Below are 113,476 nucleotides of genomic sequence, written 5' to 3' on the forward strand. Positions count from 1 at the left end.
CCGCCGCTGCAGCCCCTGCAGCCCCTGCACCCGCGGCGCCGGCCCCTGTCGCGGCTGCTCCTGCGCCAGCCGCACCGGCTGCCGGCGGTGGTCTGGTCGAAGTGACGGTGCCGGATATTGGCGACTTTGCCGATGTGCCGGTGATCGAAGTGGCGGTGAAGGTGGGCGACACGGTCGCCGCCGACGCACCGGTGGTCACGCTCGAATCCGACAAGGCAACGATGGATGTACCGACGCCGGTGGCTGGCGTCGTCAAGGATGTGAAGGTCAAGGTCGGTGATCGCGTGTCGCAAGGCGCGCTGATCCTGGTGATCGAGGCTGCGGGCGGCGCTGCCGTGCCGGCCGCTGCAGTGGCGCCGGCTCCGGCGCCTGCTGCGGCCCCCACACCGGTGGCTGCTGCACCCGCTGCCGCGCCCGCCGTGGCTGCTCCGGTTGCCGCTGCGCCGGCGATCACCGCGCCGGCCGGCAAGGCTCACGCCAGCCCGTCGGTGCGCCGTTTCGCGCGCGACCTGGGCGTCGACATCGCCAAGGTGCCGGGCACCGGGCCCAAGGGCCGCGTGCTGCACGAAGACGTGCAGAACTTCATCAAGGGCGTGTTCAGCCAGATCTCGACCGGCGCGCTGGTGCCGGCCGGATCGGCGGGCGCGGCAGGTGGCGGCGTCACCGGTGGTGGCGAGCTCAACCTGCTGCCGTGGCCGAAGGTCGACTTCAGCAAGTTCGGCCCGGTCGACGCCAAGCCGCTGTCGCGCATCAAGAAGATCTCTGGCGCCAACCTGCACCGCAACTGGGTCCAGATCCCGCACGTCACCAACCATGACGACGCGGACATCACCGATCTGGAAGCCTTCCGCGTGCAGATGAACAAGGAACTCGAGAAGAGTGGCGTCAAGCTGACCATGCTCGCGTTCATGATCAAGGCGGCGGTTGCGGCGCTGAAGAAGTTCCCGACCTTCAACGCCTCGCTCGACGGCGACAACCTGGTGCTCAAGCAGTACTACCACATCGGTTTCGCTGCCGACACGCCGAACGGCCTGGTTGTGCCGGTGATCCGCGATGCGGACAAGAAGGGCGTCTCCGCGATCGCACAGGAAATGGGCGAACTGGCGAAGCTCGCACGCGACGGCAAGCTCAAGCCCGACCAGATGCAGGGCGGCTGCTTCACGATCAGCTCGCTGGGCGGTATCGGTGGCGTGTACTTCACGCCGATCATCAACGCGCCAGAAGTCGCCATCATGGGTGTCTGCAAGTCGCAGATCCGCCCGGTGTGGGACGGCTCGGCCTTTGTACCGCGCCTGATGCTGCCGCTGTCGCTGTCGTGGGATCACCGCGTCATCGACGGTGCCGAGGCTGCCCGTTTCAATGCTTACTTCGCCGGCGTGCTGCAGGACTTCCGCCGCGTGCTGCTCTGAGCCGGAGACCTCAAGGATGAGCCAGATTATCGAAGTGAAGGTGCCGGACATCGGCGACTTCAAGGATGTGCCGATCATCGAGATCGCGGTCAAGCCGGGTGACACCGTCAAGGCCGAAGACGCGCTGCTGACGCTCGAATCCGACAAGGCGACGATGGATGTGCCGAGCCCGGCTGCCGGCGTCGTCAAGGAGCTCAAGGTCAAGGTGGGCGACCGCGTAGGCGAAGGTGCCGTGGTGCTGACGCTGGAAGCGGCTGCTGCTGCCGCAGTTTCCCAAGCTGCCGCCGAAGCGCCGAAGCCCGCAGCGCCCGCTGCTGCTCCGGCTCCTGCGGCAGCCCCGGCGGCCCCGCTGCCTGCCGGCAGCTACAGCGGCGCAGTCGATATCGAGTGCGAAATGCTGGTGCTGGGCGCTGGCCCCGGCGGCTACTCCGCCGCCTTCCGCTCGGCCGACCTCGGCATGAAGACCGTGATGGTTGAACGCTACCCGACGCTGGGCGGCGTGTGCCTGAACGTCGGCTGTATCCCGTCCAAGGCGTTGCTGCACGTGGCGAACGTGATCGAGGAGGCCTCGCACTTTGCCGACGTGGGCGTCGCCTTCGACAAGCCCACGGTGGATCTGAACCGCCTGCGTGCGCACAAGGAAAAGGTCATCGGCAAGCTGACCGGTGGCCTCGCCGGCATGGCCAAGGCGCGCAAGGTCGATATCGTTCGCGGCTACGGTCAGTTCCTCGACGCCTACCACCTCGAAGTGGCGCTGACCAGCGGTTCGGGCTCCGAGCTGAGCGGCGAGAAGAAGGTCATCCGCTTCCAGAAGGCCATCATCGCGGCTGGTTCGCAGGCGGTGAAGCTGCCCTTCCTGCCGGACGATCCGCGTATTGTCGATTCCACCGGCGCGCTGGAACTGCGCCAGGTTCCGAAGCGCATGCTGGTGATCGGCGGCGGCATCATCGGCCTGGAAATGGCGACGGTGTATTCGGCGCTGGGCGCGCGCATCGACGTGGTCGAAGCGCTGGAAGGCCTGATGACCGGTGCCGACCGTGATGCGGTCAAGGTCTGGGAAAAGCAGAACCTGCACCGCTTCGACAAGGTCATGCTGAAGACCCGCACGGTGGGTGTGACCTGCCGGCCGGACGGCATCCTGGTGAAGTTCGAAGGCGAGAATGCTCCGGCCGACGAGCAGAAGTACGACCTGATCCTCTCCGCTGTGGGCCGCAGCCCCAACGGCAAGAAGATCGGTGCCGAGAAGGCCGGTGTGCATGTCACCGACCGCGGCTTCATCCCGGTCGACAAGCAGCAGCGCACCAATGTGCCGCATATCTTCGGTATTGGCGACATCGTCGGCCAGCCGATGCTGGCGCACAAGGGCGTGCATGAAGCACACGTCGCCGCGGAAGTGGCAGCCGGCCAGAAGTCCTTCTTCGACGCGACGATCATTCCGTCGGTGGCCTACACCGAGCCGGAAGTCGCCTGGGTTGGCGTGACCGAGATCGATGCCAAGGCGAGTGGCCGCAAGATCAACGTGGCGAAGTTCCCGTGGGCCGCTTCGGGTCGAGCCATCGCGAACGGCTGCGATTACGGCTTCACCAAGCTGATCTTCGACGAAGAGACGCATCGCGTGGTCGGCGGCAGCATCGTCGGCCCGAACGCGGGCGACATGATCGGCGAGATCGCCCTGGCGATCGAGATGGGTTGTGACGCGGTGGATATCGGCAAGACGATCCACCCGCACCCGACGCTGGGTGAGTCGATCGGCATGACGGCAGAGGTCTTCGAAGGCACCTGTACCGATCTGCCGCCGATGAAGAAGAAGTAAGAACGTCTCGGGGGAGACTGACTGCGCTTCCGACCCGGGCCCCCCTGGGGGGAGGCCCGATGCCAGGCCGCTTGGCTGACGCATCGGGAGCGCAGGGAGCTCCCGCCTGATTGGGCGGTGAGTTCAATTGGAATGCGGCGGCTCTACGGAGCCGCCGCTTTTCCATTCAAGGGCTTGCGGCGCTTGGTGCCGGCGATGCCATAAAAATATTGAATGGCGATTTCCTTGCTTTGGTGCGGAAGGTGGATTAGGGTTAACCCTGACGGACGCCCGGAGACGCACAGAGCTTCCCGGTGAAATCCCTCCCTCCCCGCATCGGGACGCGCATGGCTCCTCCCCCTTGTCATGACGCCAGCCGTGCGCACCGGGCTGTTCCTGTCACCCAATGGCGAGCGAGAATAACCGCCGCTTCAAACAACGGACTGCGCGTACAGACACCCACCGCTTCGGCGCAAGGGTGAATAACAAAAGCTCGGCGACCTCAGGTCGCCATTTTTTTGTCCACGCTTCCCGTGTCAGGCTCGCCGGCGCCGTGGCGTGTTCGCCAGGCGCAAAGCCAACTGCAGGAATTCGTTCCAGAGCTCACCATCGCCGACACCCTTGATGATGCGGTCGACGCGGGCGGCATGCATCAGCGCCGCGCGCAGTGTGCCGAGCGGCAGACGTGGCAGGGCGCGCTGAATCAGAGCCTGTTTCTCGCGGTCGAACACCCGCTCGCGCTTGAACAGCGCCGCGAGCGGTTGACCGCTGTCTTGCCCTGCGCGCAGCAGCGCCAGCGTGCGGATCTCGGTCGCCATCGCCCACAGCACCAGCGGTGGCGCCGCGCCTTCGCCTTGCAAACCTTCGATCAGACGGGTCAGGCGGGCGGGGTCGCCTTCGAGCAGGGCGAGGCGCAGCTTTTCCGTGTCGTAACGCGCGACGTTCAGCACCGAGTCCTGCACCTGCTCAAGCGTCAGCTCGCCTGGTTCGAACAGCAGGCCGAGCTTCTGCAACTCCTGATGTGCGGCGAGCAGGTTGCCTTCGACGTGCTGGGCAATGAATTCCAGCGCATCGCGCGGTGCGCGCTGCTTCTGGCGTGCCAGCCGCCCGGCCAGCCAGTCCGGCAACTGGGGCAGGGCCGGCGCATTGCATTCGACTTCGACGCCGGCTTCGAGCAGCGCGACGAACCATGCGGCCTTGCGGGCAGCCCAGTCGAGTTGCGGCAGCGTGATCAGCGTGATGACGCCTTGCGGGTCGAGGTGTTTGACGTAGCGCTGCAGCGCCTCGCCGCCTTCGCGGCCCGGTTTTCCGGTCGGGATACGCAGGTCGATCAGCTTGCTGGAGCCGAACAGGGACAAGTTGCCCGCGGCCATCTCCAGGGTGTTCCACTTGAAGCCCTGGGTGACGACCAGCACTTCGCGTTCGTCGATGCCACGGGTGCGTGCTGCAGCGCGGATCGCGTCGCCGGCTTCGAGCACCAGCAGTGGTTCGTCGCCATGCACGATGTAGAGCGGCGCGAGGCCGCGTTCAAGCTGGCTGGCGAGCTGTTCCGGCCGAACCGCCATCTGCTTAGCGCGTCGGCGCCGATTGGGTGGCCGGCAACTCCGGCAGCGGCCACGGTGCGGCAGCCATGCGGCGCAGCACGCGTTGGATCAGGTCGTTTTCCATCTCGCGGTAGTACTGCGCTTCTTCCTGTTCCTTCGCCAGCACCAGTGCGTCGTTGAAGGTCATCTCGCGCTTCGTGGCGACTTCGGTGGCCGGGATCACTTCGCGCCCGCCGCGATCGACCACCTTGAACACGATGCGGTCGCGCAGCTCGTATTCACGCACACGGCCGTCGGTGTTCAGGCTCAGGATGATCTTCTCCTTCACATCCTGAAGGATCACCAGGCTGACTTCGGCTTCGGCCGGGCTGTCCACGATCTTGGTGCCGCCGTTGGCTGCGATCTGCCGGCGCAGGTTGGCGCCTGATTCGCTGTAGGCCGACACGCCCAGGTGGATCGACTTGAACGGCAGCGGCTGCGGGCCGCGCAGGTGGAAGCCGCAGGCGCCGAGCAGGGTCAGCCCGGCAAGCAGAAGGGCGGATCGGATTCGAGTCACGGTTGAATCTCCGGCCGCAGGCGCGGCGGCTTGGGGTGAAGGCGCGCCATCACGAGGGTGTCCACATAGTCGCCGTTGCGCAGCCCATGGCTTTTCAGTACCGCTTCCTGCACGAAGCCGCAGGACTCGTACAGCTTTATCGCGCGCGCGTTATCGGCGAACACCTGCAGTTCGATCCGCAACAGGCCGAACCAGTTGTCGGCCGTGTCGAGCAGGGCCGTCATCAGTGCGCGGCCGATGCCCTGGCCCTGCCAAGCCAGATCGACGGTGATGCCGAGCTGGGCTGCATGGGCGCGCCGCACTTCGATCTCGCGATGAAGGCCGGCGCAGCCGACGATTTGTCCGTCGACTTCCGCCACCAGCGGCGACTCGTTCGGCTTGTTGTTCTTGAGCCGTTCCACCCATAGTTCGATACCGGGGTAGGGCAGCTGCAGCGTGTTGGCAAATACTTCGGGCGGCGCCATCAGCCGGGCAAGCGCTGCTGCGTCGCCCGGCTCTGCACGTCGGATCTTGGGCTCGGCGGCCACGTCAGCAGACGATGTTCACCAGGCGGCCCGGCACGACGATGACCTTCTTCGCCGGCTTGCCTTCCATGAACTTCTGCGCGACTTCGGACGCCACTGCGGCGGCCTCGATCGCTGCCTTGTCGGCCGAAGCGGGGACCTTGATGCTGCCGCGGGTCTTGCCCAGCACCTGCAGCACCAGCTCCACCTCATCCTGAATCAGCGCATCTTCCTGCGGTTCTGGCCAGGCGGCGTGGAGGATGTCGTCGCCGTAGCCCAGCTCGCGCCACAGCGCGTGTGCGATATGCGGCGTGATCGGCGAGAGCACGCGCAACAGGATGCCGAAACACTCCTCGATCACTTCGGCGGCCAGCGCGGTGTCGCGTGGGGCCTTCTCGATCGCATTGAGCATCTTCATCGTGGCCGAGGCGACAGTGTTGAACTGCTGTTTGCCGAGATCGTAGTTGGCCTGCTTCAGCAGCAGGTGGATTTCGCGCCGGAAGGCGGCAAGCTCAGATGGGAGCTTGCTCGCGCCTAGGCTGCGCTCGGCCGGCAGTTTGCCCTTCAGCTCGGTCGCGAACACGTGGCCGAAGGCCCAAACGCGCCGCAGGAAGCGATACGAGCCTTCGAACCCGGCATCAGACCATTCCAGCGTTTGCTCCGGCGGGGCGGCAAACATGACGAAGAAGCGCGCAGTATCGGCACCGTACTGCTCGATCATCGCTTGCGGATCGACACCGTTGTTCTTCGACTTCGACATGGTGGTCATTTCGAAGTCCAGCGGCGTGCCGTCCTTCTTGAGCTTGGCACCAAGGATCTGGCCTTGCGGGCCGCGCTCGATCTCGACCTCGTCTTCCCAGTAGTAATTCTTGCCGCCGCCCTCTGGCTTGTGCGAGAACGCGGTCTTCAGCACCATGCCCTGCGTGAGCAGGTGCGAGAACGGTTCGCGGTAAGTCACCAGGCCGAGGTCACGCATCACCTTGGTCCAGAAGCGCGAGTAGAGCAGGTGCAGGATCGCGTGTTCGATGCCGCCGATGTACTGGTCAACAGTCATCCAGTAGTTGGTCTCGGCATCGACCATCGCCTTGTCCGAGAAGGTGCTGGCGTAGCGCGCGTAGTACCAGGACGAATCGACGAAGGTGTCCATCGTGTCCGTCTCGCGGCGCGCCGGCTTGCCGCACTTAGGGCAGTTGCAGGCGAGGAAGCTTTCGAGCTTGTTGAGCGGATTGCCTGAGCCATCCGGCACGCAGTCTTCCGGCAGCACGACCGGCAGCTGATCATCCGGCACCGGCACCGAGCCGCAGTCATCGCAGTGGATGATCGGGATCGGGCAGCCCCAGTAGCGCTGGCGCGAGATGCCCCAGTCGCGCAGGCGCCACTGCACCTTCTTCTCGCCGATGCCCTTGGCGGCCAGCAACTCGGCGACCTTGTTCACCGCGGCTTCGTAGGCAAGCCCGTCCAGCACGCCGGAGTTGACGCAAACGCCGCGCTCCTTGTCGCCATACCAGGGCCTCCAGGCGTCCAGCGAGAAGCTTTCGCCTTCGACCTGCACCACTTGCTCGATCGCGATGCCGTATTTCTTCGCGAAGGCGAAATCACGCTCGTCGTGCGAGGGCACACCCATCACGGCGCCGTCGCCGTAGCTCATCAGCACATAGTTGCCGACCCAGACTTCGACTTGCTTGCCGGTCAGCGGATGGGTGACGAAGAGGCCGGTCGGCAGGCCTTCCTTCTCCATCGTCGCCATGTCGGCTTCCATCACCGAGCCGTGCTTGCACTTGTCGATGAAGGCGGCGAGCTCGGGGTTGTTCTTCGCCGCGTGGGTCGCGAGCGGGTGCTCGGCGGCGACCGCGCAGAAGGTCACGCCCATGATCGTGTCGGCGCGGGTGGTGAAGACCCACAGCTTGCCGTCGCCGATCAGGCCGGACTCGTCCGAAATCTCGTGCGGGAATGCAAAACGCACGCCGATGCTCTTGCCGATCCAGTTGGCCTGCATCAGCTTCACGCGTTCCGGCCAGCCGGTCAGCTCATCCAGGTCACCCAACAGTTCTTCGGCGTACTGGGTGATACCAAGGTAGTAACCGGGGATCTCGCGCTTCTCGACCACCGCGCCGGTACGCCAGCCGCGGCCGTCGATCACCTGCTCGTTGGCGAGCACGGTCTGGTCGACCGGGTCCCAGTTCACGACCTGCGTCTTCTTGTAGGCGATGCCCTTTTCGAGCATGCGCAGGAACAGCCACTGGTTCCACTTGTAGTAGCTGGCGTCGCAGGTGGCGAGCTCACGGCTCCAGTCGATCGCGAAACCGAGCGACTTGAGCTGCTTCTTCATGTAGGCGATGTTCTCGCGGGTCCACTTGGCCGGCGGCACGCCGTTCTTGATCGCCGCGTTCTCGGCCGGCAGGCCGAAGGCATCCCAGCCCATCGGCTGCAGCACGTTGTAGCCGCGCATCTTGTGCGAGCGGGACAGCACATCGCCGATCGTGTAGTTGCGCACGTGCCCCATGTGCAGCTTGCCCGAGGGGTACGGGAACATCGACAGGCAGTAGTACTTCGGGAGCGAATCGTCCCGGGAGACTTCAAAGGCCTGGGTGGAATCCCAGTGTTGTTGGGCCGCGGACTCGATCTCGGCCGGCGTGTATTTGTCCTGCATGGGCGCGTGCTCGCTGCAAAAAGGCGAAAACGCGCATTCTACCGCCCGCACGCTGCAGCGCGGTATCCATATGCCGGGCTACGCTTGCGGCGCCCGGCATCGGGGCGTGAGATCAGGCTGCGCGGCGGACGCTGGCGCGCAGCGCGCCGAGCATGTCTTCCATGGCCTGCAGTGGCAACTGCGCGAGGTGATTCTGCGTGCGCACCATGCGGACCAGACGCGGCGCGAGGCGACGCTGGCGCTCTGCATCGGTCAGTTCGAGCAGGCGATCATGCGCTACAGCCCAGTATTCAGGCCCGCCGACCCAACCGGTGGTGTCGGTCGCATGGCGCAGCGCGTCGTGCCAGAGTTCCAGCGCCTGTTCGTCGCTGATGCCAGCCTTGCGGGCCAGCCAGGGGAGGTACATCGGGGCGTTCATGGGGGCTTTCTCGCGGCACACCCCCTGGGGGAGGGGCGGGATGGTGCGCTGCAAAAAATAAGGGTAAACCGCGAGCAAAATTATAAGATCGACGAGCGATCAATGTTAGGTGCGCGAGTCAGTTTCTTGCGCTGTAACAAGCCCTTGCGTGCAGCCGGTGGTTTGGCGCCGAGCGTTCGCTCCGGCGTTCGGGTGGTGCGGCGCGGCGGGCGCGCCCATACTGCCGGCGCTGCCACGGATTCCAGGAGTCTTCAGATGAGTTCAACAGTGCGAGTCGGCGTCGTCGGCTTCGGTTTTGCGACCGCCACCTTCCATGCGCCCCTGATCGCCTCGGTGCCGGGTTTGGAGCTGATTGCCATGTCCAGCAGCGACCCGGCCAAGGTGCACGCTGCTTGGCCGCAGGTCGAGGTGTGTGAGTCACCGGATGCGTTGTTCGCGCGGCCGGATATCGACCTCGTCGTGATCCCGACGCCCAACGAGACCCACTACCCGCTCGCGGTAAAGGCGTTGGCCGCCGGCAAGCATGTTGTGGTCGACAAACCCTTCACGCTGGATGCGGGCGAGGCGCGAGACCTGATCGCCCGCGCCGAATCCGCGGGCCGTGTGTTGTCGGTGTTCCACAACCGCCGGTGGGATGCCGATTTCCTCACCGTGCAGAAGGTGCTGGCTTCAGGCGAGCTGGGGCGCGTGGCGCACTTCGAATCGCATTTCGATCGCTACCGGCCGCAGGTGCGTCAGCGCTGGCGCGAATCCGGCGCGCCGGGCAGCGGACTCTGGTACGACCTCGGCTCCCATCTGCTGGATCAAACCCTGCAGCTGTTCGGTACGCCGCAGACGATTTCGCTCGACCTGGCAAAGCAACGCGATGGCGCTGCTGCGGACGACTGGTTCCATGCCGTCCTGCGTTACGACACGCTCCGCGTGATCCTGCATGGCAGTGCGCTGGTGCCGGAGCTCGGGCCGCGCTACGTGCTGCACGGAACGCTCGGCAGCTTTACGAAGTATGGGCTTGATCCGCAGGAAGACGCGCTGAAGCTGGGCGGCCGGCCAGGTGGCGCCGATTGGGGCATCGATCCGCGGCCGGGTGTCCTCACGATCTGTTCGGGCGACACCCTGATCCCGCACCAGCACGCCGGCGAGCGGGGTGACTACAGTCGCTACTACGCCGCGGTGCGCGACGCGATCCTGCAGGGCGCGCCGAACCCGGTGCCAGCGAGCGATGCGCTGAAAGTGATGCAGTTGATCGAGCTTGGGCTGGTGGCCTTCCGCGACGGGCGCGTCGCCCGCGTCGGCGAACTCGGTTGAGGCGTGCGATGGACTTCGAACACGAACTGGAAAAACTCGCGCGGCAGGAAGAGGCCCTCATCTTCCCGGCCTTCGACGAGGACATTGCATGGCGCCTGGGAGAGGCGCTGCGGGCGCGTGCGAAGGCCGCTGGCCAGGCGGTGACGATCGTCATCCGCCGTGGCGAGGACATCGTGTTCCTGCACGCCATGCCGGGCACCTCGCCGGCCAATGCGGACTGGGCGCGCCGCAAGCACAACGTGGTCACGCTGATGCAGCGCAGCTCCTACGCGGTATCGCTGGAGTGCCGCCGCGACGGCAAGGGGCTGGACGAAAAGATGGGCCTGCCACTGCGCGACTACGCCTGGCACGGCGGCTGTTTCCCGATCCGCGTTGCCGCCGCTGGGATGATTGGCACCGTCACGGTGTCGGGCCTGCCGCAGCGCGCGGATCACGAACTGGTCGTGGCGGGGCTGGCGCAGTTACTCGGTCACGACGAGGCGACGCTCGCGCTGGATTGATCCGCTCGGGTGGCCATGCCTCAATGGCCCTAGAATCACGGCTTTTTTGCGGAGCTGCCACGCATGAAGCCTTTCCCCCTGCTGGCGTCGCTCGCCGTGCTGGTTGCCGTGCCTGCGCACGCGGCCGACCTGCCCAAGTGGGAGCTCGGTCTGGGCGTGGGCGCCATGACCTTGCCGGACTACCGTGGGTCCGACGAGCAGCACGCCTATCTGCTGCCGGTGCCGTTCGTGGTTTACCGTGGAGATCGCCTGCGCGCCGATCGCGACGGTCTGCGCGGCAAGTTGTTCGACTCGGACCGGTTGGAACTGGACATCAGCCTCTCCGCCGGTGTGCCGGTGCGCAGCAACAGCAACGAAGCACGGGCTGGCATGCCGGACCTGAAGCCGACGATCGAGATCGGCCCGCAGCTTGTCTGGCGGATTGCGGGTAGCTGGGAAGACGGCTATCGCCTGATGGCGCGGCTGCCAATCCGCAAGGTGATCGCGATCGGAACCTCGCAGGACGCCGGTTGGGCAAGCACGCCAACGCTCTCTTTCGACATCTTCGATCAGCCGGTGCCTGGCTGGCGTTTCGCGGTGTCAGGCGGGCCTTACTTTGGTGACCGTGCAAGCCATGCCTATGTGTACGACGTTGCGCCGGAATACGCTCGCGTTGATCGCCCCGCCTATGCGGCGAAGTCGGGCTACGGCGGCGCACAGCTCACGCTGACCTTGTCGCGCCGCATGGGGCGGGCGTGGTTCGGCAGTTTCGTGCGCGGCAGCACCGTTTCCGGCGCCGCCTTCGAAGACAGCCCGCTGGTACGGCAAAGCAACAACATCACGGCCGGCATTTCGGTGGCGTGGTCGTTGTGGGAATCGGGCGAGCGGGTCGACCGGCCGATCGACGAATAAGGCGTTCCACCACAACGCAAGCGCTGTGCGCTTGTTGGCACGTGCGAACGCGCTGTGCACCTATCCTCGCTGCGGGCTTGATCTGCTGCAGGGCGTAGTGCCGTGAATCGCCAGAGGATCCTGCCTTTCCCCTCATTCTTGAAAACAGGATCCCATGGACTTTTTTGAACTGCTGGCCGGACATGCCACCGGTCTGTTCGTCTTGATCGGCCTGATCGTCGTCGCGATCGGCTACAAGTGGGTGCTGTGGTTGTTCGGCGTGATCATCGTGCCGGACGACAGCCTTGGCGTGGTGACGAAGAAGTTCGTACTGTTCGGCGCCAACCGCAACCTGCCGGACGGCCGCATCATCGCGCTCAACGGTGAGGCCGGTTACCAGGCCGATACGCTCGCCCCTGGCCTGCATGTGGCGCTGTGGCCGTGGCAATACACGGTGGAATTGGTCAAGTTCTTCACCGTGCCGCAGGGTGAGGTCGGCGTGGTCGAGGCCTGCGACGGCAATCCGCTGCCAAGCGGCCGCATCATCGCCAAGCAGGTCGAGTGCGACACTTACCAGGATGCACGCGCGTTCCTGCAAAACAGCGGCGAGCGCGGCCCGCAGATGGCGCTGATTCCGCCCGGCACCTACCGGATCAACACGCTGTTGTTCAAGGTCGATCTCAAGCCGGCGGTGAGCATTCCGCAAGGCAAGCTTGGCGTGGTGGAAGCGCTGGATGGCGCACCGCTGCCCAGCGGCCGAGTGATCGCGCGGCAGGTGGCTTGCGACTCGTTTCAGGATGGCCATGCCTTCCTCTCCGGCGGCGGTGAGCGCGGGCCGCAGATGTCGGTCATCACGCCTGGGACGTATCGCATCAACCCGGCGCTGTTCGAAGTGCATCTCGCAGACGCGGTGGATATCCCCGAGAACAAGGTCGGCATCATCACGACCAAGGAAGGCAAGCCGCTGGTGACCGGCGAGATCGCTGGCCCCGAGATCGCCGGCCACAACATGTTCCAGAACCCGCAGGCCTTCGTCGACAACGGCGGCAGCAAGGGTTTGCAGGAGCAGGTGCTGCTGGCTGGCCGCTACTTCATCAACCCGCGTTTCGCGACGGTCGAGATCGTCGATATGGTCGAGGTGCCGATCGCCAACGTGGGCGTGGTGATTGCCTACGTCGGCCGCGAGGGCCACGACGTGACCGGCGAATCATTCCGCCACGGCAACCTCGTGAGTCGCGGCGAGAAGGGCGTGTGGGTCGACCCGCTGGACCCCGGCAAGTACCCGATCAACCCCTATACCCACAAGGTCAGCAATGTGCCGACCGCGAACGTGGTGCTCAACTGGGCGACGGGCAAGACCGAAGCGCACAAGCTCGACGCCAACCTCTCGACGATCACCGTGCGCTCGGCCGACGGCTTCAAGTTCAACCTCGACGTCTCGCAGATCATTCACATCCCCCGCAACGACGCGCCCAAGGTCATCGCGCGCTTTGGCGGCATGGCGGCGCTGGTGACCCAGGTGCTGGAACCGACCATCGGCAACTACTTCCGTAACGCCGCGCAGGGCTCGGACATCATCGACTTCCTGAAGAACCGCTCGAAGCGGCAGGACGAAGCACGTCAGGCAATCGCGGCCGCGCTGAAGGAATACAACGTCGGCGCGGTCGATACGCTGATTGGCGACATCGTGCCGCCCGAAGAACTGATGAAGACCCTTACCGACCGCAAGATCGCGGAGCAGGAGCGCGTCACCTACGACACCCAGCGTCAGGCGCAGGTGGTGAAGCAAGAGCTTGAGCAGGCCACCGCACTCGCCGCCACCCAGGCCCGCGTGGTGGACGCCGAGCGGCAGGTCACGATCGCCGACTTCAACGCCAAGGCCACCGTTAAGGCAGCCGAAGGCCAGGCGCAGTCGAAGAAGATCAACGCCGAAGCCGACGCCACCGTGCTGCGCACCGTGGGCGAGGCCGAAGCCGCGAAGACCCAGGCCGTGGGTGGCGCCGAAGCCGAAGTCATCAAGCTCAAGATCGCCTCGATGGAATCCGGCAACTACGCGATGGTGCAGGTCGCCGAAGCGCTCGCGAAAGCCGGCGTGAAGCTGGTGCCCGATATCGTTGCAAGCGGTGGCAGCGGGCAGGGCGGCACGTTGGTCGATGTGTTGCTGGGTAATCTGATTCGGGATGGGATGAACAAGCCGAAGGCGGAGGGCACATCGGCCTGAGATCTGGCAAGCCGGCGGGGCGCCGTGGCGCTCTGCCGGGAGTCGGCGGTTGAGGGCTACAGCGCGTTCAGCCCAACTCACGCGGCTATTGAGTCCTCGAAAGCTTTGTCTGCAGATGTTGCCGGTCCTGCGTCGGACTGAACTGCTGATGATCGGCTAACCATTTCTGGTGTGCAGAGGCAGTTGCAGGCGTTGTTTGACGCTTCTAAAGGAGATGACAGGATGTGGTTTGTTGATCCCATCGCCATCCAAAACCACGTCATGGTTTATGCCATGGTCGCCGACAGTCAGTCGATTGAACAGGCTGCGCGATATAGGTTGGGCGTGTGCAAAGTAGTCTCGGGCGATTATGGAAATATTTCGCCGTTGCGAGACGCCCAGTCCTACGTTAGCAACTACTTGAGCGGCTCTAGCGGGTTTTATGCTGACTCGGCGCCGATGGCGGATGTGGCTGTTCGCATTCTTCGAACGCCGGCGCATGGTCGTTTGGAGCAATCTGACCCAGGTTCCAGCGGCTCGATGAAGTATAGGTATACGTATTTTGTGAGTGCCGTAGAAGGCAACTCCGGGGGCGCTGGATATAGCGGAGTTGACTCGTTCGTTGTAGAGGTGGGCATCGGCCGCCTGGCTGTTGAGATTCAATATACGGTCGATGTGCTTGGGGAGGGTCAGCCTGACACGTATATTGACGAGAGCGGAACGCGTCGGTCTCATTCGGGCATTTGCGGGGAAAGACCTGAATGGAAGACTTCTCAGGGGGGCGGCCCTGCACTGGTGATCAGTTTTCTGGCTTTGCACGATGCAACCCTGGCCATGTAGGGCGGGCTTGATTCCATGAAAAGCGGCTTACGCCTGTGGCTAACCCGCCCTACCTCTACGAGGTCGCGATGTCCGGGCCCGATGACCGAGGAGGTTGGACTTCATTGCATTCAGCCCAACCTACGGGACTCATAAAATGGAATGGAGATGGGGCTGTGAACGGGGTCTATGGTTCGGTTCTTGCCTTGATTGGAAGCGCGACTATTGGTTGGGGTTCTATTTCCGAAGCGGCGCCAAGTGAGGGTTTTGATTTTTCCTTAAGTGGTTATTGCAGAGTTGTTGGTTCGCGAGACAACCTTCCGGATAATCAGATCGGTGGCGTTCGGCAACCGAACTATATTTCTCCGCTTGATGCCGTTGAGGCTTATTCGATAGAACATGGGGCCCATCTCCATGGCGTGGCTGCTCAGTCAATCGAGATTGTTGAGCCGCCTAAGCATGGAAAGTTGGTTCGCGTGCCGGACGGAGTTAGAGACGGAACAGTATTCAGGTGGGAATGGGAGTACTCGCCACAAGATGGTTATCGTGGCCTGGATGGATTTGTCGCTGTGGCCCAGGTGGGGGGTAAGAAGATCAAGGTGGCTGTGCAATTGGTGACCGTTGGCATAGTTGCCGACGCACCCTACAGAGAAACAGCCGCCCATCCTGAATATAGGCTAGCTAACAATTGCGAATTGAGAAGTAAGGTCAGGGCCGTAGGTTGGGCTGAGCTTCTCGAAGCCCAACGAATTGCCAAAGCCACATCGTGTGGTTCTGGGAGCCGTGCGTTGGCCGCGGTCCCGCCCTCGGCGGGCATCTTGCTTTCTGGCTACAGCACCAGAAAGTAAGCAAAGAGTGCCGCCCTGCGTTCGCGGTCAGGTGCGGAGCACCTGACTACCCTCGCGTGCTCGCGACGTCGGGCGGCTGCGGAACTCGGCCCTTCGGGCCTCAGACAGTCCTCGCCGTCGGCGCTACGCGCCGATCCCCCGACCCCGCTGCGCCACTCGGCGCTCTCGACGTGACCCAAAGTCAAAAGCGTCAGTTGAGCAACGCCTGTGTGCTCTACCTAGTCTGCGATGAACCACAGCGGAATCTGGGCTCATCGCCTGACTTTAAGCCGTTCTCCGGAACCCCGCCTTTTGCCTGCATGCGGTGCGTGGGCTCACCGCTCCGGCATCCGTGACCAATCAAATGTCCTGAAGGCTGAGTACGGAGAGGCCCCGTATCTTGGGCGGTCGAGCTGCAGGTTCTTCGAATGGCCGTCCATGCAGATCGGTCGCAATAGACCTAACGTGTGGCCCCACTGTGCGCTGCCGGTTGCGCCGTGCTGGTGCAGTTCAGCGGGGCCCGCGTGCTGCGGGCCCCGTGCTTATCTGACCGGTGGGTAGCCGGCCTCAGCCAACGCGTCGGCCAGGGTCTGACGGTCTTCGGTGCTGCGTACGCCGACTTTTTGCGCTTTCAGGTCGATGCTCACCTCGCAGTCGGGGTCGGTCAGCTTCAGGGCCTTGGTGACCATGCTGGCGCAGTGGCTGCAGGTCATGTCAGGTAGTTGGAACTCGTTCATGGTCGCTCCTATCAAGAGGCAGTTAAGGGAAGCGAAGCCTCCAGCTTGCCCCTGCCGGAAGGTCAAGCGCTCAAAGCGAATAAAACCTTCGTCAGGGTGCTTGACCTTCCCATGGGGGCAAGCCCGAGAGTGGCTTTCGGGCGTGGTGAGCACGCCTTCCAACTCAGGAGTCCGTCATGAAGTTCATCGCGCTGCGCGTGAGGCCGTCGCTGGTGGCGCACGGCTACACACCGGACAACACAGAAATCGTCGAGCACATGGATGAGGCGCCCTTTGCAGACAAGCTCGTCGCCATCGAGCGCATCCAGTCGATCAGCGATCGCTACCTCTTGGTGACCGGTTCGCATGGCCGGGTGATGTATTGGGAATACGAAGGTGGCTTCGATGAGGTCCTTAGGCGCTTGGAACAGGCGGGTTTGTTGATCGCGTAGGCGTTGGGGTGTTTTGTTCTTCGGGGCGACGTGACTGCCCGATTGGCGCACCGCGTTGGCACTGGTGGCTGCCAGAGCGGAGGACGAGCCCTGAGGCACAGGTTTCCAATTGAGAGAATGAAGGAGCACAACATGGAGCATGGTTCGACGCGTCATGCGGCGATGGCATTAAGCAGTTTGGCAGCGGCCCTGCTGGCCGCTTGCGGCGGTGGTGGCGATGGTGGCGGGGCAATCGAGCCGCCGGTCAGCAGCCCCGTCGGCTGTGTGGCCTTGCGCGAGGAAATCTCGTGGTATCGCGACACGCTTTCGAGCGAGTGGAACGATGTCGTGATTGATGAGCAGCAGCACATCTGGCTCGCGGGCTGGAGCAATGGCGTGGTTGGCCAGACGAATATCGAACCTGCCGGGAACAGCCGGGCCGTTGTGCGTCGGCTTGATGCCGACGGCACCCTGCTCTGGGATGCCGGCGCACGTTTCGATACGCCGGGCGCGGACGCGGCCGAAGCGCTGGCGATTGGCCGCGATGGCACGGTCTTCGTGGTCGGTCGGACCACTGGCAACCTGGACGGTGCAGACAACGCAGGCCAGTTCGACACCTTTGTCGCCTGGGCCGAGCGCCCCGGGTTGGCCACGCCGTGGCGGACTTTTCAGATCGGTACCGATCGACCCCAGCATCCACGCCGCGCCGCTGTGGATGCGCGTGGCAACCTGCTGATCGCCGGACACGACGATGAGTACGTGCCGACCAACTACATCGAGGCGTGGAGCGATGCGTTCGCAATGCGGCTCGACCGTCAGGGCGCGGGCACTGCCGACGACCGCCTGACCGCGACGTGGACCCATCGATCGAACAGCGCCGAACCCGACATCGGCGGCGGGGTGGCGAGCCTCGAGACGGCCGATGGCGCTGCCACCTTTGTCAGCGGTGCGGTGCAGAGCGGCACCCAGCGCGGCATGTACCTGCGCAGGCTGGATGGCTTAGGGCAGACAACGTGGACCACCCGCTACAGCGCGGTGCCACTCGACCATGTTGCCGTGATCCGGCCGTTGGCGGGCGGCGATCTGCTGATCGGCGGCTCGGTCTACGGCAGCTTTCCAGGTGCGGTCGGGCTGGGCCAGCAGGATGTCTTCGTCGCTCGCGTCAGTGCGGCCGACGGGCGAGTGCTGCGCAGTTGGCAGCTCGGGTCATCCGGCGCTGAATGGCTGGCCGATTTGCAGATTGACCGTGAGGGCAACATCGTCCTGTTTGGCGAGACAACCGGCAGCGTGGTCGCGGGGCAACCCAACGCGGGCGGCAATGATCTCTTCATGATGAAGATCGCGGGTAACGACGGCCGCGTGCTCGCCACCCGTCAGTGGGGTACTGCAGACGACGAACGCGCCGGGCGCGTGGCTCTGGATCAATGCGGGCGCGCCGTGGCGGTCGGCAGTTCGGGCGACCGCTACCGCCGCGATGCAATTGCCTGGTACTGGCGCCCGTCTTGACCTGCTGTCGCATCGCGACGAGTGCGCGGGCTGAGCTGCCGGGCGGCAACGGGCCGCAGGGGATATCTAGGGTGCGAAGTGCGTCAAGATACCCGTGGCCTCCGTGCCGATCGGACATTGTTTCATGTTGCCGCACAGGTCGAGGGAGCGTTTGATGCCTGATCCGAGAACACGAAACAAGGTTTCAGCGTGGGGTAACGACGAAAGTTTGTGGACCATCGTATTCAGGCGTCACTTCGGTTGCGAACGTTCAGCATGGCGCGCTGTGGTCTAGTTCGGCCACGTCACCGGACTCTGTTGTTTGATTGCTTTTACGACTGGAACCCCGGCCCGGTTGCGTTTGCGCAGCAACGCTGTCGGAACCGCGCACGTTATGCGGGCGACTTGTCCAAGCCGAGTGGGGTGGGTTGGTTTCATCAACTCGCGCGGACCACAGTCGGCGCCGTTTGCGCCGTGCGCGCTGCGCCTAACCCGCCCCACTTTTTTGCGCCCGCCGAGACCGATTTGGTGGCGGACGGCTCTCGGCGAGCAACGCCGTGATCGTCGTGGTCACGGCATCGGTTCCCAGCCCCCGCCCAGCGCCGCGAACAGGTTCACCGTGTAGGCGAGCTGCTGGTTTTGCAGCGTGACGACGTCGAGCTCGGCCTGCAGCTGGTTGCGTTCGGCGTCGAGCACGTCCATGAAACTGGTGAGGCCTTCCTGGTAGCGCAGGAAGGCGATGTGCTGCGCTTCGCCGAGTGCGGTGGCGCGCTGGCGTTTGCTGTCGGCCTGCTCGCGGGTCTTGCGCAGGTTGACGAGGCCGTCTTCGGTTTCGCGGAAGGCGGTCTGCACGGTCTTCTTGTAGGTGGCGACCATCTCGCGCTCGCTGGCTTCGGCTTGCCGCAACTGGTTTTTAAGCTGGCCGCCCATGAAGATCGGTTGCGTGAGGCCGGCGGCGAGGCTCCACAGCGCGCTGCCGGGGTCGCCGAGCGTGTGCAGCTCGCTGCTCTCGTAGCCGGTGGCGCCGGTGAGCGAGATCTTCGGGAAGAAGGCGGCGCGGGCGGCGCCGATATTCGCGTTGGCGGCGCGCAGTTGCGCTTCGGCGGCGAGGATGTCGGGCCGGCGTTCGAGCAGTTGCGAGGGCAGGCCGGGCGGGATGTCGAGATCGGCGGTCAGCGTGTCGATGTTGCGGCCGCGCGGCACCGGCCCCGGGTTGCGGCCGAGCAAGGTGCTCAGTGCGTTCTCCTGCAGCGTGATCTGGCGTTCCAGGTCGGGGATGCTGCTGCGGGTCTGTTGGGTTTGCGCGCGCGCCTGGGCGTAGTCGTAGCCCGAGGCCACGCCGCCTTCGAAGCGGCGCTGCGTCATGTGCAGCGTTTCTTCCTGCGTGGCGAGGTTGCGGCGCGCGATCTCAAGCTGGCGATCGAGCGCAAGCAGCTTGAAGTAGGCGGTGGCGACCTGCGATTCGAGCGAGATGCGCAGCGCCTGCTGGTTGTACTCGCTGGACAGCAGCTTCTCGCGTGCGGCATCGCTGGCGTTGCGCAGACGGCCCCACAGGTCCAGCTCGTAGGACACACCGATGGTCGCCTTGATGTCTTCGCCGTGCCGGTCGCCCGGCAACCGCGGCGCGGCTTCGGCGCTGCGCATCGTGTGCTGGTCGCTGAGGCCGCCGGTGACCTGCGGGTAGCGCTGCGCATCGGTGATGCCCAGTTGCGCGCGGGCCTGCTCGATGCGGGCGTAGGCGACCTTCATGTCCTTGTTCTCGGCGAGCGCGGTGTCGATCAGCTGGTTCAGCGCGTCGTCGCCGAGGAGCTTCCACCATTCGCTGGGCACAGCGGCCCCGCTGCGGGCGCCGGTGTGCTCGGCCTGGCCCCATTGCGGGGGCGCTTCCACATCGGGGCGCAGATACACCGGAGCCATGTTGCAGGCGGTGAGGCTCAGCAGCAGCGGCAGGATCGCAAAGCTTGTCTTACGCATGGTCATGCTCCTTCGTCGCAGCGGCGGGCTGCTTGGCCGCGCCCTTGCCGGACACCAGGGAAAAGAACATCGGAACGAACAGCACGGCGAGGAAGGTGGCGGCGAGCATGCCGCCGATGACGCCGGTGCCGATAGAGTGCTGGCTGTTGGCGCCGGCGCCGAAGCTGATCGCCAGCGGCACCACGCCGAGGATGAAGGCCATCGAGGTCATCACGATCGGGCGGAAGCGCAGGCGCGCGGCCAGCAGCGCGGCGTCGCGGGCACTGTGGCCCTGCTGGTGGAGCTGGTGCGCGAACTCGACGATCAGGATCGCGTTCTTCGCGGCCAGCCCGATCAGCGTAATCAGGCCGATCTGGAAGTAGATGTCGCAGTTGAGCCCGCGCAGCCACACCGCGGCGAAGGCGCCGAAGATCGCGAAGGGCACGGCGGTCACCACCACCAGCGGCAGCTTCCAGCTTTCGTACTGCGCGGCGAGGATCAGGAACACCACCACCAGGCCGAACGCGAAGGCGAGCGTGGCGGCGCTGCCGGCGCGTTTTTCCTGGAAGGCGGTGCCGGTCCAGGCCAGCGCGTAGCCTTCGGGCAGCACTTCCTTGGCGACGCGCGCGATGGCGGCAATCGCTTCGCCCGAGCTGTGCCCCGTCGCCGGGTTGGCCATGAGCTTCGCGCCCATGAAGCCGTTGAAGCGGTTGATGATCTCCGGCCCGCTGATCTGCCGCACTTCGGCGACCGCGCCGAGCGGAATCATCTGGCCCCCACTCGAACGCACATGCACCTTGCTCACGTCTTCCGGCCGCATGCGGGCATCCGCTTCGGACTGCAGCAGCACCCGGTAGGTCTGGCCGAACTTGTTGAAGTCGTTCACATAGAGGCTGCCGAAGGTGGCCTGCAGCGCATCGAAGATGCTGTTGATCGGCACGCCCAGCGCCTTGGCGCGGTCGCGATTCACGTCGACGTAGATCTGCGGCACGTTGGCGCGCATCAGCGTGGTGACGCCGGTGAGTTCCGGCTGCTGGCCGGCCTTGGTGATGAAGTCCTGAGTGACCTTGGCGAGCTGCTGGATGTCGCCTTCGCCGCGGTTCTGGATGTAGAACTCGGCGCCGCCGGTGGTGCCCAGGCCCGGAATCGGCGGCGGGTTGAAGCCGAGGATCATGGCTTCGCGGTTGCCCTGCGTGCCATGCATGAAATCGTAGATCGCGTTGCGGATGTTGAGCGCGACGCCGCGTTCCTCCCACGGCTTCATCACCGAGAACACCGTCGCGGCGGAAGTCTTCAGGTTGCCGGTGAGGATGTCGTAGCCGGAGAGCACCACCACATCCGCATTGCCTTCGAAGCCCTTGGCGGCGTCGCCCGCCTGTGCGGCGACCTGCTTCGTGCGCGCGAGCGAGGCGGCGTCCGGCAGCTGCACGGTGGCGAGGTAGTAGCCCTGGTCTTCCGGCGGAATCAGCGCGGTCGGCACCGTCTTCACCAGGCCGCCGAGCATCAGCAGCACACCACCGGCACAGAGCAGTGCCAGCACCCAGCGGCGGATGATCGCGGCGACCGCGGCGCCGAAGCGGTCGGTGGCCTTGTCGAACAGGCGGTTGAACCAGCGGAAGAAGGCGGCCGGCTCGGTGTGGCCGGGCTTGAGCAGCAGCGCGCACAGCGCCGGGGTGAGCGTCAGCGCGACGAAGCCGGAGATGGTGACCGACACCGCGATGGTGATCGCGAACTGCTTGTAGAGCTGACCGGTGAGACCGCCGAGGAAGCCGACCGGCACGAACACCGCGCACAGCACCAGCACGATCGCGACGACCGGGCCGGTGACTTCCTGCATCGCGCGCAGTGTGGCTTCGCGCGGCGGCAGATGTTCGTCGCGCATGATCCGCTCGACGTTTTCCAGCACCACGATCGCGTCGTCGACGACGATGCCGATCGCCAGCACCAGGCCGAACAGCGTCAGCGTGTTGATCGAGAAGCCGAGCAGGTACATGCCGGCGAAGGTGCCGACCAGCGACACCGGCACCGCGATGCAGGGGATCAGCGTGGCGCGGAAGTTCTGCAGGAACAGGAACACCACGAGGAAGACCAGCACGATCGCTTCGAGCAGGGTCTTCACCACTTCGTGAATCGAGGCCTTCACGAAGGGCGTGGTGTCGTAGGGCACGCTGTAGCTCACGCCTTCGGGGAAGCTGGTCGCCAGCTGCGCCATCGTGGCCTTCACCGAGTTGGCCACGTCCAGCGCATTGGCGCCGGGCTGCAGGTAGGTTGCGACCATCACACCCGGCTTGCCGTTGAGCGTGCCCGACATCGAATAGTCGCGCGCCCCGAGTTCGACGCGGGCGACGTCGCGGATGCGCACGGTCGAGCCATCCGGATTGGCGCGCAGGATGATGTTCTCGAAGGCCTCCGGGTCGGTCATGCGGCCCTGGGCGCTCATCGTGTAGGTGAATTGCGGGCTGCCGTCGTTGGGCGTGTCGCCGATCTTGCCGACCGCGAACTGCGCGTTCTGCTCCTTGATCGCCTGCACCACATCGGCGGTGGTCATCTTCAGTTCGGCGAGGCGGTCGGGTTTGAGCCACACGCGCATCGCGTAGTCCTGCGCGCCGAGAATGGTGGCGTCACCCACGCCGGGCAGGCGCTTGAGCGCGTTGACCACGTTCAGGTAGGCGTAGTTGGAGAGGAACACCGTGTCGTACTTCCCCTCGGGCGACGACAGGGTGACGATCTGCAGCATGTTCGTGGACTTCTTCTGCACGATCACGCCGTTCTGCTTCACGCTGTCCGGCAGCACCGGCAGGGCGGTCTGCACCCGGTTGTTGACGTTGGTCGCGGCCTGGTCCGGGTCGGTGCCGATGTCGAAGTAGACGTTCAGTGTCATGGTGCCGTTGGCGGCACTGGTGGATTCCATGTAGATCATGTTCTCCACGCCGTTGACCTTGTCCTCGATCGGCGCGGCGACGGTCTTCTGCAAGGTGTCGGCGTTGGCGCCGCTGTATTGCGCGGTGACCGAGACGACCGGCGGCGTGATGTCGGGGAACTGCGCGACCGGCAGTTTGAAGATCGCGGCCGCGCCGGCCAGCATGATCAGGATGGACAGCACCGATGCGAGGATCGGGCGGTCGATGAAGGTTCTGGAAATCATCGTCGTTCCTCAGCGTGCAACCGTGGTGGGCTTGGCGGGCTGCTCGGCCGCGACCAGCTTCACCGGTTTGTCTGCACGCACCTTGGCGAGCCCTTCGACGACGACCTGGTCGCCGGCCTCCAGGCCCTTGCTGATGAAGAAGCGGTCGCCCTGCGTACCGGCGGTCTCGACCGGGCGGCTGCGCGCCACACCGTCCTTGCCGACGACGTAGACGAACTGCCCTTGCGCGGAGGTGCCGACAGCCTTCTGCGGGATGACGATCGCGTCCTTCGCCTCGATGCCCTTGAGCGTGACCTTCACGAACTGCCCCGGCATCAGCTGCGCCTTCGCGTTGGGCAGTTCGGCGCGCAGTTGCAGCGTGCCGGTGGAGGTGGAGATCAGCGTGTCGGAGAAGTTCAGGCGCCCGCTCACCGGGTACACCGTGCCGTCGGCCAGCGTCAGCTGCACCTCGAGCGGTGCCTTGTGCGGCAGGTCGAGCATGCCGGCGGCGCGCTTGCGTTCGAAGTACAGCTTCTCGCGCTCGGGCAGGCTGAACATCACGTACATCGGGTCGATCTGCACGACCTTGGTCAGCAGCGAGCTGGGGCCATTCACCAGCGAACCTTCGGACATCAGCGACAGGCTCGCGATGCCGGACACCGGCGAGGTGACGCGGGTGTAGTCCAGATTCAGGCGCGCCTTGGTGACGTTGGCCTGCGCGGTGAGGAGCGCGGCCTGCGCCTGCTCCATCGCCGAGCGCGCATCATCGACATCCTTCTGCGCAACGGCCCTTTCCTTCAGCAGCGGTTCGACGCGGGCCAGATCGCGGCGGGCCTTGTCGAGCACCGCCTTCTGTTGCGCGTACTGCGACTCCGCCTGGTCCAGCGCGGTCCTGAATTCGGCCGGGTCGATCTGGTAGAGCGGCTGGCCTTCGGTGACCGGGTGGCCTTCCTGGTAGCTGCGCTTGAGCAGGATGCCGGTCAGGCGCGGGCGTACTTCCACTTCGCGCGAGCCCATGGTCTGGGCCGGGTAGGTGGCTTCGATGGCGATATTGCGTCGGACGACGGTCTCGACGACGACTTCGGGTGTGCCGGCTTGGGGCGCTTCCGGCGACTTGCAGCCAGCAAGACCAGCAGCGATGAGCGGGCCGGCAAGCAACGCCGACAGGAATGCAGATTGGGCTTTCATGGGGGCCTTGATGGGGCGGGTTGGGGCAGTGTTCGCTGTGACGGAAAGGGGCGGCGTATCAGCCGGCTGCGACCGGCTGCAGCGTGAGTCGGCAGGTGCTTGAACCGGCGCAGGGGTCTTCACCCTTACGCACTTTGCTGAGCGCCGTGGCGAAGGCCTCGGCACTGCGTTCGATGGCCGCCTTCATCGCAGCGTCCTGGCTGATCACCGCATTGAGGTTCATCGGGTCGGGGCTGGTTTCCGCGCGGAAGGAGGCGACGAGGGTGCCGCTACGGGCGTCACGCAGTTCGCCTGCGATGGTGACCGAGCCCATCGTTCGCGAGGCGCCGGCACCCGATACGCTCTTGCCGACGTTTGCGACCAAACCGATTGGCAACACATGGTTGATCACCGATCGAGTGGTGTTGGCGGGCTTCATGTCCTCCAACGTCAGGCTCAGGCGCAGCGTTTCGCCTTCGGTCGCGGTGATTTGTGCGCCCGCACCTGCCGCGGCACGGGCAAAGCTCTCGCGTGCCAGCGCCAGCGCTTGTTGCCGTTGCGTGTCAGTGACGCCGTCCCATCGACCGTTTCCGGCCACGGTGATGTCGACCGTGTCGAGCTGCACCTGGCTGTAGTGGCTGAGGCGTTGCGCCGGGGCCGCGGTGCTGGCGATCGCCATGCATTCATGGGCCATGACGGCCATGCAGACTACGGACAGAATTGCTTTGAGGGTTTGCCGTTTCATGATGATTTCCTTTCTGGAATTCAGGGGCCTTGTGGGTCTGCCGCGACGCCTGCCGCGGTGGACTTGATGGATTGCATTCTGCGAAGGCCCTTGACGACGCGGCAGTGATTTACGGTAAGCGCCAGCGTTACGCGTGGCTGGCGAGCGCCGTGCTGACGCTCAGCGGCACGTCGTCGCCAGCGTGGAAGGTCGGCACATAGGGCAGGGTTTCGGTCATCGTGCGACCGCGCCAGGTGTAGGTGACGATCGCGCCGCTTTGGCGCTCGACCCAGCTATCGACGTAGTAGCACTGCGTCACCATCGTCGGTGCCTGCGCTTGCGCTTGCGCTTGGGCGGCCGCTGCTTGCTTCTGCATGTGCTCGCCAACCATCGCGCCGATCACTGCACCGCCAGCGGTGGCCGCGTCCTTGCCCGATCCGTCACCGGCTGTATGGCCGATCAGGCCACCGGCGACGCCGCCGATCACCGCACCGCCATACGGGTGCTTGGGCTGTGCCTTGGCCTGTGCGGGCGCGCCCGGTACCTGGTTGCAGATCTGCTGTGGTTGATTGACGCGCTGGGTCAGGATGCGGATCTCGGTAATGTGGGCGGTGTCGCGATAGGTGCTGCCTTTTGCGGGTTGCTGGGTCTGGGGGTTGGCCGCCTGCGCGTTGGCAGTGGTCGAGATCAGAGCCAGGGTGATGACAGCTAGTTTGGTTTTGGTGTGCATGACGGGGTCCTTCCTTATCGAGGGGGTGGGGTGTCGTTCATCGGTTGACGTTGGCGCGCTCAAGATCGGCCAGCAGCGCGGGAAGCGGGGTGTGCGCCAGGGCTTCGGATTCGAGGCCGTTGGTTTCGCGGGGAAGCAGGTCGAGCAATCGGTACCACTGCGCCCAATTCGGGCGGCGCTCGTTATTGCTGTGAGCAACCTGGTAGGCGCAGCGCCACAGCAGGCGCTCGCGACCTTTCACCAGACGCGGGCTGCTGTGGCCTTTGACGTAGGCGCGGCCAAGGCCTGCGAGTCGTTGAAGCTCCGGCGGCCGGTGTTCGGGGCACATGAAACGGCCGACGAAGGCGAGCAGATGCCGTGTCGGCACCACATCGAGCCCGCTGGCGAGATCGCTCAGACGCTTGCAGAGATACTCTGCGCTGGTGAGCAGGAACTTGATGACCCTGTCGTTGGGACTGCGCTCAAGCCACGCAATCTCGACCAGTGGCAACAGCGGCGCAAAATAGACGGAGGGCCCCTTTAGCCCGTGCTCGTCGCGAAGCGTCTGGAGGATCTCTGCGGGTGTGTCCTCGGCTTGCGTCGAGTGACCCTCGCGTGTGATGTCCCAGGCATGACGCAGGTAGGCGCGGATCTCCGATTCCAGTTCGCCGAGCGTTTGCAGGTACTCGAAGCGCCGCAATTCGGCCTTGGCGCTGTTGTCACTGATCCAGTATTTGAGGCCCAGTTGGGCCAGCACGTAGTCGTCCCATAGCGTGCGAAAGGCGGGCCTCTCCTGGTACAGCCGGGAAAGCAGATCGGTACTGACGCCAAGGCGTTGCGGCGTGCCGGCGAACACAAGCAGTTGGGTGGGGCGGGGAAGGGCGGGTTGCATCGCGTGTCTTTCAGTCGGTGACATGCGGCGCATTCTGGTCAGCGCGATGCAGCGGCCAGAGTGATTTACGGTAAACCGCTGCTGCGATGTGTTGATGCAGCCGGAGGGGTTCGCTGCAGGCTTGAGGCATCATTCGCAGCGGAAAATCGCCCGATCCAACTAGGGGGCCGCATGCCGTTCACGCCTGAGCAGATTCGTCAGCAGGTCGCAGCCATTACCGCCAGCGAGGGCTTCGTGGCCTCGCAGCGCAGTCGCCGCCTGCTTGAGTTCCTCACGAACGAGACGCTCGCGGGGCGCGGCGACCGGTTGAAGGGTTTCTATATCGCGTGCGAGTTTCTCGGCCGCGGTGTGGACTTCGATCCGCTGGTCGACCCGATCGTGCGCATCGAAATGGGCAAGCTGCGGCGCGCGCTGGAGCACTACTACCTCACCGCCGGCCGCAAGGATTCGCTGCGGGTGGAACTGGCCAAGGGCAACTACCAGCCGCAGTTCTGCGGCGCACTCGAAACGCCAGTCAGCGAAGACACTGCGCCCGCGCAAGATGGTCAGCCCCTGCTTGGGCGCGCGTCGGTGGTGATCCGCTGCGCGGGGCCTCAGGCGGCTGGCGTGGCGGACGACTTCGCGGGTGGCCTGGCGCATCAGCTGGCAGCACTGCTGAACCGCCTTGACGACGTGTACGTGCTCTCGCCCGACCTCGAAGATGCGGCCAGCGCCCGTTTCTTGCTCACGGCGAGCGTACGCGGTGACAGCCAGCGACTCCGCGTGGCCGTGCAGCTTGAAGATCGCCTTCGGGGGCTGCAGGTGTGGGCCGACACCTATACCGAGGCGGCCAATGATCTGTTCGCGCTGGAGGACGAACTGGCCCGGCGCATCGTCAACCGCATCGCCGATCCGAACGCTGGCGAAATGTTCCGTGCGCTCGGCGGGTCGGCGGAGGGCGCACAAGCGCCATCGCCCGAAGCAATCGTCGCGCGTTTCAACACCGAGCACATGCGGCGTCTGAACGACTCTGCATGGCAACGCGAAGCACGGGAATCACTTGAGGCGCTGGTCGCCGCGCAGCCGGCTTTTGCGGCGGCGCGGGCGGCGCTGTCCAAAGCGCTGCACGACGCCTTCCTGCTTGGCGAGGCGGACCACGATGCAATGCAACGGGCCTTGGATCACGCCACCGAGGCCGTACGGCTCGAACCCGAAAGCCAGCACGCGCTGGCTGCACTGACCAATGCCTGCATTGCGCTCGGGCAGAACGACCGCGCGTTGCAGGCGATCGAGCGCAGCGTGCGTTTGAACCAGACCGGGCACTCGGCGCGGGCGATCGCTGCGGTCAAGCTGATCATGCTCGGCGAGGCCGAACGCGCCGAGGCCTTGCTGGCCGAATGTGCCAAATCACCCGGCGATGCGTCGCCGGTGATCGGTGTCGGCCTCGCCTTGCTCGCCTGGTTTCGCGGTGACTACGCCGGGGCTTTGGCGGCGGTGTCGCGTGACCTGCTGGCGAGCAACTTCTGGGGCGGCCTGGTGCTAACCGTCAGCCTTGCCGAGTGTGGCGAGCTTGCCGCGGCGCGCCGGAGTTTGAGCAGCACGCTGGCGATCAACCCGGCCTTCGCCCGTGCGCCAGCACGCTACCTTGCCGTGAGCCTTTATCGCCGCGACTGGCAGGCGCGGCTGCTGGTAGCGCTTGAAAAGGCGGGGCTGCCGCGCGAGCCTGCGGGTTAACCTGGCCGCCAGGCCATCTCACGCTGTGCGTTGGCGATAGCAAGCCCCGCTGCACAAAGCGCTTCCGCCAGCGTGCCCTCCGGCTCGTTCACCAGGCGCACCTGCCGCCCGTCCGCCGCGCCGGCGAGTGCGGCCAGCAAGGCGTCCGTGGCATCCGGGCTGCTGGCGATGTCGATGACGCGCAGCCAATCGCCGTCGATGCGAATCAGTGCAGCGCCAGTGATGGCGTTGGCAGAGCCGACGCACACGGGCTGCAGATCGGCTTGTGCGCGCAGCGCAGCGATGTCGCGCTGCCAGCAGGCTGGCGCGCGCGGCAGGGTGGCAAGCGCCGTCAACGCGGTGTCGGGAGACGCATTTTGGCCGGGCCGCGTGGCGCAGTTCAAGCGGCCTTCCAGCACCAGCAGGCGCCGCGTGTAAGCGAACCCGGCCTGCTCGTAGGTGCGCAACGCCCAGTTCTGTTCGAGGGCTTCGAGCGCGATCTCGCGCGCGCCGGCGGCGACTTGCACCTGCATGAAATCCCGCACCAGCGGCAGTGAATGCCGTTTGCCGCGCCAGTCCGGCGCGATGCCCCAGCCGCCGAGCCAGGCGCGTTCGCCTCGCACGCCGGCCAGCGCCACCGCCATCGGCGTGCTGCCGTCGAACCAGACGCAGGATCGGTCGAGGTCGATACTGCCCAGCAACATGTGACGCTGCAGCATCGCCGCATCGAACTGGAATGGGACGAAGTAGCCGCGGTAGGCCTCGTTCCAGACCGCGAGCAGGGCCTCGGCGCCGAGCGTGCTGGCGGCGGCCCGCGTGAAGGGGTGGTCGGTGGTGTTCATGGCGCGCAAGGGTAGCGCCGTCGGCCCGCCTTGTCCCGCAACAGTGGGGCTGTGGCGGGCCGGTACAATGTCGGCTTTCCTGCCCGGCCGTGCCTCATGACTTCGCTTCTCGACAACCTCAACCCCGAACAGCTCGCCGCCGTGACGCTGCCACCGCAGCCGGCGCTGATTCTTGCCGGGGCCGGCTCGGGCAAGACGCGGGTGCTGACCACACGCATCGCGTGGTTGATCTCCACCGGTCAGACCACGCCGCACGGCCTCCTGGCGGTGACCTTCACCAACAAGGCCGCGAAGGAGATGCTCGCGCGCCTCTCGGCAATGTTGCCGATCAATACCCGCGGCATGTGGATCGGCACCTTCCACGGCCTGTGCAACCGGCTGTTGCGCGCGCACTACCGCGACGCCGGCCTGCCGGAGACCTTCCAGATCCTCGATTCGGCGGACCAGCTCGCAGCGATTAAGCGGCTGTTGAAGGCGCTCAACGTGGATGACGAAAAGTATCCGCCGCGCGATCTGCAGCACTTCATCAACGGCAACAAGGAGGCCGGCGTGCGCGCAGACGCCGCCGAGGCCTGGGACGACTGGACGCGCAAGAAGGTCGCGCTGTACGCCGAGTACGAACGCCAGTGCCAGAAGGAGGGCGTGGTCGACTTCGCCGAACTGCTGCTGCGCGCCTACGAACTGCTGACCCGCAACGAACCGCTACGCGCGCATTACCAGAGCCGATTCCGCCACATCCTGGTCGACGAGTTCCAGGACACGAACCGCCTGCAGTACCTGTGGCTGAAGTTGCTCGCCGGCCACGGTGGCCCGGCGCCGGCGGCGGTATTCGCGGTGGGCGACGATGACCAGTCGATCTACGCCTTCCGTGGTGCCGATGTCGGCAACATGCGCGACTTCGAGCGCGAGTTCGCGGTGAAGAGCGTGATCCGGCTGGAGCAGAACTACCGCTCGCACGGCAACATCCTCGACGCGGCGAACGCGATCATCGCGAACAACAGCCGCCGCCTGGGCAAGAACCTGTGGACCGAGGCTGGCGCGGGCGAGCCGATCCGGCTTTACGAGGCGCTGACCGACATGGATGAGGCGCGCTGGATCGTGGAAGAGATCCAGTCGCTGATCCGCGATGGCGCTGCGCGATCCGACATCGCGCTGCTCTACCGCAGCAACGCGCAGTCGCGCGTGCTGGAGCATCAGCTCTTTTCCACCGGCATTCCGTACCGGGTATACGGCGGCCTGCGCTTCTTCGAGCGCCAGGAGATCAAGCATGCGCTGGCCTACCTGCGGCTGATCGCGAATGCGGACGATGACACCGCGTTTGCACGCGTGGTGAACTTCCCCACGCGGGGGATTGGCGCCCGCTCGCTGGAATTGCTCGCCGATTCGGCGCGCACCTACAACACCAGCCTCTACGCCACGGTGCCGCATCTGGCCGGGCGGCCGGCGGCCTCGCTCGCGGTGTTCGTGCGCCTGATTGAAGACATGCGACAGGCCACGCGCGATCTGCCGCTGCCGGAAGTGATCGACCATGTGCTGGAACACTCCGGCCTGCGCGCGCACTACCGCGCCGAGCGTGAAGGCGAAGAGCGTCTCGCCAACCTCGATGAACTGCTGAACGCCGGCGCGAACTTCATTTCGGAAGCCGAAGACCCGACGCTCACGGGCTTCCTCGCTCATGCCTCGCTTGAGGCCGGCGAGCACCAGGCCGATGCCGGGCAGGAGGCGATCCAGCTGATGACGGTGCACGCGGCCAAGGGCCTGGAGTTCGACGCGGTCTTCCTCACCGGGGTTGAGGAAGGGCTGTTCCCGCACGAGAACAGCATCCAGGAAACCGACGGCCTCGAAGAAGAACGGCGCCTGATGTACGTCGCGGTCACCCGCGCGAGAAAGCGGCTCTACCTCACGCTGGCGCAAAGCCGCATGCTGCACGGGCAGACCCGCTACTCGCTGAAGTCGCGCTTCATCGACGAGATCCCGCCGCAGCTGATCAAGTGGCTCACGCCACGGCAGGCGGCTGCGCGTTACTACGAGCCGTCGCAGGAATCGGCACACCGCACCCCGCCGCGCGCGTCGTCAGTGCCCTCGCGTGATCTGGGGGGATTCCGCATTGGCCAGCTGGTGCGGCATGCGAAGTTCGGCGAAGGCGTGATCGTCTCCGCCGAAGGCAGCGGGGGCGATGCGAAAGTGCAGATCAACTTCGGCGGCGCGCACGGCATCAAATGGCTGATGCTGGCGATGGCAAAGCTCGAAGCCGCGTAGCGCTGGCGCGCAAAACAAAAAGGCCACCTTCCGGTGGCCTTTTTCAGTTTCGACACCCTGCGGGCGCTTACTTGTCCTTGTCCGACTTGACGGTGTTCGCCCAGTCGTTGAATTCCTTGATCGCAGCATTGCCCGCTTCGACTTCGGCCTTGTAAAGCTCGGCGATTTTGTTGCCGGCGGCCTGGCGGTCGGCGATGTAAGCCGACATGCAGGCCTTGTAGGCGTCGAATGCCTTGTTGTAGCTCTTGATCTGCGCGGTCGACGGCTCCATGCCCAGCGGGCTCGGCTGCTTGCACTCGTGCTTGGGCGGCGGATTGATGGTGACCGGGTCGGCGTGGGCGATGGTGGCCGACAGTGCCAGCGCGGTCGCGGCGATCAGGCGGATGTTCACGGGTGTCTCCTTGTGAGAGCGAAAAACTGCATCCTACTCCGGCCACCGGGGGCGGAACTTGCGCCAGGTCGGCAACTGATTGTGTCGAGGCGACCTGTCAGCTGCCGCTGCGTGCCCGCTCGCGCCATGCGGCAGGCGTCATGCCGTACCAGTCGCGAAAGGCGTGGTTGAACGAGCTTTGCTCGCGGTAACCGAGCAGGAAGGCGACCTCGGTCATCGTCATGCCGGGCTCGCGCAGATATTGCTCGGCCAGCTCGCGCCGGGTTGCGTCGAGCACGGTCTGGTAGCTGGTGCCGGCCTCCGCCAGTTTGCGCTGCAGCGTGCGGGGCGTGCTGCCCAGCGCATCGGCTACATCGCCAAGGCGTGCGCTGTCGTGCGCCAGCAGTGCGACGATCTTCTCGCGTACCGCGTTGATGATCTCGGGCTGCCGCGCTTCGCGTTCGCGCGCGGCGAGCAGCTGCTCGGCATGGCGGGCGAGCACCGGGAACAGGCTGGTGTCGGCGTTGGGTACCGGCCAGTCGAGGATTTCGGCCGGGAAGCGCGCGCAGTTCTGCGGCGCGTCGAAACGCACCGGCGCACCGAAGAACTGTTCGTAGGCGGGTATCAGCGCGGGGTCGGGCGCCGCATGCGCGAAGGCCACGTCGATCACCGGCACCCGGGTGTGGGCGAGCCAGTTCGCAAAGCTCAGGATGCCCGCCATCACGCTCTCGGGCAGATGGCGGCTGGGCAACGTCGTGAGCCAGGGCGACTCCCACACATAGTGCGCCACCTCTCCATGTTCCTCGATGCGCGAGCGGCCCAGATCGTGCGCCAGCCCCTCGAAGCGCCGCGTCTGCTCGGTTGCGGCACGGAAGCTGCGGCAGGAGCACAGCACCAGGCCATAGACCGCAAAGGTCGATAGCCGCGTGCGTTCGCCCACATGCAAGCCGAACAGCGGATCGCCGCAGGCCTCGGCAGCCACCTCCAGCAGGCGGATGTAGCGCTCGACCGGCAGGTTTTCGGTGGCCGGCGCCAACGATTCCGGGGGCAGCCCCAGTGTTACCGCCAGCCGTGCGGGCGATAGGCCCCGCTCGGCCGCGGTGTCGATTGCCGTTTGTGCGTAAGGGCCGACCACACGTGCCTGCGCCAGCGGCGGAATCGGTGCGGCGGGTTGCGTTTCGGGTGTTGCGAGTTCTGTCATGGATTCACAAGGCGGCTGTCAGCAGGCAACAAGCGCTGGCGTTGGGCTCTGCAGACAATCCTACCTGTCGCCGCCGCGTGTGGTCATCCGTTCGCCGGACTTTCTCCGCGCAGGGGGCTGTGCGGCGGAAGACCCGGGCGGGCGCGCGCACGGGGGCCGACATCGACAGGGAGTGACTACATGCGACGCTGGAACGGCTGGGGCGATACCGCCATCGAACAGCCCCTCAAACCGGAGGCTCTGGGCTTCCTGGCCGACGTCGTCGGCCCGGGCACGGCGCCGAACGATGCCGCCTACGAGGCAGCGCTGGCGCAGGTGGCGGCACAACCGAGCCGCTTGCCGCCGCATCCGCTGATCGATACCTCACCTGCGGCGCGCTTGGCGGCGAGCTTTGGCCAATCGTGCGCGGACTGGCTGCGCCTGCGTTTCGGCGCGCTGGGCCGCGTCAGCGACGGGGTCGCCTTCCCTGAAACGTGCGAGACGGTGCGCGAACTGCTCGATTGGGCGCTCGGGCACGGCGTGTCGGTCCGTCCCTGCGGCGGTGCCACCTCGGTGGTCGGCCACCTTTCGCCGGCCGGCGACAAGCCGGTGCTGACCATGAACCTCACCCGCATGATGCGGCTCACCGCGCTGGACCGCGACGCCCAGCTCGCCACCTTCGAGGCCGGCGTACTTGGCCCCGACCTCGAAGCCCAATTGCGCGCCCATGGCTATACGTTGGGCCATTTTCCGCAGAGTTTCGAATATTCGACGCTCGGCGGCTGGGTGGTGACCCGCTCGTCCGGCCAGCAGTCCTCGCGCTTCGGGCGCATTGAACAGTTGTTCGCAGGCGGGCATCTGGAAACGCCCTCCGGGCCGCTTGATCTGCCCACCTTCCCGGCCTCGGCGGCGGGGCCGGATCTGCGCGAATGGGTACTCGGCTCCGAAGGCCGTTTCGGCGTGCTGACCGATGCCACGGTTCGGGTCACCCGCTTGCCCGAAGCCGAGCAGTTCATCGGCGTGTTCTTCCCCGACTGGGCGCGCGCCCAGGCCGCGGTGCAGGCGCTGGCGCAGGCCCGCATCGGGCTGTCGATGATGCGCCTGGCGAACCCGATCGAGACCCTGACCACGCTGAAGCTCGCCGGCCACGCGGCCGCGATCGGCTGGCTGGAGCGCTATCTCGCGCTGCGCGGCGCTGGCGCCGACAAATGCCTGCTGTTCGCCGGCTTCTCCGGCAGCAAGGCGCAGCTGCGCGCGATGCGGCGGCAGGCCGGCGCGATCATCCGCGCGCATGGCGGCGTTTCCACCGGCCAGTTGCTGGGCGAGAAGTGGCGCGCCACCCGCTTCCGTGGCGTATATCTGCGCAACAGCCTGTGGGCCGCCGGCTACGCGGTCGACACCATGGAAACCGCCTGTGACTGGCCGCGTGTGGCGCCGATGATGGCGGCTATCGAGACGGCCGGGCGCGACGCACTGGCGACCTTCGGCGAGCGCACGCACTGCTATACCCACCTCTCGCATGTGTATCCCCAGGGCTCCAGCGTCTACTCGACCTTCGTGTTTCGCGTCGGGCCGGATTTCGAAACCAGCTTCGCGCGCTGGCAGGCACTCAAGCGCGCGGTGTCGCAGGCCATCGTCGCGCAAGGCGGCACCATCACCCACCAGCATGGCGTCGGCCAGGACCATGCGCCCTGGCTCGCCGCGGAGAAGGGCGCTGCGGGGCTCGCAATGCTCGACGCGGTGCGTCGGCAACTCGACCCTCTCGGCGTGATGACGCCCGGCAACCTCTTCGGCGACCGCGATTGATGAACACCGATTGCGACCTGCTGGTGATCGGCGGCGGCATCACCGGGGCTGGCATCGCGCTGGAGGCGGCGCGTCGCGGCTTGTCGGTGACGCTGGTCGAAGCGCGCGACTTTGCCTGGGGCACCTCGTCGCGCTCGTCGAAGCTGGTGCACGGCGGCCTGCGCTATTTGCGCGAGGGCAAGCCCGGGCTGACCCGCGAATCGGTGCACGAACGCGCCGCAATGATGCGCGACGCCCCCGGGCTGGTCGAGCCGCAAGGCTTCCTGATGGCGCATTACCGCGGTCGTTCGCCGGGCCGCTGGCTGCTCGGCGCGGGGCTGGCGATCTACGACGCCTTCGCCGGCGTGCGCAGCCGCCGTTACCACGCCGCCGACCGTGCCGCCTGGCTTGCGCCCCACGTCGGCCAGGCCGGTCTTCAAGGCGCAAGTGTCTATCTCGACGCGAAGACCGATGACGCCCGGCTGGTGCTGCGCGTGCTGCAGGAAGCGCGTGCGCATGGCGCGCGGCTGATGAACTACACCCGGGTCGAATCGCTGCTGCGCGACGCGACTGGCGTTTGCGGCGCGCGGCTGCAGCCGGAGGCGGGCGCCGCCTACGCGCTGCGCGCCCGCTGCGTGGTGAACGCCACCGGCGTGTGGGCCGACGGCCTGCGCGCCACCTTGGGGGCCGCACCCAAGCTGCGTCCGCTGCGCGGTAGCCATCTGCTGTTTCCGCTCTGGCGGCTGCCCTTGGCGCAGGCGGTGGCCTTCATGCACCCGCGCGACGGCCGGCCGGTGTTCGCCTATCCGTGGGAAGGCGTTGCGCTGGTGGGCACCACCGATGAGGACCACGCTGCCGACCTCGCCCTTGAGCCCGGCATCACGCGCGGCGAGGCGGACTATCTGTTCGAGGCGCTGGCCTGGCAGTTTCCGTCGCTCGCGCTGTGCGATGCGGATGTGTTGTCGGCCTACGCCGGTGTGCGGCCTGTGGTGGCCAGCGGGCGGGCGGACCCGTCGAGGGAGACCCGCGATCACATCGTGCTGGACGAAGCCGGGCTGCTGACCGTGACCGGCGGCAAGCTGACCACCTTCCGCGCGATTGCGGTGGATGCGCTGGCGCGCCTGGCGCCACGCCTGCCCGCCGCCGGCCGAAGCGTTACGGGCAGCATCTTTGCGCCGGTGGCTAAGTCCGCCGCGCTGGCTGCGCTGCCGCCCGCGCTATGCGAGCGTTTGATCGGGCGCTACGGCGTGGCTACCGAGGCACTGGTCGCGGGTGCCGCGCCGGGCGAGCTGACTCGGATCTGCGGCACGCCCACGCTGTGGGCCGAGCTACGCTACGCTGCGCAGGCGGAACAGGTGCAACACCTCGACGACCTGCTGCTGCGGCGCACCCGGCTTGGCTTGCTGCTGCGCCATGGCGCAGCGGAGATCCTGCCGCGCGTCGAGCAGATCGCGCGCCCGCTACTCGGCTGGGACGCGACGCGTTGGCAGGCCGAGGTGGCGCGTTATCTGGACATCGTGCAGCGCTGCTATGCGCTGCCTCGCGAAGCCACGCAGGATTGGAGCACGCATGACGACGCCAACCCCGGATGATCTTCTGCTCTCGCTCGATTGCGGCACGCAGAGCGTGCGCGCGCTGCTGTTCGATCTGCAGGGGGCACTCGTTGGCAAGGCGCAGGTGCATTTCGACGACTACCGCGCGCCGCAACCCGGTTGGCTGGAGCACGATGCCGAGGGCTTCTGGGCGGCGACGGCGCAGGCCTGCCAGCAGCTCTGGGCCTCGTACGGCCATCTGAAGCCCGCGCTCCGCGGCGTGGCGGTCACGACCCAACGCGGCACCGTAATCCCGATCGATGCCCACGGCAAAGCACTGCATCCCGCGTTGATCTGGCTCGACCAGCGCAAGGCGCAGCGGGTGCCGACCATCGCGCCGTGGTGGCGGGCGGCGTTCAAAGCGGCCGGCGTGGCCGACACGATCCGCTACTTCCAGCGCGAGGCTGAGGCCAACTGGTTCGCCGAGCGCGAGCCGGCGCTGTGGCGGCAGATGCACAAGTTTCTGCTGCTTTCGGGCTGGCTCAATTTCCGCCTGACCGGCCGGCACGTAGATTCGGTCGGCGCGCAGGTCGGCTATCTGCCCTTCGATTTCAGGCGGCTCGCCTGGGCGCGTTCGTTGGACTGGAAATGGCAGGCGCTCGCGCTGGCGCCCGATGTGTTGCCCGAGCTCCTGCCGGTGGGGGCGACGCTGGGGCAGGTGACGCGGGCGGCTGCGGCCGACACCGGTATCCCGGAAGGTCTGCCGGTGATTGCCGCTGCGGCGGACAAGGCCTGCGAGATCCTCGGCGCCGGCGCGCTGACGCCGGAGGTCGGCGCACTGTCCTACGGCACCACGGCGACGGTGAACGTCACCACGCGGCGCTACTTCGAAGCCTTGCCTTGGGTGCCGCCGTATCCGGCCGCGGTTCCCGGCCAGTACAGCAGCGAGGTGCAGATCTTTCGCGGCTACTGGATGGTGCGCTGGTTCAAGGAGCAGTTCGGGCGGGCGGAGCAACTGGCGGCAGAGCAGGCCGGCATCGTGCCCGAGTCCTTGTTCGACGAGATGGTCGCCACCGTGCCGCCCGGCTCGATGGGTTTGATGCTGCAGCCTTTCTGGTCACCCGGTATCCGCCATCCCGGGCCGGATGCCAAGGGCGCGGTGATCGGCTTCGGCGATGTGCATACCAAGGCCCACCTGTACCGCGCAATTCTCGAGGGCTTGGCCTACGCGCTGCGCGACGGCCGCGAGCGCATCGAGAAGCGGAGCGGGGTGGTGATGCGCGAGCTGCGGGTCTCGGGCGGTGGCTCCCAGTCGGATGCGGCGATGCAACTGACCGCCGATATCTTCAATCTGCCGACTTCACGCCCGCATACCTACGAGACCTCCGGCCTCGGCGCAGCGATCGACTGCGCGGTGGGGCTGGGTCTGCATCGCGACTTCGATTCGGCGGTGGCTGCGATGACGCGCGTCGCGCGGACCTTCGAACCGATCCACGCCAATGCGGCGCTCTACGAGGCGCTCTACACGCGCGTCTACCGCCACATGTACGAACGCCTCGCGCCGCTCTACGCCGAGATCCAGCGCATTACCGGCTATCCGAAGCTCGACTGAAGGCGCTGAAACGAAAACGCCCCGCGCGAGGCGGGGCGTTGGTGTGAGCGCGAGGCGTATCAGGAATCCGCCGGCTTCATCTGCGACTGCAGGTAGTTCTGCAGGCCGACCTTCTCGACCAGTTCGAGCTGGGTTTCGAGGTAGTCGATGTGTTCCTCGGTGTCGTCGAGGATCTCCTGCAGGATGTCGCGCGACACATAGTCGCGCACCGATTCGCAGTGCGCGATCGCGTCCTTCAGGTCGCCGTGGGCGGTCGTCTCGAGCTTCAGATCGCCCTGCATGCATTCAACGACGTTCTCGCCGATCATCAGCTTGCCGAGGTCCTGCAGGTTCGGCAGGCCCTCGATCATGAGTATGCGCTCGATCAACTTGTCGGCGTGTTTCATCTCTTCGATCGACTCGTGATACTCGTGCGAGCCAAGCCGGTCGAAGCCCCAGTTCTTGTAGATCCGGGCGTGGAGGAAGTACTGATTGATTGCGGTGAGTTCGTGCTTAAGCTGCTTGTTGAGCAGCTGGATGACCTTCTTGTCGCCTTTCATGTCGGACTCTCCGTTCTTGCGCTGGGGCTTGTGCGTTGGGGCAGGCATGGCAATCGCGCAGGCACGCGAGGGCGTGCTGCGCGCAACGACCGCATTGCGTGGCTACGCCCAGCGTCGCGCTCAGGTCGCGCAAACGACGCGCGCCATTGCCGGCGGCTTGCTGGACTTGCCGTTCAGTGACGGCATTGCAGACACACACGTACATAGCCTAGTCCCGCGGAGAGCGTTGCCACAAGCCCATGTTTGAAAAACGGCTGCGGCAACATGAATAGGAATGGTTCGCATTCTGCTCTTGCGGACGCAAAAGGTCAATTGCGTCCACGTGCGCTCGGGGGACTCCAATGAAAACGGGCCGCAGAGGCGGCCCGTGATGTGCGCAGCAGCATTCCGCTGCAAGCGGCGGTGCAACTACTGTGCCGGCTTGGTGGGCGCCGGCATGCTGCTGTTCAGCGACTCCTGTACCACGTCGAGTTGGCGGATCTGCTCCGGCGTCATCACTTCGAACAGGCGGACAACCTTGCGTACCCCGGTGGTGGTGCTCGCCACGAAGGTCGCGACTTCTTGCTCACGCGGCGAAACCATACCCATCAGATACGCGACACCCGATTCGGTCACGACCTTGACCTGAGTCGAGGAGATTTCCTTGGTCTCGACCAGTCGTGCTTTGACCTTTGACGTCGTCAGCGCATCGCCGCTCTGCTGCGAGAAGCTCGAACGCGGGCCGATCGTCAGTTCGTTGTGCACCGTCCGGATCAGGTGCGGCAATGCGCGCAGTTGCCGTTCCGCTTCGGCTTTCGCTGCCTCGTCCGCCACCTCGCCGCTCAGCAACACGATGCGGTTGAAGCTTGTCACCGACACGCGGGCGGTCGGTCCGAGCTTGTTGCTGATGGCGGAAGAGGCCTTCGCCTCGATCGTCGAATCCTCCACCTGTACGCCGTAGGAGCGGCGGTCCATGGTCGCAGTCACGCCCACGGCTGCGCCGGTGACAACCATCGGGACGCAGGCCGGCAGCGACGTCGCCACTGCCAGCACCAATGCGATGCTGCGCAGACTCATGCCTCAGACCCCAGCAACAGGCAGTCGATGCCGTCGCAGATGCAGTGGATCGCCAGGATGTGGACTTCCTGGATGCGCGCAGTGCGGTCGTGCGGCACGCACAGATGCACGTCGCCGTCGCGCAGCATTGCGCCGATCTTGCCGCCACCCTTGCCGGTCAGCGCTACGACACGGATGTCGCGTTGGTGGGCCGCCTCGATCGCAGCCATCACGTTGCCGGAGTTGCCCGAGGTCGAGATCGCCAGCAACACGTCGCCCGCCTGGCCGAGGCCGCGGACCTGTTTGGCGAAAATCTGTTCGTAGGAGTAGTCGTTCGCGATCGCTGTGATTGCCGAGGTGTCGGTGGTCAGCGCGACCGCGGCCAGCTCAGGCCGTTCGCGCTCGAAACGGCCAATCAGCTCGGCTGCGAAGTGCTGGCAGTCGGCTGCTGAGCCGCCGTTACCGCAAGCGAGAATCTTCCCGCCGTTCATCAGCGCATGGGTCATCGCTTCGATCGCGCCTGCGATTGGCGCGGCCATGGCGTCGACCGCAGCGATTTTCGCGTTGGCGCTGTCTTCGAACTGCTGCGCGATATGGGCAATCAAGTCCATCGTGGCCCCCTGGTCGGTGTCTGAATGGGCGTGCGCCCTAGGATGCGGCGGAGTTTAGCATGCACCCACAAGCCCCCTTTCGCGGATCTGAAACAGGATGAAACCGCGCTCATCCGGGTATCATCCGCGCCCAGCATGATGCCTAGAAACTTGCGCCATCCGCGTCACGAGCGCTGGCTGGCGAACACGCCCTGTGTCCCGCGCAGCGAGATGCGAACCTGGCTTACTGGCAGGGGGTCGCTGACCGCCCGTATCCGTGCCCGCTGTGACGCGTTTGAGGTTCGCGTCCTGCAGCAACGCCTCGGTCTGCCGTTGCCGGATGAACGCCGTCTGATCGGTCTGCGCTGGCATGCGTCGGCGCTTGTGCGGGAAGTGCTGCTGTGTGCCGATGGTGTGCCGGTCGTGTTCGCCCATTCGGTGGTTCTGCCCCAGCATCTGCGCGGCGCGTGGCACCTCGTCGCGGGGCTCGGTACCCGTCCGCTCGGGGCCGTACTGTTCGCGGATCGCTCGGTACAGCGCGGGCAACTGCATCTCAAGGCGCTCGATGCGCGGGATCCGCGCTGGCAACGCGCGATCGCGGCGAGCGGTGTCGCGCCGAACGGAGCATTGTGGGCGCGTCGAAGCGTGTTCAAGCGCGCTGGTCGCCCGATTCTTGTAACCGAGGTCTTTTTGCCGACGCTTCCGAGGCTTTTCAAGTGAACCTGTACGAACGCCTGCGTACATATGAACGCCTGATGCGGCTCGACAAACCCATCGGGATTCTGTTGCTGTTGTGGCCGACGCTCTGGGGGCTATGGTTCGCCGGGGCTGGTAAGCCGAGTCTTTGGGTGGTTTGGATCTTTGTTCTCGGCACCGTGCTGATGCGGTCAGCCGGCTGCGTGATCAACGACTACGCAGACCGCGACTTTGATGGTCACGTCGAGCGCACGGCACAGCGCCCGCTTGCAACCGGCGCGATCGGCACGGGTGAAGCGCTGGTCCTTGCGGCGGTGCTGGCGGTGCTGTCCTTCTGCTTGATCCTGCCGTTGGAGCGCTTGGTTTGGTACATGTCCGTGCCGGCGGTCTTCCTGGCAGCGAGCTATCCGTTCACGAAACGCTTCTTCGCGATTCCGCAGGCTTACCTGGGCGTCGCCTTCGGCTTCGGCATTCCGATGGCGTTCGCGGCGCTCTGGAACGAAGTGCCCGCGGTTGCATGGTGGCTGCTGCTTGCGAACGTATTCTGGTCGGTCGCCTATGACACCGAGTACGCCATGGTTGATCGACCTGACGATCTGAAGATCGGTATCAAAACTTCCGCCATCACCTTTGGCCGCTTCGATGTGGCGGCCGTGATGATCTGTTATGCAGCCACGATCGGCTTGCTCGCCTGGGTCGGTTGGTTGTTCCAGCGTGGTGTCTATTTCAACCTGGGGCTCGCGCTGGCAGCCGGCATCGCGGTGTACCACTACACCTTGATCAGGGCACGCGATCGTGCCCTGTGCTTCAAGGCCTTCCTGCACAACACATGGTTTGGTGCGGCCGTGTTCGTCGGGCTAGTACTTGACTACGCCCTGCGCGGGACGCACTGAGGTTTAGCGTTTCGTATCGAGCTGCGCGATGCGCGTGTTCGCATCGCGGGCGCCCGCAAACGCCGGGTCGATCTGCAAGGCCCGGCGATAGGCCTGCACCGCTTCCTTGTTGAGCCCTGCCGCTTGCCGCAACAGCCCGAGTTGGTAGAGCGAGTCGGCCTGAGGGTGCTCCGAGGCGGCGATCTTCTCGAGTAGCTTGGTCGCTTCGGCGCGGTTGCCACGTGCCAATTGGACGCCGGCGAGTGTATCCAGATAGGTGTTCTCGTTCGGCGACAGCGCCACGGCTTTTTGCGCCCAGGCCAGGGCGTCGTCAAGACGTTCCTTGCGCGACGCAGCCAGCGCGGCTGCGTTGTTGTAGGCGAGCACGAACTTCGGATCGGCCTTGATCGCCGCCAGGTAGCCAGCATAGGCACCGGCAGCGTCGCCGGCGGCGTGATGCAGCATCCCCTGCTTGAATCGGACTTGGGCCGAATTCGGATCAACCGTGGCGGCTTTGTCGATCAGTTCGACGGCCCCCTTCATGTCGCCAGAGGCTTGCCGGGCGTCCGCCCCTGCGACCATCGCGGAGCCAAATTTCGGATCAAGTGCCACCGCGCGGTCAAAGGCACGTGCTGCAGCCCGGTAGTCACCCCGTGCCGCTTCCGCCTGGCCGAGCCCGTAGTACGACAACGGGTTCTCCGGCGCCAGGCGCACCGCCTCATTCATGGCGCGCGTTGCGTCGGCAGGGTTCTGCTTCGCGAGCAATGCCATCCCGAGGCCAAAACGCGCGCCAGCATGGTCTGGCTTCAGTTCTGACGCCTTTCGGAACGCCTCTGCCGCGAGATCCGGCTTGTGAAGGACGTTCAGGTACAGCTCACCCAGATCCAGTTGAGGGGCTGCCGCAGTGGGGCCGGCTTTAGCGGCTTCGAGCGCAAAACGCTCGGCCTCTTTCCACTGTTTCGTGGCCATGCTCAGGCGCGCCATCGCGACCAGGGAGTCCACAGACTGCGGGGCGACTTTGTAGGCTTTCTTCACCCAGTCGCTGGCCTCAGCGTCCTTGTGCTGCAGGCGTGCGATGTCAGCCAGCCCAAGCAAGGGCAGGGGATTGGCGGGCTCCGCCTTCGCGGCTTCACTGAACAACTGCCTCGCCTGGTCGTACTTCCCTTCGTTCAACGCGTCATAACCCTTATCGAGCGGCGTTGTCGCCTTGGCGGCTGAGCGCGGCTGGATGTCGAGAAAATTATGAATCGGCGTTGCGAGCGATGCGAGTGGCGTCAGGCTGGCGAGCAAGACGGCGAGATGGCGGAGTTTCATTTGTTGGCGGGAGGCTGGACACAAAAAAAGAATACCCCTTTCCGGAAACCGGAAAGGGGTACTTGTGCGTGCTACAGCGAAAACTTACTTCGCGCGGCGACGGCGTGCAGCTGCCAGACCGGCAAGGCCCAGACCGGCCAGCGCGAGGCTGCCCGGTTCCGGAACATCGCCACCCGGCGGGATGAACACACCACCCGAGGCGCCGAAGCCGAAGATGAAGGTGTTCGGCACACCAGTCGTCGGGCCGCCGGCTACGTTGGCTTGGCCATACGAGTAGATACCGATTTCAACGTCGGATGCGTCGCCATCGACCATGCGGCGAGCAAGATCAGCACCGGCTTCGGTCGATGCTGCACCGTAGTATGTGGTGAACTTGATGCTTTCACCCGCGCCAACCGCTGCGAAGTTGAAGTCGAACAGCGCGCCGTGGTCATCCGGGCCGCAGTCGGTGAAGTTCGCATCGTCTTGTGCGCAAGCAGTCGCGCCAAGCAGGCGGTGGCTGGAGGCCAGCGGGTTCGAAGACGAGAAACCATCGCGCGTCGTGTGCAGCAGGTTGCTGCCGTTGGCGATGCCCAGCGCGCCCGGCACGCCTTGAATCGTCACGAACTCGTTGAACGCGGTCGGGCCGATGTCCCAGTCCATCACGCGGCGATACCGCAGGTCGCCCGAAGCGATCGCGAACGTTTGCAGATTCTTGATGGTCACATCATCTGCGTAAAGCGCAGTGGTGCCGGCGATCGGGTGATAGTTGTGCGTTACTTCCAGAACGGCTGCGCCGGAAGCGCTTAGCACTCGCGACACCGAGATGGCGGTCGACGCGGTGGAGGTGAAGGACACCAGGCTCAGACCGCCGGTACCGACGGACGTGTTTTGGTAGCCAGCGGCGCCGGTCGACGCGATCGCTGCGCCCCAACCTTCGCAGGTGCAGCCGTAGACCGTGCTGTCGTAGCCGGTAGCGTTGAATTTGAGGCCCACACCGCCGTAGTTCAGTGCGCCCAAGTCGTTAACGCCAAGGCTGACGGTCCCGTTGGTGATGACTGCGCCGGCGCTTGCGGCCGTCGAGATTGCAGCACCGCCGATCAGCAGGATGGCGGCAGCGAGTGATTTCATTTTCACGATTTAGCCTCGTTGTCGTTGGTTGGCAGGACGATGTCCTGACTCGCAGAGGTATAAGCAGTCTTCGTGCCAGCCGTGGTTTGTCTTCTATCTAATTGAAATTGTTGAGGGTTTTGTTCTGTTTGTCGGTTGCGACAAATGCGGTGTAAGAAAATCCGTCGACGCCCACGCGGCGTACGTGGAGCCCCGGCGGTATCATCGCGGCCATATCGGACCCAGTTTGAAAGACGCCAACTGCGATGCGTTACAAGGATCTGCGCGACTTCATTGCGCAACTCGAAAGCCGCGGCGAGCTCAAGCGCATCGCCCATCCGGTGGATACACACCTTGAAATGACCGAGATTGCCGACCGCGTTTTGCGTGCGGGCGGTCCGGCGCTCTTGTTCGAGAATGCGCACACGCAGGGGCGCACGTGCGCGATGCCTGTTCTGGCCAACCTTTTCGGTACGCCGCAGCGCGTGGCCTATGGCATGGGCGAGGACGGTGACTGGAAGACGACCTTGCGCGAAGTGGGCAAGCTGCTCGCCTTCCTTAAGGAGCCCGAGCCACCGAAAGGGCTTAAGGATGCCTGGGAGAAGCTGCCGATCTTCAAGCAGGTGATGAACATGTCGCCGAAGGTCGTCGGGTCTGCGCTGTGTCAGGAGGTCGTATGGGAGGGCAAGGACGTCGACCTGTCGCGTCTGCCGATCCAGCACTGCTGGCCGGGTGATGCTGCGCCCCTGATCACCTGGGGACTGGTCGTGACGCGCGGCCCGCAGAAGCAGCGCCAGAACCTGGGCATCTACCGCCAGCAGGTGCTCGGAGCTAACCGGGTCATCATGCGCTGGTTGGCGCATCGAGGTGGCGCGCTGGATTTTCGCGAACATCAGCAAGCAAATCCGGGAAAACCATTTCCGGTTGCCGTGGTGCTCGGCTGCGATCCGGCGACCATCCTGGGGGCGGTGACGCCTGTGCCCGATAGCCTGTCCGAGTACCAGTTCGCCGGCCTGTTGCGGGGGGCGAAGACCGAATTGGTGAAGTGCCTCGGCTCCGAGTTGCAGGTTCCCGCCTCGGCCGAGATCGTGCTTGAAGGCGTGATCCACCCCGATGATATGGCGCCCGAAGGCCCCTACGGTGACCACACCGGCTACTACAACGAGGTATCGGACTTCCCGGTGTTTACGGTCGAACGCATCACGATGCGCCGTAACCCGATCTACCACAGCACCTACACCGGTAAACCGCCGGATGAGCCGGCGATGCTCGGGCTCGCGCTCAACGAAGTATTCGTGCCGCTGTTGCAGAAGCAGTTTCCCGAGATTGTCGACTTCTATCTGCCGCCGGAGGGTTGCTCCTACCGTCTGGCGGTGGTGAGCATCAAGAAGGCCTACCCGGGCCACGCCAAACGCGTGATGTTCGGTATCTGGAGCTTCCTGCGCCAGTTCATGTACACCAAGTTCATCATCGTCGTGGACGACGATGTCGACGTGCGCGACTGGAAAGAAGTGATCTGGGCGATGACCACGCGGGTAGATGCGACGCGCGACACCACGCTGGTCGACAACACGCCGATCGACTACCTTGATTTTGCTTCACCGGTGGCGGGGCTCGGCAGCAAGATGGGCCTGGACGCCACCAACAAATGGCCGGGTGAAACGCAGCGCGAGTGGGGTCGCACGATCGAGATGGATGCTGCCGTGAAGCAACGGGTGGACGCCATGTGGGGTGCGCTCGGGTTATAGCGCGCAGACGGGCTGGAGGGCCGCTATGGATACCACGGTGCAGGGGGAACGCTTCACGCTTTACGATGCGCCGCGCCTTGAGCGGGTGATCGACTGGATGGCGGCGCAGGCCTTTCCGCTGCTCGCCGGGGCGGACGATCCGCTGTTGCTCGGCATCCTTCGGCGCGGCGGGCCGCTGTCCGCGATGTTGCAAGCGCGTCTGCAGGCCATCTACGGCCTGGCGCTGCCGCGTTACGAGATCAAACTCAAGCGCTACGGGGACGATCTGGCACTGTTGCACGCCGACACGCAACTGACCGAGAACACCGAGTTTTCTGCGCGTGATCTTTCAAGCGCGACGGTGCTGGTGGTGGATGACGTGCTCTACCAGGGGCATTCACTCGCCCGCGTTGTCGGCTACCTCACGCAGCGTGGCGCTGCAGCGGTTCATGCGGCGGTGTTGGCGGATCGCTGTGTGGCGTCGTTGCCGGTGAAGGCCGAAGTCGTCGGTCTGTGTTTGCAGTTGTCAGACCGCGACGTCGTTGAATGCCACGTGCCCCCGTACGAACCGGAGTTCAAGATCGAGCTGCTGCGGCCCACGCATTTCGTCGGCCGTTGATTGGCTTACAGCCCGGTCCGTTTGCGTTCGACTGCGAAGCGCGCCAGTGCGGCGGAACCGTCGAGTTCCAGCTTGCGTTTGATGTTGAGCCGATGCGTTTCGACCGTGCGCACCGATAGATCCAGCCGCTGAGCGATCTCCTTGCTCGACAGGCCTTCCGCAATGAAGGCGAGCACTTCCTTCTCGCGCTGCGTGAGCAGGGGGTCGGGCGTTGCCCCGTGTGCCAGCGCGTCTGCCACGCCAGCCGAGTAGTAGCGGCGGCCGGCCATCACTGTTTCGATGGCGGAGACGATCTCCTGCGCCGGGCTGTCCTTCAGTACATAGCCGCGGGCGCCGACGCGAAAGGCTTCGACAACTACCTGCGGCTGGTCGTGCATGGTCAGCATCACGATGCGCAGGGCGGGGAATCGCTCGTGGCATTGGCGGGCGAGTTCCACGCCATTGGTGCCCGGCAGGCCGACATCCATCAGCGCGATATCGGGCGCGTGCTGTTCGACCATCGTCAGCGCTTCGGCTGCCGAGCCGGCCTCGGCGACGACGCGGAAGCCAGGCACTGCTTCGAGCCTTGCCCTCACGCCATCCCGCACCAGCGGGTGGTCGTCGACGAGCAGGATGCGGATGGAGGAAGAACCGCCGGTTGGATGGGACATCGTGTCAGGGCCGTAGCGCAGATTCGGGAAGCAGGGCTTCAATCGTCGTGCCCTCCGGGCCGGAACGCAAGTCGAAACGTCCGCCCAGCGTTTCCACCCGCTCGCGCATGCTGGAGAGCCCAAGGCCGCCGCGAGGGTGTTCGTGCACCTCGTCGAGGTCGAACCCTTTGCCGTCGTCCGAAACCCGCAGGCGGACCCCGCCGTCAGCGCTTGAAAGCGCAACCCGGACCGTGTGCGCGCCGGCATGGCGTTCGATATTCGCCAGGGCTTCCTGCACGACCCGGAAGAGCGCTGTCGCCACGGCTTCCGGGAGCGCGATGTCGCGGTCGGCGTCGCACTGCGCTGCGATCTGCGTGCGGGAGCCGAACTCGTTGACGATCTGAGACAGTGCGGGAGCGAGGCCCAGGTCGTCGAGCAGGGCGGGGCGCAGGCCGTGCGAGATGCGGCGTATCTCGCGCAGCACTTCGTTCAGGCGGGTGATGCCACGCGCGAGGGACTCAGCCACCGGCGCCAGGTCGTCGTGCTTGAGTGCTTCCAGGCGAACCTGAACCGACTCGAACATGTACTTCACCGACACCAGCCACTGGCTGACGCCGTCGTGCAGTTCGCGCGCGACGCGGGCGCGTTCGGTTTCCTGCGAACGCACCACCTGGTGGGCGAGTGCGCGCATGCGCGCCTCGGCGTCGCGCTGATCCGACAGGTTCAGGGCAAGCCCGCCGACCGCCACCAGCAGCGCGGCAATGACGGCAATGCCGGCGATCACGCCCAGCGTGGCGTTGATTGCGCGCGAGGCTTCGCGGTCGATTCGCGCGCGGGCTTCGGCCAGGTCATCGAGGTAGATGCCGGTGCCGACCATCCAGCCCCACTTGGGCTCCAGCGCCACGTAGCCGAGCTTGCGTTCGAGCCTTCCGGTGGAAGGGCGTTGCCACATGAACTCGACGAATCCGCCGCCCGCCTTCGCTTGCGCGACCAGCCGCTGGATCGTCGGCGTGCCCTGCGGATCACGCAGGTTCCAGAGATCTTGCCCCACCAGTTCGGGCTGGCGCGGGTGCATCAGGTTGCGGCCACCCATGTCATAGACGAAGAAGTAGCCGTCGCGTCCGTAGTCCAGCTTGGCTAGCGTTGCCAGCGCGGCGGTGCGCGCCGCTGCATCATCGCCCTGGTTGTGCAGATGGGTCAGCGCGCCGAGCGCCAGTTCGACGTAGTGCTGCAACTCGGCTTTGCGCGCGGCCACCAGTACCGGCTCGACCGCCGCCAACTCTGCCTCGGCGAGCGCCCGTGACTCGATACGCACGACAGCCGCCACCGCGGCAATGGCAAGCAGCAGCGGGGCGACCGCAAGGATCAGGACTTTCAGACGGAGTTGCATGCGGTGGGTGCGGCTTGGTGATCGACCGGTTATAGCACCGAAGCACAGAATCGCAATCCCCGCGCCCCAGCCGTAGACAGGGCGGCCGATGCTTCGACGGCGACCGGCGCAGTGCAAACCGCACACCTGGCACTTCGCAAGTCGCCTTGCCCGTCGCCATGCAGCCTATCTATCCTGCATGATCAGAGCTGTCGTACCCCCAACCCCGTTCAAAGGAGAAGAGCCAATGCCAACCGTGAAATGGAACCAGATCGGATCGATGAACCAGCAACTCGTGCTCGACCTGCGCGATGGCAAGGCGCGCTCGAGCGACTACCCTCTCGACAAGGTACCCCCGGCGGGCTGGTTTCACAGTGGCTTTGACTACGACGTGAAGGGTTTCGGTCTGTATGCCTATCAGAACAAACGGCGACTTCCGAACGGCTGGTGGGGCGCTAAGTACTACTGCTTCAATGCAAACGGCATCGACATGAAGAAGCGCATCGTCCATATCTACAAGCTGGGCGAAGGCGGCGTGAAAAGCGACCATCATTTCTACCGACTGATCCATACCAGTGGTAACCCCGGCGCGTACGACAACAACTACAGCACCTGCGAGGAGATCGTCGACATCGATGCCACCTGACTGAGCCTCCGCCGCCTCAATTTGCTGAGCTTCTATGCCCCCGCCCGAAGCACCGTTTTTGACGGTTGTTTTGGCGGGGTTTTCTATGACGAAGTGCTCGTGGTGCCTCGACGATTGTCAGGCGCGGCGTGTTGCCATCAGGGTTGCTTCCTACGTAAGGCTACGTAGTGAGCCTCGGTAGTCCTGCGGATGTGCAATCAAATCCGCTTATCGATACTTAAGCCAACGTCGCAGTTAGAGCGCTGACGTCGACTGATATCGATAACCCATGCGGCTTCTGTTCGGGCCAGCACTGGAGGAGACCATGAAACGCTTTCTGCCGCACCTCGGCTGGGCCGCACTAGCCCTGCTCGGTGCATCCGCACTTGCTGTTGTCGCGCTGAGCCGTGGCGAGACCATCAACGCCCTGTGGGTGGTGGTGGCCGCGGTTTCGGTCTATCTGATTGGCTACCGGTACTACGGCCTCTTCATCGCCAACAAGGTGGTCGGTGTTGATGGCTCGCGCATGACGCCGGCCTGGAAACACAACGACGGTCTGGACTATGTGCCGACCAACAAATACGTGCTCTACGGCCACCACTTCGCGGCCATTGCAGGGGCCGGCCCGCTCGTCGGCCCGGTGCTCGCAGCGCAGATGGGCTACCTGCCGGGCATGCTGTGGATTCTCGCCGGCGTGATCTTCGCCGGTGCGGTGCAGGATTTCATGGTGCTGTTCATTTCGACGCGCCGCGATGGCCGTTCGCTCGGCGACCTGATCAAGTCCGAGCTCGGGCCGATCCCGGGTGTGGTGGCGCTGTTTGGCACCTTCATGATCATGGTGATCATCCTCGCGGTGCTCGCGCTGATCGTGGTGAAGGCGCTGACGGACTCGCCCTGGGGTTCCTTCACGGTGGCTGCGACGATCCCGATCGCGATCTTTATGGGCATCTACCTGCGCTTCATCCGCCCGGGCAAGATCGGCGAGATCTCGATCGTCGGCTTCGTGCTGCTGATGGCCGCCATCGTGTTCGGCGGCGATGTGGCGGCGAGCCCGACGTGGGGCCCGATGTTCACCTTCGACGGCAAGCAACTCACCTGGCTCTTGATCGGCTACGGTTTCATCGCCTCGGTGCTGCCGGTTTGGCTGCTGCTCGCGCCGCGTGACTACCTCTCCACCTTCCTCAAGATCGGCACGATCATGGGGCTGGCGATCGGTATCGCGTTCGTTGCGCCGCATCTGAAGATGCCTGCGCTGACCAAGTTCGTTGATGGCACCGGCCCGGTGTGGGCAGGCCCGCTGTTCCCCTTCCTCTTCATCACCATCGCCTGCGGTGCCGTGTCCGGCTTCCATGCGCTGATTTCGTCCGGCACCACGCCGAAGCTGCTTGAAACCGAGAAGCACGCTGCCTTCATCGGCTACGGTGGCATGCTGATGGAATCCTTCGTCGCGATCATGGCGCTGGTTGCCGCGTCTTGCGTCGAACCGGGGGTGTACTTCGCAATGAACAGCCCGGCCGCGGTGCTTGGCAAGACTGCGGAAACCGCCGCGGTGGCGATCTCGCAGTGGGGCTTCGTCGTGACGCCGGAGATGCTCACGCAGGTAGCGGCCGATGTTGGCGAGAAGACCATCATCTCGCGTGCCGGTGGCGCGCCGACGCTCGCCGTCGGTATGGCGCAGATTCTTTCCGGCGCGATCGGCGGCAAGGCGATGATGGCTTTCTGGTACCACTTCGCGATCCTCTTCGAAGCGCTGTTCATCCTGACCGCGGTCGATGCTGGCACGCGTGCGGGCCGCTTCATGCTGCAGGATTTGCTGGGCACCTTCGTACCCTCGCTCAAGCGCACTGAGTCGCTCGTCGCCAACCTGCTCGCCACCGGGCTCTGCGTGACGGCATGGGGTTACTTCCTCTACCAGGGCGTGGTCGACCCGCTTGGCGGCATCAACACCTTGTGGCCGCTGTTCGGTGTGGCGAACCAGATGCTCGCTGCTGTGGCGCTGATCCTTGCGACGGTGGTGCTGGTGAAGATGAAGCGCGAGCGCTATGCCTGGGTCACCGTCGTGCCAACGATCTGGCTGCTTGCCTGCACGCTGACCGCCGGCTGGCTGAAGATCTTCAGCGAGAACCCGAAGGTTGGCTTCCTCGCCCATGCCGCCAAGTTCAGCGGTGCGGCCGAGCGCGGCGAAGTGCTGGCGCCGGCGAAGAGCATCGAGCAGATGCAGCAGGTGATCTTCAACGACTATGTCGACGCTAGCTTGTGCGGCCTCTTCATCTTCGTGGTGCTGACCGTGCTGGTGTTCGGCATCCGCGCCGCAATGCGCGCCTACCGCATCACGCATCCGACCGCGCAGGAATCGGCCTACCAGCCGATGCCGGCCAGCGCTGCGTAACAGAAACAGGCGAACGATGTTTCGCGACCTCGCTCGCATGGGGCAAACCCTCCGTCAGGCAGCCCGCCTGATGGTGGGCCAGCCCGACTACGACACCTATGTTCAGCACATGCGCCTGACGCATCCTGAGCAGACGCCAATGACCTACGAGGAATTCTTCCGCGAACGTCAGGACGCCCGCTTCGGTGCGAAGGGCAACGGCAAGTGTTGCTGAGTCGCTGAACACCCCCCGAGCGCTCGGGGGTCTGCACCGGCCGCGATGCAGACCCGCGCGCACTCCGCAAAGGAAACCGCCATGAACCCGACCACCACGCCCATTCCCGTCACCCTGCTTACCGGCTTTCTCGGTGCCGGCAAGACGACACTGCTCAACCGCTTGCTCGCGGCACCGCACGGACAACGCACTGCGGTGGTGGAGAACGAGTTCGGCGCCGAAAGTATCGACGGCGATCTGGTCGGCCCTGGCGCCAGCACCATCGTGGAGCTGTCGAACGGTTGCATCTGCTGCAGCGTGCAGGGGGAGTTGGCCGCCGCGCTGGTCGATCTTGCAGAGCGGCGCGACATGGGGCTGATCGCGTTCGACCGGCTCGTCATCGAAACCACTGGCCTGGCCGACCCGGGCCCGGTGATCCAGAGCTTCTTCTGGGACGAGACCTTGCGCGATCGCTACGCGCTGGACGGCGTCATCACGCTGGTCGACGCCTGCCATGCGCTATCGCAGCTGGAGCGTGAGCGCGTTGCCAGTGCCCAGGTGGCCTACGCCGATCGCCTGCTGGTGACCAAGGGCGACTGCGCGGATGCGGCGGCGTCCAGCACACTGCTCCCGATCCTGCGCAACATCAACGCGCGCGCCCCGTTGCTGCGTGCGGGCACCGCTGACGAGGAGTGGCGCGATCTGCTGAACATTGGCGGATTCTCACTCGACGAGCGTGGTCTGCCGCCGCGCAAGCCGGTGCATCGTTTCGTGCGCAGTGCCGCCAGCGCCGAGGGCATCCAGGCGCCGCGTCACGATGCCGCGATCGGCTCGGTGGTGCTGGAAGCCGACGGCGAACTCGATCTGGACGCCGTGTCGGGTTTTGTGGAATCGCTGATCGAAACGCATGCCAACGACCTGCTGCGCTACAAGGGCATCCTGTCGATTGCAGGCGAGGCACGCCGGCTGATCTTCCAGGGCGTGCATCGCATTGCTGGCTTCGACTACGGTCGCGAATGGGCGCATGGCGAGCAGCGCGACAACCGCATCGTTCTGATCGGGCGCGACCTGCCTTTCGCCGCACTGCAGGCGCGCTTCGCCGCGCTCTCGCTCGAACGCTGCGAAGCCTGATCACGCGCTTGGTTCAGGGGCAGGCGTAGCGGTAGCTGTCGTCGAGCTGTTGCGCGAGTATCAGGGTGCGGATCTGCGCCTGTTGTGCCGCGGCACACAGGGCCGTGCGCGCGCCATTGGTGTTCTGCTGATAGCGCGACGCGTACTCGGCGTTGAACACCGGCTTGCCGAGCGCAATGAAGCTCGCGTACGCGCTGCATTCATTGAGCGCGAAGCACTCTTCGTTGATCGCGAAGTCGAAGTCGCCCTGCAAGTCCGGCAGCTGCTCCAGATCGTTCTTCAGTGCGATGGCGAGCTTTCTGGTGTGCGCCTGCGCCGCCAGCCAGCGGTTGTAGTTCAGCTGCGTCGCGGCACTCAGCGGAAAGCCGCTCGTGTTGGCGTAGCCGTCCACGTTGTCCGGCTCCACGCCGTCGCATCGTTTGCTGACGGCCAGATCCAGGCGCGCCGCCATGACGCTGCGCACGCTCGCCGAACGCGTGTCGAGCCAGCGTTCGCCCGCCCAGCCGGCCAGCGCGGCACCCAGGTCGGCCGCCGCGAAGCCGCCGTAATCCGGCCGCCAGTCTTCGCCGCTCCCCGCCGAGAAGTAGCACACCACCTTGCGGTTCTGCGCATGCAAGGCGTCGATCGTGGTTTGCGGGGTGTCGAACAGGTCGACGTCATAGACGCTGGCAACGTAGCTGGTGTTCAGGCTGCCGTTGAGCTGCCATTGCCAGGTGTCGCTCAATGCAGGCACCCAACGTCCACTTACAGGCGGGGCGGGGTCCGGTTGTGACGGCGCCGGCGCAGTGCTATCGCTGCCGCCGCCTCCACAGGCGCCGAGTGCCAGCAGCGCGAGCCCGATCAGGACGCTGGCGCCACGGCGAGTGCTCAGATTGAATCCAGCCATGCGGCGCCTCGCTCAGATGCTTGGGAAAAGCGCATCGAGCTGTTGCAGCGTGTCGGCATCGAGCTTGGGCAAGACGACGAGCGCGCCGAGGTTGTCCTGCAACTGGGCGACGGATGAGGCGCCCGTGATCACGCTCGATACGCGCGGGTTCGCACTGCACCATGCAATCGCCAGTTGTGCCGGGGTGCAGCCCACGTTGCTCGCAAAGGCTACGAAGCGATCGACGATGGCGTTCTTGGCGGGGTCGGTCAGCGCATCGCGCAGCCAGGCCATGGATTCCAGCGCGCCGCGGCTGCCGGCCGGCACGCCATCGCGGTACTTGCCGGTCAGGAGCCCCGAGGCGAGCGGGCTCCAGGTCGTCAGACCGAGGCCGATGTCGTCGTACAGGCGTGCGTATTCCTTCTCGACGCGCGCGCGGTGGAATAGGTTGTATTGCGGTTGCTCCACTACCGGCTTGTGCAGATGGTGGCGTTCGGCAATCTCCCACGCTGCGCGGATCTCGTCAGCGGCCCACTCCGAGGTGCCCCAGTACAGCGCTTTGCCCTGCTCAACCATGTCGTGCATCGCCCACACCGTCTCTTCGATCGGCGTGTTCGGATCGGGGCGGTGGCAGTACGCGAGGTCGACATAGTCGAGCCCGAAGCGCTGCAGCGATCCGTCAATTGCCTGGCGCAGGTATTTGCGGTTGAGCGTGTTGCGCTGGTTCGGCCCCTCCGACAAACCCCAGTAGAACTTGGTCGACACCACGTACTTCACGCGCGACCAGCCCAGCTCGCGCAGGGCGGCGCCCATGATCGTTTCTGACTGCCCGCCGGCGTAGGCCTCAGCGTTATCGAAGAAGTTCACCCCATGGTCGAAGGCCGCGGCCATCAGTTCGCGGGCGGCGCGTGTGTCGACCTGGTTGTGATAGGTCACCCAGGAGCCGAGCGAGAGCTGGCTCACTTGCAGGCCGGAGCGGCCGAGACGACGGTATTCCATTTCCTGCTCTCCTTGCGGATACCCTGCGGTGCTAGATTGGCGCTTTGCAGCCGATATGAAGCAAGCCGACATGCTACGCGCCTCACGCCTCGCCCTGAATCTGTTCATCCTTTTGGCCTGCCTCGGTTCATCAGCCCGGGCGGCTGACACGATGCCCTACGACGAAGCCGCCAATGCGCGAGCGGATATTGCCGCCGCGCTCAAGCAGGCCAAACAGCAGAAGAAGCATGTCTTGCTGGTATTCGGCGCCAATTGGTGCAAGGACTGCCGCGAGCTCGCGCGCAAGATGGGCGAGGGCTCACTCGCCCAGCATGTCTCCCGGCAGTACGTCGTCACCAAGGTCGATATTGGCAATTGGGACCGCAATCAGGATGTGGCCGCTGACTATGGCAACCCGAGCAAGAAGGGCATCCCCGCGGTTGCGGTGCTCGATGCGAAAGGAAAGCTGCGCCATGCGACCTCGGCCGGCGAGCTGGCGTCTGCCCGCGACATGGGCGACGCGGAACTGATGGCGGTGTTCGCGCAGCTCGCAAAGTAGGCCGGCTGGGGCAGGCCTGCTACTCGGCGGCGTAGAGCCGTGTCAGCAGGGCTTCCAGCGCTGCATCGCCGGCGTCGGCGTTCGGGTGGTTGATCAGCCACGCGAATGCGATCCAGCGCCCGCGCGCATCCAGCAGATAACCGGCGGCGCTTTTTACGCCGTCCAGCGTTCCGGTCTTCACATAGCCGCGTCCGGCCACCGCGGTGCCTGGCAGGCGTTTCTTCATCGTGCCATCGATGCCAATGATTGGCTGCGCGGCCATGAATTCAGGCATGCGCGGGCTCATCCAGGCCGCGCGCAGCAGCGTGCCGAGCTGTGCTGCGGTGCTGCGCTCCTGGCGCGAGAGCCCGGAGCCGTTTTCGATCACCCACTGCTGCGGATCCAGACCGCGCGTGGGCATCCATGCGCGCAGGCGCGTCGCTGCCGCCTCGGGTGTTGCGGGCGCAGCGCCATCCAGCAGCGCGAGGCTCAGAAAGATCTGTCGCGCCATCAGGTTGTTGGAGTACTTGTCCGTCTCACGCAGCGCATCGGCCAGCGGCGGTGACTGCCAGCTCGTCAGCAGGCTTGCGTCGGCCGGGGTGGCGGCGCTCCGCACATGGCCGGAGAAGCGGCCGCCCAGCTCCTGCCAGATCGCGCGGATCACGCCATTGGCCATCAGCACCGGATCGGGCGCAGCAAGGTTGAGCATCTTCTCGCCACATGCAGTGGGGAAGCGGCCGGGCAGGCGCACATTCACTGATTCGCCTTTGGCGGTGATTTCCGGCGCGACCAGATCGCGCCAGCTGGGGCAGCCGTCGCCCGCTTGTGCGCGCAGACTGTTCTCGACTTGCAGGCCGGCAAACGGCAGCGTTGGCACGGCGTCCACGCCACCGTCCGCACGCGGGCTGATCCGCAGCGTGATCGCGTTGAAGTTCACCGCCAGCGCGTCGGGCGCCGCGTTGTAGACGCGCACCGCGCGGCCATCGAAGGCCGCCGGGTCGTGCGGTGGCAGCGAGAACAGACTGCGGTCGAGCAGGATGTCGCCGTGGATTTCGCGTACGCCACGGCTGCGCACATCGCGCAGCAGGCCGCCCAGCCGATCCCAGGTCAGGAAGGGGTCGCCGCCGCCGCGCAGGATCAAGTCGCCGTCGAGGACCCCGGCGTTCAGCGTGCCGCGCGTGAGCACATCCGTCTTCCATGTCCACGCCGGCCCCAGCAGTTCGAGCGACGCGAGGCTGGTCAGCAGCTTCATCACGGACGCGGGGTTGCGTGGCGTATCTCCGCGGTGCGCCCACAGCGGCTTTCCGCCGTCCGGTGCGCCAACCCATAGCGACACCGCGGACTCTGGAATGTTGCCGGCGCGCAGCGCGCGGGTAACGTCATCCGGCAGTGCGGCGCGGACGGGTTGGCCCAGCATGCCGATGAGGGTGATTGCAAGGCTAATGTGTTTCAGGCTCTTCATGCGGCATACCGTACCACGGCGCTTACAAAGCGTTGCAATGCCTCACGCCCGCGAAACGCCTGCCGGGCGGCGCTCGGGCACGATGCAGTCACGCGATGACGACCGGGTAGGCGGTGTCAGCGAAACGGCAACAAACCCGCGCACTGCGCAAGGAGACTCGAATGATCACGACGCTTCGCCTGTTGGCCGTGCTGCTCGCCGGCCTCCCTGCTGTCGCTGCGATGGCGGCCGACACGACGGCGGTGGACCGCAACGTCAAACAGCAAGAACGTATCGAACAAGGCCTGCAGAGTGGCTCGCTGAATACCCGCGAGGCTGCGCGCCTTGAGAAGCAGCAATCGAAGATCGAGCAGATGGAGGCGCATGCCTCGCGCGATGGTCAGGTCAGCAGCAAGGAAGCGGCACGCATCAAGCAGGCGCAGAACGCCGAGAGCGAGTTGATCCGTAGCGAAAAGCACGATGCGCAACGTGGCAATCCGAACTCGGTATCGAGCCAACGCATGCAGGCCGATGTCTCGCGGGACATCAATCAACAGACGCGGATCCGCAACGGCCTGGCCGACGGCAGCCTGACGACCCATGAAGCGGGACGTATGGAGCGCCAGCAGGCATCGGGCGATCGCAAGCTGGCGCGCGCTGGCAGCGATGGTTACGTCGGTGCAGGTGAGCAGCGCCGCGTGGTGAGCACGGATAACCGCCAGTCGCGTCACATCTGGCGCCAGCGCCACGACGCGCAACACAACTGAATCGGGGCCGTCGTTCCCGGGGCTGAGGGCTGCTCGGTCCTTGTCGGGTGCCGCGTGGTGCTCAGCCCAAAACGACACTCAGGTGCATCTCCAATCCCTTATGGGGGGTGAGGGTTTCGCTCCTCACCCGATCCCCCCAACCTTTTTCACCCCGGACGTCCGTCCACACGCGGGTTCATCAGGATTGGCGCATACCTGATCAGGTACAGCGCGAAAGCACCACTCCAGCACAGCATTGCAAGGCCCAGCACCGCGCTCATTGCGCCGGGTAGCACCAGCGGCCCGATCACGCGAATCAAGGCGCCGCCGTGCAGCAGCGCATAGGCGGCCGTCTCGCTGCGGCCGGCGAGCAGCAGGCGGCCGGTGTGACCGAGTGCTGTGCGCGTGATCATGCCGAGGATCAGCGCGCTCATCGCGCCAAAGCCGAAGGCATGCCATGCGGGCGATTGCGGAATCCAGCCGAGGGCCGCGACAGCGAGCAGTGTCAGGCCAACCGGCAGCCACAGGTGCCCGAGGTGCAGCACCCACAGCAGAGGCGTCTTGCGCGTGGCCCACGGGTTCCAGCCCCAAGTGCGTATCGCCTGCAAGACTGCCGCGAGCAGCGCGACGATGGCGGTCAGCGCGGCGTTGGCGCCTCCCACCGACAGCGCCAACGCGCAGCCGGTAAAGCCGATCGCGCAGGCGTTGATCTGGTCGTTCTGGAATTGCCGCACCCCTTTCAACGCGTTCGCGGTGAAGCTCGGCACGATGCGCCCGGCGATGATCGTGACCAGCATCATCACCAGCGCAAGCGCTGCGTGCATTACGGTCAATGGATCTGCGGCGATCAGGCCATGCACGCTGGCGTGGAACAGCCCGTTTGCCACCGTGAGCGCGAGCAGCAGCGCGACGGTGAAATAGTTTCGCTGGCTCTTCGCGCGCCACAAGACTCGACCAAGCGACACCGCGGCGAGCGGCAGGAAGGCCAGGTCCAGAACGGCGGCCAGGAGCGGCGGGGCCGCGTAGATGCCGATGCGGCCAAGCAGCCAGATCGCGGCGAGGGCTGCGAGCGGGGCGCCCTTCGCCGTCGGCAGGCTGGTCCAGTTCTGCGCTGCGGTTAAGAGAAAACCGACGATCACGGCAACCGCGAAACCGAAGACCATTTCGTGCGCATGCCAGAACAGACCGGGCATCCACGGCGGCGCGGGCAGCAGGCCGTGAAACTGCGCCAGCCAGAGCGGTACTGCCAAGGTGGCGAACAGCGCTGCAAGCAGATAGAAGGGGCGGAAGCCCAAGGCGAACAAGGCAAAACCCTTGGGCGGTGTTTTGGGGCGGACGGTGGGTTCGTCCAGTCGGATCAAGGCCATTTTGTGTGCTCTGTTTTGGGGGAGATGCGAGCTTGATCCGGCGCGGGTGCCGGCGCCTTGCCTGCCATCAAGCGACGGGGCGCGCCGAAGCGCGCCCCCGTTCGTTTGCCTGCCGAGCTGCGCTCAGGTGCCGAGTTGGCGCGTTTTGGTGGCGCGGTCGGAGTTGAGTTCTGGTACCTGGGTATAGCGATTGGCCTTGAGGTCGTCACGCACTTGCTTGAGCAGATCGCTGCGCTTGATCTGGCCCTTGGCCGTCTTGATCCGCGCAGTCAGGTAGTAGGTGAATGCCCCCGCATAGGCTTTGCCGATCTTGGCGTCCGCGCTCGTCTGGCTCGACTTGCAGGCGGCCCACAGGATTGCGTGATCGATCCCCGCGTCATCGAGCCGCTTGCGTAGCCCAGGTGCGCTGCGCCCGGTCATGTTGTCGATCGCGATCGGCGTAGGCGGCGGCAGCCAGCGCGGCTTGCGTGTCGGGATCAGGTCAAGCGCCTTGAGTCCGGTGCCGCTGTGGCAGGTGTCGAAGAAACATTCGACCAGCACGGTCTTCGGCACCTTGGCGAAGAGTGCGCGCAGCTCATCGTCGACGATCACGCGGTCACGGTCCCATTCGCCGTTCTTCTCCGCGAGGTCGTGCATGCAGAAGGCCTCGTCGGCGTTGTCGGCCTCGTCGTCATTGAGATCCGGCACCTGGGTGCCGTGCGACGAGATGCTGAAAACCAGGTGCGAGACCTTCCCGGCCACTGCCGCGTCGACCAGCTTGCCCAGCGCACCCATCACCTTGGCCTTGGTCGCTTGCGCATCGGTCAGCGTCTGGATGTTCTCGGCAGGAAATCCCAGGTACTTGACCAGCATGTCCTGCATGCTGGCGACGTCATTCACGCAGCCGTTGAGTTGCGCGCCGGGGTAGTTCTTGAATTGATTGATGCCGACACAGAGTGCACGTTTGGCGCCCGCCATGGGAAGCTCCTTGCTGGTTCGGGGATGCAGAGGGAAGGAATGCGCGCTGCGCATTCCATTCGTATAGCCCTGCAAGGGCCGCAGCGCAAGGCTTACCGCGTGGCGGGGAGCGAACTACCGCATGCACGGGGGGCGTTGAGCGGGAGTCATTCCCTTACATAGGGTTTCTTGGCCGGGGTGTCGCGGTCTTCGTTGTACGGGAAGCGCACATGGCCGTAGCGGATCACCAGCACGCCGATCGCAAGCAGCAGGATCGCGCCCGAGATGGCCAGCATGCGCCATTCGGTGAGCTCCTTGAGGTCGAGGATCAGGTAGCGGGCGAGGGCCACCATGCCGATGTAGAGCGGAAAGCGCACCGGCAGCTGCCCGCTCTTGAAGTACTGCGCGATCATCGTCAGCACTTCGAGGTAGAGGAACATCAACAGCAGATCGGTCAGTGTGACGCGGCTGTTGCGCCACATTGCGACGACTTCTTCACCCATCGCGATCGATGTCGCGACGCCGACCACCGCGAGGCCGAAGAACTCGACCCACTCGAGGCCGTACTTGAATGCCGCGCGGGCGCGGTGCAGCGGAGAACCTACTGGTGTCATGGTGTGCCGGGGGGGAGGGGCCGCGCGGGGTGCGCGCCCCGACTATACCGCCCCCCGGCGGGGCGCGACACCCCGCGGTGCTGCGAGGCGCCAGCTTTGGTGCCCGCGCCCTCGCACCGTCGGCATCTGAATCAGGCGATCTTCTGCGCCAGCTCGCCGGACTTGTAGCGCGCAGCCATGCTGTCGAGCGACAACGCACGGATCTTTTGCGCCTGGCCAGCCGATCCGAACGCCTCGAAGCGCGCCTTGCAGATCGCCTTCATGGCGTTCTTGGCTTCCAGCAAATACTTGCGCGGATCGAAGTTCTTGCCGTCCTTCGCGAGATGGCGACGGATCGCACCGGTCGAGGCCATGCGCAGATCGGTGTCGATGTTCACCTTGCGCACGCCGTGGCGAATGCCTTCGACGATCTCTTCGACCGGCACGCCATAGGTGCTGCCCATGTCGCCGCCGAATTCGTTGATGATCGCGAGCCAGTCTTGCGGCACCGAGGACGAGCCGTGCATCACCAGATGGGTGTTGGGGATGCGGGCGTGGATTTCCTTGATGCGGTCGATGCGCAGCACGGCGCCGGTGGGCGGGCGGGTGAATTTGTAGGCCCCGTGCGAGGTGCCGATTGCGATCGCCAGCGCGTCGACGCCGGTTGCGCGGACGAACTCGGCCGCTTCGTTCGGATCGGTCAGCAACTGGTCGTGCGACAGCGCACCTTCGGCGCCGTGGCCGTCTTCCGCTTCGCCGTGGCCGGTTTCGAGCGAGCCGAGGCAGCCGAGTTCGCCTTCGACCGACACGCCCACAGCGTGCGCGAGTTCAACTACCTTGCGCGTGGTCGCGACGTTGTAATCGAAGCTCGACGGCGTCTTGGCGTCTTCCAGCAGCGAGCCGTCCATCATCACGCTGGAGAAGCCCGAGCGGATCGCCTGGATGCACACCGCCGGGCTCGCGCCATGGTCCTGGTGCATCACGACCGGAATATCGGGGTGGGTTTCGAGCGCGGCGAGGATCAGGTGGCGCAGGTAGGCTTCACCCGCGTACTTACGCGCGCCTGCGGAGCCCTGCATGATCACCGGGCTGCCGGTTTCCTGCGCGGCCTCCATGATGGCCTGGACCTGTTCCAGGTTGTTGACGTTGAAGGCGGGCAGGCCGTAGTCGTGTTCCGCTGCGTGATCCAGCAGCTGGCGCATCGAGACGAGAGGCATCGGATTACTCCATTTCAGGGTGGGTGTGCCGCGAAACGGGGGGATGTCGCAGGCGAAGTCAATGGGCTAGGCCGTGGGGCGCCCATCGCGAGGCCGGCATTCTCGCTGATTTGCGGCGCGAATTCGCGTCAGGATTTTCCATAACTCGGCCGCGGCAGCAATTCGTCACCCGCCGCACGGCCAAGAAAAAAGGCGCCGCCCTTTCGGGACGGCGCCTTTCGGCTGAGCCGGGTGCGGGTGCTTACAGCACGTCGACCGCGTTCAGTTCCTTGAAGGCCTGCTCGAGGCGGGCGATCATGGTTTCCTGGCCCTTGCGCAGCCACACGCGCGGGTCGTAGTACTTCTTGTTCGGGCTGTCCGGGCCTTCCGGGTTGCCCAGCTGGCCTTGCAGGTAGCCTTCCTTGGCCTTGTAGTACTTCAGGATGCCTTCCCAGCATGCCCACTGCGTGTCGGTGTCGATGTTCATCTTGATGACGCCGTAGGACACCGAGTCCGCGATTTCCTGTGCCGTGGAGCCCGAACCGCCGTGGAACACGAAGTTCAGGGTCTTGGCCGGTACGCCGAACTTCTCCGACACGTACTTCTGCGAGTTGTCGAGGATCGACGGGGTCAGCTTCACGTTACCCGGCTTGTACACGCCGTGCACGTTGCCGAACGAGGCCGCGATGGTGAAACGCGGGCTGATCTTGATCAGCTTCTCGTAGGCATAGGCCACGTCTTCCGGCTGGGTGTAGAGGGCCGACTGATCCATGTGGCTGTTGTCGACGCCGTCTTCTTCACCGCCGGTGCAGCCCAGTTCGAGCTCCAGCGTCATGCCCATCTTGGCCATGCGAGCGAGGTACTTCTCGCAGATCTCGATGTTCTCTTCCAGCGACTCTTCCGACAGGTCGAGCATGTGCGAGGAGAACAGCGGCTTGCCGGTTTCGGCGAAGTGCTTCTCACCGGCGTCGAGCAGGCCGTCGATCCACGGCAGCAGCTTCTTGGCTGCGTGGTCGGTGTGCACGATGACCGGCACGCCGTAGGCGGCAGCCACGGCGTGCACATGCTTCGCACCGGAGATCGCGCCGATGATTGCGGCTTGCTGACCTTCGAGCTTGAGGCCCTTGCCAGCGATGAACTGTGCGCCACCATTCGAGAACTGAACGATGACCGGAGCCTTCACCTTGGCGGCGGCTTCCAGCACGGCGTTGATCGAGTCGGTGCCAACGCAGTTGACGGCGGGCAGCGCGAACTTGTTCGCCTTGGCGATCTCGAACACCTTCTGCACGTCGTCACCGGTGATGACACCCGGCTTCACGAAATCAAAAATCTTGGACATGGATTCTTCCAATCTCTGGGTTGGATGGGGAGATCCGGATCAGCTGTTTTCGCCGATACGGACGATCTTCAGGCTGTTCGTTCCGCCAGACTGGCCCACCGGGTCACCACAGGTGAAGACCACGATGTCGCCCGGCTGCACAACCTTGTTCTTCAGCAGGATCTTTTCGGCATCGCGGAGCAGGCGCTCGCGATCGACGTTGTCTTGCGGCGGCGTCAGGATCGGGTAGACCTCGCGCATCAGCGCGCACTTGCGAACCGTTTCCTGATCCGGCGTCAGTGCGTAGACCGGCACGCCGCAGTTCAGACGGCTCATCCACAGCGCGGTCGAGCCGGACTGCGTCAGCGCGGCGATCGCCTTGGCGCCCATGTGGTGCGCGGTGAACAGCGCGGCCATGGCGATCGACTGGTCGATACGGCTGAAGGTACGGTCGAGGAAGTGCTGGTCGAGCGTGATCGGGTTGAACTTCTCGGCTTCGGTCGCAACGCGCGCCATCACCTCGACGGTTTCAACCGGGAACTTGCCGGCGGCGGTTTCGGCCGACAGCATGACCGCGTCGGTACCATCGAGCACCGCGTTGGCAACGTCGGACACTTCTGCACGGGTCGGAACCGGGCTGGAGATCATCGATTCCATCATCTGGGTCGCGGTGATCGTCAGCTTGTTCATTTCGCGGGCGATGCGGATCATGCGCTTTTGCAGCGCCGGCACCGCAGCTTCGCCAACTTCAACAGCCAGGTCGCCACGGGCAACCATGATGCCGTCGGAGGAGTTCAGGATCTCTTCCAGCGCCTTCAGTTCAACGGCTTCGGTACGCTCGATCTTGGCGATCGTCAGCGCATGGCCGCCGGCCGCGCGCATCAGCGTCTTGGCCATGTACATGTCGGCCGCGCTCTTCGGGAAGGACACGGCGAGGAAGTCGACGCCGATCTGCGCGGCGGTCTTGATGTCTTCCATGTCCTTGGCGGTCAGCGCCGGAGCGGTCAGGCCGCCACCCTTGCGGTTGATGCCCTTGTTGTTCGACAGCTCGCCGCCTTGAACGACCTTGGTGTGGATCTCGGTGCCCTTGACCTTTTCCACTTCCAGCGTGATCTTGCCGTCGTCCAGCAGCAGGATGGTGCCGGGCGAAACGTCGCGCGGCAGTTCCTTGTAGTCGAGGCCAACGCGATCCTGGTTACCCATTTCGCAGGTGGCGTCGAGGATGAACTTCGCGCCGTTAGCCAGCGTGATCTTGTTCTTCTCGAACTTGCCGACGCGGATCTTCGGGCCTTGCAGGTCACCGAGGATGCCGACGTTACGACCGACCTTGGCGGCCGCTGCGCGAACCATGTTGGCGCGAGCGATATGGTCTTCAGGCTTGCCGTGCGAGAAGTTCATGCGAACTACGTCGACGCCTGCAGCGATCATGCGCTCAAGCGTTTCCGGATCCGACGACGAAGGTCCGAGGGTGGCGACGATTTTGGTATGGCGTTGCATCCGAGCTCCTTTTTGGGGGGATGTCATGACGGTCATTCCGTCATCAGGGGGGAGAGGAACCGGGAGCGGGAAGCGCCGCAACGCACTTCCCGCGCACCGTTGATTCTAGTTTGCAGCGTTAAGGTCTGCCGCAAATGCGCACGGCGACGCAGGCCGCCGCGCTCATCCGCGTCAGGCCTCGGCGCGCTTCATCAGCGCGTCGACCGCCGGCAGGGTCTTGCCCTCGAGGAACTCGAGGAAGGCACCGCCGCCGGTCGAGATGTAGCTGACCTTGTCGGTGATGCCGAACTTGCCGATCGCAGCCACGGTGTCGCCACCGCCAGCGATCGAGAAACCTTCAGAGTTGGCGATCGCGTCGGCAATTGCCTTCGTACCGCCGGCGAACTGTTCGAACTCGAACACGCCAACCGGGCCGTTCCACACGATCGTGCCCGCGGCCTTGAGCTGGTCAGCCAGCGCCGCAGCGGTGTTCGGGCCGATGTCGAGAATCATCTCGTCAGCACCGACATCGGCTGCCGCTTTGGTGGTTGCTGCCGCATCGGCCTTGAATTCGGTGGCGACGACGACATCGGTCGGGATCGGCACGCCGGCACCGCGCGCAGCCATCTTTTCGATGATGCGTTTGGCTTCCGGTACCAGATCGGCTTCCATCAGCGACTTGCCGACCGGCAGGCCCGAGGCCGCCATAAAGGTGTTGGCGATGCCACCACCAACGATCAGCTGATCAACCTTATCTGCGAGGCTGTCGAGAATCGTGAGCTTGGTCGAAACCTTCGAACCCGCGACGATCGCGACCAGCGGGCGCTTCGGGTTGCCCAGCGCACGGCCGATCGCATCCAGTTCGGCGGCCATCAGCGGGCCCGCGCAGGCAACCGGAGCGGCCATTGCCAGGGCATGCGTGGTGGCTTCGGCGCGGTGTGCAGTACCGAAGGCATCATTGGCATAAACATCGCAGAGCTTCGCCATCTTGGCGGCCAGCTCTTCGTTGTTCTTCTTTTCGCCCTTGTTGACGCGGCAGTTCTCGAGAACGACCACTTCGCCCGGCTTCACGTCGAAACCGCCATCGACCCAGTTCTGAACCAGGCGCACCGGCATGTTCAGCAACTCGGACAGACGTTGTGCGCAGGGGGCCAGGGAATCATCAGGCTTGAATTCGCCTTCGGTCGGACGACCGAGGTGCGAGGTCACCATGACACCGGCGCCTTTTTCCAGGGCCAGCTTGATGCCGGTCACCGAGGCGCGGATACGGGTGTCGTCAGTGATATTGCCGGCATCGTCCTGCGGGACGTTCATGTCGGCGCGGATGAATACACGCTTGCCCGCGAGGTCCAGATCGGACAGTTTCTTGAATTGCATGGCGATGTTCTCGATTTCAAGGGGTGAGAATCCGGGGCCGCGCACCGCTCTATGGCGTCGGCGCTTGCGCAACTGCCAGTGTGCCTGCGCGTGTGCCGTGGCACGTTGCGCAAACTCAAACCGGTAGAGGGGCGGTGACCGGAGATCGAGGCCAGAAAAAACACGGAGGTCCCAGCGGCCTATGGCGCCAGGAGCTCCGTGTCAGTTCATGCGCTCAGGCCAATCACTTGGAAACGACGCGAACCATCTCCAGAACCTTGTTGGAGTAGCCCCACTCGTTGTCGTACCAGGCGACGAGCTTGACGAAGGTGCCGTCCAGCGCGATGCCGGCTTCAGCATCGAACACCGAGGTGTTGGCTTCGCCACGGAAGTCGGTCGAAACGACCTTGTCGGTGGTGTAGCCGAGCACGCCCTTCATCGGGCCTTCCGACGCGGCCTTCACAGCAGCGCAGATTTCTTCGTACGTGGCCGACTTTTCGAGTTCCACGGTCAGGTCGACCACGGACACATCGGAGGTCGGAACGCGGAACGCCATGCCGGTCAGCTTGCCCTTGACTTCCGGGATCACCACGCCGACAGCCTTGGCAGCGCCGGTCGACGACGGGATGATGTTTTCCAGGATGCCGCGGCCACCGCGCCAGTCCTTGTTCGACGGGCCGTCAACGGTCTTCTGGGTGGCGGTAGCAGCGTGCACCGTCGTCATCAGGCCGCGCTTGATGCCGAAGTTGTCGTTGATGACCTTGGCGATCGGGGCCAGGCAGTTGGTGGTGCAGGAGGCGTTCGAGATGATGTCCTGGCCCGCGTAGGTCGTGTGGTTCACGCCGTACACGAACATCGGGGTGTCATCCTTCGACGGAGCCGATTGAACAACCTTCTTGGCGCCGGCGGCGATGTGCTTCTGGCAGGTTTCCTTGGTCAGGAACAGGCCGGTCGATTCGACGACCACGTCCGCACCGACTTCGTCCCACTTCAGTTCGGCCGGATCCTTGACAGCGGTCAGGCGGATCTTCTTGCCGTTGACGATCAGGGTGTTGCCTTCGACCGACACTTCACCTTTGAAGCGGCCGTGCACCGAGTCGTACTTCAGCATGTATGCGAGGTAGTCGGGCTCGAGCAGGTCGTTGATGCCAACGATTTCGATGTCAGAGAAGTTCTGAACGGCAGCGCGGAAAACCATACGGCCGATACGGCCAAAACCATTGATACCAACCTTGATCGTCATTGTTTTCTCCTGGTAAAGGGGGTAGTGCTATGTCCCTGAACGACTGCCGCGTTGCGCGCGACCGGCACCGGACCGGGGGAGTCCATGTGCGCCTAAGAAATCACATCGACTTTACAGCAGCGCTTCGACTGCCTTTTTGACGTAATCGGGGGTAAACCCAAAATGTTTGAACAATTCGCCAGCCGGAGCGGACTCTCCGAAGCTGTCCATGCCGACTACGGCACCGTTTGAGCCCACATAACGGTACCAATGGGCTGAAACACCGGCTTCGACAGCCACTTTCGGCAGGTTTGCAGGCAAAACGGCGGCTTTGTAGGCGGCGTCCTGCTTGTCGAACAGATTGGTGCTGGGCATCGACACGACACGCACCGGGATGCCGGCTTCGGCGAGTTGCTTCTGCGCCGTCAGTGCGAGTGCGACTTCCGAACCCGTGGCCATGATGACCGCCTTGGCGCCTTCGGCGTCGGACAGCACATAGCCGCCGCGGCGAATGTCCGCGATCTGCTGGGCGCTGCGCGCGACGAAGGGCAGGTTCTGGCGCGACAGCGCGAGCACCGTCGGGCCGTCGGCACGCTCCAGTGCGTTGATCCAGCCGGCCGCGGTTTCCACCGTGTCGCAGGGGCGCCAGACGTCCAGGTTCGGGATGATGCGCAGGCTGGCGACGTGCTCCACCGGCTGGTGCGTCGGGCCGTCTTCGCCGAGGCCGATCGAATCGTGCGTGTAGACCATGATCTGGCGTTGCTTCATCAGCGCCGCCATGCGGATCGCGTTGCGCGCGTAGTCCGAGAACACCAGGAAGGTCGCGGTGTAGGGGATGAACCCGCCGTGCAGTGCGAGGCCGTTGGCGATCGCGGTCATACCGAACTCGCGCACACCGTAGTTGATGTAGTTGCCGCCTGCGTCGCGGGTCACGCTCTTGGAGCCGGACCACAGCGTCAGGTTGGAACCGGCGAGGTCGGCCGAACCGCCCAGCAGTTCGGGCAGCGCCGGCGCCAGCGCCTCGATGGCGTTCTGGCTGGCCTTGCGGGTGGCGATGGTTTCGCCCTTCTCGACGATCTTCGCGAGCGCGGCGTCGCGCTTGGCCGACCAGTCGGCGGGCAGTTCGCCGGCCATGCGGCGCACGAACTCGGCGGCCAGTTCCGGGAAGGCAGCCTTGTACGCGGCGAAGCGGGTGTTCCACTCGGTCTCGCGGGTGGCGCCGGCTTCCTTGGCGCTCCATTGTGCGTAGACGTCAGCAGGGATCTCGAAAGCGGGGTGGTCCCAGCCGATCACCTTGCGCGTGGCTTCGATTTCCGCTGCACCGAGCGGCGCGCCGTGTGAATCGTGACTGTCGGCCTTGTTCGGCGAGCCCATGCCGATGATCGTCTTGCAGATGATCAGCGTCGGCTTGCTCGACTCGGCCTTTGCCGACACGGTGGCGGCGTCGATTGCAGCAGCGTCGTGCCCGTCGATCGGGCCAATCACCTGCCAGCCATAGGCTTCGAAGCGCTTCTTGGTGTCGTCGGTGAACCACCCCTCGACATGGCCGTCGATCGAGATGCCGTTATCGTCGTAGTACGCGATCAGCTTGCCCAGGCCCAGCGTGCCGGCCAGCGAGCAGGCCTCGTGCGAGACGCCTTCCATCAGGCAGCCGTCGCCAAGGAAGGTATAGGTGTAATGATCGACCACCGCATGGCCGGGGCGGTTGAATTCAGCGGCGAGCAGTTTCTCTGCGAGTGCGAAACCCACGGCGTTCGTAACGCCCTGGCCGAGCGGGCCGGTGGTGGTCTCGACGCCTGGCGTGTAGCCGACTTCGGGGTGGCCCGGCGTCTTCGAATGGAACTGGCGGAAGTTCTTCAGATCTTCGATCGAGACGTCGTAGCCGGTCAGGTGCAGCAACGCGTAGATCAGCATCGAGCCGTGGCCATTGCTGAGGATGAAGCGATCGCGATCGGCCCACTTCGGATTGGCCGGGTTGTGGCGCAGGTGGCGGCGCCACACGACTTCGGCGATTTCGGCCATGCCCATCGGCATGCCGGGGTGGCCGGAGTTGGCCTTCTGAACGGCATCCATGGCAAGCGCGCGAATGGCGCCGGTCAGCGCGTTGAATGCGGGAAGCGGGCGATTGGTCGACATCTTGAACACTCTGGGTTGGTCCGGGATGGCCTGGCGCGACTTTCGGACGGACGCGTCTCAGACGGCCGATGCACCGTTGCGGTGCAGCAAAGACCGTAATTATGAGCGAAAACCGTTTATGGGCGTTAGCTGGTTTTCCTTATGGCCCTCTGCCGGGGCAGAAGGGCCCCTGCCGGTGCTCAGAGCAGTGCGCGCCGGCGTTCGATCAGGCGCAGCACGAGCGGCGTCATGATCAGCTGAATCGCTAGATCCATCTTGCCGCCCGGCACCACGATGGTATTCGGACGGCTCATCCACGATCCATCCAGCATGGCCAGCAGATAGGGGAAATCGGTGCTTTTCGGATCGCGAAAACGGATCACCACCATCGATTCATCGAGGGTTGGGACGTTGCGCGCGATAAAAGGATTTGAAGTATCGACCAGCGGCACGCGCTGGAAGTTGATGTGGGTGCGCGAGAACTGGGGGACGATGTAGTGCACATAGTCCGGCATCCGGCGCAGGATCGTGTCCTGCACGGCGTCGATCGAGTATCCGCGGACCTTGGTGTCGCGCAGCACCTTCTGCACCCACTCGAGGTTGATGATGGGCACCACCCCGATCAGCAGGTCGACATGGCGGACCAGATCGATCGTGTCGGTGACGATGCCGCCGTGCAGCCCTTCGTAGAGCAGGCAGTCGGTATCGGGCGGGATGTCCTCCCACGGCGTGAAGGTGCCAGGCCGCTGCTTCCACTGCGAAGCCTCGGTTTCGTCGTGCAGGTACCAGCGGCGTTGGCCGGTGCCGTTCTCGCCGTAGTTGCGGAAACAGGCCTCGAGCTCGGTGAAGAGATTGCCATCGGGGCCAAAGTGCGACAGGGGCGGGCCGCCCTTGCGCTCGGCCTTGGCGATGGCGCGCCGCATGCCTTCGCGGTCGTAGCGGTGGAATGCATCCCCCGCGACGAAGGCGGCTTCGACCATCTCGCGCCGGAAGATCCACTCGAAACTCTTCTGCACGGTCGTCGTGCCTGCGCCAGACGAGCCGGTAACGGCGATGATCGGATGCTTCGCGGACACGGCGCCTCCTCCGATGGTCAGGGACCCATGTTAGCGCAAGCCCGGTGCGGCCGGACAGGCCCTTCAGAGCGCGTGTGACCGACTACAATTGGCGGCTCAATCAGGGCCCCAGGAGACCCCCATGCGTTTGATCGTGATTCTGATCGTGCTGGCCATCGTGGGCTGGCTGGCGGCAAGCAACCTCAAGAATCAGGGGGCGGCCGTCAGCAATGCGGCGCGGCAGGCCGGCGTCGAAGTGTCGCAAAGCGCGACACCACGTGAACAGGTTGAAGCGGTGGGTAAGGCGGTCGAGAAGATCCAAGAACAGGAAGCTGAAAAGCGCCAGCAGATCCTGGATCAGGCAGAGGGCGGCACGAAGTAGTTCGCGTCGGGCGGTCTAGCCGCCGGCGCGCAGCAGCCAGCCGAGCCATTGCGCATGGAGCGCGGGGCTGGCTGCAACGACGACGGACTGCTTGCCGCTCGGGCTCGCGCGCAACGGACTGCCGTCCAGCGCGCTGGCGACGCCGCCTGATTCTTCGACCAGCAATCGGCCGGCGGCGTAGTCCCACAGCATCTGGCCGCCGTGCAGATACACATCCAGCCGGCCGGCCGCGATGAAACACCATTCCAGCGCGCTCGAACCAAAGTTGCGAAGCGAGAAGCACGGCGAGTTCACCGCGAGATGCGCGGCAAGCGCGGGTGGAACGCGTTTGAAATCAACCCCGCCGACTGCCGCGGATAGGGTGTCGGGCGGTTGGCGAAGCGGCAGGCGTTGGCCGTTGAGCCAGGCGCCGGCGCCTCGCCCGGCGTAGAAGGTTTCATCGGCGATCGGGTTGTAGACCACCCCGAATTGGGTTTCGCCGTTGACCAGAAAACCGACCGACAGGCCGAAAACCGGGATGCCGTTGGCGAAATTGGTGGTGCCGTCGATCGGATCGATCACCCACAAGCCCTGCGCGCCCTGCGCCCAGCAGTCGCGTTGCTGCTCGGCGCTCATTTCCTCGCCCAGCACCGGCGCATCGACGACGTCCATCAGGCGCTCGGCAAGGGCTCGCTGCGTTGCGCCATCCGCCTCGGTCAGCGAACTGCCGTCGGATTTATGCTGGCGCCCGGCTTTCAGATAGAGCGGCATGGTGACTTCGCGCGCCACCTCACGGACTACGGATTCGAGCGCGCGTGCGCGAGCGAACATCGGCATGTTCAGGTGCTCCGCCACTTGATCGAACAGCCGATCGACGGAATCTGTTCGCGCGGCCCCTGGCTGGTCTCAGCGACCAGCCGCATGGCCTCGAACAGATCGCGCGGCGCATCGGCGGGCGCGGCGTCCTTGCGCGAAGCATCCAGCCGACCGCGGTACTGCAGGCCGAGGCTGGCGTTATAGCCAAAGAAGTCCGGCGTACAGACGGCGCCATAGGCGCGCGCTACGGATTGGTCTGCATCGAGCAGGTAAGGGAAAGGAAAGGCTTTCTCCTGTGCGATGCGGACCATTTCGTCCCAGCCGTCCTCGGGATAGTCCGACGGGTCGTTCGACATGATTGCAACGCACCCGATACCCAGTGCCGCAAGATCGCGCGCGTCACGGATGATGCGATCGAGCACCGCTTTCACGTAGGGGCAGTGGTTGCAGATGAACATCACCAGCAGGCCGTTCGGCCCGCGGCAGGACGCAAGCGTGTGCCGCTGCCCGTCGGTGCCGGGCAGATCGAAGTCGGGCGCAGGGGTGCCAAAGGCACACAAGGGCGTTGCGGTGCTGACCACGGTGAGGTCCAAGGGGTGCGTAAAATTTATAATAGTACGATGCACGCTCGTTTCTTCTGCCCGGACCTGCCCGCTGCGGGGCATGAATTCACGCTTCCACCGGAAGTCGCCCACCATGCGGATCGGGTGCTGCGCCTGCGTGCGGGCACTCGTGTCACGCTCTTTGACGGCGCAGGGCACGAAGCCGAGGCGGTGTTGTTGCAACTGGGCCGCGACCCACTCGCGAGGATTGAATCGGTTGTCGCGCTGAATCGTGAGGCGCCGCTGACGGTAACGCTGGTACAGGCGCTGGCGACGGGCGACAAGATGGACTGGATCGTGCAGAAGGCGGTGGAGCTTGGCTTCGCCGCAGTGCAGCCAGTGGCGGCCGAGCGCAGCGTGCTGAAACTGGACGGCGCGCGCGCTGAGAAACGGGTGGAGCACTGGCGTCAGGTCGCGGTTTCGGCTTGCGAGCAGAGCGGGCGCAATCGCGTGATGCCGGTGGATGGGTTGTTGACGCTGCCGCAATGGCTCGCGCAGCCGTTTGCGGGGGAGCGCTGGGTGCTGTCGCCGGAAGGTGGTGAGCGCTTGTCCGCGCTCCCCGCACCGACCACACCGGTTGCGCTGATGATTGGTCCGGAGGGCGGTTGGTCCGAGCGCGAACTGGCCGCTGCGCGCGCCGCGGGATGCAAGCCGCTCGCGCTTGGGCCGCGCATCCTGCGTACGGAAACGGCTGGCATCGCCGCAATGGCTGCGATGTTGGCGCTTTGGGGTGATTTCTAATCGGGCCGCTGGCCCATTGCACGAGGAAGGATCAATGCCGCACACGCAGTCGGATCAGCAAGCGGACCCGGACGCCCGGGTCATCAGCGACAAGGTATCGGCCGCCACCATGATGCGCGAGTCCGATGCGATCCGATTCGTTGAATGGGTGCGAGGTGCTGCGCCTTACGTGCACGCCTTCCGCGGCAAGACTTTCGTACTCGGTTTTGGCGGCGAGGTCGCCGAAGGCGACCTGCTCGAGAAGCTCTGCTACGACTGCAACCTGCTTGCCGCGATGGGCGTGCGCCTGGTGCTGGTGCACGGCACGCGGCCGCAGATCGAGGAAGAACTCGCGCGACGCAAGCTGCCCTCGCGCCTGCATGAAGGCGTGCGCGTGACGGATGCCGATGCGCTTGAATGCGTGAAGGCGGCGGTCGGCAGCACCCGCATCGAAGTCGAGGCTAGGCTCTCACAGGGCCTGCCGAACACGCCGATGGCGGGCGCACACATGCGCGTGACCGGCGGCAACTTCATCACCGCCAAGCCGATCGGTGTGGTCGACGGCATCGACTACCAATACACCGGCGCGGTGCGCAAGGTCATCGCCGATGAAATCGCCGCCGACCTCGACCAGCAGAATGTCGTGCTGATCTCGCCGCTGGGGGTGTCGCCCTCCGGCGAGATCTTCAACCTCGCGATGGAAGAGGTGGCCGAACAGGTGGCGATTGCACTCAAGGCAGAGAAGCTGATCTACCTGAGCGATGCGCCGGGTCTGCTCGACGAGCAGGGGCGGCTGATCGAGACAATCACCGCCGATGAGGCCGAGCGCATGTTCCGCGACGGCCGCGGCCTGACCGAAGACCTGCACCTGTTCCTGCCGCGCGCGATCCGCTCGGTGCGCTCCGGCGTCAATCGTGCCCACTTGCTCGATCGCGACAAGGACGGTGGGTTGCTGCTGGAGTTCTTCACCCGGCAGGGTGTCGGCACCATGGTGTCGAAGGAGTCGCTCGCTCGATTCCGCGAGGCGACGATCGAAGATGTCGGCGCGCTGTTGTCGATCATCGCGCCACTGGAAGCCGACGGCACGCTGGTGCGGCGCTCGCGCGAGCTGATCGAAATGGAGATCACCCGCTTCTCGGTGGTCGAGCACGATGGCGTGATGGTCGGCTGCGCGGCGCTCTACCCGTTCTCGGAAGAGCGTGCCGCGGAGATGGCCTGCCTCGCCGTGACCCAGCAGTTCCGGCGCAGTGGGCTGGGTGAGCGGCTGATGCAGCATATCGAAGCGCGCGCTCGCAACGCGGGACTTGAGCGCTTGTTCGTGCTGACGACGCGGACCGAGCACTGGTTCCGTGAGCGCGGTTTCCGCGAAGTCTCGCCGGATCAGCTGCCGCAGGAAAAGCGTGAGCTGTACAACTTCCAGCGCCGCTCCAAGGTGCTGATGAAGTTGCTCTAGGCGCCGCCGCATGACGCACCGCAGCCGCTTCGCGCGGGCCTTGATTGCTGCGGTGGCGTTTGCGGCGCTCTGGGGTGCGCTGACGTCGCTGCTGGCGGCGACGACGGTCACCGGGCCAGGCGCCTGGCCGCTCGGCTTGGTCGTGATCGTGTCGGGGCTGTTTGGTTCGCTCGGTGCGTTGATCGCGCTGTCGCTCGCACGGCGCTGGATGCAGCAGGTGTTCGACGACCTGCGCGATGCGGTGCGCGCAAGCGATCGCTCAGGTGGCGCGCTGGCGGGTGAAGCCGCTGGCTGGGCCGCCTTCGACGCGGTGGTGTCCGAGTTCGATCGCCTCGCGCGCCTGCGCGCCCTTCGTATTGGCGCACTGACGCGGCAGGAGGCGCGCTTTCGTGCGCTGGCCGATTCCACGCACAGCGTCGAAGCATGGTTCGACCGCACCGGCGCGCTGGTATGGATCAGCCGCTCGGTGGAGCGCGTCAGCGGCTATTCGCGCGCGGAATGCCTGCTGGCACCGAGTCTGATCGAACTGATGGTGCCGCTCAAGGACCGCGCCCAGCTCACGTCGCTGGGTCGCAGCGCGCTCGCCGGTGAGGGCCGCAGCGACTTCGAGATCCGGATCCAACGAAAAGACGGCGGGCTGCGCTGGGTCGCCTGCCACTGGGTGGCGATGAAGAATGCGGCGGGGCGCATGCTCGGTGTGCGGCTATCCGTCGAAGACATCCAGGCGCGGAAGGATGTCGAAGCCCGCTTGCTTGACACCGTTGCTGAACTGCGCCGCGCGCAGGCGCTGACAGGCCACTATCTGCAGCGCACCGAAGACGAACGCCTGCGTCTTGTGTCGCTGCTCGACACCTTGCGGGTCGGCATCCTCTTTGTTGATCGCGATCGACGCGTCTATTACTGCAACCACGCCTTGCGCGAGATGTGGGGGTTTTCGCCGGATGAAAACCTTACGGGCCTGCGCGACGAGGCGCTGATCGAGCGCAGCGCCGCGCTGCGCGCCGACGATACCGCCTACCGCTTGCACCTCGATGCGGTGTTGTCGCGGCAGGCGGCCTCGCCACGGTACGAGATTCCGCTCAGCGATGGGCGGGTGCTCGAAGAAGTGTCCGCACTGGTGAGGTCGGAGGACGGCGCGCGACGCATCGGCCGGGTGTGGGTGTATGAAGACATCACCGAACGCAAACAGACGGCGCAGCGGTTGATCGAAATCGCCGAACACGATGCACTGACCGGCCTCTACAACCGTCGCCGCTTCCATGAGGAACTGGATCGCATGCTGGCGGTCGGACAGCGGCACGGTGAGCAGGTCGCGTTGCTGTCCTTTGATCTCGATGGCTTCAAGGCAGTCAACGACCGCTTCGGTCACCAGGCGGGCGATCGAGTGCTGATCGGTGTGGCCGATGGCGTGGCCGCCATCGTGCGGCGCAACGAGTTGCTGTTCCGCCTGGGTGGCGATGAATTCGCCGTGCTGGTACCTGAGGCGAAGCCGGCAGAGGTGATCACGCTTGCGCAGCGCGTCAACCGCAGCATTGCCTCGCAACGGTTTGCTTTTGACGACGGCGAGGCGTCGGTCGGCGTGAGCATTGGCATCGCGTTGTTCCCGGAACACGCGCGCGACGCCGAGGCGCTGATCGAAGCGGCGGATACGGCGTTGTACGCGGCCAAGGCTGCCGGCAAGGGCACCCAGGTGCTCTACCAGCCGCCGCAAACCTGATTCGAACCGGCGGGCGAGCTAGAATGGCGCGCTTGCCGCGGCGCATGCCGCGCACCCATTTGCAGAAAGGACGCTTACGATGACGCGCACGGTTCAGTGCATCAAGCTTGGCCGCGAGGCCGAAGGGCTTGACCGCCCGCCTTACCCCGGCGAGCTGGGGGTGAAGATCTACGAACAGGTGTCGAAAGAAGCCTGGGCGGGCTGGATCAAGCACCAGACCATGCTGATCAATGAAAACCGGCTTAACCTGATGGACGCGCGCGCGCGCAAGTACCTCGCCGAACAGATGGAGAAATACTTCTTCGGTGCGGGGGCTGACCAGGTTCAAGGTTACGTGCCGCCGTCGGCCTGAGCGACGCTCTGCGGACAAGAAAGGGGCTGCGGCCCCTTTTTTATTGGTGTCACGCATGTCGCCACGCCGCAACGGCAGGCGAACAAGCGCTTGAGCAGTGCCGGTGCATGACGAGAGAATCCGCCATCCACATCAAGAATCCACCTCACGGAGCACGTATGAAGACCCACGCCACCGGCCTCGGCCTTGTCGCAATGCTCGCGGCCACACCGGTGATGGCCGACATTCAGGACTGCATCGGCGTTGCCGGCGATGCCGAGCGGCTCGCCTGTTACGACCGTGAGTCTGGCCGCAATACCCGCCTCGCGCTGGCGCCGGCATCCGAGCGCCCGGTCGAGAGCGTCGCGCCCTCGCCGTTGTCGGAGCGCTGGGAGCTGGATCCCAAGCACAAGACGGGCACCTTCCAGTTCCGCTACCACACGCCGATCTATTTCCTCGCGGCGCACTATTCGACGGATGTTAACGACGATCCCTATTCGCCCTCGCGCGGCTACGTGACGAGCAATTCGCGCGAAGCCTCAGGCGGCAAGATCCCGTACGACTCGACCGAGGTGAAGTTCCAGATCGGCTTCAAGGTGAAGCTGTGGGAGAACATGATTGGCGACAACGGCGACTTGTGGATGGGTTATACCCAACAGTCTTACTGGCAGCTCTACAACAAGGATTTCTCGGCACCGTTCCGCGAGACCAACTACGCGCCGGAGCTGATCAATACCTGGCGCACCAACCTGCAGATGGGTGGGGTGAAGCTCAGCATGATCAACCTCGGCCTGATCCACCAGTCGAACGGCCGTACTGAGCCGATCTCGCGCTCGTGGAACCGCATTTATGCGCAGGCCGGGCTGGAGGCGGGCAATTTTGCGGTCCTGATCCGCCCCTGGTACCGCCTGCAGGAAGATCCGGAAACCGACGACAACCCGCAGATCGAGAACTACATTGGTCGCGGCGACCTGAACATGATCTACAAGCTGAAGGAGCAAGAGTTCTCGCTGCTTGCGCGACACAGCCTGCGTGGTGGCGATGAGAGCCGCGGCAGTGTCCAGTTCGACTGGTCCTTCCCGATCTACGGCAACCTGAAGGGCCACGCCCAAGTCTTCACGGGTTACGGCGAATCGCTGATCGACTACAACCACCGGCAGACCACATTCGGCCTTGGCATCTCGCTGGCGCAGTGGATGTGACGCGAGCGGGTCAAGTGATTGGCCGCGGCGGACAAGGCCTGTTAGGCCACAGTCCGCCACACTTGGCCTGCCTCTGCATGGGATGAAGTTGATGCCCAAATTTGCCCCGCCCGGTCTCCGCGCGGGGCTTTTTCTTTGCGTCGTCCGGTGGGCGCGGTCCGTGTCCGCCAGGGACAAGACGCTGGCCCGCCGCGCCATGGTGAGCACGACGGCGCTGCGGGAGAATGAACTCGTCGTCACCGCAGTCTCCTCTGTGTGCTGACTGATCTCTCCTCTAGTGGTTTCTTCACCCCGCCGTGCCGAGCACCGCGGGGTTTTCTTTTGCCGCGGCCACGTGATGCGGAGCGCGCGTTCTTGGGGGCGTGCGAGGGTGGTGCGGCGGACGCGCGCCGGGCACGGGAGATGCCGCTCAGGCTCTGGCGGACAAGCCGATGGCTCCCCCGGGCATGGTTGCAATGACGCCATGGCGGGAGAATGAATCCGTCGTCAGCGCAGTCTCCTCTGTGTGCTGGCTGATCTCTCCTCTAGTGGTTTCTTTACCCCGCCATGCGCCGCATCGCGGGGTTTCTTCTTTTCGCGGCCGGCGCGATTGCCGCCGCGCTGCTGCGTGCTGCGAAGACAAACGCTTGGCCTTGTGGGCCGTGGGTGCCCGCGATGGCGGGCCGCACAATGAACTCGTCGTCAGCCCTCCTAGCGGAGGCGGCGACGGACTTTCATTGTGTGCGTAGCCCTTTGCCCCACCGTGCCTGTGTGCGGTGGGGTTTTCTTTCTTCAGCCGCGCAGCGCCGGCAGACGGGCCGCCAGGTCGGGCAGTCCAGGGCGTGGGTCGATCAGGCGCTGGTCGTAGGCGTAGTCCTCGTTGCGCGAGATCTGCCAGTTGAAGTGATACTGGTCGGATAGCGCCTGAAGGATGTCGGCGAAGTTTGCGCCGCGATTCGAATCAAGCATGTACAGACCGGGTGGCGCGGCCAGCAGGCGAAGCAGCGCGGCTGCGGTATCGTCAATGAACGAGCAGGCGGGTTGCCAGCGGGTTGAAGCGCCGACCTGGCCGTGTGCGGCCATCTCCCTGTGCGCGTGGGCGACCATGTTGTTGCCCTGGCCTGCCGGGTCGATCTGCCAGCCCAGGCGCGCAACGCGTGTGCCACTGGGGTAGCGCAGCAGCACCCCGTGTTCCGCGCAACGTTTCTCGAAACCGTAGCCTTCGCGCGCGTTGCTTGCCGATGCCAGGGTGAAGGGCCCGCTGACACTGTTGTCGAACACCAGCGCGGTGCTTGTGAACACGTACGGCAGCTTGCGCTGTGCGGCGGTGTCAGCGAGCGCGAGCGACCAGTCGACGGTGGTGCGCCAGCCTTCGTTGTCGCGTCCGGTTGGCGTCGCGGCCACGCCCAGATGAATGATGGCGTCCGGCGCAACGCTGTCGATGTAAGGGCCGTGGCTCGCCAGATCAAGCGGATCTGCGGCGCTGCGGTCCCAGCCGATCGCGATGTGGCCGCTGGTCTGCGCTGCGTGCGCGACGGCTTGGCCGACGGTGCCTTTGCTTCCGGTGATCAGAATCTTCATCGTGGTGAGCGCGCCGGAGAAGGCGCTGTAAATGGGGGAAAACCTCAAGGGTACCCGCATCGCGCCGCTTGATGCGGCTCAACTCGGTGCAGCGCTCAAGCGCTAAGGTTCTCGCCCTGTGCGGCCCGGGCAGTGATTTGTGCGGGCCTTGTCCTTTCGGGGGAAGGGGGAGTAGCAGTCATGACGGAACTGTTTCATTGGTCCGACGATTTTTCCGTCGGCATCGAGGAGATCGACGCGCAACACAAGGAGTTGGTCGACCTGCTCAACCAGTTGCACGAAGCGATTCACGAACACCACGGCCGCGACACGTCGCGCGCGATTCTCGACAAGCTCGCGGACTACACCCGCACCCACTTCGCGGTGGAAGAGAGCCTGATGCGGGTGAGCAACTACCCGGAGTTCGCCCAGCACAAACAGAACCACGAGGATCTGATCGCGCAGGTGCACGCCTTGCAGGAAAAGCTCGACAGCGGTCAGGCCGCCATCACCTTCGAGTTGCTGCACTTCCTCAAGGTATGGCTCACGCGGCACATCAACGAAGCCGACAAGCGCTTCGGCGCCTTTTTCATTACGGCCGGGGTGTCGCCGCAGTGGTCGCCGGAGGTGAAGCGCTCGATGGAGGCTAAGAAGTGGTGGTGGAAGTTCTGGTAGCCGAACGCCGCTCGCGCAGCGACAGCGCGCGCATCCAGCGAGCGGTCGCCGCCATGGCTTCGGTCGCCGGCGCATACCCTTCGTGTTCGATGGATAGCGCGCCGCAATAGTCGATTGCGTGCAGGGTATCGAGGATGCCCTGCCACGCCGCAGCGTCGTGCCCCTCGCCGGGTGGCGCGAAGTACCAAGCACGTTCGTCCATGCGGGCGTGCGGCGTGCAGTCGAGCAGGCCCGCATCATCCATGACGTCGGGCCGGAAGCAGACATCCTTCAGGTGCACATGGAACACCGCATCGCCCAGCCGCTGGATCGCGCGCGCCGGGTCGATACCCTGCCACCAGAGGTGGCTCGGATCCACATTGGCGCCGAGCGCCGGGCCGCAGGCTTCGCGCAGGCGGCGCAGCGTGGCGGGGGAATGCACTGCAAACCCGCCATGAAGTTCCAGCGCAATCTTCACGCCGAGCGCGCGGGCGCGTTCGGTGAGCGGTTGCCAGTAGGGGATCAGCGATTCACGCCACTGATGCTCGAACTGGTCGGCGTATTCCTGCGGCCAGCCGATCACGGGCCAGTTGAGCACGCCGCCGGTTCCCGGTTGGCCTGAGAAGCCGACCACCACCGGGATTTCCATTTCGCTCGCGGCTTCGAGTGCGGCGCGGAAGTCAGCGTCGTGCGCGGCGGCGATCGTGGCGTCCGGGTGCAGTGGATTGCCGTGGCAGGACAGCGCTATCAGCTCCACGCCGTGCGACTGGCAGGTGTTGCGCAGCCGCGCACACGCCGCGTTGTCGCCGGCCAGCAGGCGCGCATCCGCATGGCGGGTGCCCGGGTAGCCGCCGACGCCGAGTTCCAGGCCGTAGATTTCGTGCGCGACAAGGTAGTCGAGCGCTTCGTCCAAGGTGTTGTGCGGCAGGCAGGATGCGAACGCGGCGAGTTTCATGCGCTGAACTCCGGTGCCAGCAGTGCCGCAAAGTCAGCCGCCGCGCGTGCCGGGCTGAACAGATAGCCTTGCACCGCCGGGCAGCCGGCATCGCGCAGGAAGTCAAGCTGCGCCTGCGTTTCGACCCCTTCGGCGGTGACTTCGAAACCGAAGGTCTGCGCCAGGTGCAGGATCGAACGCGTGATCGCGATATCACCCGGGTGCACCGGCAGGCCCTGCACGAAGCTGCGGTCGATCTTCAGGCGGTGGATCGGCAACTGCTTGAGGTAAGCCAGACTGGAGTAGCCGGTACCGAAGTCGTCCACCGCGAGCGCAACGCCGAGCGCAGCGATTCGGGCGAGCGTGGAAATGTTGCCGTCGGCGTCGGCCATCAGCACGCCCTCGGTCAGTTCGAGTTCCAGCGCGTTGCCGGGCACGCCGGTTTCGCGTAGCCGGCTGCTGAGGCGCTCAACGAAGCGCGGGCTGCCGAAGTGGGTGCCCGAGATGTTGATCGCCAGTCGCAGGTTCAGATGCCCTTCCGCACGCCAGGCGGCGAGCTGGCGCAAGCCGGTGTCGAGCACCCATTCGCCGACCTGTTCGATCAAGCCTGTCTGCTCCGCGATCGGGATGAAGCGCGCGGGCGAAATCGGACTGCCTTGGGCGTCACGCAGGCGAAGCAGCGCTTCGGCACCGACGATGCGGCCGGTGCGTGCGTCGTTGACTGGCTGGTAGTGCAGCTCGAAGGCGTTTTCCTTCAGCGCATCGCGGATCCGCAGTTCGATGCGGCGGCGCGCGGTGGTTTCGCTGGCCAGCGCTTCCTCGAACCAGCAGACGCGGTTGCGCCCCTTCTTCTTCGCTTCGTACATCGCGATATCGGCGTGCTTGATCAGCGTTTGCCGGTCGCGACCGTGTTCCGGGTGCACCGCGATGCCGATGCTGCTCGACACCACGTACTTGGTGCCGCCGATCTCGTACGGCGTACCGATCGCGGCTTCGAGCCGGGTCGCAAGGTGATCCAGCGCTTCCGGGCTGTCGGAGCCGAGCGGCGAGAGAAGCAGGAATTCGTCGCCACCCAGGCGCACCAGCAGGTCGTTGCGGTCGATCTCGCCTTTCAGGCGCGAGGCGAGCTGGCGCAGCAGTTCGTCGCCGACAGAGTGGCCGTCGGTGTCGTTGATCAGCTTGAAGTTGTCGAGATCCAGGAACAAGGCCGCAAATCGCGGGTGGCGGGCGGCGAAGGGCTCGAACTGCTCTTCGAGGTGACGGCGGTTGAACAGCCCGGTCAGCGGATCGTGACGGGCGAGGAATTCCACTTCGCGCTGGTAGCGCTTGCGCAGCGTGATGTCGCGCGCGATGCCGGCGGTGCCGACGACTTCGCCATCCGCTCCGAACACCGGCACCTTGATCGTCTCGGCCCAGCCGATTTCGCCGTCCGGGCGATGGATCTCTTCCTCGGTGCGTTCGACCTGGCGCGAAGTCATCACCATGCGATCGTGGGCCTGGTAGTGCGCTGCCATGTCGGGGGGCGAAAGGTCGTAGTCCGACTTGCCGATCAGTGATTCGGGCGCCAGGTTGAAGACCTCGCCGAACTTGCGATTCACCAGCATGAAGCGGCAATCGGTGTCCTTCAGCCAGGCGAGGTCGTCGATGCTGTCCATCAGCGCCTGCTGGTGTGCCTGCAGCAGGCGCAGCTGCGCGACCGCCGCAAGCGCTGCGGTGCGGGCGGACTCCGAGGCTTCGCGTTCGCGCTTCATCGCATGATCGGCACGCCGCGCCCCGATCCAAAATGCGGCGGGCATACCCAGAACGAATGCAGCCAGGACCCAGCTAGACACGGCTCGACCTCGTCGGGCTGGGCTGACGGGCTGACGCGCCAAGCGGTGCAGCGGGCTGCGCCGGGAGATTGCAGTGGGGGGGCATGCGTGTCTGGCGGACCATGATCTGACGGATCTTACAGAAACGTCATTTCGATGTGCGACTTGAGTTGCCCCTGCCGAGGCAGGCACGATCAGCGTCCGAACAAGCTCCCCAAGCCCTGCGAGAGCAGATCGCTGGCGCCTTCCACCGAGCCGCCCGGCGTGAGCGTATCGACCAGCTGTGGCAACCCTTGTGCGAGCTGGTTGGTCACGGTGCCGGCATCCATGCCCAGCGCGGCCGCGAGTTTGTCGATCACCGCTGGGCCAAGCGCCGCGGACAGCTGATCCGCCGAAACCGGCAGGTTTGCGCCCGTGCCCACCCAGGACTTCACCTGATCGGCCAGCCCGCCCTGGTTGAGCTGGGCCAACAAGCCGGCCAGCCCGCCTTCGTGACTCTGCAAGAGCTGCTGCGCAATCTGCAGCACCGGGCTGGCGCCGCCGCTGCCGCCCAGCAGTTCGCCCGCGAGTTGATCGAGTAGTCCCATGGCTGCCTCCGCATACGTCTACAGCCTTAACTCAAGGCGAGATCCCGTGATTTGCCAAGCTCATTCTTTGGTGGATGCGCGGCGGGAGATCGTCTCCCGCAAGCTCGCCTCGAAGTCTGCGACGACGGCCTCCCACGCCAGCGGCAGCACGCTGCGCCGTGCCGCCTCGCCCAGCGTGGCGCGCAGCTCGGCGTCTTGGGCTAGGCGCACGGCGGCGGCGATGAACCCGGCTTCGTCGCTTTCGGGTACGGTGGCGCCGTTCTCGCCGTTGCGGATCAGCAGCGCGGCGGCGGCGCAGTCGTAGGCGGCGACGGTGAGTCCGCTGGCCATTGCCTCGACGGTGACATTGCCGAAGGTCTCGGTGAGGCTGGGGAAGAGGAACAGGTCGGCCGACGCGTAGTGCGTTGCAAGGTCGGCGCCGTAACGGGCGCCGGCGAAGTGGTGATCCGGGTGCGCGCGGGCGAGGCTGTTGCGGGCCGGGCCGTCGCCGACCCACACCATGCGCGCATTCGGCATCGCGGCGTTGATGTGGCGGAAGCTCGCCTCAACCAGTGAGAGGTTCTTCTCCGGCGCCAGGCGGCCGACGTAGAGCACCGCGAGGCCGTCCGGCGCCACGCCCCAGCGTGCGCGCAGCGAGGCGTCGCGGCGCATCGGCGAGTACAGCTCGGTATCCACGCCGCGCCCCACCACGCGTACGCCGGGAATACCCTGGTCGCCCAGCGCGCCGGCGAGTTCGGGGGTTGGAACCAGCGTGGCATCCGCGCTGCGGTGAAAGTGCCGCAACCAGCGGGCGATGGCCGGTTTGAGCACCCCGGCACCGTAGTGGCGCGAGTAGCGATCGAAGTTGGTGTGGTAGCCGGAGCTGATCGGAATGCCCAGCTTGCGTGCTGCCTGGATCGCGGACCAGCCGAGCGGGCCTTCGGTGACCACATGGACTGCGTCCGGCCGCTGGATCGACCAGCCGCGGTGCAGGTAGCCACTGGCGGGCAGGCCAAAGCGAAGGCCCGGATACCCGGGCAGCGGCAGGCCGCCGACCAGCCACTCGTCGGCGAGCGGTGTTTCGCGCCGCTGCTGGCGTGGGCGCACGACGGTGATGCGGTGGCCGCGGCCGCGCATGCCGTGGATCAGGCGCTGCACCGTCATGGCAACGCCGTTGACCTCCGGCGGATGGGTTTCGGTGACAACGGCAATGCGAAGCGGAGCGGGCATGGTCGATCCTTAGGCAAGCAGTACACAGGCCCACACGACGACCACGTTGCTCAGCGCGACGAACACGGCGGCGCTGCCGATGTCCTTGGCGCGCTTGGAGAGCGTGTGGCTGTCGAGCGAGATGCGGTCGATCGCGGCCTCGATCGCGGAGTTCAGCAGTTCCACGATCAACACCAGCAGCACGCTCGCGATCATCAGTGCGCGCCCCAGCATGCTCACTGGCAGCAGCAGCGCGGCGGGGATCATCAGCGCGGCGAGCAGCGCCTCCTGCCGGAAGGCGTCTTCATGGCGGTAGGCAGCGCGGAAACCCTCCATCGAATAATGGAAGGCGTTCCACAAGCGCCTCAGGCCTGTCTTGCCTTTGAAGGGGCTTTCCATGCGGGCTCCTGGCTGGAATGGGCGAGCCGTACTTCGCGGTACAGCGCCGCGAGACGGGCAGTGAGGGTGAGGTCCGACCAGTCGCGCGCGAGTGCGCGGGCTTCGTCGCCGAGACGGGTGCGCAAGGCGCTGTCGCCGGCAAGGCGGGCCATCGCGTCGCCGAAGGCGGCCACCTCGTCTGGCGGCACCAGCGCACCACGGCCAGCGCCAAGCAGGTCGCAAGTACCCATCTCGGCCAGTGCGACGACCGGCAGGCCGACCGCCATGGCCTCGATCAACACCAGGCCCTGGGTCTCGGTGCGGGAGGCGAAGGCGAACAGATCCGCCGCGGCGTAGCAGTCCGGCAACTCGCGTGCGCGGTCGAGGTAGCCGATGAAGCGCACATGCTCGCTCTGGCCCAGCGCGTGCGCCTTCTCGCGCAGCGATTCAAGTGCAGGCCCTTCACCCGCCACCACCAGCAGCAGGCGGGGCTGGGCAATGCGGGCATGCGCCAGTGCTTCGATCAGAAAGCCGATGTTCTTTTCGTGCGCGGCGCGGCCGACGAACAATGCAACTGGCTGATCCGGTGGAATCCGGTAGCGCGCGCGAAAGCGTGCGCGGTGGCTGGCGCGGTCGCACAGCGCGAACTGACTGATCGGCACACCGGTTGGCAGCACATGCAGCGGGGCAGTGATGCCGTAGTCGCGCAGGCGCTGCGCCATCGCGTTGGAGGGCACGATCGTCGCGTTCAATGCATTGCATTGGCTGCGCGACAGTCGCCGTGCCAGGCCGCGCAGCCATGCTTCGGGCAGGAAGCGTGCATACAGGTGCAGGTACTCCTCGAACAGCGTGTGGTAGGTGGCGACCACCGGAAGCCCATAGCGCCGGGCGGCGGCGAGACCCGCGTAATGCGCGGTGAAGGGCGTCTGGATGTGGATCAGGTCGGCGTGCTGCGCGGCGGCCATCACCGCACGCCGCACCCGAAAGGGGGCGACGAAGCGGTCTTCCGGGTCCATCGGCACGCGCCAGCCGGGCAGGCGCGTGATGCCGGGCTCGCCGTCTTCATCCTCATAGCGCGGCACCACCAGTTGCACGTCCACGCCGTGCTCGGCCAGGCCGCGGCGGTGGGTGTCGATCGCGGTCGACACGCCATTCACGCGTGGGAAAAACACATCGGACACCATCAGCACGCGCATCAATCAGGCTTTCTCAAGAAGTTCGGGGCTGGGCAGGGCGGCCGTTGCGGCACCGCGCCAGGTCACCAGTTCAAGGCGGCCGTCGAGGTGCTCGACGATGCCGGTGCAGGAGTCCACCCAGTCGCCACAATTCACATAGGTCAGACCATCGACCTCACGAATCGCGGCCCAGTGGATATGGCCGCAGATCACGCCATCGAGCTTGCGGTCGCGCGCCGCGTGGATCACCGATTCCTCGAAATCGAAGATGAACTGCAGCGCCGTCTTGACCCGCCGCTTGGCGTAGCCGGCAAGCGACCAATAGCCGGCCCAGCCGAGTCTGCGACGCACCCATGACAGGACGATGTTGAGGCGCACCAGCAGCGTGTAGGACATGTCGCCGAGCACTGCGACCCAGCGGTGATAGCGGGTTACCTGATCGAACTCGTCACCATGCACGAGCAGGAAGCGGCGGCCGTCTGCGGTGGTGTGCACATATTCGTGTTCGACGCGGATGTCGCCGAATACGGTGCCGCAGTAGTCGCGCAGCGCCTCGTCGTGGTTGCCGGGGATGAAGACGATCTCTTCGCCATGGCGGGCGCGCCGCAGCAGCTTCTGCACCACGGTGTTCTGCGCCGTGCTCCAGTGAATGCTGCGGCTCATCGCCCAGAAATCGATGATGTCGCCGATCAGGAACACTTTGTCGGCGGGGTGTTCGCGCAGGAAGTCGAGCAGTTGCTCGGCTTGGCAGGCGCGGGTTCCGAGGTGGATGTCGGATAGAAAGAGAGTTCTCACGCGCGGCATGGCGGCGGATCTTCCGGGCCGCGTGTTGCAGGGGCATGACGATGTCACGCCACTTCGATGACGCCGTTGCCCGACGCGTGGCGCCGATGCTGCGGCTTTCCGGCGAGGCTGCGCGCGCTTCGCTACAATCGCAGTCCGACTGCTGCAATGCTCACGAACCCATCATGAACCAGGATCAACTCAAGCAACTCGTCGCACAGGCTGCGGCGGACTATGTCGCGGCCAACGCTCCGGAGGGCTGCGTCTTGGGCGTCGGCACCGGCTCGACGGCCAACCTCTTCATCGACGCGCTGGCGCCGATCAAATCGCGCTTTGTCGGTGCGGTGGCGAGTTCCGAAGCCAGCCGCGTGCGGCTGGAAGGCTTGGGGATCCGCGTGCTGGATCTCAACGAGGTCACCGAGATTCCGATCTATGTCGATGGCGCCGATGAGGTGGACCCGGGGCTCAACGCGATCAAGGGCGGCGGCGCAGCGCTGACGCGCGAGAAGATCGTTGCGGCCGTGGCGCGCGAGTTCGTTTGCATCGCCGACGCGAGCAAAAAGGTCGGCGTGCTCGGCAAGTTCCCGCTGCCGGTGGAGGTGATCCCGATGGCGCGCGAACATGTGGCACGCGAACTGCGCAAGCTGGGCGGCGATCCGCGCTGGCGCGAGGGTGTGGTGACCGATAACGGCAATGTCATCCTGGACGTGCATGGTCTCTCCATCACCGATCCGGCCGCGCTGGAAAGCACGATTGACCACATCACTGGCGTCGTCACGAGCGGCTTGTTTGCCCGTCGCGGTGTCGATCTCCTGCTGATCAGCAGCCCGAGCGGTGTCGAGCGACTGTCACGCAGTTGAAATCTTGGGTGCGTAACCTCTCCGGGTTATGCGTGAAAGGATTGAGGCATGACCGAACACACTTCCAAGCAGTTCGACCTTGAGCTGGAAAGCATCCGCACCCGCGTGATGCAGATGGGCGGACTCGTAGAACAACAGATTTCGCGCGCGATCGAAGGCCTGATCGATGGCAATCAGGATCTGATCGAGCGCGTGATCGAGGACGATCATCGGGTCAACGCCCTCGAAATGGACCTCGACGAGGCCTGCTCGCAGGTCATCGCGAAGCGCCAGCCGGCGGCGATCGATCTGCGTCTGATCTTCGCGGTGCTCAAGGCGATCACCGATCTGGAACGCATCGGCGACGAAGCGAAGAAGATCGCGAAGATGGCGAAGGCGATTCATGGCGGCGCGCTAGCGGTGCCGCGGGTGCAGCTGTCGCATATGTCCGAGATGGCGATCAACGAACTGCGTCAGGCGCTCGACGCCTTCGCTCGCCTCGATACCGATGCCGCCGATGAGGTGGTGCGTTCGGACAAGTTGATCGACGCTGAATTCAAGGGCGTGATGCGCCAGGTGATCACCTTCATGATGGAAGACCCGCGCACGATTTCGGGCGGTATCGACATCATCTTCGTCGCCAAGGCGCTCGAACGCATTGGCGACCACGCGAAGAACATGGCGCAGTACGTGTTCTACATGGCGCGCGGTGAAGATGTGCGCCATGTGAAATCAGTTGCTGGCTGATATTCGCCGGCGCAAAAGAAAAGGGCGGCTGTGGCCGCCCTTTTTCATTGCGGGGCTGTGTCAGACGACCCAGCTGATGCCTGCTTCGTCGCCATCGTCGTCGCCGTATGGGTCGGCCAGCTCATGTTCGTGCAGTTCGGCGCGGCGCATCGCGCGTGCCAGCTCGGCATCGCTGATGCGCAAGACCGGGTCGTTCGCAGCGGGGCCGCGATTCGGCACCGGCAGGGGGGAGAAACAGATCATTTGGGGCCTCGTGTCGTGTGTGTGCGCCCCCACCATAGGCGCCGAGTGTTGCAGGCGCGTTTCATGCTAGAAGGTTCTGCGGATCTGTCTGTGATGCTTCTCCTTTTGCAGCGCAGCAGAATCCATGACAATGGAAAGCTAGGCTGTCAAAGGAACGCTCAATGATTTTCGTGACTGGTGGCGCTGGCTACATCGGCTCCCACACCTGCGTCGAACTGCTGCAGGCAGGATACGACGTTACCGTTTTCGATAACTTCAGCAATAGCCACCCTGAGGCGCTCGCGCGTGTCGAGCGCATCACCGGTCGTACGCTGCGCCACGTACGTGGCGACATCCGCGACCGCGCTGCGCTCGTGGCTGCATTGCGTGAGTCCGGCGCTGAGGCGGTGATCCACTTTGCTGGCCTGAAGGCGGTTGGCGAATCGGTCGAAAAACCGCTCAGCTACTACGACAACAACGTTGTCGGCACGCTACGTCTTCTCGATGCGATGGCCGAATGCCAGGTCAAGTCGTTGGTGTTCAGCTCATCGGCCACCGTGTATGGCGATCCGCAGCGCCTGCCGCTGACCGAGGATCATCCGCTGTCGGCCACCAATCCCTACGGCCGCACCAAGCTGGTGATCGAAGACATGCTGCGCGACTTGGAGCGCAGCGACCCGTCCTGGCGGATTGCGATCCTGCGTTACTTCAATCCAGTTGGCGCGCACGAGAGCGGCCTGATCGGCGAGGACCCACAGGGCATCCCGAACAACCTGATGCCCTTCGTCGCGCAGGTGGCGATCGGCCGGCGTGAGTTCCTGAATGTGTGGGGCAACGACTACCCGACACCGGACGGCACCGGCGTGCGCGACTACATCCATGTGGTCGATCTCGCACTGGGCCATCTTTGCGCGCTTGAGCGGCTGCGTCGCGAGCCGGGCTGCTTGGCCGTCAACCTTGGCACCGGCCAGGGCTACAGCGTGCTCGACATGGTGGCCGCATTTGAGCGCGGCAGCGGCCGCAAGGTCGCTTACCGCATCGCGCCGCGCCGTGCGGGCGATGTCGCCGCCTGCTACGCGGACCCCGCTCTGGCCGCCGAACGATTGGGTTGGCGCGCGACGCGCAACCTTGATGCAATGTGCGCCGACGCCTGGCGTTGGCAGCAGAAGAATCCCCATGGCTATGCGACCCACGCAGATGGCGTCGCCTCCCCCGCATAAGGAAAACAAGCATGACGATTCAATCCGTAATTCTGTCGGGCGGCTCCGGCACCCGACTCTGGCCGGCTTCCCGTGAGCAGTATCCGAAGCAGTTGCTGGCGCTGACCGGCACCGACACGCTGCTGCAGGCGACCGCGCGCCGGCTGGATGGCTTTGACGCCGCCGTGGCGCCCGACACCATCGTCGTCAGCAACGAGGAATATCGCTTCGTGATCGCCGAGCAGTTGCGTCAGCTTGGCAAGCGCGGCCGCATCGTGCTGGAGCCGGCAGGCCGCAACACCGCGCCGGCGCTGACGCTGGCGGCGCTGCTCGCGGTGCGTGATGGCGCCGATCCGGTGCTGCTCGTGATGCCGGCGGACCATGTGATTCCCGACGTCGCGCGTTTCCAGACCGCGATCGCAGAGGGCGCGGGTCTTGCAGCGAACGGTGCATTTGTCACCTTCGGTATCGTGCCCGACCGTGCCGAAACCGGCTACGGCTACATCCGTACCGGCGATGGCGTCCCTGGCGCGGCCAGTGCACGCGCGATCGATGCGTTCGTGGAAAAGCCGGATGCGGCAACAGCCGCGAAGTATGTCGCCGCCGGCGACTATCTGTGGAACAGCGGCATCTTCATGATGAAAGCCTCGCGCTGGCTGGCTGCGATCGAGCGTTTCAATCCGGAAATGGCTGCGGCCTGCCGCCGCGCGATGGACAACGCAACTGACGACGCCGACTTCGTGCGCGCCGACAAGGCGGCTTTCCTGACTTCGCCGTCGGACTCGATCGACTACGCGGTGATGGAGAAGTTGCCTTCCGCTCCCGAGCTCGGCCGTGGCGTCGTGGTTCCGATGGCCGCCGGGTGGTCCGACGTCGGTGCCTGGGATGCGCTGTGGCAGGTCTGTGAGAAGGACGCAGCCGGCAACGTTGGTCGTGGCGACGTGATGTTCGAGTCCAGCGAAGACACGATGGTGATGGCCGAATCGCGCCTGGTTGCTGCAATCGGTCTCAAGGACATGGTGGTGGTCGAGACACCGGACGCGGTGATGGTGGCGCACAAGCGCAACACCCAGGACGTCAAGAAGATCGTCGCCCGCCTAAAGGCGGAAGGTCGCTCGCAGGCAAATAGCCACCGGAAGGTGTTCCGCCCCTGGGGGTGGTACGACTCGATCGATAATGGCGAGCGCTTCCAGGTGAAACGCATCGTCGTGAATCCCGGTGCGAAGCTTTCGCTGCAGATGCACCATCACCGCGCCGAGCACTGGATTGTCGTCAAGGGCACGGCCGAGGTGACCAACGGCGATCAGGTCTTCCTGCTGACCGAGAACCAGTCCACCTACATCCCGCTCGGGCATACGCATCGCCTGGCCAACCCGGGCAAGGTGCCGCTCGAGATCATCGAGGTGCAGTCCGGTTCTTATCTGGGCGAGGACGACATCGTGCGTTTCGAGGACACCTACGGACGTTGAGACCGACTGCCGCCGCATCGCGCGGCTGCAATGAAAAGGGCCGCATAAGCGGCCCTTTGTTTTGCTTGCGAAGCGTGCGTCAGACGACGGCTTCTTCCTTCTTCTTCGGCTGAATGATGAACTGTTCGCGCTTGACGCCCAGCCACTTGGCAAGGGGCGCTGCGACGAGCACCGAGGAGTAGATGCCGAACAGGATGCCGATCGTCAGCGCGAGCGCGAAGTAGAACAGCGTCGGGCCGCCGAACACCAGCATCGACAGCACCATCATTTCGGTGGAGCCGTGCGTGATCATGGTCCGCGAGATCGTCGACGTGATCGCGTGGTCAATGACTTCCTCGACCGACAGGCCGCGCTTGCGGCTGTTGCGGAAAGTCTCGCGCACGCGGTCGAACACAACGACCGATTCGTTTACCGAATAGCCCAGCACTGCGAGCACCGCAGCCAGCACCGGCAGCGAGAACTCCCACTGGAAGAAGGCGAAGAAGCCCAGGATGATCACGACGTCGTGCAGGTTGGCGACGATCGCGCTGACTGCAAGGCGCCACTCGAAGCGCACTGCGAGATAGGCGACGATGCCGGCCACCACCAGCAGCAGCGCAAGGCCACCGTCGGATGCGAGTTCCTTGCCGACCTGCGGTCCGACGAATTCCACCCGGCGCAACTCGGCGGTTGGCCCTTCAACCTTCGCCAGCGTGGCTTTCACGCGTTCGGAGATCTGCGCGCTCGACTCGCCTTCGCGGTTCGGCAGACGGATCATCACGTCGCGCGAGCTGCCGAAGTTCTGCACCTGGAAGTCGACGAAGCCGTCGTTGCTCAGGGCCTTGCGGATGGGCTCCAGCTGCGGCGCGGTAGCGTAATTCACCTCCAGCACCGTGCCGCCGGTGAATTCGATCGAGAAGTGCAGGCCGCGCGTGGCGAGGAAGAATACGGCTGCGACGAAGGTGATCAGCGAGATGACGTTGAAAATCAACGCATGCCGCATGAACGGGATGTCTTTCTTGATGCGGAAGAATTCCATGTTGGCTTCCGTTATGAAACAGGATTCAAAGGCGGGCGGCCGCGGCCGCCCGCGTGTTGTTGCTTACTCTTGCGTGTCGGCAGCGGGGCGCCAGATCTGGCCAATTGCGATCGACTGCAGCTTGCGACGGCTGCCGTAGATGAAATTGGTGACCATGCGCGACACCAGCACCGAACTGAACATCGAGGTCAGGATGCCAAGGCAATGCACCACCGCGAAGCCGCGCACCGGGCCGCTGCCAAAGATCAGCAGTGCGATACCGGCAATCAGCGTGGTGACGTTGGAGTCGAGAATCGTGCCGAAGGCGCGTTCGTAACCCGCGGCGATTGCGGCTTGCGGTGTCGAACCGTTACGCAGTTCTTCGCGAATCCGCTCGTTGATCAGCACGTTCGCGTCAATCGCCATACCCAGGGTGAAGGCGATCGCCGCAATGCCAGGCAGTGTTAGGGTTGCCTGCAGCAAGGACAGCAAGGCCAACAGCAGCAGCAGGTTCGCGCCGAGGGCGATCACCGATACCAGGCCGAACACCATGTAGTAGATCACCATGAAGATCGCGATGGCGATGAAGCCCCACATCGTGGACTTGAAGCCCTTTGCGATGTTGTCGGCACCAAGGCTCGGGCCGATCGTGCGTTCCTCAATGATGTCCATCGGCGCAGCCAGCGAGCCAGAGCGGATCAGGATCGCCAGGCTCGTCGTCTCGTCCGGCGAGAACTGGCCGGTGATCTGGAAGCGATTGCCGAACTCGCCCTGAATCGTGGCGACCGAGATCGCCTCGCCCTTGCCGCGTTCATACAGGATGATCGCCATGCGCTTGCCGACGCTGTCGCGGGTGACATCGCGCATGATGCGGCCGCCGGCGGCGTCCAGGCTTACTGCAACAGCGGGTTGCTGGTTGCTGTCGAAGGTGGCGTCGGCACCGTTGAAGCGGTCGCCGGTCAGCACGATCTGCTTCTTCACTGCAACCGGGATCACCGAGCCATCGCGACGGCGCTCCGGAATCACATCCACGCCGACGCTGCTGCCACTTTGCGTGGCGGCTTCGTCGACCATGCGCACTTCCAGCGTCGCGGTGCGGCCGATCAGCGATTTCGCCTTGGCAACGTCCTGCACACCCGGCAGCTGCACCACGATGCGGTCCGCGCCCTGCTGCTGGATCACCGGTTCGGCCACGCCGAGTTCGTTGATCCGGTTGTGCAGGGTGACGATGTTCTGCTTGATCGCGTCTTCCTGGATGCGGCGCTTGGCCTGTTCGGTCAGCGTGCCGACGATCAGTTGCTCGTCCGCTTCGGTCTTGTCGACCAGTTGCAGATCGGGCAGGCGATCGCGAATCACATTGCGTGCCTTGTCGCGGGTCGCGACGTCGCGGAAGCGGACAACCAGCGACTCGCCGTCACGCACGATGCCGCCGTGGCGGATGTCCTTCTCGCGCAGCATGGTGCGCATGTCGCCGGTGGTCGAGTCGAGGCGCTTCGTGATCGCGCCCTTCATGTCCACCTGCAGCAGGAAGTGCACGCCGCCGCGCAGATCGAGGCCGAGGTACATCGGCAGCGCATGGATCGCGGTGAGCCATTTCGGGCTCGCCGACAGCAGGTTCAGCGCAACCGTATGGCCAGGGTCTTTCGGATCCGGGTTGAAGGCGTGCTCCAGCGCATCCTTCGCTTTGATCTGCGCGTCGGTGCTGCCAAGACGTACGCGGACCGAGTTGTTGTCGAAGAACACGCCGTCGTGACTGATGCGCGCGTCGGATAGCGCTTTTTCGGCGGTCGCAAGTGCGGATTCGCTCAGGCGGATCGTCGACTTTGCGCTCGATACCTGCACCGCAGGCACTTCGCCGAAGTAGTTGGGCAACGTGTAGAGGATGCCGAACAGCAGAACCACCAGAATCAGGAGGTTCTTCCAGAGGGGGTAACGGTTCATGGTTTGGGACCGGGCGAGGGGGCGGGCGGCGGGAGGCTCGGGCCTCCCAGCCGATGAATGGCTCAGGCGCTCTTCAGCGTGCCCTTGGGCAGAACCGTGGCCACGGCGGCCTTCTGAACCAGCACTTCGACGCCATCGGCGATCTCGACGCGGACATAGCTTTCGCCGACGCTCGCCACCTTGCCGGCGACGCCGCCTTGGGTCATAACTTCATCGCCCTTTTGCAGCGCTTCCAGCACGGCCTTGTGTTCTTTGGCCTTCTTCATCTGCGGGCGAATCATCAGGAACCACAGGATGCCGAACATCAGGATCAGCGGCAGCAGGCCCATGATGCCGCCGGTCGGGTCAGCCGCGGCACCCGCGGTCTGGGCATAGGCGTTGGAAATCAGCACGTTACACTCCGATGAATGGATTTATTCACAAACCGCCGAGTATAGCAGCGCGCAGCGTCGCGCCCGGGACGCTGCCCGGGCCGAACACGCGGCTCTTGCGCGGCGTCAGTCAATGCCGCGGGCGCGGCGGGCGTGGAAGTCGGCAACAAATGCGTTGAAGCGGTCCGCGTCGATCGCCTCGCGCATCTCGCGCATCAGTTGCTGGTAATAGTGCAGGTTGTGGATCGTCATCAGGCGCGGGCCCAGCATTTCGGTCGCGCGATCCAGGTGATGCAGGTAGGCGCGCGAGAAGTGCCGGCAGGTGTAGCAGCTGCAGGCCTCGTCGAGCGGCCGCGGGTCGTTGCGGTGTTTGGCGTTGCGGATCTTGAGGTTGCCCCATTGCGTGAACAGCCAGCCGTTACGGGCGTTGCGGGTCGGCATCACGCAGTCGAACATGTCGATACCGCGCGACACGCCGTACACCAGGTCCTCCGGCGTGCCAACGCCCATCAGGTAGCGCGGCTTGTCGGTCGGAAGCTTTGGTGCGGTGTGCGTCAGGATGCGCTCCATCTCTTCCTTGGGTTCGCCGACCGACAGGCCGCCGATGGCGAAACCATGGAAGCCGATATCCGCAAGCCCGGCCAGCGATTCGTCGCGCAGGTCTTCATGCATGCCGCCCTGCACGATGCCGAACAAAGCGTTGGGGTTCTCCAGTCGATCGAATTCGTCGCGCGAGCGGCGCGCCCAGCGCATCGACAGGCGCATGGACGTGGCGGCGGTGGCGTGATCGGCGGGGTAGGGCGTGCATTCGTCGAAGATCATCACGATGTCGGAGTTCAGTCCGCGCTGGATGCGCATCGATTCCTCCGGCGTCAGCATCAGCTTCGCACCGTCGATTGGTGACGAGAAGCGCACGCCCTCTTCGGTGATCTTGCGCAACGCCCCGAGCGAGAAGACCTGGAATCCGCCCGAGTCGGTCAGGATCGGCTTGCGCCAGCCCATGAAGTCGTGCAACCCGCCAAAGGTCTTCATGACCTCCATGCCGGGGCGCAGCCAAAGGTGGAAGGTGTTGCCGAGGCAGATCTGCGCGCCGATGTCGTCGAGCTCGTGCGGGCTCATCGCCTTGACGGTGCCGTAGGTGCCGACCGGCATGAACACCGGCGTGTCCACCACGCCATGGTTGAGTTGCAGGCGGCCGCGGCGGGCGCCGTCGGACGTGCGCAGAAGATCGAATTTCATGTGGAAGCCTTGTCGAGCAGCATGGCATCGCCATAGCTGAAGAATCGATAGCGGTTTGCGATGGCGTGTGCGTAGGCGTTGCGGATCGTATCGAGGCCCGCGAAGGCGGATACGAGCATCAGCAGCGTCGAGCGTGGCAGGTGGAAGTTGGTGATGAGGCGGTCGGCGACGCGGAACTGGAAGCCCGGCGTGATGAAGATGTCGGTCTCTTCCGCGCCAGCCTTCAATTCGCCGTCGCGCGCCGCTGATTCGAGCGCACGCAGGCTCGTCGTGCCGACGCACACAACGCGGCCGCCGGCTGCACGGGTTGCCGTGATTGCGGCAACGGTGTCTTCCGGAATCACGTACCACTCCCGGTGCATGACGTGGTCTTCGATGCGCTCAACGCGCACTGGCTGGAACGTACCGGCGCCGACGTGCAAGGTTACGGCTGCGGTCTTGACGCCGCGCGCTGCCAGCTGATCGAGCACCGTTTGGTCGAAGTGAAGCCCGGCGGTCGGCGCTGCGACCGATCCAAGGTGCCGTGCATAGACCGTCTGATAGCGTGCCTCGTCAGCTTCGGCCGCGGCGCGGTCGATGTAAGGCGGCAGCGGCAGACGGCCGTGGCGCTCGATCAATTCAATGACCGTCGCTTCCTGCGGAAAGCGCAGATGAAAGAACTCGCCCACGCGGCCGAGCACTTCCACATCGAAGGCGTCCATCAAAGTCATGCGGCTGCCGGGCTTGGGCGACTTGCTCGCACGCACCATGGCCAGTGCTTCATGGTCGCCAAGTGGGCGCTCGATCAGCACCTCCACTTCGCCGCCGGTCGATTTCCGTCCATACAGACGTGCATGCAGCACACGACTGTCGTTGAAAACCAACAGATCGCCGGGCGCGAGAAGGCTTGGCAGATCCCTGAAGCTCAGGTCCTCAAGCGTGTCCGGACCAACGCGCAGCAGGCGACTCGCGCTGCGCTCGGGCAAAGGGGTCTGCGCGATCAGTGTCGGCGGCAGGTCGAAGTCAAACTCTGAAACAGTTAACGGCATGAGCTTTGCTTGATGAGGGGGCGGTTTTCCGGGATAATGACTGACTTTCCGCGCCGGGATGGCGGAATCGGTAGACGCAGCGGATTCAAAATCCGCCGGTGGTAACACTGTGAGGGTTCGAGTCCCTCTCCCGGCACCACTTCACGACGCTTGAAATCTCAGGGCCCGCCCCCAGATACGCGTCGAACCCCTGATTTTATTGAGTCCCATGGCTGCAGGCAAACCAAACGCCCGGCGTCGCACCGCTTTTGCCGTGCTGGCGCTCGCAATGGCCGGAGTCGGTTCCCTGCCGGAAACCGCTCACGCCACCGTTCGCGGTCGTATCAACTACGGTGATGGCATGGCGCTGCCGCCGCAGGCCGTGATTGACATCGAGCTGACCGACATCTCCAAGTCCGGCGCGCCGGCGCAGGTGCTCGCGCGCATGCGGCTGTCGGCTGAAGAGGATGGGCCGATCCCGTTCGAGATCTCCGTGCCGTCCGCACGGATCGACCAGCAGCGCACCTACGTGCTGTCGGCTCGGATCTCCTACGGCGGCAAGTTGCTCTATACCAACACCACGACTCATCGCGTCCTGACTCAGGGTGCGCCAATCAAGGTCGATCTGCGCGTCGAGCGCGTCGCGGCCTGATTGATTTCCTGTGTGTCGGATCCGCTGCACAGGCGGGTCCGACATCAGCGCGGCAGGTCTTCGAACCAGTTGAGCTGCTCGCGCAAGTTCACGACCTCGCCGATGATCAGCAGGGCGGGGGGCTTCAGGCCGGCTTGCGCCACTTTCCCAGGTAGATCCTCTAGCGTGCCGACGATGGTGCGTTGCGTCGGTAGCGTTGCGTGCCGCACCGCGGCGGCGGGTGTGCTGGCGGCGAGCCCATGCGCCACCAGCTGAGCACTGATAACGGGCAGTGCGCCGATTCCCATGTAGATCACTACCGTCTGGTTCGGGCGTGCCAACGCCGGCCAGTCGAGATCGCAGCTGCCGTCATGAAAATGGCCGGTTGCGAATACGCAGGTGCGCGCGACCTCCCGATGCGTCAGCGGTATCCCCGAGAACGCGGCGGCACCGCTCGCGGCCGTCACACCCGGTACGACCTCAAACGGAATGCCGGAGCCGATCAGTTCTAGGATTTCCTCCCCGCCGCGCCCGAAGATGAACGGATCACCCCCCTTGAGCCGCACGACACGCTTGCCTGCCTGAGCGAGGCGCACCAGGAGCGTGTTGATCGACTCCTGCGGCAGCGTGTGATTGCCGGCTTCCTTGCCGACATAGATCTTCTCTGCGTCAGCCGGGATCAGCGCCATCACGCCATCCCCGACCAAGTGGTCATAGACCACGGCGTCCGCTTGGCCGATCATGCGAGCGGCACGCACCGTCAGCAGATCGGCTTCACCGGGGCCCGCGCCAATTAGGTAGACCTTGCCGGCCGGAATCGGTGGTTGGAGGGCGTCCATGCAATCGTGACTCGTACGCTTGAATTGCGGCCGAGTGTAGCACCGACACCCCATTCGCCTGCCCACGCCGCAGTGCCTGAGCGAACTTGGGTGCGGTGCAACGGGGACACGCCTATAATCCGCGCCACTTTTATTGCAGGGCAGCACCGGGCGCTCGTTGGCCCGCTCCATCGAACATGCAGAACACCCCAAACGGATCCCACGCCGGGCAGCAATCCTCCGGTCGCCTTGCGGCACTGACTGTCGCCGCCATCGGCGTGGTTTTCGGGGACATCGGCACAAGCCCCCTGTATACGATGAAAGAGGTGTTTGGCTCGCACGGGCTGGAGCCTTCACACGCCAACGTGCTCGGGATCCTGTCGCTGGTGTTCTGGGCCCTGATCATCATCGTGGCCCTGAAGTACGTTGTCTTCATCATGCGGGCCGACAACCGCGGCGAAGGCGGCATCATGGCCCTCATGGCGCTCGCCCAGCGCACCGCCGCCAAGGATCCGCGGGCTCTGTGGTGGCTGACGGCGGCCGGTCTGTTCGGGGCGGCACTGTTTTACGGCGACGGGGTGATCACGCCGGCGATCTCGGTGCTTTCCGCGGTCGAAGGGGTGGCCGTAACGCAGCCAGCCTTTGCGCCATTGATCCTGCCCTTGTCGCTGGTGATCATCGTGTTGCTGTTCGCGTTCCAGAGCAAAGGAACGGCGAGCGTGGGTGCGCTTTTCGGCCCGGTCATGATCATTTGGTTCATTACGCTTGGTGTGCTCGGCCTGATCAAGATCATCGAGATGCCAAGCGTCCTGCTGGCGCTCAACCCGTTGTACGCCTTTCAGTTTCTCGCGGAGCACCGGCTGCACGGCTTCCTTGTCCTGGGCTCGGTCGTGCTGGCGGTGACTGGCGCCGAGGCGCTGTATGCCGACATGGGCCATTTTGGCCGCAAGCCGATCAAGCTCGCCTGGTTCGGTTTGGTCTTGCCTTGCATCTACCTGAACTACCTTGGTCAGGGTGCGCTGCTGGTGTCGGATCCGGCGGCGGCACGCAATCCGTTCTTCCTGCTCGCGCCGCCCTGGATGCTCTATCCGATGGTGGGGCTGGCAACACTGGCCGCGATCATTGCTTCACAGGCGGTCATTTCCGGCGCTTTTTCGCTGACTCGCCAGGCGATGCAGCTCGGCTACTGCCCGCGCTTCAGTCTGATTCACACCTCGGCGCGCGAAATCGGCCAAGTCTACGTGCCGGGCATCAATTGGGGGCTCCTCGGCGCGGTGCTCGCGCTGGTCATTGGCTTCAAGTCGTCGAGTGCCCTGGCGTCGGCCTACGGCATCGCGGTCACCCTGACGATGCTGATCGATACCGTGCTGGCCTTCATAGTTGTGCGCAGTCTGTGGGGATGGTCTGGCTTGCAGGGCGGGCTCTTTCTTGCGGGCTTCCTGATCGTCGACCTCGCCTTTGTTTCGGCCTGCTCGGTCAAGATTCTCGATGGCGGTTGGTTCCCCCTAACCATGGGACTGGGCGTGTTCCTACTGCTGGCAACCTGGCGCCGTGGCCGCCAGGTCGTTGCGGAGCGCACCCGCACCGACACGATCCCGCTTGAGCTGTTCATTCAGTCGCTGTTTCACTCGCCACCACAACGTGTCTCGGGTACAGGCATCTTCATGACGACCAACCCGGACGGCGTGCCGCGCGCGCTGCTGCACAACTTGCTGCATAACAAGGTGCTGCATGAGCGCGTCGTGCTGCTGACGGTGGTCACTGAAGATGTTCCCTTCGTCCCCGAAATCGATCGCGTCTGGGTCGAGCATCTCGACTACGGCTTCATGCGCATTTCGGTGCACTACGGCTTCAAGGACGATCCGGATATCCCGGCGGCCTTGATTCAGGCGCAGAGCCAAGGTTTCGAGTTCGAGATGATGGAAACCTCGTTCTTCCTTGGCCGCGAGAAGCTCATTCCGCGTATCAAGGGTGTCATGCCGATGTGGCGCGAGCGCCTTTTCATCTTCATGTTCCGAAACTCGGGCAGCGCGGCGGACTTTTTCAGGATTCCAGCCAACCGGGTGGTGGAATTCGGAACACAAGTCGAACTGTGACGGTGCGCACGTGGGCGTGCGTTTTCTTTTCGTGAAATGTTGTCAAGCGTTTGTTTTGATTGAATAAACGCGCAATTTGACGGCTTTGTCGAATGTGACGTCCTTCACGCCAATGTCCTGCGCGCTCGGGTATCGTCGGTCCCATTAAAGCAATTGCGCGTTGCCCGCCGGGCAGGGCGGCGTAGCGCAAGGGTGGGACACCATGTTTCGACTTTTCAATCACTACGTACCGGCCAACGCGTTTGCGCAGGTGCTCTTCGATAGCCTGCTGCTGTTTGCCGGGATTCTCGTTGCGGCGACCATGCAGCTCAGCGGCGGCTTTGCGCTCGTAGAAGCGCTGGCGCCGTCGGCCCTGGTGTTCGCCGTCATCATGATTGCGCTCAACAGCGCGCTGGGCCTCTACCGCGGCGGTCCGACCTCCAGTTTGTACGACACCCTGGCCCGCATCCTGTTGTCGCTGCTTGCCAGCATCCCGATCGCCTATGCCGTCTTCCGCATCCTGCCATGGGGTGTTTTCGATCAGCAGCGCGGTGAGCTGACGGTCGTTCTGCTGTTGGGTTCCATCTTGGCTCTGCGCGGGTTTGTCGTCGGCGCTGCCGGCGAACCGCTCCTTCGCCGCCGCATTTTGGTCATCGGAACCGGTAACGAAGCCGCGGCGGTCGATCAGAGTTTGCGCAACCAAAGCACCCGAGCCCTGCAGGTTGTTGGTTTCTATCCCGCCGTCAACAACGATGACGTTGTCGTCTCAAATCATCGGATCCTGGCGGCGAATGCTTCTCTGCTCGAGGCCGTGCGGGCGCACGATGTGAACGAAATCATCGTGGCCGTCCGCGAACGTCGCGGAGGCTCGATGTCGCTCAAGCAGCTGCTTGACTGCAAGCTCGCGGGCGTCAAGGTGCTCGACCTCTCGTCGTTCTACGAACGCGTGCGTGGGCAGGTGCGGATTGATGCGCTCAAAGCCAGTTGGCTGATTTACGGTGACGGGTTCCGTCAAGGCTGGCTCCGTTCCACGATCAAGCGCACGTTCGACTTGGTTGTGGGGACGGTCATGCTGGTGCTGGCTCTGCCGGTCATGGCGCTGACGGCGATCGCGATCGCGTTTGAGTCTGGTTTCCCGATCTTCTACACGCAAGAGCGCGTAGGGCGCGGCGGCCGCGTTTTTCACGTGATCAAGTTCCGCAGCATGCGCACCGACGCCGAGAAGGATGGCAAGCCGCGGTGGGCTTCTGCCCGTGACGATCGGGTTACGCGGGTCGGCAGGATCATTCGCAAGACGCGTATTGATGAACTCCCGCAACTGCTCAACGTCATCCGTGGCGAGATGAGTCTCGTCGGTCCGCGTCCGGAACGGCCGTACTTTGTCGACCAACTCGCGCGTGACATTCCCTTCTTCGCGGTACGCCATAGTGTCAAGCCGGGTCTGACCGGCTGGGCGCAGGTGCGCTACCAATATGGATCGACCGTCGACGACGCGATCCAAAAGCTTCAATACGACCTCTACTACGTCAAGAACCACACGCTGTTCCTCGACGTACTGATTCTTGCGGAGACCGTTCGGGTAGTGCTGACCGGCGAAGGAGCCCATTGAGGGTGACAAATCTGGTGGCCGTGCATTCGCGGCAAATGGTTAAGGGGCGTCGATGAGCGCCGTTCCCGCAGTGATGGTTGCCGCCGGCTATGGTCTGGCGGCACTTGTTTTCGTCCTCGTCGGATTGCACCTGCGGCTCAGCTGGCGTGGTGGTCGGCAGGGCGCGCTGTTGCTGTATGCGATCACGGCAAGTCTGGCGTGGGCGTTGGTGTCTCTCGCTTTTGCCCTCGATGCGACCTGGTTGCTCTGGGCTGTCAGCGGAATGCTGGATAGCCTGCGCATCGCTGCATGGCTGATGTTCCTGTTCTCGTTGCTCGAATTGACTGGCACGGAGCTGTCGCCGTCGATCGCGCGAGTGCGGCAGATTGCGCTCGGCGTCGTTGGGATACGTTTCCTCGCAGATCTCTTCGGTGCATCGGGCTTGGTGCCTGGTTTGCTTGGTGGGCAGTTCGTAGCTGTGCTGACCTTGGCCAGCGCGGTGGCCGGCCTGGTTGCGATTGAGCAGCTCTACCGAAATTTCCCGGAACAATCCCGTTGGGGCATCAAACCCCTCGCCGTGGGACTGCTCGGCGCTTTCTTCTTCGACGTGTATGTCGGGGCCGACGCCTTCATGTTCCGGCGCGTCGATCTGACCTTGTGGGGCGTGCGTGGTTTCGTGTGGTGCGCTGCGATGGTTTTGGTCGCGATCTCTGCGGGCAGAAGCCGCAATTGGAACTTCCGCATCAGCGTGTCGCGCGAAGTTGTCTTCCACTCTGCGACGCTTGGCGTAGCGGGTCTCTTCTTGCTCGTTGTCGCCGGCGCAGGCTACTGGGTTCGCTTCTTTGGCGGTGAGTGGGGCGCTGCCTTGCAGATCCTGCTGCTGTTCGGCGGCTTGATGGGTTGCGCGATCGTGCTGTTCTCCGGGGCTTTTCGCGCCAAGCTGCGTGTGTTTCTCGCGAAGCATTTCTTCAGCTATCGATACGACTACCGTGCTGAATGGTTGCGCTTTACCCAGGCGCTGGCGGTGTCGGGGGGAAGCGCCGATCTGTCGATTGCGGTAATCCGGGGCTTGGCGGACCTTGTCGAAAGCCCGGGTGGTGTGCTGTGGTTGAAGGATCACAGTGGCCGCTATGCGCCGTACGCACGACTCAACCATGTGCAGGTTGACGCGTCGGAGGCGGTTGACGGCCCGTTCGCGCGCTTTCTGATGCAGCGTGGCTGGGTGGTTGACCTGGCAGAAGTGCGCAGCCAGCCCTCGATCTACGAGGGCTTTGAGCCTCCGGCCTGGCTGGAGCAGGTGCCGGATGCCTGGTTGATTGTGCCCTTGTTTGTTGAGCTTGAACTGGTTGGTTTCGTTGTCTTGATGACGGCACGTACGAGCATCGACATCGATTGGGAGGTGCTCGATCTGCTCAAGACAGCGTCGCGTCAGGCAGCGGTGCACTTAGGGCGTCATCAGGCTGCAGAGGCCCTGATGGAGGCGCAGAAGTTCGATGCGTTCAACCGGATGTCGGCATTCGTCGTGCACGACCTCAAGAACCTCGTGGCCCAGTTGCAGCTGATGCTGCGCAATGCTGATCGCCACAAGGACAACCCCGAATTTCAGCAGGACATGCTGGACACCGTGCGTCATGTGCAGGAGCGCATGAAAGGGCTGATGTCGCAGCTGCAGGAGAAGCGCTCCATCGACATGCGTCGCCCGGTTAGCCTGGGCGAATTGGCGCAGCGGATTGCCGATGGCAAACGACACCAGCGTCCGCTGGTCAGCGTTCAGTTGGATGCCGCGCCGGTGGCGATGGCTCACCCGGAGCGCATCGAAAGAGTTGTCGGTCATGTGGTGCAAAATGCACTCGACGCCACTGGGGACGATGGTATTGTCGGAATCAGGGTGTTCGAGCGCGACGGCATGGCCTGCATTGAAGTCCGCGACAGCGGTTGTGGCATGTCGGTACAGTTTGTGCGCGAGCGACTGTTCAAGCCTTTCCAGAGCACAAAGGATGCCGGCATGGGCATCGGTGCCTACGAAACCCTGCAGTACATCACCGAACTAGGTGGCCGGATCGACGTCGAGAGCGAGCCGGGGCGCGGAACAACGATGCAGGTATGGCTCCCGTGCGTACGGGAAGCGGTATCGCCGGCTGAGGCGGCATGAAACATGAATGACCGAAAACGCACGCTACTGATCGTCGAGGACGATCCTGCGCTGCAAAAGCAAATGCGCTGGGCGTTCGACCAGTATGAGGTAGTGACCGCTGACGACCGTGAGTCCGCGATCGCTCAGATCCGCCGCTATGAGCCGGCTGTGGTTACGATGGATCTCGGCTTGCCTCCGTCACCGGACGACACCACAGAAGGGTTCAGGCTCCTGGGTGAAATCCTGTCACTTGCGCCGGACACCAAGGTGATTGTGCTCACAGGGCAGCACGACCGCGAGAACGCCGTGCGCGCGGTTGGCGCAGGCGCTTACGACTTCTTCGCCAAGCCCTTCGAGCCCGAGTTGTTGATGCTGACGATAGACCGGGCGTTTCGTCTTTACGACCTGCAGCACGAAAACCGCCGTCTTCAGACCCAGCACGCCGGTGGTCCGCTTGGCACGGTGATCACGCGGGATGCGGCGATGCTGCGCATCCTCCGCACGATTGAGAAGGTGTCGAGCGCGAACGTTACCGTCATGCTGCTTGGCGAGAGCGGCACCGGCAAGGAAGTGCTCGCGCGCGGCCTGCATGAAGCCTCTCCGCGGCGCGCGGCGCGTTTCGTGGCGATTAACTGTGCCGCGATTCCGGAAAACCTGCTCGAAAGCGAACTCTTCGGCTACGAGAAGGGCGCGTTTACCGGTGCCGTCAAGCAAACGCCTGGCAAGTTCGAACTGGCGCACAAAGGCACGCTGTTCCTCGACGAAATAGGCGATCTTCCGATCGCGCTGCAGGCCAAGTTGCTGCGCTTCCTGCAGGAGCGCGTGGTCGAGCGCATCGGTGGGCGGGAGGAAATTCCGGTCGACGTGCGGATCGTCTGCGCAACGCACCAGGATCTGAAGTCCCTGATCACGCAGGGCCGCTTCCGCGAGGATTTGTTTTATCGCCTTGCCGAGATCGTGGTTGATATTCCGCCGGTTCGGGATCGCGATGGTGATGCCCTGTTGCTCGCTCACGCGTTTGTGCAGCGGTTTGCGAATGAGCACCGGCGCGGGTCCATGGGCTTTACCGATGATGCGCTGGCCGCGCTTGCTGCGCATCGGTGGCCTGGCAACGTGCGAGAGCTGGAGAACTGCGTCAAGCGCGCGGTCATCATGGCGGATGCCGGTCGCATCACGGCGGATGACCTTGGGCTGAACGCGCCGGACGAGGATCTTGACGCGCTCAATCTGCGCGCGGTGCGAGACGAGGCTGAACGGCGTGCCGTGGTGCGGGTGCTGGCTCGCGTTAACGGCAACATTGCGCGCGCCGCCGAAGTGCTCGGGATCAGCCGGCCAACACTCTACGATCTGATGAACCGTTTCGGGTTGAAGAAAGACCCGGTTTGATCCGACAGGACCCCTTCATGACCCAGTTCCGTGTTTCAGGCCTTCTGGCTGCGTTGCTTGCGGCGGCTTTGCTCGTTGGGTGCGGTGACGATCCCCAGAAGATGCTCAGCTCCGCTCGCGACTACCTGGCTAAGGGAGACACCAACGCTGCGACGATCCAGCTGAAGAACGCACTGCAGAAGAACCCTGGCCTCGCCGAAGCGCGCTATCTGTTCGGCAAGATCCTGCTCGACACCGGTGACGCGCCGGGGGCGGAGAAGGAACTACGCAAGGCGCTCGAGGCGGGCTATCCGCTTGAGACCGTTGCCGTGCCGCTGTCCCGCGCGCTGCTTGCGCTCGACAAGGCGCAGCAAGTGGTCACCGAATACAGCGCCATGAAGCCGCAGCAGCCGGCCGCCAAGGCCGCCGTGGCGGTTGGGTTGTCCGATGCGTATCTCATGCTGAATCAGCAGGAGCGTGCCGAGGCCGCTTTGCGCGAGGCGCTGGATGCGGTGCCCGGCTTTGGTCCGGCCGCAATCGCATTCGCTCGACTCAAGGTATCGCGGCACGACATTCCGGCGGCGATTGCGATCCTCGACGACGCCATCACGAAGAATCCGTCCGAGTACGAAGCCATTACGCTTCGTGCAGAGCTCAAACTCGCCGCGGGCAAGGCGGACGAAGCGATTGCGGACCTTGAGAGCGCGATCAAGCTGCGCCCCCAACTGGTGCCGCCGCGCATGCGTCTGGCGCAGATTTACATCAACCAGAAGCAACTGGATAAAGCTGAGGCGACGATTGCCGAAGCGAAGAAGGTCTCGCCGAAACACATCCTGATTCGTCATCTGGAAGGCGTCGTTGCGCTTTATCGCGGCAAGAACGACAAGGCGCGGGATGCGGCGCAGCAGGTGCTGAGCGCAGCGCCGGACTATCTCCCGGCCGTCATGCTGGCGGGGGTGGCGCACATGCGCCTGCGCGATTTCGTGCAAGCCCAGGCAAATTTCGAAAAACTGGTCGCAAAGGCGCCGGACGCACCGGGGCCGCGCCGCCTGCTGGCGCGAGCGCAGCTGGCGGCCAAGGATCCGGCCAAGGCCTTTGACACCCTCAACCCTTTGCTGTCGAAGAGCCCGGACCGCGAGACCCTGATGCTCGCCGGGCAGGCGTCGCTGCAGAACGGCGATTTCGCGCGCTCGTCTGAGCTGTTCGCGAAAGCGGCTGCGCTTGACCCGAAGGATGCCGCGTCGCGCTTGCGTCTGGGGGTCTCGAAACTCGCAACCGGCGACAGCGACGCCGCGATGCGCGATATTGAGGCCGCAGCGTCGATCGAAGATGGCAGTGACGAGGCGGAAGTAACCCTGATCATGGCGCATCTGCGCAGCGGCAATATTCCGAAGGCGCGTGCGGTCGTTGATCGCATGATCCAACGCCAGCCGCAGAACCCGTTGGGCTACAACCTGCTTGGCGGTGTCTTGGTTGCGGGCAAAGATAGCGCCGGGGCGCGCAAGGCATTCGAGAAGTCGCTTGAGTTGCAGCCCAACTATCTCGCGGCAGCGATGAACCTCGCCAGACTGGACGTGATGGCAGGCAAACCCGCCGAGGCCCGTGCCCGTTTCGAGAAGATCATCGAGAAGAATCCGAAAGCGGTCGAGGCGTACTTGCTGCTGGCGCGGCAGATGGCTGATAGCGGTGCCAAACCGGAGGAGATCCGCAAGGTGCTCGATCGTGCCGTGGCCGCCAATCCAGCCGTTGCGGCACCCAAACTCGCGCTGTTGGAACTCCTGCAGGGGACGGGAGACAACAAGGGCGCGTTGACGGTGGCGCAGGATCTCGTGGCGGCCTTCCCGTCCGACCCTGACGTCTTGATGGCTGCCGCGCGGACGCAAGCCCGTGCGGGTGAGACGCAGCAGGCAATTGCGACGCTGCAAAAGCTGATTGGCGTGCAACCCCAGTTGCCTGCGCCTTGGCTGATGCTCTCCGATCTGCAGCGGGTGGCGAAGGATGTTCAGGCCGCCGAAGACACGCTTCGCAAAGTGCTCAAGCAACGCCCTGATCTGCTTGAAGCGCAACAGCGACTGGTCGCGCTCAAGATCGAACAGCGCAGCACGAACGATGCGGTGACCATCGCGAGGGAAGTGCAGAAGCAGCATCCGAAAGAGGCTGCCGGCTGGATCTACGAAGGCGATGCGTATGCGCAGGCGAAGGATTGGACTGCAGCGAACAAGGCGTACGCCAAGGCATACGAACTCGCCAAGGTCGGTCCGGTTGCGATCAAGTATCACAGTGGGCTGATTGAGTCCGGGCAACGAGCAGAGGCCGACAAGTTGGCGACGGCCTGGTTGGCGCAGAACCCCAAGGACATCCCGTTCCGTTCGTACATCGCGGAGCGCGCAATCGCCGCGAAGGACTACGAGGCCGCGGCCAAGGCCTATCGGGCCTTGCTGGAGCTGGATCCCAAGAATGCAGTCACGCTCAACAACTTGGGTTGGGTTGGCAGCAAAGTGAAAGATCCGAAGGCGATGTCGTACGTCGACCAGGCGCTTCAGCTCGCGCCCGACAATCCCGCGATTCTCGATACCAAGGCGCAGATCCTGCTCGATTCGGGCCAAGCGAAGCCTGCGGTGGACGTGTTGCGCAAGGCGGTTGCCGGTGCGCCGAATAATCCATCCTTGCGCCTGAACCTCGCACGAGCGCTGGTCCAGGCCGGTGATAAGGCTGGCGCCAAGACCGAAGCCGCTGCGGTCGCCAAAGCGGCGCCGGAAAACTCAGCGTTGCGTAGCGACGCCGAATCGCTGCTCAAGACCCTCTGACAAACCTACTGGCTTCCACGCCGCAAAGATCATGACTACCGTTGCTGTGATTGGCCTTGGATACGTTGGCCTGCCGCTCGCCGTCGAGTTTGGCAAAAAGTATCGCACGCTGGGCTTCGACCTTTCGGAACAGAAGGTTGCTGCTTACCGCGGGTTCGTCGATCCGACTGGCGAGGTGTCCAGCGACGATCTGCGGGCCGCAACGCAGCTGACCTGCCATACCGATCCGAAGGTGATTTCCGAGGCGGACTTCATCATCGTGGCGGTGCCGACGCCGGTCGACGATGCGCACCAGCCGGACTTCACGCCGCTGGTCAAGTCGTCCGAGTCGGTTGGCAAGCACATCAAGCGTGGTGCGATCGTGGTGTACGAGTCGACGGTGTACCCCGGCGCGACTGAAGAGGTCTGCATTCCGATCATCGAGAAGCACTCGGGCCTCAAGTGGAAAGAGGACTTCTTTGTCGGCTACAGCCCTGAGCGGATTAATCCGGGCGACAAGGAGCGCACGCTCACCCGCATCGTGAAGGTGGTGTCGGGCGATACGCCGGCGACCCTCGAGAAGGTGCAGGCGCTCTACGGTGCAGTGATTACCGCCGGGGTGTACCCGGCATCCTGCATCAAGGTGGCCGAAGCCGCCAAGGTGATCGAGAACACGCAGCGCGATTTGAACATCGCGCTCATGAACGAGCTGGCACTGATCTTCCACAAGATCGGCATCGACACGCTGGAAGTGCTGAAAGCGGCCGGCACGAAGTGGAACTTCCTGCCGTTCCGTCCGGGGCTGGTTGGCGGCCACTGTATCGGTGTCGACCCGTATTACCTGACCTACAAAGCGGACATGCTCGGCTACCACCCGCAGGTGATCCTTGCTGGGCGCCGCATCAACGACGGCATGGGCAAGTACATCGCCGAGCAGACCGTCAAGCAGATGATCGCAAACGACCTGCCGGTCAAAGGCGCCAACGTCATCGTGCTCGGCCTGACGTTCAAGGAGAACTGCCCCGATCTGCGCAATAGCAAAGTGATCGACGTGATCCGCGAACTGCGCAGCTTTGGCGTTAACGTTCATGTGCACGACCCGATCGCCGAAAGCGGCGAGGCAGAGCATGAGTACGGCGTGTCGTTGACGCCGTGGGATGCGCTACCGAAGGCGTCTGCGATCGTTGCGGCCGTAAGCCATCAGGCATACGCCGACATGGGCGTCGCTCAGCTTACCGCCAAGCTGCTGCCGGGTGGCGTGTTCACCGACGTCAAGAGCGCGTACGCACCGGCTGAAGTCGAAGCCGCCGGCGCACGCCTCTGGAGGCTCTGACGCGGTACCGTCTGGTGCCGGGAGATGCCATGCGTAGCCTGCGTTTGCTCCTCCTGGCGCTGTTCGCCGTCAGCGTGCCCGTGGCGGCGGCCGACGAGCCGCTGGCCGATCCGCGGGCGATGCTCGCGCGGCAGCTGGTCGCGCTCGGTACGCAGTACGAGCATGGAGAGGGGATGCCGCAAGACCCCCTCCGTGCGGCGGAGCTGTACTGTGATGCTGCGCGCTACGGCGACGCCGAAGGTCTGTTTGCGCTTGCCTGGATGTATGGCAACGGTCGCGGCGTAGAGCAGGACGACCGGATTGCGGCGACGCTCATGGCGCGCGCAGCGGCGGCCGGCTTCGAGCCAGCACAAGGCGCACTGCGCTTCTTCGGCCCGCCGGCCGGGGTGCTGCCGCCGTGCATGATGCCGCGAGCGCCCCAAGGGCGTAACGACCCGGTGGCCTCCGACGAAGCAGATCTCGATGCTGTGCTGGCGGCGCTGCCACCGAACAAGCGTCGGATTGCGCAGCTGATCCGCTTGCTGGCGCCGCAATACGCGATTGATGCACGCCTCGCGCTTGCGGTGGCGGCCGCTGAGTCGAATTTCGAATCGCTCGCGCGCAGCCCGCGCAACGCGTACGGCGTGATGCAGTTGATTCCGGAAACCGCCCAGCGCTTCAAGGTGCGGAACATCTACGACCCCGCGCAGAACATCAAGGGCGGCCTCGCCTACCTGCGCTGGCTCTTGGCCTACTACCGCGGCGACGTGCTCTTGACGCTGGCTGCCTACAACGCGGGCGAGGGCGCGGTCGATCGCTACCGCGGCATTCCGCCTTATCGGGAGACGGTCGACTATGTCAAACGCATCTACGGCATGTTCCGCCGCGCCAACCACCCGTACGACGCCCAGTTGGTTGCACCGTCTCCGATTGCCATGCGTTAGCGGGCACGCGACCATGCTGCGGGGCATCGGCCGGGTGCTGATATGCTTGTTGATGCTTGCCATGGCGCCAGCGCGCGCGGATCTGGTCGACACGGTTCAGCGCATCAAACCATCGATTGTCGCGATCGGCACCTATCAGCGCGATCGATCACCGCAGTTCCGTCTGATGGGCACCGGCTTTGTCGTGGGAGACGGGACGCGGATCGCGACCAATTCACATGTGGTGCCGCCGACGCTCGATGCGGAGCATTTCGAAGAGCTGATTGCGATCAGCTTCGGCGAGGGTGGTGTGCAGCGCGCCCACAAGGTCACCAAGATTGGCAGCGATCCGGCGCACGATCTCGCGCTGCTCAAGCTGCCGGGCGTCACGCTGCCGGCGCTCAAGCTTGACGACGGTATGCATGCGCGCGAGGGCCAGCCGATTGCGTTTACCGGCTTCCCTATCATCGGTGTGCTGGGCCTGAATCCCGCCACGCACCGCGGCATCGTGGCCGCAATTACGCCTATCGTGTTGCCGACCGAGCACGGCTCGCAGCTCAACCCGCAAGCGATCCGGCGTATTCGGGAGGGTGCTTTCCCTGTGCTTCAGCTCGATGCCACCGCCTACCCGGGCAACAGTGGCAGCCCGGTGTACGACCAGGACAGCGGATTGGTGCTCGCGATCGCCAACATGGTGTTCGTCAAAGGCAGTAAGGAGAGTGCGCTGACCCAGCCATCCGGCATCACCTATGCGATTCCGGCAATGCATTTGAAGGCGCTACTCGACCGCACCCCCTGAGTCGAGCCGCTGGGCCTGCTTTCGCCGACGGCGCGCAGCCTCAATCGAGCAGCGTACGGGCGCCTTCGAAGCGTTGCGCGAAGTAGGCGGTATCCAGGCGTTCGATGCGCACGGCGCCGCTGGTTGAGGGGGCGTGGACGAATCGGCCTTCGCCGATGTAGATGCCCATATGCGAGAACGGGCGCTTCATCGTGTTGAAGAACACCAGATCGCCGGGGCGGATCTGATTGCGCTCGATCGGGCGCGCCCGTGCGGCGATCTGCGCCGCGTTGTGCGGCAGTTTTACGCCAGCAACTTGCTCCATCACGTAGCTGACCATGCCGCTGCAGTCCAGCCCGGCTTCAGGATTGCGGCCACCGAAGCGATAGCCGGTATCCACCAAGCCAAGCGCGAAAACCACGACGTCGTTTGCGAGCGATGCATCGGGCAGGCGGACGAACGCGGGATTCTTCTGGTCAGGCTGCGGCGTGCGGGACGGGGAACTGGAGCACGCAGCGAGTATCAGCGCAGCCAGGAGCAGGGCGGGGCGCCAGGCGCGCACGTCAGGACTCCAGCCAGAACGTGACCGGGCCATGGTTGGTCAGGCTGACAGCCATCTCTGCCCCGAACTGCCCGGTGGCGACCCGGCTGTGGCTGGCCCGCGCAACGCCGACTGCATGGTCGAACAGGCTGCGGGCGCGGACTGGCTCCGCGGCGGAGGTGAAGCTCGCCCGCGTGCCTTTGCGGGTATCGGCGGCCAGCGTGAACTGAGGCACCAGCAACAATCCGCCCGCCGTATCGGTGAGCGATCGGTTCATGCGGCCGGCCTCGTCGCTGAACACCCGGTATCCGAGGATGCGTTCGATCAGGCGTGCGGCACTCTTCTCGTCGTCTTCCGGTCGCACGCCCACCAGCGCGAGCAGCCCTGCGCCGATCTCGCCGACGGTTTCACCGTCCACCACCACGGATGCGTGCAACACGCGTTGAATCAGGGCGATCACTGCAGTTCGATGGTTCCGGTTGCAATCACGTTGAGTTGGGTTTCGCCGGCCTCCATTGCGGGGGCAACACTGTCCGACGCCGCGCTCATCACCGCCGCTCTGGCTGCTGGCATCGGCATCGGGCGGAAGCTCTGGTTCGTGTTGATCGCGACATGCCGGATGCGGTACTTGCGACCCAGCGCGTTGGCGGCGAGTTCGGCGCGTGCCTTGAAGGCTGCCAGCGCGTCCACGATCGCTTCGTCCTCAGCCTTGCGGCGGGTTTCGACGGACGGCGCGAAGCTGATCTGCCCCAGCGCGAAATCACCCTGCAGCTTGCCGAGCAGCTCGGACAGCGCGGCCGAGTCGCGGCTCTCCAGCAGCAACTCGGAGCGCATGCGCCAGCTCTCGATTTTCTGCGAGTTGCGCACATAGTTCGGCCAGGTGCTGCTGTTGCCGGAGCGTACCTTCACGGCGGTCGCGCTCTTGGCGGTAGCCAGGCCGCGGTTGATCGTCTGATTCACGCGATTGGTGAGCGCATTGAGGTTGGCGTCCGAGGCTTCGACGTACACGACCGCGCGTTGCAGGTCGTTTGTCGCGGCGCGGCTGCTCTCAACGCTCAGGTCGATCGTCGGCACGCTGGGGGCCGCGGGGGCGGCTGTCTGGCCCCATGCGGGGGCGGCAACGCAGGCGGCGGCGATCAGCAGGCTTTGCAGGGGTTTCATCCGTTCATCTCCCAGAATGGCTGATCCCAGTCTAGCAGGGCGGACAGCGCCTGCCTGTGAGCGGATGTGTCACCCGATGCGGCGCAGCCCCGCGGCGTAGCGGGCTGCGTTGCGCACATAGCCGGCTGCGCTGCGTTCCAGGTTGGCGACTTCCTCGTCGCTCAGCTCGCGGATGATGCGGCCCGGCGTGCCGACCACCAAAGAGCGATCCGGGATCACCTTGCCTTCCGGGATCAGCGTGTTGGCCCCGATCAGGCAATGCTTGCCGATCACTGCGCGGTTGAGCACGACGGCGTTGATGCCGATCAGCGATCCCTCGCCGATCGAGCAGCCGTGCAGCATGACCATGTGGCCGACGGTGACGTTGGCGCCTATCGTCAGCGGTACGCCGTCGTCGGTGTGCAGGATCGAGCCGTCCTGGATGTTGCTGTTGTCGCCGACGGTGATCGGGTCATTGTCGCCGCGCAGGGTGGCGCCGAACCACACGTTGACGTTGCGGCCCAGCGTGACCGAGCCGATCACGGTGGCGTTCTCGGCGACCCAGCTGCCTTCGCCCAGCTGCGGTGTGCGGTCGTCCAGTGCGTAGAGGCTCATTCGTATGCTATCCAATTGATTTGTCTGCACTTGTCGCAGCGCGAGGGGCGCAATCTTAGGCGCTCGCGGGAGGCGGTGGCAAGCGACGGCTGTGGTCGCCTCACGTCCGGCGGAAACTCGCCGGGGCCCTTGGCGGCGCTGGGCGCCGTGCCCCCTTGCGGCCATGGCGGCGGCACGGCACAGTTCGGGGCTATCGCATTCTGGAGCGTTTCATGCACTTCCGCGTTGGCCCGATCGTCCTGATCCTGGTGGGCATCCTGTTCCTGCTGAACAACCTCGGCCTCTTCCACCTGAGGGATCTTTTTCACCAGATGGGCACCTGGTGGCCGGTGATCCTGATCGTGATCGGTGCTGCTGGCCTGATCGGCGGCAAACGTTGAATACCCGAGCCGCGCTTGATCTGATCGCGATGGCGCCGCCTCGCTTTCGGCTAGAGTGCGCCGCCATACCTACCCCACGCCTGTTCCCGGAGCCCCCATGCCTGTCGTCGAAGTAAAGCACCCGCTCGTCAAACACAAGATCGGCCTGATGCGGGAAGGCGACATCAGCACCAAGAAGTTCCGCGAACTCACTGCTGAACTCGCCCGCCTGCTCGCCTATGAG

At 64.7% G+C, this 113,476-nt stretch carries 104 protein-coding genes and 1 tRNA gene (1 of these 105 cut by a window edge); 48 read left to right on the top strand and 57 right to left on the bottom strand.

The features are described from left to right. On the top strand, positions 1–1,409 hold a 1,409-nt coding region (gene aceF / locus HH302_RS20175; protein WP_172204491.1), incomplete at its 5' end, for a dihydrolipoyllysine-residue acetyltransferase. A gap of 16 nt (positions 1,410–1,425) precedes the next feature. Next, positions 1,426–3,222 carry a dihydrolipoyl dehydrogenase gene (lpdA, locus tag HH302_RS20180; RefSeq protein ID WP_172204493.1) on the top strand — a complete coding sequence of 599 codons (1,797 nt, stop codon included), beginning with the start codon at positions 1,426–1,428 and terminating at the stop codon, positions 3,220–3,222. Between the two features lie 515 nt (positions 3,223–3,737). Here lpdA and holA read toward each other — a convergent pair. From holA to HH302_RS20205, 5 genes are all read right to left on the bottom strand, one after another. Next, complete coding sequence (gene holA, locus HH302_RS20185; RefSeq protein ID WP_172204495.1) at positions 3,738–4,766, bottom strand: DNA polymerase III subunit delta; 1,029 nt, start codon at positions 4,764–4,766, stop codon at positions 3,738–3,740. Between the two features lie 4 nt (positions 4,767–4,770). Further along, entirely contained in the window at positions 4,771–5,301 is a 531-nt protein-coding gene (lptE, locus tag HH302_RS20190) for an LPS assembly lipoprotein LptE (protein ID WP_172204497.1), read from the bottom strand. Further along, positions 5,298–5,828 (bottom strand): GNAT family N-acetyltransferase, encoded by a 531-nt coding sequence (locus tag HH302_RS22555; RefSeq protein WP_371814743.1) that lies wholly within the window; start codon positions 5,826–5,828, stop codon positions 5,298–5,300. Before HH302_RS22555 ends, lptE begins: the two co-directional genes overlap by 4 nt. A gap of 1 nt (position 5,829) precedes the next feature. Then, positions 5,830–8,454 (bottom strand): leucine--tRNA ligase, encoded by a 2,625-nt coding sequence (gene leuS, locus HH302_RS20200; RefSeq protein ID WP_172204499.1) that lies wholly within the window; start codon positions 8,452–8,454, stop codon positions 5,830–5,832. 112 nt (positions 8,455–8,566) lie between these two features. Beyond that, positions 8,567–8,872, bottom strand: a complete 306-nt coding sequence (locus HH302_RS20205) for a hypothetical protein (RefSeq protein ID WP_172204501.1) — start codon at positions 8,870–8,872, stop codon at positions 8,567–8,569. 255 nt (positions 8,873–9,127) lie between these two features. Between HH302_RS20205 and HH302_RS20210 the strand changes: the two genes are divergently transcribed. From HH302_RS20210 to HH302_RS20235, 6 genes are all read left to right on the top strand, one after another. Then, entirely contained in the window at positions 9,128–10,177 is a 1,050-nt protein-coding gene (locus HH302_RS20210; protein WP_172204503.1) for an oxidoreductase, read from the top strand. 8 nt (positions 10,178–10,185) lie between these two features. Continuing rightward, positions 10,186–10,677, top strand: a complete 492-nt coding sequence (locus tag HH302_RS20215; RefSeq protein ID WP_172204505.1) for a heme-degrading domain-containing protein — start codon at positions 10,186–10,188, stop codon at positions 10,675–10,677. Between the two features lie 63 nt (positions 10,678–10,740). After that, positions 10,741–11,568, top strand: a complete 828-nt coding sequence (locus tag HH302_RS20220; RefSeq protein ID WP_172204507.1) for a MipA/OmpV family protein — start codon at positions 10,741–10,743, stop codon at positions 11,566–11,568. 154 nt (positions 11,569–11,722) lie between these two features. Further along, entirely contained in the window at positions 11,723–13,768 is a 2,046-nt protein-coding gene (locus tag HH302_RS20225) for an SPFH domain-containing protein (RefSeq protein ID WP_172204509.1), read from the top strand. 222 nt (positions 13,769–13,990) lie between these two features. Next, entirely contained in the window at positions 13,991–14,587 is a 597-nt protein-coding gene (locus tag HH302_RS20230; RefSeq protein ID WP_172204511.1) for a hypothetical protein, read from the top strand. 155 nt (positions 14,588–14,742) lie between these two features. Continuing rightward, complete coding sequence (locus HH302_RS20235) at positions 14,743–15,414, top strand: hypothetical protein (protein ID WP_172204513.1); 672 nt, start codon at positions 14,743–14,745, stop codon at positions 15,412–15,414. Between the two features lie 521 nt (positions 15,415–15,935). Here the strand turns inward: HH302_RS20235 and HH302_RS20240 are convergent. Then, positions 15,936–16,130 (bottom strand): heavy-metal-associated domain-containing protein, encoded by a 195-nt coding sequence (locus tag HH302_RS20240; RefSeq protein ID WP_172204515.1) that lies wholly within the window; start codon positions 16,128–16,130, stop codon positions 15,936–15,938. Positions 16,131–16,306: 176 nt separating this feature from the next. Here HH302_RS20240 and HH302_RS20245 point away from each other — a divergent pair, with 176 nt between their 5' ends. Both HH302_RS20245 and HH302_RS20250 read left to right on the top strand, forming a co-directional pair. After that, positions 16,307–16,561, top strand: coding sequence for a hypothetical protein (locus HH302_RS20245; RefSeq protein WP_172204517.1), 255 nt, complete (start codon positions 16,307–16,309; stop codon positions 16,559–16,561). 132 nt (positions 16,562–16,693) lie between these two features. Beyond that, entirely contained in the window at positions 16,694–18,046 is a 1,353-nt protein-coding gene (locus HH302_RS20250) for a hypothetical protein (protein ID WP_172204519.1), read from the top strand. A 549-nt stretch (positions 18,047–18,595) separates the two neighbouring features. On the opposite strand, the gene HH302_RS20255 is transcribed toward HH302_RS20250, so the two are convergent. From HH302_RS20255 to HH302_RS20280, 6 genes are all read right to left on the bottom strand, one after another. After that, complete coding sequence (locus HH302_RS20255; protein ID WP_172204520.1) at positions 18,596–19,999, bottom strand: efflux transporter outer membrane subunit; 1,404 nt, start codon at positions 19,997–19,999, stop codon at positions 18,596–18,598. After that, the gene (locus HH302_RS20260) at positions 19,992–23,123 is read right to left on the bottom strand and encodes an efflux RND transporter permease subunit (RefSeq protein ID WP_172204522.1); all 3,132 of its coding nucleotides are present in this window, start codon (positions 23,121–23,123) and stop codon (positions 19,992–19,994) included. The genes HH302_RS20255 and HH302_RS20260 overlap by 8 nt, the downstream gene beginning before the upstream one ends. Positions 23,124–23,132: 9 nt before the next feature. Then, entirely contained in the window at positions 23,133–24,290 is a 1,158-nt protein-coding gene (locus HH302_RS20265) for an efflux RND transporter periplasmic adaptor subunit (protein ID WP_172204524.1), read from the bottom strand. A gap of 58 nt (positions 24,291–24,348) precedes the next feature. Next, a complete protein-coding gene (locus tag HH302_RS20270) occupies positions 24,349–25,014 on the bottom strand; it encodes a DUF3313 family protein (protein ID WP_172204526.1) in 666 nt (221 codons plus the stop codon). A 127-nt stretch (positions 25,015–25,141) separates the two neighbouring features. Then, positions 25,142–25,723: a glycine zipper 2TM domain-containing protein gene (locus HH302_RS20275; RefSeq protein WP_172204528.1), complete on the bottom strand. Its 582-nt coding sequence runs from the start codon at positions 25,721–25,723 to the stop codon at positions 25,142–25,144. A 37-nt stretch (positions 25,724–25,760) separates the two neighbouring features. Next, on the bottom strand, positions 25,761–26,594 hold the full coding sequence (locus HH302_RS20280) for a hypothetical protein (RefSeq protein WP_172204530.1): 834 nt from the start codon (positions 26,592–26,594) through the stop codon (positions 25,761–25,763). Positions 26,595–26,765: 171 nt separating this feature from the next. Between HH302_RS20280 and HH302_RS20285 the strand changes: the two genes are divergently transcribed. Continuing rightward, positions 26,766–28,307 (top strand): hypothetical protein, encoded by a 1,542-nt coding sequence (locus HH302_RS20285; protein WP_172204532.1) that lies wholly within the window; start codon positions 26,766–26,768, stop codon positions 28,305–28,307. Here the strand turns inward: HH302_RS20285 and HH302_RS20290 are convergent. Continuing rightward, positions 28,304–29,128 (bottom strand): GNAT family N-acetyltransferase, encoded by an 825-nt coding sequence (locus tag HH302_RS20290; protein WP_172204534.1) that lies wholly within the window; start codon positions 29,126–29,128, stop codon positions 28,304–28,306. The genes HH302_RS20285 and HH302_RS20290 overlap by 4 nt on opposite strands. 96 nt (positions 29,129–29,224) lie before the next feature. On the opposite strand from HH302_RS20290, the gene HH302_RS20295 reads away from it, so the two are divergent. Then, positions 29,225–31,387, top strand: coding sequence for a UvrD-helicase domain-containing protein (locus tag HH302_RS20295; protein WP_172204536.1), 2,163 nt, complete (start codon positions 29,225–29,227; stop codon positions 31,385–31,387). A 67-nt stretch (positions 31,388–31,454) separates the two neighbouring features. Here the strand turns inward: HH302_RS20295 and HH302_RS20300 are convergent, their stop codons facing one another. Further along, on the bottom strand, positions 31,455–31,778 hold the full coding sequence (locus HH302_RS20300; protein ID WP_172204538.1) for a hypothetical protein: 324 nt from the start codon (positions 31,776–31,778) through the stop codon (positions 31,455–31,457). A 97-nt stretch (positions 31,779–31,875) separates the two neighbouring features. Next, positions 31,876–32,958 (bottom strand): AraC family transcriptional regulator, encoded by a 1,083-nt coding sequence (locus HH302_RS20305; RefSeq protein WP_172204540.1) that lies wholly within the window; start codon positions 32,956–32,958, stop codon positions 31,876–31,878. Positions 32,959–33,138: 180 nt separating this feature from the next. Here HH302_RS20305 and HH302_RS20310 point away from each other — a divergent pair, with 180 nt between their 5' ends. The 3 genes from HH302_RS20310 to HH302_RS20320 are packed head-to-tail and all read left to right on the top strand — an operon-like array spanning position 33,139 to position 37,866. Further along, a complete protein-coding gene (locus HH302_RS20310; protein WP_172204542.1) occupies positions 33,139–34,743 on the top strand; it encodes an FAD-binding oxidoreductase in 1,605 nt (534 codons plus the stop codon). After that, a complete protein-coding gene (locus tag HH302_RS20315) occupies positions 34,743–36,314 on the top strand; it encodes a glycerol-3-phosphate dehydrogenase/oxidase (protein WP_172204544.1) in 1,572 nt (523 codons plus the stop codon). The genes HH302_RS20310 and HH302_RS20315 overlap by 1 nt, the downstream gene beginning before the upstream one ends. Continuing rightward, positions 36,292–37,866, top strand: a complete 1,575-nt coding sequence (locus tag HH302_RS20320) for an FGGY-family carbohydrate kinase (RefSeq protein ID WP_172204546.1) — start codon at positions 36,292–36,294, stop codon at positions 37,864–37,866. The genes HH302_RS20315 and HH302_RS20320 overlap by 23 nt, the downstream gene beginning before the upstream one ends. A gap of 59 nt (positions 37,867–37,925) precedes the next feature. Here the strand turns inward: HH302_RS20320 and bfr are convergent, their stop codons facing one another. The 4 genes from bfr to HH302_RS20340 form a co-directional block, all read right to left on the bottom strand. Continuing rightward, entirely contained in the window at positions 37,926–38,405 is a 480-nt protein-coding gene (gene bfr / locus HH302_RS20325) for a bacterioferritin (RefSeq protein WP_172204548.1), read from the bottom strand. Beyond that, on the bottom strand, positions 38,359–38,610 hold the full coding sequence (locus HH302_RS20330; protein ID WP_172204550.1) for a (2Fe-2S)-binding protein: 252 nt from the start codon (positions 38,608–38,610) through the stop codon (positions 38,359–38,361). Before HH302_RS20330 ends, bfr begins: the two co-directional genes overlap by 47 nt. Positions 38,611–38,813: 203 nt before the next feature. Continuing rightward, entirely contained in the window at positions 38,814–39,461 is a 648-nt protein-coding gene (locus tag HH302_RS20335) for a BON domain-containing protein (protein ID WP_172204552.1), read from the bottom strand. Further along, on the bottom strand, positions 39,458–40,051 hold the full coding sequence (locus HH302_RS20340) for a phosphoheptose isomerase (RefSeq protein ID WP_172204554.1): 594 nt from the start codon (positions 40,049–40,051) through the stop codon (positions 39,458–39,460). Before HH302_RS20340 ends, HH302_RS20335 begins: the two co-directional genes overlap by 4 nt. Positions 40,052–40,186: 135 nt before the next feature. Between HH302_RS20340 and HH302_RS20345 the strand changes: the two genes are divergently transcribed. Further along, positions 40,187–40,750 (top strand): chorismate lyase, encoded by a 564-nt coding sequence (locus tag HH302_RS20345; RefSeq protein WP_172204556.1) that lies wholly within the window; start codon positions 40,187–40,189, stop codon positions 40,748–40,750. Beyond that, a complete protein-coding gene (gene ubiA, locus HH302_RS20350) occupies positions 40,747–41,619 on the top strand; it encodes a 4-hydroxybenzoate octaprenyltransferase (protein WP_172204558.1) in 873 nt (290 codons plus the stop codon). The genes HH302_RS20345 and ubiA overlap by 4 nt, the downstream gene beginning before the upstream one ends. Before the next feature lie 3 nt (positions 41,620–41,622). Here ubiA and HH302_RS20355 read toward each other — a convergent pair whose 3' ends face one another. Continuing rightward, the gene (locus tag HH302_RS20355; protein WP_172204560.1) at positions 41,623–42,912 is read right to left on the bottom strand and encodes a lipopolysaccharide assembly protein LapB; all 1,290 of its coding nucleotides are present in this window, start codon (positions 42,910–42,912) and stop codon (positions 41,623–41,625) included. Positions 42,913–42,996: 84 nt separating this feature from the next. Next, on the bottom strand, positions 42,997–44,022 hold the full coding sequence (locus HH302_RS22560; protein WP_253946260.1) for a PEP-CTERM sorting domain-containing protein: 1,026 nt from the start codon (positions 44,020–44,022) through the stop codon (positions 42,997–42,999). 245 nt (positions 44,023–44,267) lie between these two features. Here HH302_RS22560 and ubiD point away from each other — a divergent pair, with 245 nt between their 5' ends. Together ubiD and HH302_RS20370 are read left to right on the top strand one after the other, a co-directional pair. After that, on the top strand, positions 44,268–45,749 hold the full coding sequence (gene ubiD, locus HH302_RS20365) for a 4-hydroxy-3-polyprenylbenzoate decarboxylase (protein WP_172204562.1): 1,482 nt from the start codon (positions 44,268–44,270) through the stop codon (positions 45,747–45,749). Between the two features lie 25 nt (positions 45,750–45,774). Further along, the gene (locus HH302_RS20370; protein WP_172204564.1) at positions 45,775–46,347 is read left to right on the top strand and encodes a phosphoribosyltransferase family protein; all 573 of its coding nucleotides are present in this window, start codon (positions 45,775–45,777) and stop codon (positions 46,345–46,347) included. A gap of 5 nt (positions 46,348–46,352) precedes the next feature. On the opposite strand, the gene HH302_RS20375 is transcribed toward HH302_RS20370, so the two are convergent. Together HH302_RS20375 and HH302_RS20380 are read right to left on the bottom strand one after the other, a co-directional pair. Beyond that, positions 46,353–46,997: a response regulator transcription factor gene (locus HH302_RS20375; RefSeq protein ID WP_172204566.1), complete on the bottom strand. Its 645-nt coding sequence runs from the start codon at positions 46,995–46,997 to the stop codon at positions 46,353–46,355. A 4-nt stretch (positions 46,998–47,001) separates the two neighbouring features. Then, complete coding sequence (locus HH302_RS20380) at positions 47,002–48,366, bottom strand: cache domain-containing protein (protein ID WP_172204568.1); 1,365 nt, start codon at positions 48,364–48,366, stop codon at positions 47,002–47,004. 226 nt (positions 48,367–48,592) lie between these two features. Between HH302_RS20380 and HH302_RS20385 the strand changes: the two genes are divergently transcribed. From HH302_RS20385 to HH302_RS20400, 4 genes are all read left to right on the top strand, one after another. Next, positions 48,593–48,991: a hypothetical protein gene (locus tag HH302_RS20385; RefSeq protein WP_172204570.1), complete on the top strand. Its 399-nt coding sequence runs from the start codon at positions 48,593–48,595 to the stop codon at positions 48,989–48,991. Positions 48,992–49,295: 304 nt separating this feature from the next. Further along, positions 49,296–51,359: a carbon starvation CstA family protein gene (locus HH302_RS20390; protein WP_172204572.1), complete on the top strand. Its 2,064-nt coding sequence runs from the start codon at positions 49,296–49,298 to the stop codon at positions 51,357–51,359. Positions 51,360–51,375: 16 nt separating this feature from the next. Continuing rightward, entirely contained in the window at positions 51,376–51,573 is a 198-nt protein-coding gene (locus tag HH302_RS20395; RefSeq protein WP_172204574.1) for a YbdD/YjiX family protein, read from the top strand. An 81-nt stretch (positions 51,574–51,654) separates the two neighbouring features. Then, positions 51,655–52,683: a GTP-binding protein gene (locus tag HH302_RS20400; RefSeq protein WP_172204577.1), complete on the top strand. Its 1,029-nt coding sequence runs from the start codon at positions 51,655–51,657 to the stop codon at positions 52,681–52,683. Positions 52,684–52,696: 13 nt separating this feature from the next. Here HH302_RS20400 and HH302_RS20405 read toward each other — a convergent pair whose 3' ends face one another. Together HH302_RS20405 and HH302_RS20410 are read right to left on the bottom strand one after the other, a co-directional pair. Further along, entirely contained in the window at positions 52,697–53,569 is an 873-nt protein-coding gene (locus tag HH302_RS20405) for an endo alpha-1,4 polygalactosaminidase (protein ID WP_172204579.1), read from the bottom strand. Positions 53,570–53,581: 12 nt separating this feature from the next. Then, a complete protein-coding gene (locus tag HH302_RS20410; RefSeq protein WP_172204581.1) occupies positions 53,582–54,547 on the bottom strand; it encodes an aldo/keto reductase in 966 nt (321 codons plus the stop codon). 55 nt (positions 54,548–54,602) lie between these two features. Between HH302_RS20410 and HH302_RS20415 the strand changes: the two genes are divergently transcribed. Then, complete coding sequence (locus tag HH302_RS20415) at positions 54,603–55,085, top strand: thioredoxin family protein (RefSeq protein WP_216662003.1); 483 nt, start codon at positions 54,603–54,605, stop codon at positions 55,083–55,085. A 19-nt stretch (positions 55,086–55,104) separates the two neighbouring features. On the opposite strand, the gene dacB is transcribed toward HH302_RS20415, so the two are convergent. Then, positions 55,105–56,526 (bottom strand): D-alanyl-D-alanine carboxypeptidase/D-alanyl-D-alanine-endopeptidase, encoded by a 1,422-nt coding sequence (gene dacB / locus HH302_RS20420; protein ID WP_172204583.1) that lies wholly within the window; start codon positions 56,524–56,526, stop codon positions 55,105–55,107. A gap of 161 nt (positions 56,527–56,687) precedes the next feature. Here dacB and HH302_RS20425 point away from each other — a divergent pair, with 161 nt between their 5' ends. Continuing rightward, complete coding sequence (locus tag HH302_RS20425; protein ID WP_172204585.1) at positions 56,688–57,272, top strand: hypothetical protein; 585 nt, start codon at positions 56,688–56,690, stop codon at positions 57,270–57,272. Between the two features lie 146 nt (positions 57,273–57,418). On the opposite strand, the gene HH302_RS20430 is transcribed toward HH302_RS20425, so the two are convergent. The 10 genes from HH302_RS20430 to HH302_RS20475 all read right to left on the bottom strand — a co-directional run bounded on the left by HH302_RS20430 (position 57,419) and on the right by HH302_RS20475 (position 69,906). Beyond that, positions 57,419–58,618: an NnrS family protein gene (locus tag HH302_RS20430; protein WP_172204587.1), complete on the bottom strand. Its 1,200-nt coding sequence runs from the start codon at positions 58,616–58,618 to the stop codon at positions 57,419–57,421. 123 nt (positions 58,619–58,741) lie between these two features. Next, on the bottom strand, positions 58,742–59,575 hold the full coding sequence (locus HH302_RS20435; protein WP_172204589.1) for a caspase family protein: 834 nt from the start codon (positions 59,573–59,575) through the stop codon (positions 58,742–58,744). 146 nt (positions 59,576–59,721) lie between these two features. Then, positions 59,722–60,168, bottom strand: coding sequence for a phosphate-starvation-inducible protein PsiE (locus tag HH302_RS20440; RefSeq protein ID WP_172204591.1), 447 nt, complete (start codon positions 60,166–60,168; stop codon positions 59,722–59,724). Positions 60,169–60,299: 131 nt separating this feature from the next. Then, a complete protein-coding gene (gene fba / locus HH302_RS20445; protein ID WP_172204593.1) occupies positions 60,300–61,364 on the bottom strand; it encodes a class II fructose-bisphosphate aldolase in 1,065 nt (354 codons plus the stop codon). Between the two features lie 241 nt (positions 61,365–61,605). Beyond that, complete coding sequence (fbaA, locus tag HH302_RS20450) at positions 61,606–62,682, bottom strand: class II fructose-bisphosphate aldolase (protein WP_172204595.1); 1,077 nt, start codon at positions 62,680–62,682, stop codon at positions 61,606–61,608. A 39-nt stretch (positions 62,683–62,721) separates the two neighbouring features. Then, positions 62,722–64,158 (bottom strand): pyruvate kinase, encoded by a 1,437-nt coding sequence (gene pyk / locus HH302_RS20455; RefSeq protein ID WP_172204597.1) that lies wholly within the window; start codon positions 64,156–64,158, stop codon positions 62,722–62,724. 171 nt (positions 64,159–64,329) lie between these two features. Further along, positions 64,330–65,514 (bottom strand): phosphoglycerate kinase, encoded by a 1,185-nt coding sequence (locus HH302_RS20460; RefSeq protein WP_172204599.1) that lies wholly within the window; start codon positions 65,512–65,514, stop codon positions 64,330–64,332. 223 nt (positions 65,515–65,737) lie between these two features. Further along, positions 65,738–66,736, bottom strand: coding sequence for a type I glyceraldehyde-3-phosphate dehydrogenase (gene gap / locus HH302_RS20465; protein ID WP_172204601.1), 999 nt, complete (start codon positions 66,734–66,736; stop codon positions 65,738–65,740). Positions 66,737–66,847: 111 nt separating this feature from the next. Continuing rightward, a complete protein-coding gene (gene tkt / locus HH302_RS20470; RefSeq protein WP_172204603.1) occupies positions 66,848–68,851 on the bottom strand; it encodes a transketolase in 2,004 nt (667 codons plus the stop codon). Positions 68,852–69,030: 179 nt separating this feature from the next. Next, positions 69,031–69,906 carry a phosphoribulokinase gene (locus tag HH302_RS20475; protein WP_172204605.1) on the bottom strand — a complete coding sequence of 292 codons (876 nt, stop codon included), beginning with the start codon at positions 69,904–69,906 and terminating at the stop codon, positions 69,031–69,033. A gap of 121 nt (positions 69,907–70,027) precedes the next feature. Between HH302_RS20475 and HH302_RS20480 the strand changes: the two genes are divergently transcribed. Continuing rightward, positions 70,028–70,267, top strand: a complete 240-nt coding sequence (locus HH302_RS20480; protein ID WP_172204607.1) for a hypothetical protein — start codon at positions 70,028–70,030, stop codon at positions 70,265–70,267. Positions 70,268–70,282: 15 nt separating this feature from the next. On the opposite strand, the gene HH302_RS20485 is transcribed toward HH302_RS20480, so the two are convergent. Further along, complete coding sequence (locus HH302_RS20485; protein WP_172204609.1) at positions 70,283–71,083, bottom strand: inositol monophosphatase; 801 nt, start codon at positions 71,081–71,083, stop codon at positions 70,283–70,285. Positions 71,084–71,085: 2 nt separating this feature from the next. Further along, a complete protein-coding gene (locus HH302_RS20490) occupies positions 71,086–71,643 on the bottom strand; it encodes a thioredoxin family protein (RefSeq protein ID WP_172204611.1) in 558 nt (185 codons plus the stop codon). Positions 71,644–71,682: 39 nt separating this feature from the next. Here HH302_RS20490 and HH302_RS20495 point away from each other — a divergent pair, with 39 nt between their 5' ends. From HH302_RS20495 to HH302_RS20515, 5 genes are all read left to right on the top strand, one after another. Then, positions 71,683–72,405: a 16S rRNA (uracil(1498)-N(3))-methyltransferase gene (locus HH302_RS20495; protein WP_172204613.1), complete on the top strand. Its 723-nt coding sequence runs from the start codon at positions 71,683–71,685 to the stop codon at positions 72,403–72,405. Positions 72,406–72,514: 109 nt separating this feature from the next. Then, entirely contained in the window at positions 72,515–73,837 is a 1,323-nt protein-coding gene (argA, locus tag HH302_RS20500) for an amino-acid N-acetyltransferase (RefSeq protein ID WP_172204736.1), read from the top strand. A gap of 10 nt (positions 73,838–73,847) precedes the next feature. Further along, the gene (locus HH302_RS20505; RefSeq protein WP_172204615.1) at positions 73,848–75,554 is read left to right on the top strand and encodes a sensor domain-containing diguanylate cyclase; all 1,707 of its coding nucleotides are present in this window, start codon (positions 73,848–73,850) and stop codon (positions 75,552–75,554) included. A 79-nt stretch (positions 75,555–75,633) separates the two neighbouring features. After that, complete coding sequence (locus tag HH302_RS20510; RefSeq protein WP_172204617.1) at positions 75,634–75,906, top strand: oxidative damage protection protein; 273 nt, start codon at positions 75,634–75,636, stop codon at positions 75,904–75,906. A 158-nt stretch (positions 75,907–76,064) separates the two neighbouring features. Then, positions 76,065–77,087, top strand: a complete 1,023-nt coding sequence (locus tag HH302_RS20515; RefSeq protein WP_206255135.1) for a phospholipase A — start codon at positions 76,065–76,067, stop codon at positions 77,085–77,087. A gap of 771 nt (positions 77,088–77,858) precedes the next feature. Here HH302_RS20515 and HH302_RS20520 read toward each other — a convergent pair. Continuing rightward, a complete protein-coding gene (locus tag HH302_RS20520) occupies positions 77,859–78,647 on the bottom strand; it encodes a sugar nucleotide-binding protein (protein ID WP_172204619.1) in 789 nt (262 codons plus the stop codon). 180 nt (positions 78,648–78,827) lie between these two features. Here HH302_RS20520 and HH302_RS20525 point away from each other — a divergent pair, with 180 nt between their 5' ends. Further along, positions 78,828–79,301 carry a bacteriohemerythrin gene (locus tag HH302_RS20525; protein ID WP_172204621.1) on the top strand — a complete coding sequence of 158 codons (474 nt, stop codon included), beginning with the start codon at positions 78,828–78,830 and terminating at the stop codon, positions 79,299–79,301. Here the strand turns inward: HH302_RS20525 and HH302_RS20530 are convergent. The 7 genes from HH302_RS20530 to HH302_RS20560 all read right to left on the bottom strand — a co-directional run bounded on the left by HH302_RS20530 (position 79,273) and on the right by HH302_RS20560 (position 86,157). After that, positions 79,273–80,235: a sugar phosphate isomerase/epimerase gene (locus HH302_RS20530; RefSeq protein ID WP_172204623.1), complete on the bottom strand. Its 963-nt coding sequence runs from the start codon at positions 80,233–80,235 to the stop codon at positions 79,273–79,275. The genes HH302_RS20525 and HH302_RS20530 overlap by 29 nt on opposite strands. After that, positions 80,232–81,965: a bifunctional diguanylate cyclase/phosphodiesterase gene (locus HH302_RS20535; RefSeq protein ID WP_172204625.1), complete on the bottom strand. Its 1,734-nt coding sequence runs from the start codon at positions 81,963–81,965 to the stop codon at positions 80,232–80,234. The genes HH302_RS20530 and HH302_RS20535 overlap by 4 nt, the downstream gene beginning before the upstream one ends. 254 nt (positions 81,966–82,219) lie before the next feature. After that, on the bottom strand, positions 82,220–82,612 hold the full coding sequence (locus tag HH302_RS20540; RefSeq protein WP_172204627.1) for a YidB family protein: 393 nt from the start codon (positions 82,610–82,612) through the stop codon (positions 82,220–82,222). 60 nt (positions 82,613–82,672) lie between these two features. Next, on the bottom strand, positions 82,673–83,821 hold the full coding sequence (locus HH302_RS20545; protein WP_172204629.1) for a glycosyltransferase family 1 protein: 1,149 nt from the start codon (positions 83,819–83,821) through the stop codon (positions 82,673–82,675). A 9-nt stretch (positions 83,822–83,830) separates the two neighbouring features. Beyond that, on the bottom strand, positions 83,831–84,199 hold the full coding sequence (locus HH302_RS20550; protein ID WP_172204631.1) for a diacylglycerol kinase: 369 nt from the start codon (positions 84,197–84,199) through the stop codon (positions 83,831–83,833). Next, positions 84,166–85,374 (bottom strand): glycosyltransferase, encoded by a 1,209-nt coding sequence (locus HH302_RS20555; protein WP_172204633.1) that lies wholly within the window; start codon positions 85,372–85,374, stop codon positions 84,166–84,168. The genes HH302_RS20550 and HH302_RS20555 overlap by 34 nt, the downstream gene beginning before the upstream one ends. Before the next feature lie 3 nt (positions 85,375–85,377). After that, positions 85,378–86,157 carry a UDP-2,3-diacylglucosamine diphosphatase gene (locus HH302_RS20560; RefSeq protein ID WP_172204635.1) on the bottom strand — a complete coding sequence of 260 codons (780 nt, stop codon included), beginning with the start codon at positions 86,155–86,157 and terminating at the stop codon, positions 85,378–85,380. Between the two features lie 164 nt (positions 86,158–86,321). Between HH302_RS20560 and rpiA the strand changes: the two genes are divergently transcribed. Together rpiA and phoU are read left to right on the top strand one after the other, a co-directional pair. Next, positions 86,322–86,996: a ribose-5-phosphate isomerase RpiA gene (gene rpiA, locus HH302_RS20565; RefSeq protein WP_172204637.1), complete on the top strand. Its 675-nt coding sequence runs from the start codon at positions 86,322–86,324 to the stop codon at positions 86,994–86,996. 48 nt (positions 86,997–87,044) lie between these two features. Then, positions 87,045–87,722 (top strand): phosphate signaling complex protein PhoU, encoded by a 678-nt coding sequence (gene phoU, locus HH302_RS20570; RefSeq protein WP_172204639.1) that lies wholly within the window; start codon positions 87,045–87,047, stop codon positions 87,720–87,722. 60 nt (positions 87,723–87,782) lie between these two features. Here phoU and HH302_RS20575 read toward each other — a convergent pair whose 3' ends face one another. Further along, positions 87,783–87,965, bottom strand: a complete 183-nt coding sequence (locus HH302_RS20575) for a hypothetical protein (protein WP_172204641.1) — start codon at positions 87,963–87,965, stop codon at positions 87,783–87,785. Between the two features lie 161 nt (positions 87,966–88,126). On the opposite strand from HH302_RS20575, the gene galE reads away from it, so the two are divergent. Next, positions 88,127–89,164, top strand: coding sequence for a UDP-glucose 4-epimerase GalE (gene galE, locus HH302_RS20580; RefSeq protein ID WP_172204643.1), 1,038 nt, complete (start codon positions 88,127–88,129; stop codon positions 89,162–89,164). Between the two features lie 11 nt (positions 89,165–89,175). Then, positions 89,176–90,612, top strand: a complete 1,437-nt coding sequence (locus tag HH302_RS20585; protein ID WP_172204645.1) for a mannose-1-phosphate guanylyltransferase/mannose-6-phosphate isomerase — start codon at positions 89,176–89,178, stop codon at positions 90,610–90,612. A 79-nt stretch (positions 90,613–90,691) separates the two neighbouring features. On the opposite strand, the gene secF is transcribed toward HH302_RS20585, so the two are convergent. From secF to queA, 5 genes are all read right to left on the bottom strand, one after another. Next, positions 90,692–91,630, bottom strand: a complete 939-nt coding sequence (secF, locus tag HH302_RS20590; RefSeq protein WP_172204647.1) for a protein translocase subunit SecF — start codon at positions 91,628–91,630, stop codon at positions 90,692–90,694. Positions 91,631–91,693: 63 nt separating this feature from the next. Next, on the bottom strand, positions 91,694–93,550 hold the full coding sequence (secD, locus tag HH302_RS20595; RefSeq protein ID WP_172204649.1) for a protein translocase subunit SecD: 1,857 nt from the start codon (positions 93,548–93,550) through the stop codon (positions 91,694–91,696). A 62-nt stretch (positions 93,551–93,612) separates the two neighbouring features. Continuing rightward, positions 93,613–93,942, bottom strand: coding sequence for a preprotein translocase subunit YajC (gene yajC / locus HH302_RS20600; protein ID WP_172204651.1), 330 nt, complete (start codon positions 93,940–93,942; stop codon positions 93,613–93,615). A 105-nt stretch (positions 93,943–94,047) separates the two neighbouring features. Continuing rightward, positions 94,048–95,160, bottom strand: coding sequence for a tRNA guanosine(34) transglycosylase Tgt (tgt, locus tag HH302_RS20605; RefSeq protein ID WP_172204653.1), 1,113 nt, complete (start codon positions 95,158–95,160; stop codon positions 94,048–94,050). Then, a complete protein-coding gene (gene queA / locus HH302_RS20610) occupies positions 95,157–96,188 on the bottom strand; it encodes a tRNA preQ1(34) S-adenosylmethionine ribosyltransferase-isomerase QueA (RefSeq protein ID WP_172204655.1) in 1,032 nt (343 codons plus the stop codon). Before queA ends, tgt begins: the two co-directional genes overlap by 4 nt. A gap of 52 nt (positions 96,189–96,240) precedes the next feature. On the opposite strand from queA, the gene HH302_RS20615 reads away from it, so the two are divergent. Beyond that, positions 96,241–96,327, top strand: a tRNA-Leu gene (locus HH302_RS20615). Positions 96,328–96,441: 114 nt separating this feature from the next. Continuing rightward, positions 96,442–96,819, top strand: a complete 378-nt coding sequence (locus HH302_RS20620; RefSeq protein ID WP_172204657.1) for a YbaY family lipoprotein — start codon at positions 96,442–96,444, stop codon at positions 96,817–96,819. Between the two features lie 44 nt (positions 96,820–96,863). Here the strand turns inward: HH302_RS20620 and cobA are convergent, their stop codons facing one another. Further along, the gene (cobA, locus tag HH302_RS20625; RefSeq protein WP_206255147.1) at positions 96,864–97,637 is read right to left on the bottom strand and encodes a uroporphyrinogen-III C-methyltransferase; all 774 of its coding nucleotides are present in this window, start codon (positions 97,635–97,637) and stop codon (positions 96,864–96,866) included. A gap of 176 nt (positions 97,638–97,813) precedes the next feature. On the opposite strand from cobA, the gene HH302_RS20630 reads away from it, so the two are divergent. The 8 genes from HH302_RS20630 to HH302_RS20665 all read left to right on the top strand — a co-directional run bounded on the left by HH302_RS20630 (position 97,814) and on the right by HH302_RS20665 (position 110,598). Further along, complete coding sequence (locus HH302_RS20630) at positions 97,814–99,712, top strand: potassium transporter Kup (RefSeq protein WP_172204661.1); 1,899 nt, start codon at positions 97,814–97,816, stop codon at positions 99,710–99,712. A 202-nt stretch (positions 99,713–99,914) separates the two neighbouring features. Continuing rightward, complete coding sequence (locus tag HH302_RS20635) at positions 99,915–101,300, top strand: TIGR03013 family XrtA/PEP-CTERM system glycosyltransferase (RefSeq protein ID WP_172204740.1); 1,386 nt, start codon at positions 99,915–99,917, stop codon at positions 101,298–101,300. 52 nt (positions 101,301–101,352) lie between these two features. Beyond that, on the top strand, positions 101,353–103,431 hold the full coding sequence (prsK, locus tag HH302_RS20640) for an XrtA/PEP-CTERM system histidine kinase PrsK (protein ID WP_253946256.1): 2,079 nt from the start codon (positions 101,353–101,355) through the stop codon (positions 103,429–103,431). Positions 103,432–103,434: 3 nt separating this feature from the next. Then, complete coding sequence (prsR, locus tag HH302_RS20645; protein ID WP_172204663.1) at positions 103,435–104,799, top strand: PEP-CTERM-box response regulator transcription factor; 1,365 nt, start codon at positions 103,435–103,437, stop codon at positions 104,797–104,799. 17 nt (positions 104,800–104,816) lie between these two features. Further along, positions 104,817–107,585, top strand: a complete 2,769-nt coding sequence (gene prsT / locus HH302_RS20650; protein WP_172204665.1) for an XrtA/PEP-CTERM system TPR-repeat protein PrsT — start codon at positions 104,817–104,819, stop codon at positions 107,583–107,585. A 31-nt stretch (positions 107,586–107,616) separates the two neighbouring features. Continuing rightward, positions 107,617–108,897, top strand: coding sequence for a nucleotide sugar dehydrogenase (locus HH302_RS20655; protein ID WP_172204668.1), 1,281 nt, complete (start codon positions 107,617–107,619; stop codon positions 108,895–108,897). Between the two features lie 29 nt (positions 108,898–108,926). Beyond that, entirely contained in the window at positions 108,927–109,820 is an 894-nt protein-coding gene (locus HH302_RS20660; RefSeq protein WP_172204670.1) for a lytic transglycosylase domain-containing protein, read from the top strand. A 61-nt stretch (positions 109,821–109,881) separates the two neighbouring features. Further along, positions 109,882–110,598, top strand: coding sequence for a serine protease (locus HH302_RS20665; protein WP_253946257.1), 717 nt, complete (start codon positions 109,882–109,884; stop codon positions 110,596–110,598). Between the two features lie 40 nt (positions 110,599–110,638). On the opposite strand, the gene HH302_RS20670 is transcribed toward HH302_RS20665, so the two are convergent. From HH302_RS20670 to HH302_RS20685, 4 genes are all read right to left on the bottom strand, one after another. Next, positions 110,639–111,139, bottom strand: coding sequence for a C40 family peptidase (locus HH302_RS20670; protein WP_371814746.1), 501 nt, complete (start codon positions 111,137–111,139; stop codon positions 110,639–110,641). A gap of 1 nt (position 111,140) precedes the next feature. After that, on the bottom strand, positions 111,141–111,578 hold the full coding sequence (gene dtd / locus HH302_RS20675) for a D-aminoacyl-tRNA deacylase (protein WP_172204676.1): 438 nt from the start codon (positions 111,576–111,578) through the stop codon (positions 111,141–111,143). Then, a complete protein-coding gene (locus HH302_RS20680) occupies positions 111,575–112,279 on the bottom strand; it encodes an SIMPL domain-containing protein (RefSeq protein ID WP_172204678.1) in 705 nt (234 codons plus the stop codon). The genes dtd and HH302_RS20680 overlap by 4 nt, the downstream gene beginning before the upstream one ends. 69 nt (positions 112,280–112,348) lie before the next feature. After that, entirely contained in the window at positions 112,349–112,873 is a 525-nt protein-coding gene (locus HH302_RS20685) for a gamma carbonic anhydrase family protein (RefSeq protein WP_172204680.1), read from the bottom strand. Between the two features lie 212 nt (positions 112,874–113,085). Between HH302_RS20685 and HH302_RS20690 the strand changes: the two genes are divergently transcribed. Continuing rightward, positions 113,086–113,253 carry a LiaI-LiaF-like domain-containing protein gene (locus tag HH302_RS20690; RefSeq protein WP_172204682.1) on the top strand — a complete coding sequence of 56 codons (168 nt, stop codon included), beginning with the start codon at positions 113,086–113,088 and terminating at the stop codon, positions 113,251–113,253. 97 nt (positions 113,254–113,350) lie between these two features. Next, a protein-coding gene (gene upp / locus HH302_RS20695) for a uracil phosphoribosyltransferase (RefSeq protein WP_172204684.1) crosses the window boundary here: on the top strand, positions 113,351–113,476 show its 5' end (the start). Its footprint extends 504 nt past the window's final position; 126 of the gene's 630 nt are visible here — the first part of the coding sequence; the start codon lies at positions 113,351–113,353; its stop codon lies beyond the right edge, outside the window.

It is taken from the genome of Niveibacterium sp. COAC-50 (genome assembly GCF_013184235.1).
GTDB classification, from domain to species: domain Bacteria; phylum Pseudomonadota; class Gammaproteobacteria; order Burkholderiales; family Rhodocyclaceae; genus Niveibacterium; species Niveibacterium microcysteis.

Coding starts and splice junctions, on each gene's coding strand:
- phoU (WP_172204639.1), top strand. CDS start 87,045: ATGACCGAACACACTTCCAAGCAGTTCGACCTTGAGCTGGAAAGCATC.
- HH302_RS20510 (WP_172204617.1), top strand. CDS start 75,634: ATGACGCGCACGGTTCAGTGCATCAAGCTTGGCCGCGAGGCCGAAGGG.
- HH302_RS20245 (WP_172204517.1), top strand. CDS start 16,307: ATGAAGTTCATCGCGCTGCGCGTGAGGCCGTCGCTGGTGGCGCACGGC.
- HH302_RS20585 (WP_172204645.1), top strand. CDS start 89,176: ATGACGATTCAATCCGTAATTCTGTCGGGCGGCTCCGGCACCCGACTC.
- HH302_RS20385 (WP_172204570.1), top strand. CDS start 48,593: ATGCCAACCGTGAAATGGAACCAGATCGGATCGATGAACCAGCAACTC.
- argA (WP_172204736.1), top strand. CDS start 72,515: ATGATGCGCGAGTCCGATGCGATCCGATTCGTTGAATGGGTGCGAGGT.
- HH302_RS20410 (WP_172204581.1), bottom strand. CDS start 54,547: ATGGAATACCGTCGTCTCGGCCGCTCCGGCCTGCAAGTGAGCCAGCTC.
- HH302_RS22560 (WP_253946260.1), bottom strand. CDS start 44,022: ATGAAATCACTCGCTGCCGCCATCCTGCTGATCGGCGGTGCTGCAATC.
- secD (WP_172204649.1), bottom strand. CDS start 93,550: ATGAACCGTTACCCCCTCTGGAAGAACCTCCTGATTCTGGTGGTTCTG.
- HH302_RS20515 (WP_206255135.1), top strand. CDS start 76,065: ATGAAGACCCACGCCACCGGCCTCGGCCTTGTCGCAATGCTCGCGGCC.
- HH302_RS20295 (WP_172204536.1), top strand. CDS start 29,225: ATGACTTCGCTTCTCGACAACCTCAACCCCGAACAGCTCGCCGCCGTG.
- HH302_RS20230 (WP_172204511.1), top strand. CDS start 13,991: ATGTGGTTTGTTGATCCCATCGCCATCCAAAACCACGTCATGGTTTAT.
- HH302_RS20250 (WP_172204519.1), top strand. CDS start 16,694: ATGGAGCATGGTTCGACGCGTCATGCGGCGATGGCATTAAGCAGTTTG.
- fbaA (WP_172204595.1), bottom strand. CDS start 62,682: ATGTCCAAGATTTTTGATTTCGTGAAGCCGGGTGTCATCACCGGTGAC.
- rpiA (WP_172204637.1), top strand. CDS start 86,322: ATGAACCAGGATCAACTCAAGCAACTCGTCGCACAGGCTGCGGCGGAC.
- HH302_RS20635 (WP_172204740.1), top strand. CDS start 99,915: ATGTTTCGACTTTTCAATCACTACGTACCGGCCAACGCGTTTGCGCAG.
- prsT (WP_172204665.1), top strand. CDS start 104,817: ATGACCCAGTTCCGTGTTTCAGGCCTTCTGGCTGCGTTGCTTGCGGCG.
- pyk (WP_172204597.1), bottom strand. CDS start 64,158: ATGCAACGCCATACCAAAATCGTCGCCACCCTCGGACCTTCGTCGTCG.
- HH302_RS20555 (WP_172204633.1), bottom strand. CDS start 85,374: ATGCGCGTGCTGATGGTGTCCGATGTGTTTTTCCCACGCGTGAATGGC.
- tkt (WP_172204603.1), bottom strand. CDS start 68,851: ATGTCGACCAATCGCCCGCTTCCCGCATTCAACGCGCTGACCGGCGCC.
- leuS (WP_172204499.1), bottom strand. CDS start 8,454: ATGCAGGACAAATACACGCCGGCCGAGATCGAGTCCGCGGCCCAACAA.
- HH302_RS20680 (WP_172204678.1), bottom strand. CDS start 112,279: ATGAAACCCCTGCAAAGCCTGCTGATCGCCGCCGCCTGCGTTGCCGCC.
- HH302_RS20495 (WP_172204613.1), top strand. CDS start 71,683: ATGCACGCTCGTTTCTTCTGCCCGGACCTGCCCGCTGCGGGGCATGAA.
- HH302_RS20270 (WP_172204526.1), bottom strand. CDS start 25,014: ATGAAACGGCAAACCCTCAAAGCAATTCTGTCCGTAGTCTGCATGGCC.
- HH302_RS20430 (WP_172204587.1), bottom strand. CDS start 58,618: ATGGCCTTGATCCGACTGGACGAACCCACCGTCCGCCCCAAAACACCG.
- HH302_RS20440 (WP_172204591.1), bottom strand. CDS start 60,168: ATGACACCAGTAGGTTCTCCGCTGCACCGCGCCCGCGCGGCATTCAAG.
- HH302_RS20390 (WP_172204572.1), top strand. CDS start 49,296: ATGAAACGCTTTCTGCCGCACCTCGGCTGGGCCGCACTAGCCCTGCTC.
- HH302_RS20460 (WP_172204599.1), bottom strand. CDS start 65,514: ATGCAATTCAAGAAACTGTCCGATCTGGACCTCGCGGGCAAGCGTGTA.
- HH302_RS20345 (WP_172204556.1), top strand. CDS start 40,187: ATGATGCCTAGAAACTTGCGCCATCCGCGTCACGAGCGCTGGCTGGCG.
- lpdA (WP_172204493.1), top strand. CDS start 1,426: ATGAGCCAGATTATCGAAGTGAAGGTGCCGGACATCGGCGACTTCAAG.
- HH302_RS20335 (WP_172204552.1), bottom strand. CDS start 39,461: ATGAGTCTGCGCAGCATCGCATTGGTGCTGGCAGTGGCGACGTCGCTG.
- HH302_RS20560 (WP_172204635.1), bottom strand. CDS start 86,157: ATGCCGCGCGTGAGAACTCTCTTTCTATCCGACATCCACCTCGGAACC.
- HH302_RS20520 (WP_172204619.1), bottom strand. CDS start 78,647: ATGAAGATTCTGATCACCGGAAGCAAAGGCACCGTCGGCCAAGCCGTC.
- dacB (WP_172204583.1), bottom strand. CDS start 56,526: ATGAAGAGCCTGAAACACATTAGCCTTGCAATCACCCTCATCGGCATG.
- secF (WP_172204647.1), bottom strand. CDS start 91,630: ATGGAATTCTTCCGCATCAAGAAAGACATCCCGTTCATGCGGCATGCG.
- HH302_RS20280 (WP_172204530.1), bottom strand. CDS start 26,594: ATGCAACCCGCCCTTCCCCGCCCCACCCAACTGCTTGTGTTCGCCGGC.
- HH302_RS20375 (WP_172204566.1), bottom strand. CDS start 46,997: ATGTCCCATCCAACCGGCGGTTCTTCCTCCATCCGCATCCTGCTCGTC.
- cobA (WP_206255147.1), bottom strand. CDS start 97,637: ATGGACGCCCTCCAACCACCGATTCCGGCCGGCAAGGTCTACCTAATT.
- HH302_RS20545 (WP_172204629.1), bottom strand. CDS start 83,821: ATGCCCGCTCCGCTTCGCATTGCCGTTGTCACCGAAACCCATCCGCCG.
- HH302_RS20480 (WP_172204607.1), top strand. CDS start 70,028: ATGCGTTTGATCGTGATTCTGATCGTGCTGGCCATCGTGGGCTGGCTG.
- HH302_RS20225 (WP_172204509.1), top strand. CDS start 11,723: ATGGACTTTTTTGAACTGCTGGCCGGACATGCCACCGGTCTGTTCGTC.
- HH302_RS20575 (WP_172204641.1), bottom strand. CDS start 87,965: ATGATCTGTTTCTCCCCCCTGCCGGTGCCGAATCGCGGCCCCGCTGCG.
- HH302_RS20305 (WP_172204540.1), bottom strand. CDS start 32,958: ATGACAGAACTCGCAACACCCGAAACGCAACCCGCCGCACCGATTCCG.
- HH302_RS20315 (WP_172204544.1), top strand. CDS start 34,743: ATGAACACCGATTGCGACCTGCTGGTGATCGGCGGCGGCATCACCGGG.
- HH302_RS20355 (WP_172204560.1), bottom strand. CDS start 42,912: ATGAAACTCCGCCATCTCGCCGTCTTGCTCGCCAGCCTGACGCCACTC.
- HH302_RS20540 (WP_172204627.1), bottom strand. CDS start 82,612: ATGGGACTACTCGATCAACTCGCGGGCGAACTGCTGGGCGGCAGCGGC.
- HH302_RS20290 (WP_172204534.1), bottom strand. CDS start 29,128: ATGAACACCACCGACCACCCCTTCACGCGGGCCGCCGCCAGCACGCTC.
- HH302_RS20310 (WP_172204542.1), top strand. CDS start 33,139: ATGCGACGCTGGAACGGCTGGGGCGATACCGCCATCGAACAGCCCCTC.
- tgt (WP_172204653.1), bottom strand. CDS start 95,160: ATGAAATTCGATCTTCTGCGCACGTCCGACGGCGCCCGCCGCGGCCGC.
- HH302_RS20205 (WP_172204501.1), bottom strand. CDS start 8,872: ATGAACGCCCCGATGTACCTCCCCTGGCTGGCCCGCAAGGCTGGCATC.
- HH302_RS20320 (WP_172204546.1), top strand. CDS start 36,292: ATGACGACGCCAACCCCGGATGATCTTCTGCTCTCGCTCGATTGCGGC.
- HH302_RS20665 (WP_253946257.1), top strand. CDS start 109,882: ATGGCGCCAGCGCGCGCGGATCTGGTCGACACGGTTCAGCGCATCAAA.
- HH302_RS20220 (WP_172204507.1), top strand. CDS start 10,741: ATGAAGCCTTTCCCCCTGCTGGCGTCGCTCGCCGTGCTGGTTGCCGTG.
- HH302_RS20435 (WP_172204589.1), bottom strand. CDS start 59,575: ATGGCGGGCGCCAAACGTGCACTCTGTGTCGGCATCAATCAATTCAAG.
- HH302_RS20525 (WP_172204621.1), top strand. CDS start 78,828: ATGACGGAACTGTTTCATTGGTCCGACGATTTTTCCGTCGGCATCGAG.
- HH302_RS20505 (WP_172204615.1), top strand. CDS start 73,848: ATGACGCACCGCAGCCGCTTCGCGCGGGCCTTGATTGCTGCGGTGGCG.
- gap (WP_172204601.1), bottom strand. CDS start 66,736: ATGACGATCAAGGTTGGTATCAATGGTTTTGGCCGTATCGGCCGTATG.
- queA (WP_172204655.1), bottom strand. CDS start 96,188: ATGCCGTTAACTGTTTCAGAGTTTGACTTCGACCTGCCGCCGACACTG.
- HH302_RS20685 (WP_172204680.1), bottom strand. CDS start 112,873: ATGAGCCTCTACGCACTGGACGACCGCACACCGCAGCTGGGCGAAGGC.
- HH302_RS20550 (WP_172204631.1), bottom strand. CDS start 84,199: ATGGAAAGCCCCTTCAAAGGCAAGACAGGCCTGAGGCGCTTGTGGAAC.
- HH302_RS20425 (WP_172204585.1), top strand. CDS start 56,688: ATGATCACGACGCTTCGCCTGTTGGCCGTGCTGCTCGCCGGCCTCCCT.
- HH302_RS20530 (WP_172204623.1), bottom strand. CDS start 80,235: ATGAAACTCGCCGCGTTCGCATCCTGCCTGCCGCACAACACCTTGGAC.
- HH302_RS20630 (WP_172204661.1), top strand. CDS start 97,814: ATGCAGAACACCCCAAACGGATCCCACGCCGGGCAGCAATCCTCCGGT.
- HH302_RS20400 (WP_172204577.1), top strand. CDS start 51,655: ATGAACCCGACCACCACGCCCATTCCCGTCACCCTGCTTACCGGCTTT.
- HH302_RS20395 (WP_172204574.1), top strand. CDS start 51,376: ATGTTTCGCGACCTCGCTCGCATGGGGCAAACCCTCCGTCAGGCAGCC.
- HH302_RS20215 (WP_172204505.1), top strand. CDS start 10,186: ATGGACTTCGAACACGAACTGGAAAAACTCGCGCGGCAGGAAGAGGCC.
- HH302_RS20485 (WP_172204609.1), bottom strand. CDS start 71,083: ATGCCGATGTTCGCTCGCGCACGCGCGCTCGAATCCGTAGTCCGTGAG.
- HH302_RS20240 (WP_172204515.1), bottom strand. CDS start 16,130: ATGAACGAGTTCCAACTACCTGACATGACCTGCAGCCACTGCGCCAGC.
- HH302_RS20370 (WP_172204564.1), top strand. CDS start 45,775: ATGGATACCACGGTGCAGGGGGAACGCTTCACGCTTTACGATGCGCCG.
- HH302_RS20340 (WP_172204554.1), bottom strand. CDS start 40,051: ATGGACTTGATTGCCCATATCGCGCAGCAGTTCGAAGACAGCGCCAAC.
- HH302_RS20265 (WP_172204524.1), bottom strand. CDS start 24,290: ATGAAAGCCCAATCTGCATTCCTGTCGGCGTTGCTTGCCGGCCCGCTC.
- HH302_RS20415 (WP_216662003.1), top strand. CDS start 54,603: ATGAAGCAAGCCGACATGCTACGCGCCTCACGCCTCGCCCTGAATCTG.
- galE (WP_172204643.1), top strand. CDS start 88,127: ATGATTTTCGTGACTGGTGGCGCTGGCTACATCGGCTCCCACACCTGC.
- bfr (WP_172204548.1), bottom strand. CDS start 38,405: ATGAAAGGCGACAAGAAGGTCATCCAGCTGCTCAACAAGCAGCTTAAG.
- HH302_RS20660 (WP_172204670.1), top strand. CDS start 108,927: ATGCGTAGCCTGCGTTTGCTCCTCCTGGCGCTGTTCGCCGTCAGCGTG.
- HH302_RS20690 (WP_172204682.1), top strand. CDS start 113,086: ATGCACTTCCGCGTTGGCCCGATCGTCCTGATCCTGGTGGGCATCCTG.
- HH302_RS20380 (WP_172204568.1), bottom strand. CDS start 48,366: ATGCAACTCCGTCTGAAAGTCCTGATCCTTGCGGTCGCCCCGCTGCTG.
- HH302_RS20330 (WP_172204550.1), bottom strand. CDS start 38,610: ATGTACGTGTGTGTCTGCAATGCCGTCACTGAACGGCAAGTCCAGCAA.
- ubiD (WP_172204562.1), top strand. CDS start 44,268: ATGCGTTACAAGGATCTGCGCGACTTCATTGCGCAACTCGAAAGCCGC.
- HH302_RS20210 (WP_172204503.1), top strand. CDS start 9,128: ATGAGTTCAACAGTGCGAGTCGGCGTCGTCGGCTTCGGTTTTGCGACC.
- prsR (WP_172204663.1), top strand. CDS start 103,435: ATGAATGACCGAAAACGCACGCTACTGATCGTCGAGGACGATCCTGCG.
- HH302_RS20275 (WP_172204528.1), bottom strand. CDS start 25,723: ATGCACACCAAAACCAAACTAGCTGTCATCACCCTGGCTCTGATCTCG.
- prsK (WP_253946256.1), top strand. CDS start 101,353: ATGAGCGCCGTTCCCGCAGTGATGGTTGCCGCCGGCTATGGTCTGGCG.
- HH302_RS20655 (WP_172204668.1), top strand. CDS start 107,617: ATGACTACCGTTGCTGTGATTGGCCTTGGATACGTTGGCCTGCCGCTC.
- HH302_RS20260 (WP_172204522.1), bottom strand. CDS start 23,123: ATGATTTCCAGAACCTTCATCGACCGCCCGATCCTCGCATCGGTGCTG.
- fba (WP_172204593.1), bottom strand. CDS start 61,364: ATGCCTCTCGTCTCGATGCGCCAGCTGCTGGATCACGCAGCGGAACAC.
- HH302_RS20405 (WP_172204579.1), bottom strand. CDS start 53,569: ATGGCTGGATTCAATCTGAGCACTCGCCGTGGCGCCAGCGTCCTGATC.
- HH302_RS20535 (WP_172204625.1), bottom strand. CDS start 81,965: ATGAAGCGCGAACGCGAAGCCTCGGAGTCCGCCCGCACCGCAGCGCTT.
- holA (WP_172204495.1), bottom strand. CDS start 4,766: ATGGCGGTTCGGCCGGAACAGCTCGCCAGCCAGCTTGAACGCGGCCTC.
- HH302_RS20255 (WP_172204520.1), bottom strand. CDS start 19,999: ATGCGTAAGACAAGCTTTGCGATCCTGCCGCTGCTGCTGAGCCTCACC.
- HH302_RS20285 (WP_172204532.1), top strand. CDS start 26,766: ATGCCGTTCACGCCTGAGCAGATTCGTCAGCAGGTCGCAGCCATTACC.